General features: G+C 61.1%; 103 protein-coding genes, 1 tRNA gene, 1 other RNA gene and 4 pseudogenes (1 of these 109 cut by a window edge). 43 read left to right on the forward strand and 66 right to left on the reverse strand.

What is annotated here, in order from left to right; all coding sequences use genetic code 11:
* Window positions 1-192 precede the first annotated feature (192 nt).
* A complete protein-coding gene (locus C3Y91_RS02440) occupies window positions 193-402 on the forward strand; it encodes a SlyX family protein (RefSeq protein WP_064250150.1) in 210 nt (69 codons plus the stop codon).
* A gap of 46 nt (window positions 403-448) precedes the next feature.
* On the opposite strand, the gene C3Y91_RS02445 is transcribed toward C3Y91_RS02440, so the two are convergent.
* Together C3Y91_RS02445 and C3Y91_RS02450 are read right to left on the reverse strand one after the other, a co-directional pair.
* Window positions 449-1930 carry an NAD-dependent succinate-semialdehyde dehydrogenase gene (locus C3Y91_RS02445; protein WP_130772015.1) on the reverse strand — a complete coding sequence of 494 codons (1482 nt, stop codon included), beginning with the start codon at window positions 1928-1930 and terminating at the stop codon, window positions 449-451.
* Window positions 1931-1996: 66 nt separating this feature from the next.
* On the reverse strand, window positions 1997-3277 hold the full coding sequence (locus C3Y91_RS02450) for a 4-aminobutyrate--2-oxoglutarate transaminase (protein WP_168574933.1): 1281 nt from the start codon (window positions 3275-3277) through the stop codon (window positions 1997-1999).
* A gap of 169 nt (window positions 3278-3446) precedes the next feature.
* On the opposite strand from C3Y91_RS02450, the gene C3Y91_RS02455 reads away from it, so the two are divergent.
* The 3 genes from C3Y91_RS02455 to C3Y91_RS02465 all read left to right on the forward strand — a co-directional run bounded on the left by C3Y91_RS02455 (window position 3447) and on the right by C3Y91_RS02465 (window position 6900).
* Window positions 3447-4256 (forward strand): MerR family transcriptional regulator, encoded by an 810-nt coding sequence (locus C3Y91_RS02455; protein WP_018068682.1) that lies wholly within the window; start codon window positions 3447-3449, stop codon window positions 4254-4256.
* Window positions 4257-4504: 248 nt separating this feature from the next.
* Complete coding sequence (locus tag C3Y91_RS02460) at window positions 4505-5131, forward strand: ribonuclease D (protein WP_024323108.1); 627 nt, start codon at window positions 4505-4507, stop codon at window positions 5129-5131.
* Window positions 5132-5361: 230 nt separating this feature from the next.
* Window positions 5362-6900 (forward strand): hypothetical protein, encoded by a 1539-nt coding sequence (locus tag C3Y91_RS02465; RefSeq protein ID WP_168574934.1) that lies wholly within the window; start codon window positions 5362-5364, stop codon window positions 6898-6900.
* Between the two features lie 197 nt (window positions 6901-7097).
* Here C3Y91_RS02465 and rpsA read toward each other — a convergent pair whose 3' ends face one another.
* The 3 genes from rpsA to aroA form a co-directional block, all read right to left on the reverse strand.
* The gene (rpsA, locus tag C3Y91_RS02470; RefSeq protein WP_003544285.1) at window positions 7098-8801 is read right to left on the reverse strand and encodes a 30S ribosomal protein S1; all 1704 of its coding nucleotides are present in this window, start codon (window positions 8799-8801) and stop codon (window positions 7098-7100) included.
* A 176-nt stretch (window positions 8802-8977) separates the two neighbouring features.
* A complete protein-coding gene (gene cmk / locus C3Y91_RS02475; RefSeq protein ID WP_168251673.1) occupies window positions 8978-9625 on the reverse strand; it encodes a (d)CMP kinase in 648 nt (215 codons plus the stop codon).
* Window positions 9626-9697: 72 nt separating this feature from the next.
* Window positions 9698-11056 carry a 3-phosphoshikimate 1-carboxyvinyltransferase gene (gene aroA, locus C3Y91_RS02480; RefSeq protein ID WP_168574935.1) on the reverse strand — a complete coding sequence of 453 codons (1359 nt, stop codon included), beginning with the start codon at window positions 11054-11056 and terminating at the stop codon, window positions 9698-9700.
* A gap of 276 nt (window positions 11057-11332) precedes the next feature.
* On the opposite strand from aroA, the gene C3Y91_RS02485 reads away from it, so the two are divergent.
* From C3Y91_RS02485 to C3Y91_RS02495, 3 genes are all read left to right on the forward strand, one after another.
* Complete coding sequence (locus C3Y91_RS02485) at window positions 11333-11716, forward strand: TIGR02300 family protein (protein ID WP_017966434.1); 384 nt, start codon at window positions 11333-11335, stop codon at window positions 11714-11716.
* A 151-nt stretch (window positions 11717-11867) separates the two neighbouring features.
* Window positions 11868-11943 (forward strand) — tRNA-Ala (locus tag C3Y91_RS02490).
* Between the two features lie 253 nt (window positions 11944-12196).
* Window positions 12197-13168 carry a beta family protein gene (locus C3Y91_RS02495; protein WP_246780166.1) on the forward strand — a complete coding sequence of 324 codons (972 nt, stop codon included), beginning with the start codon at window positions 12197-12199 and terminating at the stop codon, window positions 13166-13168.
* Between the two features lie 21 nt (window positions 13169-13189).
* Here the strand turns inward: C3Y91_RS02495 and C3Y91_RS37710 are convergent.
* A pseudogene (locus C3Y91_RS37710) lies at window positions 13190-13819 on the reverse strand (sce7726 family protein); the annotation flags it as partial.
* 283 nt (window positions 13820-14102) lie between these two features.
* Window positions 14103-15665: a bifunctional aminoglycoside phosphotransferase/ATP-binding protein gene (locus C3Y91_RS02500; protein WP_168574937.1), complete on the reverse strand. Its 1563-nt coding sequence runs from the start codon at window positions 15663-15665 to the stop codon at window positions 14103-14105.
* Between the two features lie 115 nt (window positions 15666-15780).
* Between C3Y91_RS02500 and C3Y91_RS02505 the strand changes: the two genes are divergently transcribed.
* Window positions 15781-16338 carry a 3'(2'),5'-bisphosphate nucleotidase CysQ family protein gene (locus C3Y91_RS02505; RefSeq protein WP_245489259.1) on the forward strand — a complete coding sequence of 186 codons (558 nt, stop codon included), beginning with the start codon at window positions 15781-15783 and terminating at the stop codon, window positions 16336-16338.
* 224 nt (window positions 16339-16562) lie between these two features.
* Here the strand turns inward: C3Y91_RS02505 and C3Y91_RS02510 are convergent, their stop codons facing one another.
* A complete protein-coding gene (locus C3Y91_RS02510; RefSeq protein ID WP_168574938.1) occupies window positions 16563-17546 on the reverse strand; it encodes a zinc-dependent alcohol dehydrogenase family protein in 984 nt (327 codons plus the stop codon).
* A gap of 203 nt (window positions 17547-17749) precedes the next feature.
* Here C3Y91_RS02510 and C3Y91_RS02515 point away from each other — a divergent pair, with 203 nt between their 5' ends.
* The 3 genes from C3Y91_RS02515 to C3Y91_RS02525 all read left to right on the forward strand — a co-directional run bounded on the left by C3Y91_RS02515 (window position 17750) and on the right by C3Y91_RS02525 (window position 20007).
* Complete coding sequence (locus C3Y91_RS02515; protein WP_168574939.1) at window positions 17750-18181, forward strand: DUF3775 domain-containing protein; 432 nt, start codon at window positions 17750-17752, stop codon at window positions 18179-18181.
* Between the two features lie 119 nt (window positions 18182-18300).
* Window positions 18301-18657 (forward strand): SPW repeat protein, encoded by a 357-nt coding sequence (locus C3Y91_RS02520; protein WP_164578092.1) that lies wholly within the window; start codon window positions 18301-18303, stop codon window positions 18655-18657.
* Between the two features lie 84 nt (window positions 18658-18741).
* Entirely contained in the window at window positions 18742-20007 is a 1266-nt protein-coding gene (locus C3Y91_RS02525) for an MgtC/SapB family protein (RefSeq protein ID WP_168574940.1), read from the forward strand.
* A gap of 254 nt (window positions 20008-20261) precedes the next feature.
* Here C3Y91_RS02525 and C3Y91_RS02530 read toward each other — a convergent pair whose 3' ends face one another.
* The 4 genes and pseudogenes from C3Y91_RS02530 to C3Y91_RS02545 form a co-directional block, all read right to left on the reverse strand.
* Window positions 20262-20579, reverse strand: a complete 318-nt coding sequence (locus C3Y91_RS02530; RefSeq protein ID WP_168574941.1) for a hypothetical protein — start codon at window positions 20577-20579, stop codon at window positions 20262-20264.
* Between the two features lie 329 nt (window positions 20580-20908).
* Window positions 20909-21040 (reverse strand): annotated as a pseudogene (locus C3Y91_RS02535) (DUF2798 domain-containing protein); the annotation flags it as partial.
* 497 nt (window positions 21041-21537) lie between these two features.
* A complete protein-coding gene (locus C3Y91_RS02540) occupies window positions 21538-22152 on the reverse strand; it encodes a hypothetical protein (RefSeq protein ID WP_168574942.1) in 615 nt (204 codons plus the stop codon).
* A complete protein-coding gene (locus C3Y91_RS02545) occupies window positions 22149-23570 on the reverse strand; it encodes a P-loop ATPase, Sll1717 family (RefSeq protein ID WP_425523602.1) in 1422 nt (473 codons plus the stop codon). Before C3Y91_RS02545 ends, C3Y91_RS02540 begins: the two co-directional genes overlap by 4 nt.
* On the opposite strand from C3Y91_RS02545, the gene C3Y91_RS02550 reads away from it, so the two are divergent.
* The 4 genes and pseudogenes from C3Y91_RS02550 to C3Y91_RS02565 all read left to right on the forward strand — a co-directional run bounded on the left by C3Y91_RS02550 (window position 23458) and on the right by C3Y91_RS02565 (window position 27255).
* A protein-coding gene (locus C3Y91_RS02550) for an IS3-like element ISRle4 family transposase (protein WP_168574943.1) occupies window positions 23458-24647 on the forward strand; the annotation gives its coding sequence in 2 pieces (ribosomal slippage) (window positions 23458-23707 and window positions 23707-24647; 1191 coding nt in all). The genes C3Y91_RS02545 and C3Y91_RS02550 overlap by 113 nt on opposite strands.
* A 584-nt stretch (window positions 24648-25231) precedes the next feature.
* Window positions 25232-25508: pseudogene (locus C3Y91_RS02555) on the forward strand (GIY-YIG nuclease family protein).
* 167 nt (window positions 25509-25675) lie between these two features.
* Window positions 25676-26398: a YoaK family protein gene (locus C3Y91_RS02560; protein WP_130665330.1), complete on the forward strand. Its 723-nt coding sequence runs from the start codon at window positions 25676-25678 to the stop codon at window positions 26396-26398.
* Window positions 26399-26466: 68 nt separating this feature from the next.
* Window positions 26467-27255, forward strand: coding sequence for a YdcF family protein (locus C3Y91_RS02565; RefSeq protein WP_018070407.1), 789 nt, complete (start codon window positions 26467-26469; stop codon window positions 27253-27255).
* A 148-nt stretch (window positions 27256-27403) separates the two neighbouring features.
* Here C3Y91_RS02565 and C3Y91_RS02570 read toward each other — a convergent pair whose 3' ends face one another.
* Complete coding sequence (locus C3Y91_RS02570; protein WP_168574944.1) at window positions 27404-27877, reverse strand: hypothetical protein; 474 nt, start codon at window positions 27875-27877, stop codon at window positions 27404-27406.
* A gap of 226 nt (window positions 27878-28103) precedes the next feature.
* Here C3Y91_RS02570 and C3Y91_RS02575 point away from each other — a divergent pair, with 226 nt between their 5' ends.
* Entirely contained in the window at window positions 28104-28739 is a 636-nt protein-coding gene (locus C3Y91_RS02575; RefSeq protein ID WP_024323163.1) for a trimeric intracellular cation channel family protein, read from the forward strand.
* A 119-nt stretch (window positions 28740-28858) separates the two neighbouring features.
* On the opposite strand, the gene irrA is transcribed toward C3Y91_RS02575, so the two are convergent.
* Window positions 28859-29278: an iron response transcriptional regulator IrrA gene (gene irrA / locus C3Y91_RS02580; RefSeq protein ID WP_024323164.1), complete on the reverse strand. Its 420-nt coding sequence runs from the start codon at window positions 29276-29278 to the stop codon at window positions 28859-28861.
* 301 nt (window positions 29279-29579) lie between these two features.
* On the opposite strand from irrA, the gene fabA reads away from it, so the two are divergent.
* The 3 genes from fabA to fabI are packed head-to-tail and all read left to right on the forward strand — an operon-like array spanning window position 29580 to window position 32187.
* The gene (fabA, locus tag C3Y91_RS02585; protein ID WP_168574945.1) at window positions 29580-30095 is read left to right on the forward strand and encodes a 3-hydroxyacyl-[acyl-carrier-protein] dehydratase FabA; all 516 of its coding nucleotides are present in this window, start codon (window positions 29580-29582) and stop codon (window positions 30093-30095) included.
* A gap of 45 nt (window positions 30096-30140) precedes the next feature.
* Window positions 30141-31373, forward strand: a complete 1233-nt coding sequence (gene fabB / locus C3Y91_RS02590; protein WP_075225251.1) for a beta-ketoacyl-ACP synthase I — start codon at window positions 30141-30143, stop codon at window positions 31371-31373.
* A 7-nt stretch (window positions 31374-31380) separates the two neighbouring features.
* Window positions 31381-32187, forward strand: a complete 807-nt coding sequence (gene fabI / locus C3Y91_RS02595) for an enoyl-ACP reductase FabI (protein WP_075225250.1) — start codon at window positions 31381-31383, stop codon at window positions 32185-32187.
* Between the two features lie 96 nt (window positions 32188-32283).
* Here fabI and C3Y91_RS02600 read toward each other — a convergent pair whose 3' ends face one another.
* The 10 genes from C3Y91_RS02600 to rimP form a co-directional block, all read right to left on the reverse strand.
* On the reverse strand, window positions 32284-33300 hold the full coding sequence (locus tag C3Y91_RS02600) for a class I SAM-dependent methyltransferase (protein ID WP_026170769.1): 1017 nt from the start codon (window positions 33298-33300) through the stop codon (window positions 32284-32286).
* Between the two features lie 180 nt (window positions 33301-33480).
* Entirely contained in the window at window positions 33481-35619 is a 2139-nt protein-coding gene (gene pnp, locus C3Y91_RS02605) for a polyribonucleotide nucleotidyltransferase (protein ID WP_026170768.1), read from the reverse strand.
* A 348-nt stretch (window positions 35620-35967) separates the two neighbouring features.
* A complete protein-coding gene (gene rpsO, locus C3Y91_RS02610) occupies window positions 35968-36237 on the reverse strand; it encodes a 30S ribosomal protein S15 (protein ID WP_003544317.1) in 270 nt (89 codons plus the stop codon).
* 153 nt (window positions 36238-36390) lie between these two features.
* Window positions 36391-37242 carry an alpha/beta fold hydrolase gene (locus C3Y91_RS02615; RefSeq protein WP_168574946.1) on the reverse strand — a complete coding sequence of 284 codons (852 nt, stop codon included), beginning with the start codon at window positions 37240-37242 and terminating at the stop codon, window positions 36391-36393.
* A gap of 95 nt (window positions 37243-37337) precedes the next feature.
* Window positions 37338-38270, reverse strand: coding sequence for a tRNA pseudouridine(55) synthase TruB (gene truB, locus C3Y91_RS02620; RefSeq protein WP_075225247.1), 933 nt, complete (start codon window positions 38268-38270; stop codon window positions 37338-37340).
* A 13-nt stretch (window positions 38271-38283) separates the two neighbouring features.
* Window positions 38284-38688, reverse strand: coding sequence for a 30S ribosome-binding factor RbfA (gene rbfA, locus C3Y91_RS02625; RefSeq protein ID WP_018070398.1), 405 nt, complete (start codon window positions 38686-38688; stop codon window positions 38284-38286).
* A 149-nt stretch (window positions 38689-38837) separates the two neighbouring features.
* Complete coding sequence (gene infB / locus C3Y91_RS02630; protein WP_024323169.1) at window positions 38838-41591, reverse strand: translation initiation factor IF-2; 2754 nt, start codon at window positions 41589-41591, stop codon at window positions 38838-38840.
* A 101-nt stretch (window positions 41592-41692) separates the two neighbouring features.
* Window positions 41693-42385 carry an RNA-binding protein gene (locus C3Y91_RS02635; RefSeq protein WP_017989926.1) on the reverse strand — a complete coding sequence of 231 codons (693 nt, stop codon included), beginning with the start codon at window positions 42383-42385 and terminating at the stop codon, window positions 41693-41695.
* Window positions 42382-43983 (reverse strand): transcription termination factor NusA, encoded by a 1602-nt coding sequence (gene nusA / locus C3Y91_RS02640; protein WP_018070396.1) that lies wholly within the window; start codon window positions 43981-43983, stop codon window positions 42382-42384. The genes C3Y91_RS02635 and nusA overlap by 4 nt, the downstream gene beginning before the upstream one ends.
* A gap of 59 nt (window positions 43984-44042) precedes the next feature.
* Window positions 44043-44648, reverse strand: a complete 606-nt coding sequence (rimP, locus tag C3Y91_RS02645; protein ID WP_018070395.1) for a ribosome maturation factor RimP — start codon at window positions 44646-44648, stop codon at window positions 44043-44045.
* Window positions 44649-44846: 198 nt separating this feature from the next.
* On the opposite strand from rimP, the gene C3Y91_RS02650 reads away from it, so the two are divergent.
* Window positions 44847-46526, forward strand: a complete 1680-nt coding sequence (locus C3Y91_RS02650; RefSeq protein ID WP_174826924.1) for an MFS transporter — start codon at window positions 44847-44849, stop codon at window positions 46524-46526.
* 22 nt (window positions 46527-46548) lie between these two features.
* Window positions 46549-47004 (forward strand): GNAT family N-acetyltransferase, encoded by a 456-nt coding sequence (locus C3Y91_RS02655; protein ID WP_130665336.1) that lies wholly within the window; start codon window positions 46549-46551, stop codon window positions 47002-47004.
* Window positions 47005-47010: 6 nt separating this feature from the next.
* Here C3Y91_RS02655 and C3Y91_RS02660 read toward each other — a convergent pair whose 3' ends face one another.
* Complete coding sequence (locus C3Y91_RS02660; RefSeq protein ID WP_168574947.1) at window positions 47011-48282, reverse strand: lytic murein transglycosylase; 1272 nt, start codon at window positions 48280-48282, stop codon at window positions 47011-47013.
* A 174-nt stretch (window positions 48283-48456) separates the two neighbouring features.
* Window positions 48457-49062 (reverse strand): recombination mediator RecR, encoded by a 606-nt coding sequence (gene recR, locus C3Y91_RS02665; protein ID WP_003555792.1) that lies wholly within the window; start codon window positions 49060-49062, stop codon window positions 48457-48459.
* A gap of 57 nt (window positions 49063-49119) precedes the next feature.
* Between recR and C3Y91_RS02670 the strand changes: the two genes are divergently transcribed.
* Window positions 49120-49737: an MOSC domain-containing protein gene (locus C3Y91_RS02670; RefSeq protein ID WP_174826925.1), complete on the forward strand. Its 618-nt coding sequence runs from the start codon at window positions 49120-49122 to the stop codon at window positions 49735-49737.
* Window positions 49738-49762: 25 nt separating this feature from the next.
* Here the strand turns inward: C3Y91_RS02670 and C3Y91_RS02675 are convergent, their stop codons facing one another.
* From C3Y91_RS02675 to ffs, 3 genes are all read right to left on the reverse strand, one after another.
* On the reverse strand, window positions 49763-50086 hold the full coding sequence (locus tag C3Y91_RS02675; RefSeq protein ID WP_003555794.1) for a YbaB/EbfC family nucleoid-associated protein: 324 nt from the start codon (window positions 50084-50086) through the stop codon (window positions 49763-49765).
* A 21-nt stretch (window positions 50087-50107) separates the two neighbouring features.
* Window positions 50108-51985: a DNA polymerase III subunit gamma/tau gene (locus C3Y91_RS02680; protein WP_168574948.1), complete on the reverse strand. Its 1878-nt coding sequence runs from the start codon at window positions 51983-51985 to the stop codon at window positions 50108-50110.
* A gap of 44 nt (window positions 51986-52029) precedes the next feature.
* Window positions 52030-52126: signal recognition particle sRNA small type (ffs, locus tag C3Y91_RS02685), an RNA gene on the reverse strand.
* 89 nt (window positions 52127-52215) lie between these two features.
* Between ffs and C3Y91_RS02690 the strand changes: the two genes are divergently transcribed.
* The 5 genes from C3Y91_RS02690 (at window position 52216) to C3Y91_RS02710 (ending at window position 55222) form a co-directional block, all read left to right on the forward strand.
* Window positions 52216-52626: an HIT domain-containing protein gene (locus tag C3Y91_RS02690; protein ID WP_012759659.1), complete on the forward strand. Its 411-nt coding sequence runs from the start codon at window positions 52216-52218 to the stop codon at window positions 52624-52626.
* Window positions 52623-53582 carry an NAD(+) diphosphatase gene (nudC, locus tag C3Y91_RS02695; RefSeq protein WP_130770528.1) on the forward strand — a complete coding sequence of 320 codons (960 nt, stop codon included), beginning with the start codon at window positions 52623-52625 and terminating at the stop codon, window positions 53580-53582. Before C3Y91_RS02690 ends, nudC begins: the two co-directional genes overlap by 4 nt.
* A 4-nt stretch (window positions 53583-53586) precedes the next feature.
* Window positions 53587-54282: a helix-turn-helix transcriptional regulator gene (locus C3Y91_RS02700; RefSeq protein ID WP_012759661.1), complete on the forward strand. Its 696-nt coding sequence runs from the start codon at window positions 53587-53589 to the stop codon at window positions 54280-54282.
* A 72-nt stretch (window positions 54283-54354) separates the two neighbouring features.
* Window positions 54355-54615 (forward strand): hypothetical protein, encoded by a 261-nt coding sequence (locus tag C3Y91_RS02705; RefSeq protein ID WP_130737998.1) that lies wholly within the window; start codon window positions 54355-54357, stop codon window positions 54613-54615.
* Window positions 54616-54853: 238 nt separating this feature from the next.
* Window positions 54854-55222 carry a VOC family protein gene (locus C3Y91_RS02710; RefSeq protein WP_003555800.1) on the forward strand — a complete coding sequence of 123 codons (369 nt, stop codon included), beginning with the start codon at window positions 54854-54856 and terminating at the stop codon, window positions 55220-55222.
* Between the two features lie 22 nt (window positions 55223-55244).
* On the opposite strand, the gene C3Y91_RS02715 is transcribed toward C3Y91_RS02710, so the two are convergent.
* Window positions 55245-56099, reverse strand: a complete 855-nt coding sequence (locus C3Y91_RS02715) for a prephenate dehydratase (protein WP_003544355.1) — start codon at window positions 56097-56099, stop codon at window positions 55245-55247.
* Window positions 56100-56109: 10 nt separating this feature from the next.
* Window positions 56110-56865, reverse strand: a complete 756-nt coding sequence (locus tag C3Y91_RS02720; RefSeq protein ID WP_024323176.1) for a 3-deoxy-manno-octulosonate cytidylyltransferase — start codon at window positions 56863-56865, stop codon at window positions 56110-56112.
* Window positions 56866-57019: 154 nt separating this feature from the next.
* Here C3Y91_RS02720 and C3Y91_RS02725 point away from each other — a divergent pair, with 154 nt between their 5' ends.
* Window positions 57020-57583 (forward strand): c-type cytochrome, encoded by a 564-nt coding sequence (locus tag C3Y91_RS02725; RefSeq protein WP_018070383.1) that lies wholly within the window; start codon window positions 57020-57022, stop codon window positions 57581-57583.
* A gap of 69 nt (window positions 57584-57652) precedes the next feature.
* On the opposite strand, the gene C3Y91_RS02730 is transcribed toward C3Y91_RS02725, so the two are convergent.
* Window positions 57653-58600, reverse strand: coding sequence for an AEC family transporter (locus C3Y91_RS02730; protein ID WP_130656727.1), 948 nt, complete (start codon window positions 58598-58600; stop codon window positions 57653-57655).
* A 520-nt stretch (window positions 58601-59120) separates the two neighbouring features.
* Here C3Y91_RS02730 and C3Y91_RS02735 point away from each other — a divergent pair.
* A complete protein-coding gene (locus tag C3Y91_RS02735; protein ID WP_018070381.1) occupies window positions 59121-60113 on the forward strand; it encodes an adenosine kinase in 993 nt (330 codons plus the stop codon).
* Here the strand turns inward: C3Y91_RS02735 and C3Y91_RS02740 are convergent.
* Entirely contained in the window at window positions 60106-60645 is a 540-nt protein-coding gene (locus C3Y91_RS02740; RefSeq protein WP_024323179.1) for an SH3 domain-containing protein, read from the reverse strand. The two genes, C3Y91_RS02735 and C3Y91_RS02740, sit on opposite strands and share 8 nt — an antisense overlap.
* Before the next feature lie 185 nt (window positions 60646-60830).
* On the opposite strand from C3Y91_RS02740, the gene C3Y91_RS02745 reads away from it, so the two are divergent.
* On the forward strand, window positions 60831-61832 hold the full coding sequence (locus C3Y91_RS02745) for a 2-hydroxyacid dehydrogenase (protein WP_018070379.1): 1002 nt from the start codon (window positions 60831-60833) through the stop codon (window positions 61830-61832).
* A gap of 13 nt (window positions 61833-61845) precedes the next feature.
* On the opposite strand, the pseudogene C3Y91_RS02750 reads toward C3Y91_RS02745, so the two are convergent.
* The 3 genes and pseudogenes from C3Y91_RS02750 to recF all read right to left on the reverse strand — a co-directional run bounded on the left by C3Y91_RS02750 (window position 61846) and on the right by recF (window position 64275).
* Window positions 61846-62333: pseudogene (locus tag C3Y91_RS02750) on the reverse strand (GNAT family N-acetyltransferase).
* Entirely contained in the window at window positions 62330-63154 is an 825-nt protein-coding gene (locus C3Y91_RS02755; RefSeq protein ID WP_130656728.1) for a molybdopterin-synthase adenylyltransferase MoeB, read from the reverse strand. Before C3Y91_RS02755 ends, C3Y91_RS02750 begins: the two are co-directional and overlap by 4 nt.
* On the reverse strand, window positions 63151-64275 hold the full coding sequence (gene recF, locus C3Y91_RS02760) for a DNA replication/repair protein RecF (protein ID WP_130656729.1): 1125 nt from the start codon (window positions 64273-64275) through the stop codon (window positions 63151-63153). Before recF ends, C3Y91_RS02755 begins: the two co-directional genes overlap by 4 nt.
* Before the next feature lie 482 nt (window positions 64276-64757).
* On the opposite strand from recF, the gene C3Y91_RS02765 reads away from it, so the two are divergent.
* Window positions 64758-65123, forward strand: a complete 366-nt coding sequence (locus C3Y91_RS02765) for a helix-turn-helix domain-containing protein (RefSeq protein WP_075225240.1) — start codon at window positions 64758-64760, stop codon at window positions 65121-65123.
* Window positions 65124-65278: 155 nt separating this feature from the next.
* Here the strand turns inward: C3Y91_RS02765 and C3Y91_RS02770 are convergent, their stop codons facing one another.
* The 7 genes from C3Y91_RS02770 to C3Y91_RS02800 all read right to left on the reverse strand — a co-directional run bounded on the left by C3Y91_RS02770 (window position 65279) and on the right by C3Y91_RS02800 (window position 75277).
* Window positions 65279-65479, reverse strand: a complete 201-nt coding sequence (locus tag C3Y91_RS02770) for a hypothetical protein (RefSeq protein WP_075225239.1) — start codon at window positions 65477-65479, stop codon at window positions 65279-65281.
* Window positions 65480-66006: 527 nt separating this feature from the next.
* The gene (dnaJ, locus tag C3Y91_RS02775; RefSeq protein WP_011649969.1) at window positions 66007-67134 is read right to left on the reverse strand and encodes a molecular chaperone DnaJ; all 1128 of its coding nucleotides are present in this window, start codon (window positions 67132-67134) and stop codon (window positions 66007-66009) included.
* Window positions 67135-67220: 86 nt separating this feature from the next.
* Window positions 67221-69137 carry a molecular chaperone DnaK gene (gene dnaK / locus C3Y91_RS02780; RefSeq protein ID WP_018070373.1) on the reverse strand — a complete coding sequence of 639 codons (1917 nt, stop codon included), beginning with the start codon at window positions 69135-69137 and terminating at the stop codon, window positions 67221-67223.
* Window positions 69138-69521: 384 nt separating this feature from the next.
* Window positions 69522-71861, reverse strand: a complete 2340-nt coding sequence (locus tag C3Y91_RS02785) for a transglycosylase domain-containing protein (RefSeq protein WP_018070372.1) — start codon at window positions 71859-71861, stop codon at window positions 69522-69524.
* 210 nt (window positions 71862-72071) lie between these two features.
* Window positions 72072-72293, reverse strand: a complete 222-nt coding sequence (locus tag C3Y91_RS02790) for a hypothetical protein (protein WP_018070371.1) — start codon at window positions 72291-72293, stop codon at window positions 72072-72074.
* Between the two features lie 547 nt (window positions 72294-72840).
* Window positions 72841-73509 (reverse strand): SH3 domain-containing protein, encoded by a 669-nt coding sequence (locus tag C3Y91_RS02795; protein ID WP_130656730.1) that lies wholly within the window; start codon window positions 73507-73509, stop codon window positions 72841-72843.
* A gap of 379 nt (window positions 73510-73888) precedes the next feature.
* A complete protein-coding gene (locus C3Y91_RS02800) occupies window positions 73889-75277 on the reverse strand; it encodes a dipeptidase (protein WP_130656731.1) in 1389 nt (462 codons plus the stop codon).
* A 214-nt stretch (window positions 75278-75491) separates the two neighbouring features.
* On the opposite strand from C3Y91_RS02800, the gene C3Y91_RS02805 reads away from it, so the two are divergent.
* Window positions 75492-77876 carry a bifunctional diguanylate cyclase/phosphodiesterase gene (locus C3Y91_RS02805; protein ID WP_168574949.1) on the forward strand — a complete coding sequence of 795 codons (2385 nt, stop codon included), beginning with the start codon at window positions 75492-75494 and terminating at the stop codon, window positions 77874-77876.
* A 110-nt stretch (window positions 77877-77986) separates the two neighbouring features.
* On the opposite strand, the gene C3Y91_RS02810 is transcribed toward C3Y91_RS02805, so the two are convergent.
* Window positions 77987-78403, reverse strand: coding sequence for a MarR family winged helix-turn-helix transcriptional regulator (locus C3Y91_RS02810; protein ID WP_003544385.1), 417 nt, complete (start codon window positions 78401-78403; stop codon window positions 77987-77989).
* Window positions 78404-78946: 543 nt separating this feature from the next.
* Between C3Y91_RS02810 and polA the strand changes: the two genes are divergently transcribed.
* Together polA and C3Y91_RS02820 are read left to right on the forward strand one after the other, a co-directional pair.
* Window positions 78947-81946 carry a DNA polymerase I gene (polA, locus tag C3Y91_RS02815; RefSeq protein ID WP_130656733.1) on the forward strand — a complete coding sequence of 1000 codons (3000 nt, stop codon included), beginning with the start codon at window positions 78947-78949 and terminating at the stop codon, window positions 81944-81946.
* Window positions 81947-82221: 275 nt separating this feature from the next.
* A complete protein-coding gene (locus tag C3Y91_RS02820) occupies window positions 82222-84564 on the forward strand; it encodes a DNA translocase FtsK (protein ID WP_024323187.1) in 2343 nt (780 codons plus the stop codon).
* A 37-nt stretch (window positions 84565-84601) separates the two neighbouring features.
* Here the strand turns inward: C3Y91_RS02820 and C3Y91_RS02825 are convergent, their stop codons facing one another.
* From C3Y91_RS02825 to phnG, 15 genes are all read right to left on the reverse strand, one after another.
* On the reverse strand, window positions 84602-85105 hold the full coding sequence (locus C3Y91_RS02825; protein ID WP_168574950.1) for a GrpB family protein: 504 nt from the start codon (window positions 85103-85105) through the stop codon (window positions 84602-84604).
* A gap of 19 nt (window positions 85106-85124) precedes the next feature.
* The gene (gene phnN / locus C3Y91_RS02830) at window positions 85125-85724 is read right to left on the reverse strand and encodes a phosphonate metabolism protein/1,5-bisphosphokinase (PRPP-forming) PhnN (protein WP_018070364.1); all 600 of its coding nucleotides are present in this window, start codon (window positions 85722-85724) and stop codon (window positions 85125-85127) included.
* Window positions 85721-86860 carry an alpha-D-ribose 1-methylphosphonate 5-triphosphate diphosphatase gene (locus C3Y91_RS02835; RefSeq protein WP_130656734.1) on the reverse strand — a complete coding sequence of 380 codons (1140 nt, stop codon included), beginning with the start codon at window positions 86858-86860 and terminating at the stop codon, window positions 85721-85723. The genes phnN and C3Y91_RS02835 overlap by 4 nt, the downstream gene beginning before the upstream one ends.
* Window positions 86861-86873: 13 nt before the next feature.
* Entirely contained in the window at window positions 86874-87569 is a 696-nt protein-coding gene (locus C3Y91_RS02840; RefSeq protein WP_018070362.1) for a DUF1045 domain-containing protein, read from the reverse strand.
* Between the two features lie 140 nt (window positions 87570-87709).
* Window positions 87710-89053, reverse strand: a complete 1344-nt coding sequence (gene phnE, locus C3Y91_RS02845; protein ID WP_168574951.1) for a phosphonate ABC transporter, permease protein PhnE — start codon at window positions 89051-89053, stop codon at window positions 87710-87712.
* 7 nt (window positions 89054-89060) lie between these two features.
* A complete protein-coding gene (gene phnE / locus C3Y91_RS02850; RefSeq protein ID WP_018070360.1) occupies window positions 89061-90020 on the reverse strand; it encodes a phosphonate ABC transporter, permease protein PhnE in 960 nt (319 codons plus the stop codon).
* A 171-nt stretch (window positions 90021-90191) separates the two neighbouring features.
* Complete coding sequence (gene phnD, locus C3Y91_RS02855) at window positions 90192-91097, reverse strand: phosphonate ABC transporter substrate-binding protein (RefSeq protein WP_168251657.1); 906 nt, start codon at window positions 91095-91097, stop codon at window positions 90192-90194.
* Window positions 91098-91181: 84 nt separating this feature from the next.
* Window positions 91182-92027 carry a phosphonate ABC transporter ATP-binding protein gene (phnC, locus tag C3Y91_RS02860; RefSeq protein ID WP_168574952.1) on the reverse strand — a complete coding sequence of 282 codons (846 nt, stop codon included), beginning with the start codon at window positions 92025-92027 and terminating at the stop codon, window positions 91182-91184.
* Window positions 92028-92144: 117 nt separating this feature from the next.
* Window positions 92145-92762, reverse strand: coding sequence for a DapH/DapD/GlmU-related protein (locus C3Y91_RS02865; protein ID WP_018482168.1), 618 nt, complete (start codon window positions 92760-92762; stop codon window positions 92145-92147).
* Window positions 92759-93466 (reverse strand): phosphonate C-P lyase system protein PhnL, encoded by a 708-nt coding sequence (gene phnL / locus C3Y91_RS02870; protein WP_168574953.1) that lies wholly within the window; start codon window positions 93464-93466, stop codon window positions 92759-92761. The genes C3Y91_RS02865 and phnL overlap by 4 nt, the downstream gene beginning before the upstream one ends.
* 26 nt (window positions 93467-93492) lie before the next feature.
* Complete coding sequence (gene phnK, locus C3Y91_RS02875) at window positions 93493-94269, reverse strand: phosphonate C-P lyase system protein PhnK (protein ID WP_003544413.1); 777 nt, start codon at window positions 94267-94269, stop codon at window positions 93493-93495.
* Window positions 94266-95141 (reverse strand): alpha-D-ribose 1-methylphosphonate 5-phosphate C-P-lyase PhnJ, encoded by an 876-nt coding sequence (locus C3Y91_RS02880; protein ID WP_003544415.1) that lies wholly within the window; start codon window positions 95139-95141, stop codon window positions 94266-94268. Before C3Y91_RS02880 ends, phnK begins: the two co-directional genes overlap by 4 nt.
* Window positions 95138-96244: a carbon-phosphorus lyase complex subunit gene (locus C3Y91_RS02885; protein ID WP_168574954.1), complete on the reverse strand. Its 1107-nt coding sequence runs from the start codon at window positions 96242-96244 to the stop codon at window positions 95138-95140. The genes C3Y91_RS02880 and C3Y91_RS02885 overlap by 4 nt, the downstream gene beginning before the upstream one ends.
* Before the next feature lie 4 nt (window positions 96245-96248).
* The gene (gene phnH, locus C3Y91_RS02890) at window positions 96249-96857 is read right to left on the reverse strand and encodes a phosphonate C-P lyase system protein PhnH (RefSeq protein ID WP_024323191.1); all 609 of its coding nucleotides are present in this window, start codon (window positions 96855-96857) and stop codon (window positions 96249-96251) included.
* Window positions 96857-97333 carry a phosphonate C-P lyase system protein PhnG gene (gene phnG, locus C3Y91_RS02895; protein WP_075225231.1) on the reverse strand — a complete coding sequence of 159 codons (477 nt, stop codon included), beginning with the start codon at window positions 97331-97333 and terminating at the stop codon, window positions 96857-96859. Before phnG ends, phnH begins: the two co-directional genes overlap by 1 nt.
* Window positions 97334-97450: 117 nt before the next feature.
* Between phnG and phnF the strand changes: the two genes are divergently transcribed.
* Window positions 97451-98188, forward strand: a complete 738-nt coding sequence (phnF, locus tag C3Y91_RS02900) for a phosphonate metabolism transcriptional regulator PhnF (RefSeq protein ID WP_130676037.1) — start codon at window positions 97451-97453, stop codon at window positions 98186-98188.
* 39 nt (window positions 98189-98227) lie between these two features.
* On the opposite strand, the gene C3Y91_RS02905 is transcribed toward phnF, so the two are convergent.
* The 7 genes from C3Y91_RS02905 to C3Y91_RS02935 form a co-directional block, all read right to left on the reverse strand.
* On the reverse strand, window positions 98228-98863 hold the full coding sequence (locus C3Y91_RS02905; RefSeq protein WP_130676038.1) for a 2,3-bisphosphoglycerate-dependent phosphoglycerate mutase: 636 nt from the start codon (window positions 98861-98863) through the stop codon (window positions 98228-98230).
* Window positions 98864-98884: 21 nt separating this feature from the next.
* Window positions 98885-99709, reverse strand: coding sequence for a 4-hydroxy-tetrahydrodipicolinate reductase (dapB, locus tag C3Y91_RS02910; protein ID WP_168574955.1), 825 nt, complete (start codon window positions 99707-99709; stop codon window positions 98885-98887).
* A 15-nt stretch (window positions 99710-99724) separates the two neighbouring features.
* Window positions 99725-101512, reverse strand: a complete 1788-nt coding sequence (locus tag C3Y91_RS02915) for an ABC transporter ATP-binding protein (protein ID WP_018495758.1) — start codon at window positions 101510-101512, stop codon at window positions 99725-99727.
* Window positions 101513-101658: 146 nt separating this feature from the next.
* Window positions 101659-102684 (reverse strand): glucokinase, encoded by a 1026-nt coding sequence (locus C3Y91_RS02920; RefSeq protein WP_168574956.1) that lies wholly within the window; start codon window positions 102682-102684, stop codon window positions 101659-101661.
* 17 nt (window positions 102685-102701) lie between these two features.
* Window positions 102702-103082 (reverse strand): methylglyoxal synthase, encoded by a 381-nt coding sequence (locus C3Y91_RS02925; RefSeq protein ID WP_018070348.1) that lies wholly within the window; start codon window positions 103080-103082, stop codon window positions 102702-102704.
* 88 nt (window positions 103083-103170) lie between these two features.
* Window positions 103171-104247, reverse strand: coding sequence for a penicillin-insensitive murein endopeptidase (mepA, locus tag C3Y91_RS02930; RefSeq protein WP_018482159.1), 1077 nt, complete (start codon window positions 104245-104247; stop codon window positions 103171-103173).
* 123 nt (window positions 104248-104370) lie between these two features.
* Entirely contained in the window at window positions 104371-104943 is a 573-nt protein-coding gene (locus C3Y91_RS02935; RefSeq protein WP_130722174.1) for a hydrolase, read from the reverse strand.
* Between the two features lie 35 nt (window positions 104944-104978).
* Here C3Y91_RS02935 and C3Y91_RS02940 point away from each other — a divergent pair, with 35 nt between their 5' ends.
* The 8 genes from C3Y91_RS02940 to pncB form a co-directional block, all read left to right on the forward strand.
* A complete protein-coding gene (locus C3Y91_RS02940; protein WP_018070345.1) occupies window positions 104979-105608 on the forward strand; it encodes a TetR/AcrR family transcriptional regulator in 630 nt (209 codons plus the stop codon).
* A gap of 112 nt (window positions 105609-105720) precedes the next feature.
* Window positions 105721-107553, forward strand: coding sequence for an extracellular solute-binding protein (locus C3Y91_RS02945; RefSeq protein WP_018070344.1), 1833 nt, complete (start codon window positions 105721-105723; stop codon window positions 107551-107553).
* Window positions 107554-107703: 150 nt separating this feature from the next.
* A complete protein-coding gene (locus tag C3Y91_RS02950; RefSeq protein ID WP_024323199.1) occupies window positions 107704-108792 on the forward strand; it encodes a microcin C ABC transporter permease YejB in 1089 nt (362 codons plus the stop codon).
* On the forward strand, window positions 108792-109940 hold the full coding sequence (locus tag C3Y91_RS02955) for an ABC transporter permease (protein WP_168574957.1): 1149 nt from the start codon (window positions 108792-108794) through the stop codon (window positions 109938-109940). The genes C3Y91_RS02950 and C3Y91_RS02955 overlap by 1 nt, the downstream gene beginning before the upstream one ends.
* Window positions 109937-111574 carry an ABC transporter ATP-binding protein gene (locus tag C3Y91_RS02960; RefSeq protein WP_130656743.1) on the forward strand — a complete coding sequence of 546 codons (1638 nt, stop codon included), beginning with the start codon at window positions 109937-109939 and terminating at the stop codon, window positions 111572-111574. Before C3Y91_RS02955 ends, C3Y91_RS02960 begins: the two co-directional genes overlap by 4 nt.
* A gap of 8 nt (window positions 111575-111582) precedes the next feature.
* Window positions 111583-112542, forward strand: a complete 960-nt coding sequence (locus C3Y91_RS02965) for a 2-hydroxyacid dehydrogenase (protein ID WP_024323202.1) — start codon at window positions 111583-111585, stop codon at window positions 112540-112542.
* Window positions 112543-112630: 88 nt separating this feature from the next.
* Window positions 112631-112978, forward strand: a complete 348-nt coding sequence (locus tag C3Y91_RS02970) for a hypothetical protein (RefSeq protein ID WP_018070339.1) — start codon at window positions 112631-112633, stop codon at window positions 112976-112978.
* 187 nt (window positions 112979-113165) lie between these two features.
* Window positions 113166-113611, forward strand: partial view of a nicotinate phosphoribosyltransferase gene (pncB, locus tag C3Y91_RS02975; protein WP_024323203.1) — the start only. 859 nt of this gene lie beyond the right edge of the window; only the first 446 of its 1305 coding nucleotides appear in the window; its start codon is at window positions 113166-113168; its stop codon lies beyond the right edge, outside the window.

Here is a 113611-nt window from a genome sequence, read left to right on the forward strand (position 1 = left end):
CCCAGCTCTACGGCCAAGCCGGCCGGTCGAGCAGGCGGCCCGTTTCAGCCAACCCGAAGGGCCGGGCATCTTTCCGCCAGGGCGAAGGCGATCGGCTCGGACGTACCTTGGGGTATGCCCTTCGCCAATCGCCTTTGCCCTGACGAAAACCTGCTCCGGCAGAATGCTGCAATCTAACCCGGAAAGGCTCTAATGTCCGACGAGACGAACCACATCACCCGGCTGGAAGAAATGCTGGCCCACCAGGCAAAGACGATCGAAGAGCTTTCCGATCAGCTCGCCGAGCAATGGAAGACCGTCGAGCAGATGCGCACCAAGCTCGACCGGCTGACCGAACGCTTCCTGTCGCTGGAAGAGCAGTCATTGGAAGCGCCTGGCATTACCCGCCCGCCGCATTATTGACGGCACGCGGCGCAATGCCGCGTGCCCGTCTCGTTAGGATGATCAATCAGACGCCGCCGATGCAGAGATATTTCATTTCCAGATAGTCGTCGGCGCCGTGGCGCGAGCCTTCGCGGCCGAGGCCGGATTGCTTGATGCCGCCGAAGGGTGCCGTCTCGGACGACATCAGGCCGGTATTGATGCCGATCATGCCGTATTCCAGCGCTTCCGCCACCCGCCAGACCTTCTTCAGGTCGCCGGCGTAGAAATAGGCGGCAAGACCGAATTCCGTATCATTGGCTTGGGCGATGACATCCTCGACGGTCTCGAAGCGAAAGAGCGGCGCCACCGGCCCGAAGGTCTCCTCGCGCGCCACCTTCATGCCGCGCGCAACGCCTGTCAGCACTGTCGGCGTGAAGAAGGTGCCGGCGCCGTCGATGCGCTTGCCGCCGGTCAATACCTTGGCGCCCTTGGCAAGCGCGTCGCTGACATGGTCCTCCACCTTGGCAAGGCCTTGCTCGTCGATCAGCGGCCCGATCACGACACCCGGCTTGAAGCCGTCGCCGACCGACATCTCGGCGACCTTGGCGGCAAGCTTGGCGGCGAAGGCGTCATAGATGTTCGACTGAACGTAGAGGCGGTTGGCGCAGACGCAGGTCTGGCCGGCATTGCGGTATTTGGAGGCGATCGCGCCCTCGACGGCATCGTCGAGATTGGCATCGTCGAAGACGATGAAGGGGGCGTTGCCGCCGAGCTCCAGGCTCACCTTCTTGATCTGGTCGGCGCACTGCCGCATCAGGATGCGGCCGACCTCCGTCGAGCCGGTGAAGCTGATCTTGCGCACCTTTTCGTTGCCGCAGAGCTCGCGGCCGATCGCCGGACCGTCGACCCCGACGATGACGTTGAAGACGCCGGCCGGAATGCCGGCCTGCTCGGCGAGCACCGCAAGCGCGATCGCCGTCAGCGGCGTCTGTTCGGCTGGCTTCGAGACCACGGTGCAGCCGACGGCAAGCGCCGGGGCGATCTTGCGGGTGATCATCGCCGCCGGGAAATTCCACGGCGTGATCGTGCCGACGACGCCGACCGGCTGTCTGATGACGATCATCCGTTTATCGTCGGAAGGCGCGGGGATCGTCTCGCCATAGATGCGCTTGGCTTCTTCCGCATACCATTCGATATAGGCCGCGGCATAAAGGATCTCGCCGCGCGCTTCCGGGAACGGCTTGCCCATTTCGGCGGTCAGGATCGCGGCGAGTTCGTCGGCATTGACGACCATCAGGTCGAACCATTTGCGCAGGATCGCGCTACGCTCCTTGGCCGGACGGGCAGCCCAGCCCGGCTGGGCGGCATGGGCTGCATCGATCGCCGCCCGCGTCTCTGCCGCACCCATATCGGGCAGCGAGGCGAGCAACTCGCCGGTTGCCGGGTTCAGCACGTCGAAAGTCCTCGTGGCATCGCCTGATGTCCAGACGCCGTCGATATAGCCGGCATCGCGCAGAAACGGCGAGGAGAAGGGAACGTGCTTGGTCAGTGCGGTGGTGAAAGCCATGTCATATCCTCTTTGGGAGTGTGGCTGCCAGTTGCCGGCAGCCATTGAAATCCGGTTTCGGTGCGGTCACTTGGCCGCGCTCGCCTCCAGCATCGAGGCTTCGAGAATATCGAGCGCTTCGCCGAGGATCTCGTCCTGGATGGTGATCGGTGCAAGAAAGCGGATGACGTTTCCGTGGACGCCGCAGGTGAGCAGGATCAAGCCCTTGTCGAGCGCGATCAGCCGCACCCGGTTGGCGAATTCCGCGCTCGGCAGTCCCGTCGTCCGGTCGTTGAATTCGACGGCGTTCATGAAGCCCGGTCCGCGGATATCGACGATCTCCGGCACCGTCTCGCGCAATGATTCCAGCCGCTGCTTCAGCCGTCCGCCAAGCTGGTTGGCGCGGTTGCAGAGATCCTCGTCCACAATGACGTCGAGCACGGCATGGGCAGCGGCGATCCCGAGCGGATTGCCGCCATAGGTGCCGCCGAGCCCGCCCGGTCCCGGCGCATCCATGATTTCGGCGCGGCCGGTGACGGCGGCAAGCGGAAAGCCGCCGGCCAGGCTCTTTGCCATCGTCGTCAGGTCGGGCGCCACCTCGTGGTGATCCATTGCGAACATCCTGCCGGTGCGGGCAAAACCGGTCTGCACCTCGTCGGCGATCAGCAGGATGCCGTGCTGGTCGCAGAGCTCGCGCAGCGCCTTCATGAAGGCGGCGGGGGCCGCATAGAAGCCGCCTTCGCCCTGCACCGGCTCGATGATGATGGCGGCGACGCGCTGCGGATCGACATCGGCGGCAAAGAGCTTCTTCAGCGCCGCCAGCGACTGATCGGCGGTGACGCCGTGCAGCTCGATCGGGAAGGGAACGTGGAATACGTCGCCCGGCATCGCGCCGAAGCCGACCTTGTAGGGCACGACCTTGCCGGTCAGCGCCATGCCCATGAAGGTGCGGCCATGGAAGCCGCCGCCAAAGGCGATGACGGCCGAGCGGCCGGTCGCGGCGCGCGCGATCTTGACGGCGTTCTCAACCGCTTCGGCGCCCGTCGTGACGAAGATCGTCTTCTTCTCGAAATCGCCAGGCAGCAGCGCGTTCAGTCGTTCGGCAAGGTGCACGTAGCTTTCATAGGGCACAACCTGATGGCAGGTATGGGTGAAGCGGTCGAGCTGATCCTTGACCGCTGCGATGACCCGGGGATGGCGGTGGCCGGTATTGAGAACGGCGATGCCGGCGGCGAAATCGATGTAACGTCGGCCTTCCTTGTCCCAGATCTCCGCATTCTCTGCGCGATCGGCATAGATCTGAGTCGTCATGCCGACGCCGCGTGAAATAGCGGCGTTCTTCCGGTCGGTAAGGCTTGTCGCGGTCATCGATGGCTCCTGCGCTGAAAAGGGCTTCAGAACTATCTTGCATAAGTTCTGCAAGATGTGTAGAAAGTTCCTACATTTTTCCTGCAAGAAATCAAGCGGCATTTTTTGCGTCAAACATCACACTTTTTGATGAAGGCTCTGGGGCGATTGGAATCGGGGATAGTTTCGAATGAACGATAACGGGCCTGTACGCTACAAGGTGGCGGAAGCCGCGCGGCTGGCGGGCGTTTCGGCCTCGACGCTGCGCCTCTGGGAAAGCCAGGGTCTGGTGGTTCCCGGCCGTTCGCAAACCGGTCATCGGCAATACAGCGCCGACGATGTGGCGCGGTTGAAGCGCATCTCCTGGTATCGTGTCGAGCGTGGCCTCAATCCCGCGGCAATCCGCGAGGCGCTGGAGAGCGAGGAGCCTTCCGCCGATGGCGCCGAGGCAAGCCAGGATGGTGGCCTCGGCCGCAAGCTGCGCAGCCTGCGCCATGCGAGCGGCAAGACGCTCGATCAGGTGGCCGGTGACATCGGCGTCAGCTCTTCGACGCTCTCGACGCTGGAACGCACCTCGCAGGGCGTCAGTTTCAAGACGCTGCACGATCTCGCCGAATATTACGGCACCACCGTCTCCCGCCTCTCCGGTGAGGAAAGCGGGGACGTGCCGGCGCTGGTGCGCGCCGGCGAATGGCGCAAGTGGCCGGAAACAACGCCGGGTGTCGCGGTGCAGCTCCTTGCCGAAGGCCGCCGCATGATGGACTGTCATCGTTTCGTGCTGGCGCCGGGGGCTGCTAGCGAAGGCGCCTATCGCCACGAGGGCGAGGAATTCATGCATGTTCTGTCCGGCCGGCTCGAACTGGTGCTCGACAGCGATCAGTTCTTCGACCTCGGTCCCGGCGATTCACTTTATTTCGAAAGCCGCCGCGACCATTCCTGGCGCAACCGCCACGATGGCGAAACCGTGCTTCTCTGGATCAACACGCCGCCGACATTCTGAATGGCTGCACAATGCGGAAATAAAAGAGGGAGAGCGTCCTATGTGCGTCCAAGAGGACGCACGGCGCTCTAGCGGCAGGAAAGCGGTTTCGCACTCTGCGCCTTTGCGCTATAGCGCTGCATAATTCCTTAAATCGGGATCGACTCAAGGATAAAATTATGCAGCCATTCAAAGTGCTACAGCGTCCTTTGCGGCTCTCGAAAAGACGCGCGGCGCTGTAGGGGATGCATCGAACGAAAGACAGTCTCATGGCAGCGACCATACGTTATCACGAAGGCGATATTTCCGCGGCCGATGCCGCCCGCTACACCGGCGCGATTGCGATCGACACCGAAACGCTCGGCCTGGTGCCGCGCCGCGACCGGCTCTGCGTCGTCCAGCTTTCGCCGGGTAACGGCACCGCCGATATCATCCGCATCGCCGCCGGCCAGAAGCAGGCGCCCAATCTTGTCGCACTGCTCGAAGACCCGACCCATCAGAAGATCTTTCATTACGGCCGCTTCGATATTGCCGTGCTCTTCCATACCTTCGGCGTCACGACGACACCGGTTTTCTGCACCAAGATCGCCTCGCGCCTGATCCGGACCTACACGGATCGCCATGGTCTCAAGGACAATCTCAAGGAGATGCTCGACGTCGATGTCTCCAAGGCCCAGCAATCCTCCGATTGGGCAGCCGAGACTCTGTCCCCGGCCCAGCTCGAATATGCCGCCTCCGATGTGCTTTATCTGCATGCGTTGCGCGACAAGCTGACGGAACGGCTGATCCGCGACGGCCGCTATGATCATGCGACGGCCTGCTTCGAATTCCTGCCGACCCGCGCCAAGCTCGACCTGCTCGGCTGGGAAGAGGCCGATATCTTCGCCCATAGCTGAGCGAATTGCTTTCATTCTGCATTTGCCAATAACCGGGCGGCAGACTTGTCCGCGGCCGTTAGCGATTCATTAACGCCTGTTTATTAATATTCCTGTTAATTTTTATGCATTCGATGACGCCGGAACTGCGTCATGCGGACAGGAGGATCTGCTGGGATGCAAGGGGACCGGATGAGCGCGGTCCTTTTCTAGAGCCTGCTTTCATCGTCACTTTACGAAAGGAGCATGCCATGTTGACTCCCGTTCGTGCAGCGTCCAATGCAAGCTTTTCGTCCCAGGGTCAGACAGCGGCGATCGTCGCCAGTGGTCTCGGCCACTCGGTGATTGCCCCCGCGCCTGTCAACGCCGTCGAAGCCGCAGACCTCAATTCCGCCATTGCCGGCAAGCTCAATATTCTGCTCCTTGCGGCGCGCGAGCGCATGGTCGAAGCCCTTTTCGATGTCATCGATGCGGCAGGCCGCTCGATCTCGCTGGATCGTGGCGAGGACGAGAGCAATCTTGCCTTCGCCTCTCGGCTCGCCGATGCCATCCGGCGGCTGCCAACCGCCAGGATCGACGAGGTCGAGCGCCAGCTCACCGAGAATGGGCATAGCGTGCCGCTCCGGACGATCGCCGAGGCCCTGAAGAACCCGACAGGCCCTGAAGCCGCCCGCGTCGTCGCCTATCTGGAGATTGTCCGCTATAAGGATCGCGATCTCGCCGCCCGCGCCGTCGTCCGCTCCTATGGCCAGAACGACGCATCGCCGATGCGCGCCGAAGCTCGCCCCGAGATCCGGCTGCATGAGGACAGGCCACCTGCCGCCATGCGTCAGCCGGCAGACACGGTGCCCGCGCCGGCCGATTCGCTGATCGAGGCCGCAGCTTTGGCGACCGTCGAAGAAGCGGTCATCGCCGAAGCCGTGGAAGCTGCCGATCCGGAAGCGCCGAAGGCTGAGAACCGGGCTCAATCCAACCCGGCGACGGCAAGGGAGATCGCCCCGGAAAAATCTGCGCCGCAGGAGATCGAAACCCGGCAACCCTCGTCGACGGAAGCCGCAGCGGCCGACGATACGCCGGCAACGCCGGAGCCGGCTGCCATTCAACCCCGCGCGATGTCGGAAAAGGTTGATCCTGTCATTCCCAGGAACTGGGCAGGAATTGTCGCCTCCATGACCGAAGAAGTCTCCGAGATGATCGCCACCATCATCCGCGAGCAAGACATCGAAACCGTGCTGGAGGATGTTCCCGTCGAGGCGGCAGTGGAGATCGACACGATCCTCGACGACGCCGTCATCAGCGATGCGACCGAAACCTTGACCAGGCAGCCAGCCGAATTCACAGCATCCGATCCTCGCCAGTCCGCAGCGCTCCGTCCGCCGCAGATGGATATCGAGACCGTGGCCGTCCGTCAGCCGAAAGAAATCTCCGCGCAACCGCAGATGATGCCGGTTCCCAAGACGGCCGAGGCTTCCTATGTGCCGTTGGCGGCAAGGATGCCCGAGGGACTTGCCTATACCCAGCTGCCTTACCAGTTCGCCAAGGATACGCCGTCGAACGAGAAGGCAGGCGAAATGCACCACCAGCATCAGCACCACCGCGACGACGCGTCCGAGGATCAGCAGCAGGCGCAGTCAGGCGGCGAGGATGCCGAGCCCGACGCCGAAGAAACCGCCGCCGCACCCGAGCGGAGGACGCCAAGGATGATCGATACCGAACCGTCGGCCTATCAGCCAGGCGCGGCCGCCGATCCGGTCTATGCGCTCTATCAGCGCATGGTCGGCTGGGAATAGAGCAATTCCAGGAAAAGTGTGAAGCGGTTTTCCCAGACAAAGCGCCAAGCGGTTTTGCCAGGGATTGCGTAAAAAAGATAGAGCGGTTCGGCGCTCCGTTGAAAGCTAAACCGCTCTAGCACTTTTCCATCGCCTGAAAATGAAGAACCCGCCGGATCGCTCCGGCGGGTTCTTCAATTCAAAGGCGGATGCGAAGCTTATTCGCCGCCGCGGTTCTTCAGGGCTGCGCCCAGAATGTCGCCGAGCGAAGCGCCGCTGTCGGACGAACCGAACTGGGCAACGGCTTCCTTCTCTTCCGCAATCTCCAGAGCCTTGATGGACAGCATGATCTTGCGGTCCTTCTTGGAGAAGTTGGTAACGCGGGCGTCGAACACCTGGCCGACCGAGAAGCGCTCAGGGCGCTGCTCGTCGCGGTCGCGGGCGAGGTCGGCACGGCGGATGAAGGAAGTGATGTCTTCGTGGTTGACGAGCTTCACTTCGACGCCACCGTCGTTGACCGCGATGACTTCGCAGGAAACGACTGCATTCTTGCGCAGGTCGCCAGAAGCAGCGGCGTCGCCGACTGCATCCTTGCCGAGCTGCTTGATGCCGAGCGAGATGCGTTCCTTCTCGACATCAACGTCGAGAACGACGGCCTTGACGACGTCACCCTTGTTGAACTCCTCGATGACCTGTTCGCCTGGACGGTTCCAGTCGAGGTCGGAGAGGTGCACCATGCCGTCGACATCGCCGTCGAGGCCGATGAACAGGCCGAATTCGGTCTTGTTCTTGACTTCGCCTTCGACTTCAGTGCCGGCCGGATGGCTGCGGGCGAATGCTGCCCACGGATTTTCCAGCGTCTGCTTGAGGCCGAGCGAAATACGGCGCTTGGACGGATCGACTTCGAGAACGACGACTTCGACTTCCTGGCTCGTGGACAGGATCTTGCCGGGGTGAACGTTCTTCTTGGTCCAGGACATTTCCGAGATGTGGATCAGGCCTTCGATGCCCGGCTCCAGCTCGACGAATGCACCGTAATCGGTGATGTTCGTGACGGTACCGGAAATCTTCTTGCCTTCCGGATACTTGGCCTGGATGCCATCCCACGGATCGCTCTCGAGCTGCTTCATGCCGAGCGAGATACGGTGGGTTTCCTGGTTGATGCGGATGATCTGAACCTTGACCTGCTGGCCGATGTTCAGGATTTCCGACGGATGGTTCACACGGCGCCATGCCATGTCGGTGACGTGCAGCAGGCCGTCGATGCCGCCGAGGTCAACGAACGCACCGTAATCGGTGATGTTCTTGACGACGCCGTCAACAACCTGGCCTTCTTCGAGGTTCTGAACGATTTCAGAACGCTGCTCGGCACGGGATTCTTCCAGAACCGTACGGCGCGAAACCACGATGTTGCCGCGGCGCTTGTCCATCTTGAGGATTTCGAAGGGCTGCGGGTTGTGCATCAGCGGGGTCACGTCGCGGATCGGACGAATATCGACCTGAGAACGCGGCAGGAAGGCGATCGCACCGTCGAGGTCGACCGTGAAGCCGCCCTTGACCTGGTTGAAGATCACGCCTTCGACGCGCTCGCCAGCTTCGAACTTGGCTTCGAGCTTGACCCAGCTTTCTTCGCGGCGAGCCTTCTCGCGCGACAGAACGGCTTCGCCAAGCGCGTTTTCGATACGCTCGACATAAACTTCGACTTCGTCACCGACCTTCAACAGGCCGTCCTTGGCGCGCGCGCCGAATTCCTTGAGCGCGATGCGGCCTTCAACCTTCAGGCCGACGTCGACAACGGCGACGTCCTTCTCGATGCCCGTGACGATGCCCTTGGTGACATAGCCTTCGGCCAGGTCGTTCTTGGCAAAGGACTCTTCGAGAAGAGCCGCGAAATCCTCGCGGGAGGGGGTAGCTACTGACATAAAATCTCCTGCGTGTCCTGAAACGGAAGCGGACACGTATGCGCCGGTTGGTTTGCGTTGAACGGGCCTGAACCCAGTCCGCCCTCTCTGACGAAGGCAATCCGGCGCTTGGACGGAATTTCAGGCTTGCTGTATTAGAAGCGATCCATGCTCAGAGCACGCAAAATCGCTTGAATTTAGGCATTTCGGCTCAAGACCGCATCGATGATCGATTGAGCAGCTTGAAACGCGGCCTCTATACTCATTTCCGACGTATCAAGCAAGTGCGCATCATCAGCTGGTTTCAAAGGGCTGTCGGCCCGTCCCATGTCGCGTTCGTCGCGCCGCTTGACGTCCTCGAAGATCGCATCGAAATCCGCCGTCAGGCCTTTGCCGAGGATCTCGTCATAACGGCGTCTTGCGCGGACTTCCGGCGACGCCGTTACATAGAATTTCACCGCCGCATTCGGGCAGACGACCGTGCCGATATCGCGCCCATCGAGCACCGTTCCCGGCACTTTCGTCGAAAACCGCTGCTGCGCCTCGACCAGCGCCCGGCGCACCGCCGGCATCACGGCAATCCTCGATGCGGCTTCGCCGATCTCATGTTTGGAAAGTATATCGCGATCCAATCCAGCGAGTTCAACCTCTCTTGCGATCTTTTCCGCCACCGCCTCGTCATCGAGCGGCAGGCCGGCATCGAGCAGCGCCTTGGCCGTGGCGCGATAGGTCAGGCCGGTATCCAGATGATGGAAGCCGTATTGGTCGGCGATGCGGCGTGAAAGCGTGCCCTTGCCGGCGGCCGCCGGGCCATCGATGGCGATGGTGAAGGTCTCGTTTGTCATATGATCAATCCTGCGGCAGCACGCCGAAACGGCGAATGAGTTCGTCTTTGCGGACATGCGGCAGCTGGCACATCATTCCGCCACCAGCTCGATCTTCGCTCCAAGGCCGGTCATCAGCTGCATGAATTCCGGAAAACTGGTCGCGATCATCGCCGCGTCGTCGATCGTCACAGCATGCTCCGAGGCAAGCCCCAGGACAAGGAAACTCATGGCGATGCGATGGTCGAGATGCGTCCGGACTTGGCCGCCAGCGGCGTTGCCGAGGCCCTTGCCGCCTGGCCGGCCGCGCACGATGAGAAAATCCTCGCCCTCGTCGCAGTCGACGCCATTCAGCTTCAGCCCGTCGGCGACGGCGGAAAGACGGTCGGACTCCTTGACGCGCAGTTCCTCCAGCCCCTTCATGACCGTCGCGCCCTCGGCGAAACAGGCAGCGATGGCCAGAATAGGATATTCGTCGATCATCGACGGCGCCCGATCTTCGGGAACGGTGACGCCCTTGAGCTCGGAATGGCGCACGCGCAGATCCGCCACGTCCTCGCCGCCGGCAAGACGTGCATTCACCACCTCGATATCAGCGCCCATCTCCTGCAGCGTCAGGATCAGCCCCGTGCGGGTCGGGTTCATCAGCACGTTGACGATGGTGATGTCGGAGCCGGGAACAATCAGCGCCGCAACCAGCGGGAAGGCGGTGGAGGAGGGATCGCCCGGAATGTCGATCACGTGGCCCGCCAGCTTGCCGCGGCCTTCGAGCCGGATCGTGCGCACGCCATCCCCGTCCGTCTCGACGGAAAGGGCGGCGCCAAAACCCTGCAGCATCTTTTCGGTATGGTTGCGCGTCATCACCGGCTCGATGACCGTGGTGACACCCGGCGTATTGAGACCGGCAAGCAGCACGGCCGATTTCACCTGGGCGGATGCCATCGGCACCCGATAGCGGATCGGGCTCGGCGTTCCCGGGCCTCTGAGCGTCACCGGCAGCCTGTCGCCTTCGGATGCGCTGACCTGCACGCCCATTTCGCGCAGCGGAGCGAGCACACGGCCCATCGGCCGTTTCGAAAGCGAGGCGTCGCCTGTGAACGTGGAGTGAAAGTCGTATGTGCCGACGAGACCCATGGTCAGCCGCACGCCGGTGCCGGCATTGCCAAAATCGAGCGGCGCGTCAGGCGCAAGCAGCGCACCATTGCCGGTGCCCTCGATCACCCATTGCGCACCCTCCTTGCGGATCCTGGCGCCCATCGCCTGCATTGCCCGGCCGGTATTGATCACGTCTTCACCCTCGAGCAGGCCGGTGATCCGCGTTTCGCCGGAAGCAAGCCCGCCGAACATGAAGGAACGATGCGAGATCGACTTGTCGCCCGGAATGCGGACGCTGCCTGTAAGACTGGCGGATTTGCGGGCGGTGGCGGGCCTGGGCGCAGAGCCGTGCAGCATGGCGTAATCCTTTGCAAACGCAGTCTATTTTTGCCGCAAGGCAGGCTTGGCCGGTCGCAATTCCCGTCCGCTTCTGCAGCTGTTGCGGCTCGTTAACATAAACGCGCCGGGCGGTCATCCGTCGGCTTGCCAAAAACCCGGCGCTCGGATCGCAAAGTTTGGCTTTGACATGGGAAGCCACAGCGATTAAGGGGACCGGCTTATAAATTCCGATGGAACGCCGGCTTGAACGGCATCTGCCGAATCTCATATTCGGCTATTCACACGAGGCTTATAGTGGCGAAAGCGGAACTTGGAACCAAGCGTACCGATCCGGAAACCGGCAAGAAGTTTTATGATCTGAACCGGGATCCGATCGTCTCTCCTTATACCGGCAAGTCCTACCCTTTGTCCTTCTTCGAAGAAACCTCGGCGATCGCCGAAGTTGCCGAGGAAGACGAGGTCGCGGAAGTCGATACTGAAAACACCGAAGTCGAACTGGTTTCGCTGGAAGATGCCGATGACGCCGCCGGCGGCGATGACATTCCAGATATCGGCGACGACGATGTCGAAATCGAAGGCGATGACGACGACGATACCTTCCTCACACCCGACGAAGATGACGATGATGACGACATGAGCGATATCATCGGCGTGACCGGCGACGAAGACGAAGTCTGAGACCGCATTTCGGCCCGGCGAGGAAAAAATTCTCCGGGCCGCATTTTTTTAGGCTTGCTATCTCCGGAAACCGGAAGTAATAAGCCGCCACTCCGCAGGGCACGTGCCTTACGAGTATCCCAGGACCGGCCATGAACCGGACCACCTTGATGGGGCTATAGCTCAGCTGGGAGAGCGCTTGCATGGCATGCAAGAGGTCAGCGGTTCGATCCCGCTTAGCTCCACCAAACTCCCCAACTTATTCAGCAACTTGATTGCCCCAGTCCGATGCTTCAACCGCGTAGCATTGGCCGGGGAAGCACAGGGGACTCTCGACGGCATTGCCTGGTTATAAACGAACGCCGGTTGTACAAACGCAAATCCCGACTCGACTCTTGATTGCGACTCTGATCGTCTAGTGCGTGAAAGAGGAGCAAAGCAATGATTCGATATATACCAATTCTACGGTGGAAGCGGGGCGAGCGGGTGGGGCTTCAGAACTTGTCCGCAGCAGCAAAATCACGCGTTGCGCCGCTTTTCTTACTTGGAAGCGAACAATTCAAAGTAAAGCCCGCGACCCAATCACAAGCTGCTATTCCGGCTCCAGCGGCACTTGTTCAGGAAGTCTTACAGAGCTTGGGATCAGGCGCAATTTTTCTCGATGCTTCTTCGCTTCTATCCGCACCTGGGCAGCCCCATCCGTTGATTTCCATCGCTGCGAGTGCAAGAGCCTCGGGATTGGCGTTGGTGCCGGTTGCTAACCTTGGCGTGAGTCCGCAGTATATTGCGGCAATTCAAGCCGTGGACGGTGTAGACAGCCAAGGTGTCTGCTTGCGGGTTGATATGCAGGAGGCCTTCTCGGTGAGCACATGGCTCCAACAGTGGCCATTTCCGACGTCGCGCACCGACCTCATCATCGATTTTGGCGAGAACGTTGCGATGGCCGCGGCGTTGGGCGCGCTGCTTGATGCCATGTTCCAAGGAATCAATTCTTTCGGGGCATGGAGATCTGTGACCATGGCAGGAACATCGCTGCCTCAGAACTTCACAGGTTTCACGGCTGGGCAGCATTTGATCCCTCGCGTTGAGGCGCAGCTCTGGAGTAGGTTGACCTCGCTCCCGCTGCCGTACCAGCTCGATTTTGGGGATTTCACGTCGGTCACACCTGGAGTGACACCTGCCAATATCGCGTGGGGATATCCGATAAACGTCAAGTACACGCTCCCGAATTCATTCCTGGTTCTGCGCGGAGTCCGAACGACGGGTCCGAATGCAGTCGACATGGATGTCCAGCTTCGCGGCCACGCCTCAGGAATTGTGGTGCATGCTTCCAGAAACCGACTTGCCAACGCTTGGAGCGACAACACCATTGACCAAATCGCGGCCGGCACTGTCGGAACGAAGACCCTGGAGCACTGGGTTCAGCTCGGCGTCAATCGGCACATCGAGCTCATGCATGCCATTTTGCCCTAACCAATCGACGCGAGCTTTCAAAATCTCCCGGACGCTGTCACGCAGCCGGCGAAGTGGCAGGTGATGGGCCAGATGCTCGTGGATAGCTTTGACTCGTTTCGAGCGCCATCCCCGTGCAATCTCAAGGCGCTCCATGAGAAGAAGCGCCTCATCCTTCCGCAACAGTTCGGCAATTAGGTAGGGTTCTTGCGTCTGGTTTCGGCGACTAGGTCTTGCCTTCTGCAGTTTGATACCGTCGCGGTGTTCTATCGCTTTAATGAGCCCCCACCAAGATGGGACAAGCTCGATAGCTTTATCAAAATGGCGACTTCCGACAACAAGAGTCATCCTGTCGAAAACCCGGTTATAGATCCCGGCTTGCGTAGGCAGGCGCGTTAAGGTGTCGCTGTCACTTTTCAGCTCATAACCAACCAACTCGCCGTTTAGCACAGCGATATCGACTCGGGCAGTTCCAGCCCAAACGCCCATTTCCTGGACGATTCGAACATCTGTTTCTGCCCGGTGTTCGTGGCGAAGCTTATCAAGCATCGCCGTCCGGATATGAATGTCGCGCATTGGCCCCCGCCGATCGATGCCACATCCTTTATCGCCAAAGTTTACAAGTCGTTTATTCGGCGCCTTTTGCTGCCCATCTATTGACTTGCGGCTCATTGATCCAATCACCTTTTGTGTCCCAGGGGCCGGTTCCGTCACTTCGTGACGAGTTAACTTCCAAGGCCTCCATACGCTCCAGCGAATCCGTCGTCTCGGCTGCCTTGCGCTGAGCCTCGATAATTGCAACGATACTCTGTGCCTCGGACGGCGCGATACCTCTCCGTACGCGACGTCCTTCAAGATGCCAGCGATGGCGCCTGGTACGTCCTTCGCTGTGTCGATCGTCGGAAGCTGAAACTGAACCGTTCGAGGCGTCGGCGCCGGCCGCGGATGGATATAGTCAGGGGACGGGCTCGAGGACTTTTTCCTTAATGCGCAGCATGATCTCCTCGGCGAGCCCTTCGGCGGGCTGCGTGGCGTCGAGGCGCGGCCATGCGACGTCGCCCGTCTCGTGCGCGAACTGGTGCGCCAGGATATCGACCGTCGCGTCGGAGGGGCTGCCAACCCGTGCCGCAACGCGCTGCCACAGCAGTGCCGGATCGGCTTCGAGCCAGAAGGCCGAAAAGGGATGGTGGCCTTCTTCCGCCGCTTCCTCGATCATCCGCCGGTGGACCGGCTTGTCGAAGACCGCATCGGCCACCGCCGAACTGCCTTCCGCAAGGATGAGACGGGCGCGCCAGGCCATCTCCTGATAGACCTTTGCCGAGACTTCGGGCCGGTACGCGGCCTTCGGAAGCCTCGTTTCTGCCGGAACGCCGTGCATTGCCTTGCGGATGCGGTCGCTTTCGATGATGCGTGCTCCCGGCGCGAGGCCGATCCGCGGCGCCAGCACTTCTGCAAGCGTCGTCTTTCCCGATCCGCTGAGACCGCCGAGCGCGACGAGTTGTCCCGGCACCTGATGCAGCAGAGACCGGGCGAGCTGGAAATAGGAGCGCGCCTCATCGGTCAACATCGCCGCACGATCACCGGCATCCTCCGTCTGAGTGGCGATCACATGCGCCCGCACGGCAGCGCGTACGGCAATGAAGAACGGCAGTGCTGCAAAGCCGTCGTCCTCGTCCGTCTCGTCGAGATAACGGTTCATCACGAGGTTCGCAAACTCGGGATGCCCACGATGCCAGAGATCCATCAGCAGGAAGGCGAGGTCGTAGAGAATGTCGGTGGTGGCAATCTGATCGTTGAACTCGATGCAATCGAACAGGCATGGTTCGCCATCAAGCAAGAATATATTGCGGAGATGCAAGTCGCCATGGCAACGCCGGACCTTGCCGGCCAGCCCCCGTCGGTCCAGGAGCTGGGCGTGCCGCGCAAGATGCCTCTCGAAGGCCCCGGTCAGTTCCTCGATCTCCTTGGCGGAAAAGACATGACTGGTCGCAAAGCCGGCCTTATTGACCTTCAGCACCGCAGCCATGCTGGCCGCCCCGCCGTTGGCACTCATGACCGGCGCGAGACGATGAAAGCCGACGATCGCCCTTGCAAGGGATGTCATCATCGACGACGTCAATCCGCCGGAGGTGGCGATATGATCGAGTAGCAGCGACTGATCGAAACGCCGCATTTCCACCAGAGCATCATGCAGGGTCCCTTGACCATCAAGCGCAAGGCCACCGTCCTTTTCCAGTGTGATCTTCCTGACACCGAGATAGATGCCCGGCGCTGTGGGCGTGTTCAATTCCACCTCTTTCCGGCATGTCGCCAGCCTTTTCTCCGCCGAGGAGAAATCGGCATAGGGCAGTTTCACGGCGCGCTTCATCTTGTAGGCGCGGTCCCCGGCAAGAAAAATGCGCGAAATATGCGTCTCGATCACTTCGACCGGCTGCCCATCCTGGGGCAATGCGTCGTTGAGAAAGGAAATGGTTGCCGACTGGTCTTCCGTGATCATCTGCAAACTTTCAGCTGACATGCCGCACTATCGAAAGCTTCGCCCTGCCTCGGCGACAATGCATTGACCCGCATCAATGATCGGACCGCCGCCACATCTCAGAATGAAAGCGAGGCCTGGGGTCGCGGGGGTGAAAATGAACCTGTCTTCGAGAAGGCAGCTTGTCGAAGCGCTGATCCCGGTGATCCGGAAAGCCGGCGATGCCGCGCTCGCGCTGCAGGACAACGACGTTGCGGTAAGAGCCAAACAGGACGGTTCACCCGTCACCTCCGCCGATCTTGCCAGCAATGACATCCTGCGCGCAGCATGCCTGGCGCTCTTTCCGGCAATGCCTGTCGTCAGCGAAGAAGATAGCCGTGTCTTCGAGGCCCGCAAGGACTCAGATTCCGTTCTCGTAATCGATCCGCTCGACGGCACGAAGGAATTCATAAAAGGCCGAGACGAGTTTGCTGTCAATATCGCCCTGGTCAAGGATGGCCATGCGAGCGCGGGACTAATCTATGCACCCGCCCGTGACCGGCTTTTCTTCTCCTACGGCGCCGGACTTGCATTCGAGCAAACAGCCGGCGGTCAGCGCCGCAGCCTGCCCAGCCCTTCCGCTCCACGGCGATCATCCGATCGCGCTCGTCAACCGCTCTCATCTCGATCCCCGGACCGAAGCGCTCCTGGCCGCGCTGCAGCCCTGCGACTTTGAAGAAAGATGGTCTGCGACTGCGCTACCGGCCAGGCGATCATCGAAGCAACTGGCGTCGTCGTTCTGCAGACGGACGGAACGTCCCTCATTTGCGACTGCAGGGGAAACTCAAGCTGGATGGCTTCTTCGCCGCGCGAATGCCGGCGCTTGCTGCACGACTGATTGCAACCGTTCGGGAACTCGAAACAACATCCGCAGTTGCAGCCCAGCAATAGGCCCGTGGCTCAAGGCTTCAAGACGGCCGCTCCGCTCAATCGGCCGGCACGCAAGTCGTCAAGCGCCGTATTGGCTTCGGCAAGCGGATAGACAATCGTATGAGTTCTGATGCCTGCCTGGCGGGCGATGGGGAAGAATTCCTCCGCATCCTTGCGCGTGAGATTTGCGACCGAAACAACGCTTCTCTCCCCCCAAATCAGCGCATAGGGCATAGCCGGAAGCTCACTCATGTGGATCCCTCCGCAGACGACCCTGCCGCCCTTGCGCACCGCCTTCAGCGCTGCCGGCACGAGTTCGCCGACCGGAGCGAAGATGATTGCCGCGTCGAGCATGACGGGCGAAGGTTCATCCGAGCTTCCCGCCCACGAAGCGCCAAGGCTGAGCGCGAAACGTTGCGCTGCCTCATCGCCGGTGCGTGAGAAAGCATAGACCTGACGGCCCTGCCAGCGGCATATTTGCGCGAGGATATGGGCGGCTGCACCGAATCCGTAAAGTCCGATCCGGGCACCGTCACCAGCCTTCTTCAGCGAACGCCAGCCAATGAGACCCGCGCATAGCAGCGGCGCAAGAGCGACCGGATCGGTCTCGCCGTCAAGTGCAAATGCATAATCTGCGTCGGCAACGACATGGGTGGCAAAACCTCCGTCGCGCGTATAGCCGGTAAATTGCGGCTCGTCGCAGAGATTTTCCTCTCCGGTGCGGCAGAACGAGCAGCAGCCGCATGTGTGGCCGAGCCAGGGCACACCAACCCTTTGCCCTATGCGCGATGACGCGACACCTTCCCCAACAGCCTCGACGATGCCGACGATCTCATGGCCGGGAACGAGTGGAAGCTTCGGGTTCGGAAGATCGCCGTCACAGACGTGAAGATCCGTCCTGCAGACGGCGCAAGCTTCGATCCTCAACATCAACTGGCACGTTCCAGGCACGGGATCAGCGCGCTCTACCAGACGCAAGGGGGTCCCGATCCTTTCCAAAATCATCGCTTGCATCAGCTTCTCCTCATTTCGCAAACCGGCACCCTTTTGAAAACGCGTCAATCGGCATGGACGCGCGTCAAGGATACGTCCTGCCCATTCTCGTTTGCCGTTTTCGTTACGTGACGACGGCCCAGATTGATCCTTCTCAATGCATCGGCATTCCATGTCACATCGTGGTATAGTTGAAATAGAATAGCGCGCGCGGAGGCCACTTCATGAATGACGCTGTGAACGAGGCATGGAGGCCGAGCATTTCGCCGGAGACCGTCCGCTTTCTCATCCTCAAGGGCAAGCAGTTCGACGTCAAGGATGTTGTCACTGAACCCGATCCGGGCTCGAATCCGAGTGACGACGGGATGATCGAAGTGCTGGAGGACCATGACGACGATCCCGTCGAGGCGGAACTCAGGAGCGCAATCTGGGCTCTCAACGAAGACGAACAGATCGACCTGGTCGCGTTGGCATGGCTCGGCCGAGGCGATGGGAATGTCGATGATTGGGATGAACTGCGCAGCTTGGCTGCCGATGCGCACAATACGCGCACGGCGGCTTATCTTCTCGGCCTGCCCCTCCTGCCGGATTATCTCCAAGAGGCGCTCGACCAGTTCGGGGAGACGTCCACGGACGACGCGCTGGGCCGGCTCTGATATCGCCGGTACCCAAAGCGGCAGCCAGGGAATTTCCTCAGCTGCAAGGAATGTCGATCCAACGCCACGACCTGAGCTGCATGACTGTGAATGGCTCTTGGAGAGCAAGGAGATCAGCAATGAACCGTCGCCGTTGGCAAGACCACATCGCCTTTATCGTGGGAATATGGCTCATCAGTTCCCCTTGGGCATTCGGAAGATTTAGTCCGGACTCCATGCCTATGGGGTCGGCCGCCTGGAATTTCCTTGTCTGCGGAACCGCCATCGCTATCCTAGGCTTGGCCGCTCTGGCATCCTACCGTTTTTGGGAAGAATGGGTTAATCTTCTGATCGGTGTCTGGCTTGTCGCCTCGCCATGGATTCTCCAGTACGTTCAAGAGCCGCTCCTCGTTTGGAATGCTTTCATCTGCGGCATTCTCCTCGTTGTTCTCGGTGTATGGGCACTTCGCGGAGCAAACCTATCTGAACGCCACTGAACGACGGCTTGCGGATGACGAAATGACATATACGGCGCAGGTGCCTTCACGATTGGATGGGCCGGCAACGTCTGGGCCCATCAGATGATCACGTCATTGGTAACGACCGAAGAAGCCTTCCGGCGCCTCAGTCTCGCGCTTGCGATTGGTATTCTGGTCGGCATCGAGCGCGGCTGGCAGGATCGTGAGGCCGCGCCGGGCAAAAGGGTGGCGGGGATCCGCACCTATGGCCTGTCCAGTTTCCTGGGCGGCTTCTGCGGTTTCCTGCAGCCCGTGACAGGGCCAATTCTGCCGACGGCCATCTTTGCTTCCTTTTGCGTCACAATTCTCGTTTTCAGCCGCATGCAGGCAACACATGACAAAGACTACAGCGCAACCGGTACCATTGCGGCAATAACGGTCTTCGCGCTGGGCTTCGGCGCAGTCGTTGCGGATATGACGGCAGCGGCGGCAAGCGCTGTTGCAATAACAGCCCTCCTCGCCGCGCGGGAACCGTTGCATGGATTTCTTCGTCAATTGACTTGGCTCGAGCTCAGGGCCGCCCTGATCCTCCTGACGATGACGGTCGTCATCCTCCCGATCCTTCCCAATCAGCCAGTTGACCCCTGGCAGGCGATCAACCCCTTCGAGCTTTGGATGCTGACGATCCTGGTGGGAACTGTTTCCTTTGCCGGCTATATCCTGATCAGACTCAGCGGCGCCCGCGCCGGCATCCTGCTGACCGGGGCAAGCGGCGGCATTGTCTCGTCGACGGCCTTGACGCTTTCCTTTGCCCGCCAGTCGACACAGATGCCTGCCCTCTCACCATTACTTTCAGGGGGAGCGATGCTGGCGGGCGCCGTTTCCCTCGCCCGGGTGCTTTTGATTTGCGGCGTCGTTGCGCCGGCTGTTTTCAGAGAGCTGGCTCCATCGCTCGCACCCGCTGCTGTGATCTTCGCCATGGCAGGCGGCCTCGCCGCATCGTGGCGCCGCCCGGATGACAGCACTGATTTCTTGCCGCGAAACCCACTTGAGGTGATGGTCGTGCTGCGTTTCGCGCTTGTTCTCGCCATCGTGACGGTCCTGACGCGCGTGATCCTGAACGTCTTCGGAACCCAGTCGCTGGTCGCCCTTGCGTTCATCACGGGACTGGGCGATCTCGATGCGATAACACTTGCCGTGGCTAAACTGTCATCCATCCAGGTGCCGGCGGATGCGGCGGCTCGCGCCATAGCGGTTGCGGCGTTCGCCAATCTGCTGGCGAAAGCTGTTCTTGCAGCAAGTATGGGCAGCATCGCCTATGCGGTTCGTTTCGCGATCGCCGGCGGTGTCGCGACTTTTGCCGGAATTGCCGGCTTGGTTCTGGCGTGAGCGCTCTTTCGCATAATCGACCATTGCCGATGCCGTTCGCCTTCTTACCGAGCACTCCTTCTTTTCGATTCGTGTCGCATATGTGACAGCGAGAATTGCGACGGCGTTGATCGATGGGCTTGTTGGCCCAATCTCATCGGGCCGGCACTTGCCTTCCAGCCGGCGCAAAGCATGAGCCTTTCAAGCCAGGTCGCCGGCGTCGTTCACGGACGTGTTGTCGAGGCTGCCGTTGCGGCGCTCCAGCTGCAGAGTTTTCACTCCGAAATCCGTCCAGCGTTTTCCGGCTTGCTTTTGACATGCGCACGTTGCCGCCATGCAAGGAGATCATCTGCGCCAATTCGGATGCGCCCATCCGGTTCGACGTCGCCGCGATCATATTTGGCGGACGCAATCCGGCTGAACAGATCGATATTTTCCTGAAGCCGGTTCTCATCGCAACGTCGTGGTTCTGCGACCTCGAGGAGGGCTCCTCTGCCAATGACGACCATCTGATTTGCGCCGCCGGCATCCATCGCAAGCAACGCTTCGTCGCCGGAAGACTTCATCATTCCACTGATCAGCTTTAGTGACATCACCTCATCTCCGGACCGCTTGATCTCCCAGGAAAACCTGCCGCAGGAAAGCTCTTGGGCTCCCTCGGCAAGTTGCCTGAAACCTTATCCCCCGCTCGAAAAACATTCCTTGATACATATCAAAGGAAATGGCTTGCCGAATGAATGGCAAAAGTGCTGCAGGGTAGGGGGAGCTGCACGGGCTCGCCAGAACGCCTCCGGATGGTCCGCCAGGACACCAGCGATGACCTCGCCGGTCTCGCGACGCTTCCGCAGTGTCTTGGAAAGGGCGCTCCCCCGACCTGAACTCCGGCGGGCGGCTTGCGCAGCCTGCCGGCGCCTCACGCTCTTCACATCTCGACGATAACAGCCGTCACCCGCTTGACCACTGGCAGAACCAATAGCAGGACGGGAAAGGCGATCGCCCAGGAGAGCGCCCATGCGGAGGGCCACATGGCAAGTGCAGGCGCGGTCAGGCCCTGTAGTGGATGGCGTGCCGGTGATCCTGATCAGGACGACTGACGACGACGGCGAAGAGACGGAAAAGCGGGTGAAGACTGACGCGGGGAAAGGTTCGTCCCGGTCCATCCCGAAAGTTGTCCGCATTGGATTTCTTACCCATGTCGAAGAGATGCGCCGCAGCGGTAAAGCCCGCCTATTCCCGGACTGGAGGCCGCGAAATCAGCGGGATATCTCTCTGATGCTTTCTCGAAGTGGTTCGCCCGTTTCCTTGAAAAGGCGGGGCGAAGCGGGACCGCACCAGTTTTCATAGCTTCCGCCATAATTATCGTGATGGCCTCCGCGAAGCAGGCATTTCGACAGAGCGCGTCCGGGCCTTGGGCGGCTGATCTACACACGGTGCAATTGTTGCACCAAGCAGTTAGCGAAAACAGCACTTTAGCCTGGCAGTTTGCTGCATCGGTGAGAAGTTTCTACGCACCCGCAAGGGACTGATTTAAGCTTTATGAGTTCGGATAGCCTACAGGATGTAGTACTTGAAGAAGTCACCAAGCACCCTGGCCAAGGCTATAAAAGACGGAATAATGGTTAGGACGATACCAACAAGAAAAAGCAGAAAAACGGATGACCTTATCCATCCCGAAGAATTGTCTAGCTTCTCAAAATACGCGCGCAACGTAAAATTTCTGACTGCGGGTTGAAGCTGTGTGCTCACACCAGCAACTATAGAGCTATGGTATAACGACGCTTCTTTGCCGACATCTGATTCAACCCCAGAGCGCTGAATAATCACCATCAACTTGGCTTTTAGATCCGAGGCGGTGACAAACGATTGCATGCGCTCAACATACTCATCCGACGAGTGAAAACGTTTCACGACTTCGGGACACGTTATGTGGAAAAAGAAGGATGCTACGCCGAAAATGAACAACCCAAAGTAAAGCAGGTAAAATCCAATGCTGAGCTTTGGCTCCAAAGCTGCTTCAGCAGTTGCCAACGGAGCGAGCAAGCCGATCACTTTGTCCTGTAACAAGATCAAGTAGCCGATAAATGGCATCAGGATCGCGAGCTTCGAAACTGGCGACCTGCCGATTGCGCCAAGTGATGTCCAGGCAGGCGGCAACACCTCCTTCATAGATCAAGCGCGTCCAAAAGGTTGTGGACGTTTTCAGGTTGAAGCGCCCAGCGATACGCTGGGTGAATTTCCCACGAATATCCAAAATCGACAATCTCGTGCCCTAGAAAACGCGACTGCTCGAAGTACTTTCTGTCAACGTTTCCATCGTCAGATTCCTTTTTCGCTGTAATAAAGTCGATTTTGTAAAGGAATTGGATCAATGATCTCGAACTAATCGACTTACCGTTCGTGAAGGTAAAGTTATTTTGCTGAATAATTCGGGTTATTTTTTTCGAAAGCTGATCGGTTGTGAATGAGTAATTCATAGCAGTCCGCCGCTCATTCTTGTTTGGCTTCATTGCCAGCAACAGGCGCTCAATTTGAGGGAGTTCGCTTTTAAACTCGTTTATAATATCTTGCAGCCGTTCCTGAGAATACTCCTCAAACACTCCATTAAGGTCTGGAGAAGTTATCAGTGAACTACCGCGTCGGTTGGCTTTTTTGGCTGCGAGGCGAAATAGCTTCACCAGGTCGCGCGGTCTAGCGCGGGTTAGGGAAAGCAAAATTTTATGGACCGGCCTATTCTCCCATTTTCCTTTTCCAGAGAATCGAGGTTCGATTACCTCTTTAAGAATAGCCGTTGTGATCTGGCCTTGATCCATGTTGCCGATGGCAGCCTCGGAATACTGCAACCTGAAAAACGTAGCGATGCGCTTAGCCATCACACGGAGGATGTCGTCGTTAATCCAGCGCAGCCAAATGACATTGCTCTCGATCTTATCTGTCGACTCGTCGGATGTTCGGACGAGGAAATAAACGTCGCTTCTTAGGCCTATGCGAAAGCGAATGCGAGGATACTTCCCCCCCAAATCTCTAATCGCATTTAATAATGCAGAGATGTTGGTGATATCTTCTGGATTAGCCTTCCACCCCCGGTCGATGTCGTCGATGTAGATATTGAGGAATCGGGGCTTGCCGTCTTTTCCCCCTTTTTGATCGAGCCATTTGACAATGATCTCAGCAAGAGAATCAGCACTGGCCGTATCTAGTTCCGACACCTGCCCTAGAGTGGCTTTGTCAAAAAAGGCCCCCAAGATTTCCCGGAGCATGCCTTTTTTCCAAACGGAGATTCTTTGGACGAATTGGTCCGTAGGCCTCGTGTCCAACTGGACATTCAGGAGAGCATCTGGTTGCAACCAAACGCAAGGAACATCCATTTCCCGATCTTCCAAGAAGGCTCTTTTAAGGAGGGCGCTTTTGACCTTGCCCCGTTGAAATAATCCATTTTGAAGTAAGCTCTGGCCCATTTGAGAGGACCAGAGGATGAAGCGCAATCGTTTCACAGACGAACAGATCATCGGCATATTGAGGGAGCACGAGGCAGGCACGCCGGTCTCGGAGCTTTGCCGCAAGCATGGCGTCAGCGATGCCAGCATCTATAAATGGAAGGCCAAGTTCGGCGGCATGGAGGTGTCCGAGGCCAAGCGGCTGAAGACGCTTGAGGACGAGAACACGAAGCTGAAGCGGCTTCTGGCGGATGCGATGCTCGACAATGCTGCCTTGAAAGACCTTCTGGGAAAGAAGTGGTGACGCCCGCGGCCAAGCGGAAAGCTGTCGCGCATCTGATGAGCCATCATGAGATGAGCGAACGGCGGGCGTGTAAAGCCATTGGTTTTTGCCGAATGACGGTCCGTTACGAGACCAGGCGCGACGATGATCATGAGCTTCGCGAGCGAATGAAGGCGTTGGCGCATGAACGTCGCCGCTTCGGATATCGACGCATTCATGTGCTGCTCCGGCGGGAGGGTCACCTCGTGAACCACAAGAGGCTCTTCCGGCTCTATCGGGAGGAGAAACTGACGGTGCGCAAGCGCGGCGGTCGCAAGCGAGCGATAGGCACGCGAGCGCCGATGCTGGTGCCGATGGTGGCCAATGATCGTTGGTCGCTAGACTTCGTGTCGGATCAGTTCACCGATGGGCGCAGGTTGCGGATTCTGACCGTCGTCGATGATTGCACGAGGGAGTGCCTGGCGCTCGTCTCCGATACATCGCTTTCCGGTCTTCGCGTCGCACGGGAGCTTGACCGGATTATCGAGGAGCGCGGCAAGCCGAGGATGATCGTCAGCGACAACGGCAGCGAGTTCACCAGCAACGCGATCCTGCAATGGGCGGACCGGACCAAAGTTGACTGGCATTACATTGCGCCTGGCAAGCCTATCCAGAACGCTTTTATCGAAAGCTTCAACGGGCGGCTGCGAGACGAGTTCTTGAATGAAACTCTGTTCTCGTCGCTTGCTCACGCCCGGTCCGCGCTTTCAAACTGGCGTAGCGATTACAACAATCAACGCCCGCATTCAGGCCTTGGCTGGCTGACACCGGCCGAATTCGCTCAGACACTCAACCCGCGACGTGATGCGGTGCTGCGCAGCCGAAATGGCTCCGCACCGCAACCCGCCGCTACCGAACCAACAACAGCAACCAAAAACCGCTGGAGCGAACTCAAGACTGGATAAAACTTGGGGGCAAGGTCACTTTTTCCCACTCCCTTATGGCCAACGAGTATCCTCACGGGAAGATTTGAGGTCAGCGAGCCATAAGACATGTTCTTATAGAAGTATTCCTTGAGACGCTCGTCGTTCTCATTCTCAGCGTCGTCCGCGCCAAAAATTTCCTGTATCGTCTCGTCGTCAAATTGGTGCATGCCGTAGCCCCAGGTGCGCGCAATTGAATAGTCTTCAATGCACTTAAGGTGAGTCTCTTAGGTGACACAACCGAAATGACATCCGACGTCTACGTTTCCCTAGACTTCTCCCATGGTGATCAACAGCCTGCGATGTTGATCGTAAATCCCTTGCGCCCATATAGTGACGAAATACATGGTACACCAAGAGGGTACACCGACCGCGAATAAAATCCTCATAAATGTTGATATCATTGATTATCATATATTTATGGGATCTCCCTCTTAGCTCCACCACGCTTCGCCCTTACGGGCTTCGCGTGGCACAGCCGCGAGAAACCGTTAGACCGAAGCAGTGCCCGGCATAGCCCGAAGGGCGGCGATGGGGTGAAACGCTGATGTGGTACGTACGTCTATATTCTCCGCAGCGACGATTTTCCCGATCGGGAATATACCGGGTCTACCGCAGATCTGAAACAACGGTTTGCGGCCCACAATGCCGAAAATCTGCCCACTGCCAAATTCGCACCATGGAATTTGCTCTGGTATTGCGCCTTTTCCCGACAAGCACAAAGCCCTTGAATTCGAAAAATATCTGAAATCTCATTCTGGCAGGGCTTTTGCCAGCAAGAGATTGGTCCAGCCGAAACTGGATCCTGGTCGCCTCGCCGATTGGAAGATCGTTTCCGATTAAGTGCCGCCTGCTGCCGTGCAAAGTGTTATGCAGTGCCGATCGGCGGGTTGCGCGTTGATTGACGTAGACGTCCCCATCCCCTTCCGATCACCTTTGCCAATTCCTCAATGCGAGGATGTATGCTTGTTGCTGGAATCTCAGCGATTCGGCTCCGGGACCCTCAGCCAATGACCAGATCAAGACGCCGCCGCATCATCCGTACCCGCCGAACCCTGACCGGGCTCGCCCTGGTCGGCTCGATCTCGTTTCTGGCCGGCATGACCGATGCGACCGGTCTTCTGCTCACCGGCGATTTCGTTTCCTTCATGACAGGCAATACGACGCGTGCCGCACTCGCCTTGAGCGAGGGCAATCTTTATCACGCGGCTGTCCTGATCTCTGCCATCATCGTCTTCGTGCTTGGCAATGCGGCAGGCATCGTCATCTCCCATGTCTCGCAACGCCGCATTTTCGTGGTGCTTGGCTGCGTCGGCCTGGTTCTGGCGCTCGCCTCGATGATGACGGTACAGAATATGCTGCTCGTGCGGTTCTACATGATCGTTTTTTCCATGGGCATGGTGAACGTCGCCGTCGAGCACATCGAAGGCCTGCCGATCGGGCTGACCTATGTGACCGGCGCCCTGTCGCGCTTCGGCCGAGGCATCGGCCGCTGGATCATCGGTGATCGCCATGTCGAATGGACGATCCAGATCGTGCCCTGGGGCGGCATGGTGCTCGGCGCAATCGCCGGCGCCGTTCTGACGCGGCTGACCGGCGCGCATGCGCTGTGGCTGGTCTCGCTCTTTGCGATGATACTGGCGCTTGCCGCCATGTTCATCCCGCGGCCGCTGCAGCGGCGTTTCAACCAGAAGATCGCGCCGCATCACTCGGCCATTGCGCGCGCGAAATAGAACCGTCGCATTCTTGTCATCGTCGAATCGGATAGGAAGGATCGCCGCCAACCCTTGAGGAGTAGGTCTTGTTCCTGATTTCGAAGCTTGTCTGGATTTTCGCCCAGCCGCTGTCACTGGCATTCTTGCTCGTCTTCTTCGCCCTCATTGCCGGCCTTCTCAACTGGCGTATCCTGCATATCCTCAGCACATTCGGTGCGGCCCTCATCCTTTTCGTCACGCTCTACACCACGGCCGGTAACCTCCTGATGCAGGATCTGGAGGAGCGGTTCGCAAGACCCGCAGCCGATCCCGACAACCTGCAATGCATGATCGTGCTCGGCGGCGCCTTCGAAAACGAGGTGAACACGGCGCGCCACGGCATAGAATTCAACGGTGGAGCCGACCGCTTCGTCGAAGCCCTGCGGCTCGCGCAGAAATTTCCGCAGTCACGCATTCTGGTATCAGGCGGCGACGGCTCCATGTCAGGCATCTATGAAGGCGATGCGGCCGCATCCGAGCGTTTCTTCCCGCTCTTCGGCGTTGGCAGAGATCGCCTGATCGAAGAGAGGCAATCGCGCACGACCTTCGAAAACGCCGTCAACACCAAGGAATTCCTGGCAAGCCAGGGCCTTTCCAATTGCCTGCTGATCACCTCGGGTTTTCACATGCCGCGATCCGTCGGCATCTTCCGCAAGCTCGGCATCGATATCGTGCCCTGGCCGACCGACTATCGCACCGACGGCCAGGTGAGGCTTGGGTTTGATTTCACCCAGCCGAACCTCAATGCGCAGAACATGGCGACGGCGATCCGCGAATGGTACGGCCTGGTCGGCTATTATCTCGCCGGCCGCACCTCGGAGCTTTATCCGCAATAGAGCAATTCCAGGAAAAGTTTTTCCGTCCGGAATTGCGTAAGAACAAGAGGTTAGAGCGCCGCGCGTCCGATAGGACGCGCAAAGGACGTTCTATCACTTTGAATCAGCGCATAATCCCGAAAATCTTTCGGGGATTATGCGCTAAGATTTACTTCTTCGAGATGGTGACGAATTTCGTGCCGCGGACGCGTGCCGTCACGGTGCAGGGATCACCTTCGGTGCGGTCGCAGAAGCGCGGATGCATCTTCATCGCCAGCACCATGTTGCCGAAGCGCTGGACGAAATCGTAGCCATAGATCTGTGCCGTCGCGATCATGAAATAACCGCCTTCGGCAACCTGCAGGTAGAAATTATAGGTACAGCCGTCGTCATTGCATTGCGGCCCCTTCTGCCCGTCGCAGGTCAGCTGGCCCTCGTCGACCACGGCATCGATCAGGCCATCATTGTTGATGTCCTGCCGGATGATGAAGCCGTCGGCAAATTCGGCTGTCTTGCACTGCTCCTGGAAATGCTTCTTCTCGTAGATCTCAGGATCGGAGATCAGCGATTGTTGACCGAGGGCGGCAGCCGGCACGGCAAGCAGCAGGACGATATTCAGAACGGCGAGCACCAGCGTTTTCACGGCTTTCCTCTTTTGGATAAAGGCTCTGCAGCCTAATGCATGTCGCCCGAGAGTGTGCAGCGGTTTTGGGACAACGACATGCATCAAATAAAGACTTTGGCTTTATGACGCCGCCGCCTTGCGCCGCCCTTGCCGCCGTGGTTCTTTCCCGAGAACAGGATGATTTTAGGCCTAATTCGCCTAAAATCTGAATCCTGTTCTCAATTCTGCCGGTTCCGGGGTTCGCATGTCTTTGCTCGTCTATCTCGATTATGCCGGCATTGCGCTGTTTGCCGCGACAGGCGCGCTCGCCGCCTCGCGCAAGCAACTGGATCTGATCGGTTTTTTGTTTTTCGCCATGGTGACGGGAACGGGCGGCGGTACCGTGCGCGATATCGTGCTCGGGCGCGTGCCGGTCTTCTGGGTGCTGAACCCCGCCTATATCCTCGTCTGCTGCATCATGGGGGTCATCGTTTTCTTCACCGCCCACCTGCTGGAATCGCGCTATCGCCTGCTGATCTGGCTGGATGCGATCGGCCTCGCCGCCTATTGCGTGCTCGGCGCCGCCAAGGGCCTCGCCGCCACCGGCTCGCCGACCATCGCAATCGTCACCGGCACGCTGACGGCGACCTTCGGCGGCATATTACGCGATCTGATGGCAAACGAGCCTTCGGTTCTGTTGAGGCCGGAAATCTACGTGACGGCAGCTCTCATCGGCGCCGGCGTGTTCACGGCTGCCAATGGGCTCGGAATGCAGCTCTATCTGGCGTCTGCCTGCGGCGTCGTGGCGGCCTTTGCAGTGCGCGGTGGAGCCCTGTGGTTCGGCTGGACCTTCCCAACCTACAGGCATAAGCCCGGCCGGCATCCCAACGATGTCATGTGAGGCCTAATGCATGTCGCCCAAAAGTGCGCAGCGGTTTTGGGACAACGACATGCATAAAAACAAAGATCTAATGGGCGTCGCATGAGGCCGATCCGGCGCGACGCGCTTGAGAGGTATCGTCAGCCCTGCTTCGCGCGCAGGCGGATCACCACGTCGACATGGGCGATCTCCATGCCCTCAGGCGGTTCCGGCAGATTGGCGATCGTCAGGTTGCTGACGGGTATGTCGAGCACCTCGTTCTCGCCTTCGACGAAGAAATGGTGGTGGTCGGAAACATTGGTGTCGAAATAGGTCTTGGCGCTCTCGACGGCGAGAACGCGGATGAGACCGGCTTCCGTGAACTGGTGCAGCGTGTTGTAGACGGTTGCCAAAGACACCGGCACGCCGGCGGCAACCGCCTCCTCATGCAGTTCCTCGACGGTCAAGTGCCGATCACCCTTGGCAAACAGGAGGTCGCCGAGCGCAACACGCTGGCGGGTGGGGCGCAGGCCCGCACAGCGCAGCCTTACCTCTATTGCGATCGGGAGTGCACCCGTCATCAAAACCAACTCCGGTTATTCTGGCATAAAGCAATCATGTTTCTTTAAGCGGTATAACTTTTGCATCAGAGCCTTTCAATAGTTCAATGGGGACAGGAGCCTGATAAACGCGGCAAAAACGGGCTTTTGACGCAAATAGGTCTGGTCCCGGCCCTAGCCTTCCTGTATGCGACCACCAAATAATGGCGTAAGCCTGGTCCGGGACGATGAATGAAGTTGCCTTGCTTGTGCTTCATTTTCTGAAGAACTTGGACTACACGTTCACATCCATCGGCTTGACGCGGGGGGAAAAAGAAACTTTATGAAGACCAGACAGTCCAGCTTCTCGTATGAAGAACTCATCGCTTGCGCACATGGCGAGCTGTTCGGCCCCGGCAATGCACAGCTGCCCCTGCCGCCTATGCTGATGGTTCACCGCATCACGGATATTTCCGAAACGGGCGGCACCTTCGATAAGGGCTACCTCCGGGCCGAATATGACGTTCGCCCCGACGACTGGTATTTTCCTTGCCATTTCGAAGGCAATCCGATCATGCCGGGCTGCCTCGGTCTTGACGGCATGTGGCAGCTGACCGGTTTCTTTCTGGGTTGGCTCGGCGAGCAAGGCCGCGGCATGGCGCTTTCAACAGGCGAAGTGAAATTCAAGGGCATGGTCCGGCCGCAGACGAAGCTGATCGAATATGGCATCGACTTCAAACGTGTCATGCGCGGCCGTCTGGTCCTCGGCACGGCCGACGGCTGGCTTAAGGCGGACGGCGAGACCATATATCAGGCGGCCGACCTTCGCGTCGGTCTATCGAAAGACAAGACGGCCTGAAACCGCATTTCGAGCGGCTGACGAAAACAACAAAGGTTTGATCAGATGAGACGGGTAGTTGTCACGGGTCTGGGTGTCGTGTCCTCGATCGGAAACGACGCGGCCGAAGTCACCGAATCCTTGCGGCAGGCAAAGTCGGGTATCTCCTTTTCGAGCGATTTCGCCGAACATGGATTCAAGTGCCAGGTCTGGGGCAGTCCGAAGCTCGGTTCGGCGGAACTTGCCGAACTGGTCGACCGCCGCGCCATGCGCTTCCTGTCGCAGGGCGGCGCCTGGAACCATGTGGCCATGAAGCAGGCCCTTGCCGATTCCGGCCTGGAAGAGAAAGACTACGCTCAGAATGAGCGTACCGGCATCATCATGGGTTCCGGCGGTCCGTCCACCCGCACCCTGATCGAAGCTGCCGAGATCACCATAAAAAACAACAGCCCGAAGCGCATCGGCCCCTTCGCCGTGCCGAAGGCAATGTCCTCGACCGCATCGGCCACGCTCGCCACCTGGTTCAAGATCCACGGCGTCAATTATTCGATCTCGTCGGCCTGCTCGACCTCGGCGCATTGCATCGGCAATGCCGCCGAAATGATCCAGTGGGGCAAGCAGGACGTGATGTTTGCCGGCGGCCACGAGGATCTCGACTGGACGATGTCCAACCTCTTCGACGCCATGGGCGCCATGTCCTCCAAATATAACGACACGCCGGACAGCGCCTCGCGCGCCTATGACGTCAACCGCGACGGTTTCGTCATCGCCGGCGGCGCCGGCGTGCTGGTGCTTGAGGAACTGGAGCGCGCCAAAGCTCGCGGTGCCAAGATCTACGCCGAAATCGTCGGCTACGGCGCAACCTCGGACGGCTACGACATGGTCGCCCCCTCGGGCGAAGGCGCTATCCGCTGCATGCGCCAGGCGCTTGCCACCGTCAAAGGCGACGTCGACTATGTCAACACCCACGGCACGTCGACGCCGGTCGGCGACAGCAAGGAAATCGGCGCCATCCGCGAGGTATTCGGCTCGAGGATCCCGCATATCCAGTCGACCAAGTCGCTGACTGGGCATTCGCTTGGCGCTGCCGGCGTGCAGGAATCGATCTATTCCCTGCTGATGATGCAGCAAGGCTTCATCGGCGAAAGCGCCCATATCACCGAGCTCGACCCAGAATTCGAAGGCGTGCCGATCGTGCGCAAGCGCATCGACGACGCGAAGATCGACATTGCCCTCTCCAATTCCTTCGGCTTCGGCGGCACCAACGCCACGCTCGTCTTCCAGCGCTATAACGGATAATAATAATATGACGGGAATCATGCAGGGTAAGCGCGGGCTCGTCATGGGCGTCGCCAACAACCACTCGATCGCCTGGGGGATTTCAAAAGCTCTCGCCGCACAGGGTGCGGAACTCGCCTTCACCTATCAGGGCGACGCGCTCGGCAAGCGCGTCAAGCCGCTTGCTGCCGAGGTCAGCTCAGATTTCGTGCTGGCCTGTGACGTCGAGGACGTCGCCTCGGTCGATGCCGTCGTCGACGCGATCAAGGAGCGCTGGGGCAAACTCGATTTCATCGTCCATGCCATCGGCTTTTCCGACAAGAACGAGCTGAAGGGTCTCTACGCCGATACGACGCGTGAGAATTTCAGCCGCACCATGGTCATTTCCTGTTTTTCCTTCACCGAGATCGCCAAGCGCTGCGCTCCATTGATGGAAGATGGCGGCGCGATGCTGACGCTGACCTATAATGGCTCGACGCGCGTCATCCCGAATTACAACGTCATGGGGGTTGCCAAGGCAGCGCTGGAGGCTTCGGTGCGCTATCTCGCTGCCGACTACGGTCCGCGTGGCATCCGCGTCAATGCCATTTCCGCCGGCCCGATCCGCACGCTTGCCGGCGCCGGCATCTCGGATGCGCGCGCGATCCTCTCCTGGAACCAGCGCAATGCGCCGCTGCGCAAGACTGTGAACATCGATCAGGTCGGCAGCTCGGCTCTCTACCTGCTCTCCGACCTTTCCTCCGGCGTCACCGGCGAAATCCACTTCGTCGACGCCGGCTTCAACGTCACCTCCATGCCGACGCTGGAAACGCTGCGCAAAGCGGACGTCGAATAACCACAACTCCGTTGAAACTCAAAAGGCCGTGCGCAGATCATGCGCACGGCCTTTTTCTATCAAGCGCAATGGTTCGGTATCGAGGCAGCCTAAGCCCTATTTCTTCGCCCAGAGAACCTTGAAGCGGGCATTGCGGCAGGTTTCACCGCTTTCCCTGAAATTTGCCGCCAGAACCGGCTCGTAAGGCAGGCCGCGATTGGCGACGAGCATCAGGCGGCCACCGCCGCGAAGGGCGGATGCGGCAGTCTTGATCATTGCCTGGCCGAGCGCCGGGTCGGCGGCGTGGCCCTCGTGGAAGGGCGGGTTCATGATGACGAGGTCGTATTTATCCTTGACCGGTTCGCCCGCCAGATCGTGCCAGAAGAAGCGCGCAGGCGCGTTCGGGCAGTTCTCCGCCAGATTATCCCTGGCAGCCTCCAGAGCCGCGTGATCGGCCTCGTAGAGGTCGAGGCGGGTCAGTCCACGCGACTTCTGCGCCAGTTCGGCGGAGAGATAGCCCCACCCGGCGCCAAAGTCCGCAACGTCGCCGGTGAAATCTTGCGGCAGGCGCGAGGCAAGCAGTTCCGATCCGGCATCGATCCGGTCATGCGAGAACATGCCGGCGGTTGCATTGAAACGGCCGTCGACACGCACCGGCGACTTTGCCAGCTTGGAGATAATCTCGTCGGCATCCGCCGGCCGGCCGAACCAGAAGGCAACGCCGTGATATTTCGGCATATAGTCGACTGCGAGATTGAAACCTTCCATCCGCTTGCGCAGCGGCTGGATGCCGTCTTCCTTCGCGCCGGCAACGACGATCAGGCCGCCGAGCCGCGTGCGGGCGATAGCGGCAGCAAGATTGGCCTCGTTCTCGCCCTTGTGCTTGGTGCAGAGCACGAGAGCCGCATCGTAATCCTCGCCGTCGATCTCCGGCTTCGCTTCGATCCGCTGCGCCAGCAACTGCCGATAGAGCGGCCGGAAGCCCTGGACGGCGCTGAGCGAGGCGGCGAAGCCTTCCGGCAGCGCAAAGCCTGCCTCGGCGCCGAGGAAGAGCACGCGCTCGCCCTCGCCGGGCGCCTCGACTGTGCCGCTGGCAAAGGGATGGAACAGGGTCTTCAGCGTCTCGCTGCTCATGGTCTCGTCTCGTCTTAAAGCATGTCGCGCAAAAGTGTTCAGCGGTTTTTGCGAGCACGACATGCGCCAAACCGAAGACCTGAAGGGCGGCAAGCGAATCTGAAAGATCGCCTCGCGCTTCAGGATACAAAAAAGGGCGCGGAAGCATTCCCGCGCCCGGTATTAAATCTGGAAGGCGGCTTATTCGGCCGCTTCTTCCTTCTTCTTCTCGTTCGCAATTTCCTGGCCGGTGGCCTGGTCGACGACCTTCATCGACAGGCGAACCTTGCCGCGTTCGTCGAAGCCGAGCAGCTTGACCCAGACCTTGTCGCCTTCCTTGACGACGTCCTGCGTCTTGGCAACACGCTCGGAAGCGAGCTGCGAGATGTGGACGAGGCCGTCGCGGGCGCCGAAGAAGTTGACGAAGGCGCCGAAGTCGGCGGTCTTGACGACCGTGCCTTCGTAGACCTGGCCAATTTCAGGCTCGGCAACGATCGAGTGGATCCACTTGCGGGCCGCTTCGATTTCCTTGCCCGAAGACGAGGCGATCTTGACGGTGCCGTCGTCCTCGATGTTGATCTTCGCGCCGGTCTTTTCGACGATTTCGCGAATGACCTTGCCGCCCGAGCCGATGACTTCACGGATCTTGTCGACCGGGATGTTCATGACTTCGATGCGCGGAGCGAATTCACCGAGCTGACCGCGGCTTTCGGTGATGGCCTTGGACATTTCGCCGAGGATGTGGGCGCGACCGCCCTGGGCCTGGCCAAGAGCGACCTTCATGATCTCTTCGGTGATACCGGCGATCTTGATGTCCATCTGCAGCGAGGTGATGCCGTCGGCGGTACCGGCGACCTTGAAGTCCATGTCGCCGAGGTGGTCTTCGTCACCGAGAATATCGGAGAGGACAGCGAAGCGATCGCCTTCCAGGATCAGACCCATGGCGATACCCGCAACCGGCTTTGCCAGCGGAACGCCGGCGTCCATCAGAGCGAGCGAGGTACCGCAGACAGTCGCCATCGAGGACGAGCCATTCGACTCGGTGATCTCGGAGACAACGCGCAGCGTGTAGGGGAACTGCTCGACCGTCGGCAGCATCGGACGGATCGCGCGCCATGCGAGCTTGCCGTGGCCGATTTCGCGGCGACCCGGGGAACCCATGCGGCCGGTCTCGCCAACCGAGTAGGGAGGGAAGTTGTAATGGAGCAGGAAGCGCTCCTTGTACATGCCAGTCAGGCTGTCGACATACTGCTCATCTTCGCCGGTGCCGAGGGTGGCAACGACGATCGCCTGCGTTTCACCGCGGGTGAACAGCGCCGAACCGTGCGTACGCGGCAGAAGACCGACTTCCGAAACGATCGGACGAACGGTCTCAAGGTCGCGGCCGTCGATGCGGCTCTTGGTGTCGAGGATGTTCCAGCGGACGATCTTCGCCTGCAGGTGCTTGAAGATCGCGCCGACTTCCTCGGCCGTGTACTTGGCTTCGCCTTCCTCGGGGAGGAAATGCGCCTTCACCTTCGCCTTGACGGCATCGACGGCGGCGTAGCGGTCGGCCTTCTGGGTGATCTTGTAGGCATTGCGCAGTTCACCTTCGGCAAGGCCGAGCATCTCGTTTTCGAGAGCGGAGTAATCTGCCGGCTGGAAGTCGCGCGGCTCCTTGGCTGCCACTTCGGCGAGCTTGATGATCGCGTCGAGAACCGGCTGGAAGCCCTTGTGGCCGAACATGACGGCGCCGAGCATGACGTCTTCGTTGAGTTCCTTGGCTTCGGATTCCACCATCAGCACGGCGTCATAGGTACCGGCGACGACGAGGTCGAGGCTCGATTCATCCATCTCGTCGAGATGCGGGTTGAGAACGTATTCGCCGTTGATGTAGCCGACGCGCGCACCGCCGACCGGGCCCATGAAGGGAACGCCGGAGAGCGTCAGCGCAGCCGAGGTAGCGACCATCGACAAGATGTCCGGATCGTTTTCGAGGTCATGCTGGATAACGGTAACGACAACCTGCGTGTCGTTCTTGTAGCCTTCCGGGAAGAGCGGGCGGATCGGGCGGTCGATCAGGCGGGAAACCAGGGTTTCCTTTTCACTCGGGCGGCCTTCGCGCTTGAAATAGCCGCCGGGGATCTTGCCGGCTGCGTAGGTCTTTTCCTGGTAGTTGACGGTGAGCGGAAAGAAGTCCTGGCCGGGCTTCGGCGACTTGGCCGAGACGACGGTGGCGAGAACGACGGTTTCGCCGTAGGTGGCGAGAACCGCGCCGTCGGCCTGACGGGCGATCTTGCCGGTTTCGAGCTTCAGCGGGCGGCCGGCCCACTCGATTTCCACTGTGTGTGTATCAAACATCTCTTGTCCTTCAATGCGGGAGCACGCGCCATCGCCGATATCAAGGCGCAGCGCACAGTCGACCGCAATCAATGTGACGTATCACGGGCAAGACAACGGGAGGCTTTTCATCTTCGGCTTCCTCAGGAGTTCCTGAGAAACCGGGCCAAAGCTCATTGACAAGCCTTGGCCGAAAGCATCCGGCAATCCTGCCCCATGACAGGTCAACGGTTGGTTTGGCAGATCCGGCCCATCCGGGTCTGTCGGTCTTTCCACCGCGTAAAATAGGGCGCGGCTGGAACATTTCATCGGGAGCCGTGTCCCGAAACACATCCGGCGGGCGCTTGGGATAGCGCCCGCCGGATAATCTTAGCGGCGGATACCCAGGCTGGTGATCAGCTTGGAATAGCGGCCTTCATCCTTCTTCTTGAGATAATCAAGAAGCGAGCGGCGGCTCGAAACCATCGTCAGCAGGCCACGGCGGGAATGGTTATCCTTCTTGTGGTCCTTGAAGTGTTCGGTCAGGTTGTTGATGCGCTCGGTCAGGATCGCGACCTGGACTTCCGGAGAACCGGTATCGCCTTCAACGGTCGCATATTCCTTGATCAGCGCAGACTTGCGCTCAGCAGTGATCGACATCGGGTGATCCTTTCTAAGAGGAGGAGATAGAGTCGCCAAAAGCCGGGATGTCGTCCAGCTTTGGCCGTGAATGCGAGCAGGCGAACCTGACGCTGGCGCTGCCTATAAACCAAATAAGCAGCAATGGAAAGAGGGGAGCTCCCGCAGCGGTTTTCAGCGGCCCGCCATGGCGTCCCGGATCATCGCATCGTAACCCGTCGGATCCTGCAGCATGGCGAAATGGCTGACATTTTTCAGGATCACCAGCTTGGTGCCCGGAATTTCTTTCGCCATCATCTCCGTATGGTCGAGCTTTACGGCCTCATCATGGTCGCCGATGGCGAGCGTGACCGGCACCGCGATCTTTCCAAGATCCGCTGCCGTCCAGACCGGCTGGGTCGCCCACATTTCGGAGATCTGGGTGACGAAGGCGTCGTACTCGTTCGGCGTCGGCGATAGCTTCCGGTAATATTCGCCGGCGACGTTGATGTAGTCGTTGAAGGTCTTGTTGTTCATCACGTCAGCCTTGACGCCATCGGTCGTGACGTTTGCTGCCTGGGCAATGACGCGCGTCAGCTTCTCCGGATGTTTCATCGCCATGTCGATGCCGATGATTCCGCCATCCGACCATCCCACAAGTGTCACCTTGTCGATCTTCAGATAGTCGAGAAGCGCGACGTAGTCAGACGTCATCAGGTCGTAACCGAAGGGCTGCTGGCTGCGCGTCGAGCGCCCATGTCCGCGGCTGTCGGCAACGATGACCAGGTGGTCCTTGGCAAAATCGGCGACCTGGTGACCCCAGACGTCGGCATTTCCAAGTCCGCCATGGATGAAGAGGATCGGCTCGCCTTCGCCATACTCTGCGTAATACATCTTGATGTCGTTCACATCGGCCATGCCCCTCGTCTTTGCCACCGGCATTGAAGGAAAGGCCGGAAGCTCGGCCCAGCGCTCGGCGGATTGAGCGCCGGCGACGGCAAGCAACATCGAAAAGAACGTCAGGATTGCGATAACAATTCCGCGCATAGTCTTCCCCCTGTCGGGCCGCCATGGCCCGACAGGGAAAATACCGCATTGCTGCCGGCTGACAATCTCTGTCGTTGTCAGAAAGCCAGATAGGCTCAGCCGAAAACCCGCTTCGGGCGAAACTCGCCCTGGCCGATCTCGCCGATCGCGATCAGCCTGCCGCGGGCCGTCGCATAGGCTTCGCTTTCGGCAACCGGCGCATCGCGGCCACGCACCAGGATCGGGTTGCCCATCTTCAGCCGGTGCGCCTGGTCGTCATTGATGACGAGATGGGGCAGGGAGGATAGCGCTTCGCAGGTGTTGATCAGCAGCGCGTCGAGGGCCGCCAGGCGCTCGTCCATATCCTCGATTGATTCCAGTGCCACGAGATCCGCGAGCGGCACCATGGCCTCTTCCGCGAAAGGCGCGACGAAGGTGCGCCGCAGCCCGGACACATGGCCGTAGCAGCCGAGCTCGCGCCCGAAATCGCGCGCCAGCGCCCTGACATAAGTACCCTTGCCGCATTCCACTTCGAAATGCGCGCTATCGGCGTCCGGGCAGGCGAGCAAGGTCAGCCGGAAGATATCGACCTCACGCGAGGGGATTTCGACGGTTTCGCCTTCGCGCGCCAGATCATAGGCGCGTTCACCTGCGATCTTGATAGCGGAAAACTGCGGCGGCACCTGGCTGATGGTACCGACATATCCAGGCAGGATATCGCGAATCTGCTGTTCGCTCGGGCGTTTGTCCGAACTCTTGGTCACCTCGCCCTCGAGATCGTCGGTCGCACGCTCCTCGCCCCAGCTCACCGTGAATTCATAGATCTTGCGGCCGTCCATCACGTAGGGAACGGTCTTCGTCGCGTCGCCGAGCGCGATCGGCAGCATGCCGGAGGCGAGCGGATCGAGCGTGCCGGCATGACCGGCCTTCTCAGCCTTATAGAGCCACTTGATCTTGGAGACGGCTTCCGTCGAGCCGAAATCCACCGGCTTGTCGAGGATCAGCCAGCCGGAAATCGGCCGGCCTTTGGGTTTGCGTGGTTTGGACATGCGTCTCTTCTGTTTATTGTTCGTCATTATCGCCGTCGAGGTCGCGGCTCACCTCGGGCGAACGCAGCAGCTCGTCGATCTTCTTGTAGTTGTCGAAGCTGGTATCGTCGCGGAAGCGTACCTCCGGCATGTATTTCATCTGCCGAAGCTGCGGCCCGAGCCGGCCGCGGATGAATCTTGCATGACGGTTCAACGCCTGGATGACGATGCTGTGGTCGGAAACGCCGAGCGGCGTCACATAGGCGGTGGCGATCTTGAGGTCCGGCGACATGCGCACTTCCGAGATCGAGATCACGGTCGCCTCGATGACGTCGTCACGCACTTCGCCGCGCTGCAGCACCTGGGTGATAGCGGCGCGAACCTGTTCGCCAATGCGCAGCATGCGCTGCGAAGGCGCGGAAGAAGTTACTCTGGTCATTGTTATCTCTATTTGCCGATGCGGCTGGGAATCGAACCCGTCAAAGGAGAGCGTCCATGACTCTTTTGGTCGAAAAGGTCAAGTCGACAGATGCCCGAAAGCCATCCGCCGGCTGGCGGATGGCTTTCGGAAAGTTCAGGCGCAGCAGTTTAGAGCGTGCGCGTGATATGCTCGACGCGGAAGCACTCGATGACGTCGCCGGCGCGCATGTCCTCGTAGTTTTCGAAGGCCATGCCGCATTCCTGACCCATCGGCACTTCGGACACTTCGTCCTTGAAGCGCTTGAGCGTCTTGAGCTTGCCTTCGTGAACGACGACGTCGTTGCGGATGAGGCGGACGCCTGCACCACGTTCGACCTTGCCTTCGACGACACGGCAGCCTGCGACCTTGCCGACCTTGGTGATGTTGAACACCTCGAGGATCTCGGCATTGCCGATGAAGGTTTCGCGCCGCTCCGGAGACAGCAGGCCTGACATCGCTGCCTTCACGTCATCCACGAGGTCGTAGATGATGTTGTAGTAGCGGATTTCGATGCCTTCGCGCTCGGCGAACTGGCGTGCCTGCGTATTTGCACGAACGTTGAAGCCGATGATGGCCGCGTTCGAGGCTTCAGCGAGCGAGATATCCGACTCGGTGATGCCGCCGGCGCCCGAATGGACGATGCGGGCGCGGACTTCGTCGGTGCCGAGCTTCTCCAGCGCGCCGGCAATCGCTTCGATCGAGCCCTGCACGTCACCCTTGATGACCAGCGGGAACTCCTTGATGCCGACGCTCTGGCGCTGCATCATCATCTGTTCCAGCGAACCGCGCTGTCCCGACTGGCGGGCAGCCGCCTTGTCGCGGGCCAGACGCTGACGATATTCCGAGATTTCGCGGGCGCGGCTTTCGCTTTCGACGACGGCGAACTTGTCGCCTGCCTGCGGCGTGCCGGACAGACCGAGAACCTCGACCGGGGTCGCGGGGCCGGCTTCCTTCACATGGTCGCCCTTGTCGGTGACGAGGGCGCGCACGCGGCCCCAGACGTCGCCGGCAACGATGATCTGGCCCGGACGAAGCGTACCCTTCTGGACGAGCACGGTCGCGACCGAACCACGGCCACGATCGAGCTGGGCTTCAATAACCGTTCCTTCCGCGGTCCGGTTCGCATTGGCCTTGAGATCGAGAATTTCCGCCTGCAGCAGGATCGCCTCGAGCAGCTTGTCGAGGTTCTTGCCGGTCTTGGCCGAAACCTCGACGTCAAGCACTTCGCCGCCCATGGATTCCACGAAGACTTCGTGCTGCAGCAGTTGGTTACGGACCTTCTGCGGGTCAGCCTCGTGCTTATCGACCTTGTTGATCGCCACGATGATCGGAACACCGGCCGCCTTGGCGTGGTTGATCGATTCGATCGTCTGCGGCATCACGCTGTCGTCGGCTGCGACGACCAGGATCGCGATGTCGGTCGCCTGCGCACCGCGGGCACGCATTGCCGTGAAGGCGGCGTGGCCGGGCGTATCGATGAAGGTGATCTTCTGACCGTTCTGCTCCACCTGATAGGCGCCGATATGCTGGGTGATGCCACCGGCTTCGCCGGAGACCACGTTGGCATGGCGGATGGCGTCGAGCAGCGAGGTCTTGCCGTGGTCGACATGGCCCATGATGGTAACGACGGGCGGGCGCGAAACCAGTTCGCCATCGTCGTCGGACACGTTGAAGATGCCGAGTTCGACGTCGGATTCCGACACGCGCCTGACCGTATGGCCGAATTCGCCGGCGATGATTTCGGCAAGGTCGGCGTCGATGACGTCGCCCGGCTTCATCATCTGGCCTTCCTTCATCAGGTACTTGATGACGTCGACGGCGCGTTCGGACATGCGCTGCGACAGTTCCTGAATGGTGATGGTCTCGGGCAGAACCACTTCGCGGGAGATCTTCTCGCGGGTTTCCTGCATCTGACCGCGGCGGAACTTCTCCTGCCGGCGACGCATCGCCGAGAGCGACCGACCGCGGGCATTGTCCTCGCCGTCCACATTGGCGGTGGTGATCGTCAACTTGCCGCGGCGGCGCTCTTCATCCGTCTTCGGACGAGTCGTGACCGGCTTTGCGGGTTCCGGGCGAACGACGCGGCCACGGACAGGACCGCCGCGCGCTGCGCCACGATCGTCTTCTTCCTTTTCTTCGCGACGGCCGCGAACGGCCCCAGGGACGGCAGCGCCGGGTGCCGGACGGGCAGCAGGTGCTCCAGCCGCATCGGGCCGGCGTGCGGCCGGTGCCGACGATGCGGGCTGCGGCGGCCGTGGCGCGTCGGAGCGTGCTTCGGCCGGAGCCGGTTCTGCGACTGCGGGTTCAGCAACAGCGGGTGCCTCGGCCTGCCGGATAGCCTCTTCAGCGGCCCTGCGGGCAGCTTCTTCCGCTTCGGCTGCCTTGCGGATCACCTCTTCGGCGGCACGGCGCTTTTCTTCCTCGGCGCGGCGGATCGCATCCTGGGCGTCACGCGCCTGGGAGTCGGCAAGCGCGCGGCGGCGGGCGTCCATCTCTTCCGGCGACAGATGGTTCAGCACCACCGGGCGCGGACGATCGTTCTGGCGCGGCGGCTGGTGGGACTGCTGCGGCGGACGCTGGTTCGTCTGGTTGTTGTTGCCCTGCTGAACCCGCGGAGCCGGCGTCGGCTGCTGCGGACGCGCCTGCACGGGTGCGGGCGCCGGTTCGGCTGCGCGGACGGGGGCCGGCGGAGCGACGGGTGTGATCGGCTTTTCGTCTTCCGGGCGCATCGGGCGCCGCTTACGGGTCTCGACGACGACCGCCTTGGTGCGACCTCGACCCATATCCTGGCGAACGGTGCCCTGGCTCATCCCCGATGGTTTCAGGGTGAGTGTCTTTTTGCCCGCTACGCTGATTGTCTTGTCGTCGTTACTATCGGTCATTCGTTCCCGTTCCTTCGGACAGGGAGCGATGACTAGATCAGACCCTGTCGTTCAATACTGTCGATCAATGAGTATGGGACCGGCCGATGCCGGTGACCGCCTCATTGTTTTTGCCGGCCAGCGCCGCCCGCTGCCCGGGACTGACCGCCAATACGGTACTGTTCGAGCATCTTTGCGCGCTTCACTACACCTTCACCCGCCTGCCCTGCAAGCACTGCGGCATGGATAAAAGCATTCTGGCCCATCAGGCCTTCCATTTCGCTCTCCGAGAAGAGACGGAAGGAAGGTATCTCCTCCTCGGTCTCCATTCCGAGGTGCCAGGCCTTGCGGGCCTGGTCGATTTTCCGGACGCCGTCGTCCGCTGCACCAGTCGCGTGGAACACCGCAAGGGCTGCTCCGCTTCTGACCGCGGCATCCACTTTCGAGGACCCGCTGACGAACTGGCCGGCTTTCCGCGCCATGTTCATCATCTGCATCAATTGCGCCGCGAGCAGCCGATCGACACTCGCGCCGAGATCGTCCGCCGCCTTTACATCCGTCTTCAGCGCGCGGGCGAAGAGTTTCTTCGCCACCGCCCTGTCGACCAGCGACCGGTCGATCTTCACCCAGCATCCGCGTCCCGGAAGCTCGCGCTTCAGATCGGCGACAACTGTTCCATCGGGAGCGGCGACGAAGCGGATCAGCTCTTCCGGCGATCCGCTTTCGCGCGTCACGATGCACATGCGTCCGTTCACGTCATAACCTGCAAGATCGTCGTCCTCGAGAGGAGCGTCCGGTTCATGCGCGGTCATCATGCTTCTTGTTCGGCTTCGGTGACCTCTTCTTCGGTCCCCTTATCCAGGTCCTCTTGCGTGATCCAGCCAGCCGAAAGGCGGGCTTGGACGATCATCTGTTCTGCTTCGACGCGTGAGACGTCGAACTTCGAGAACAGGCCCTCGAACTTCTTCGTTTCGCCGTTCTTGCGTTCCGACCAGCCGACGAGATCGTCGGCAGCGCAGCCGGCAAAGTCCTCGATCGACTTGATGCCGTCTTCGCCGAGCGCCACCATCATCTGGGCGGTCATGCCGTTGATTTCACGCAGTTCGTCCTGGACACCGAGCGCCTTGCGCTTCTCGTCCATCTCGGCTTCGAGACGCTCGAGGAATTCGCGGGCGCGCTGCTGGATTTCCTGCGCCGTCTCCTCGTCGAAACCGTCGATCGAAGAGATTTCGTCGAGATCGACATAAGCCAGTTCTTCAACCGCGGCAAAACCTTCCGAAGCCAGAACCTGGCCGACCATCTCGTCGACATCGAGCGAATCCATGAACAGGTTGGTGCGCTCGTTGAATTCCTTCTGGCGGCGTTCCGATTCCTCGGCCTCCGTCATGATGTCGATATCCCAGCCGGTCAGCTGCGAGGCGAGGCGGACGTTCTGGCCGCGACGGCCGATCGCAAGCGACAGCTGCTCGTCGGGAACGACGACTTCGATACGCTCGGCATCCTCGTCGAGAACGACCTTGGCGACTTCGGCCGGCTGCAGGGCATTGACGACGAAGGTCGCCGGGTCCTGCGACCACGGAATGATGTCGATCTTCTCGCCCTGGAGCTCGCCGACGACGGCCTGAACGCGCGAGCCGCGCATACCGACGCAGGCGCCGACCGGATCGATCGAGCTGTCGTTCGAGATCACCGCAATCTTGGCGCGCGAACCCGGATCGCGGGCGACCGACTTCACCTGGATGATGCCGTCGTAAATCTCCGGCACTTCCATGGTGAAGAGTTTCACCATGAATTGCGGATGCGTGCGCGACAGGAAGATCTGCGGGCCGCGCTGCTCGCGACGGACATCATAGACGTATGCACGGACGCGATCGCCATAGCGGACGTTTTCGCGCGGGATCATTTCGTCGCGGCGGATGATGCCTTCGCCACGGCCGAGATCGACAATGACGTTCCCGTATTCGACGCGCTTGACGGTACCGTTGACGATTTCGCCGACGCGATCCTTGAATTCGTCGAACTGGCGGTCACGCTCCGCTTCGCGGACCTTCTGGACGATCACCTGCTTGGCCGACTGTGCGGCGATACGGCCGAAATCCATCGGCGGCAGCGGATCGGCGATGAAGTCGCCGAGGGCGGCGTCCGGGTTGCGGTCGCGGGCAAGTTCCAGCGGGATCTGCGTCGAATAATCCTCGGCCTTGTCGACGACTTCGAGCAGGCGCTGCAGACGGATTTCGCCGGTCTTCGGATTGATGTCGGCCCGGATGTTGGACTCGGTGCCGTAACGGGAGCGTGCCGCCTTCTGGATGGCATCGGCCATTGCGGCCAGCACGATCTCGCGGTCGATGACTTTTTCGCGCGCCACTGCATCTGCGATCTGCAGAAGTTCGAGCCGGTTCGCACTGACTGCCATTGTCTTGTTTCTCCGTCTTTACTCCAGGGTTCCCGTCCCTAGAGCGGTCTGTTGATCGGTTATTCTTCGTCTTCTGCGTCGTTCTGGTTGGCGGCCTGGGCTTTCGCCAGCTTGTCGGCGCGCAACGCATCGCGGATCAGGTCGTCGGTCAGAATGAGCTTCGCATCGCTAAGCGCCGTGAAGGGAATGGTGACCTTCTGCTCTTCCCCATAGGCAACCTGGTCACGCTCAAGCGTGAAACCATCTGCGCCTGCTTCGACGATCTTGCCGCGGAAGCGCTTGCGATTGTCGATCAAGATCGACGTCTCGCATTTCACAAGGTGGCCCTGCCAGCGGACGAAATCGGATTTCCGCACCATCGGACGGTCGATGCCGGGCGAAGACACTTCCAGATGATACTCTTTATCGATCGGATCTTCCACATCGAGGACGGGAGAAATCGCCATCGAGACTTCTTCGCAATCCTGAACCGACATCGTGCCGTCGTTGCGTTCGGCCATAACCTGCATCGTCGCGCCGTTCTGGTTCAGCATCCGGACGCGGATAAGCCTAAAGCCGATGCCGACGAGAACGGGTTCGATGATATCGGCAAGACGCTGGTCGAGCCCGGTTTCGGTAATCAGCCGCGGCTCAAGTTCGTTGTCTGCGTTTGTCATGTCCGACAAGCGGTGCGCTCCTCGCAATTTCATGCTGTTTAAGCGATCGCGGTAATAAAAAAGAGCGGGTCCTTGCGGCCCACTCTTCATCAAGCGATCAAGAATTTGAGAGGCATATAGTCGGGTTTTTCCGAAATTGCAAGGTCTGCGACCGATTCGGCCAATTCGCTTCCGGCGACGTGATGAGGCCTATGGCCAGCGCCGGTCTTGCGCATATATTGCCGTTGGCGCGCAATAACAAAAGCGGGAGAAATCGTGGCCTACACTTCGTCGACATTGGCGCCTTTGCGGCACGATACCTACCGCACCATCTGGTTTGCGAGCCTTTCTTCGAATTTCGGCGGCCTGATCCAGGCGGTCGGCGCCGCCTGGATGATGACGACGATCACCGCCTCGGAGGACATGGTCGCGCTGGTGCAGACCTCGACGGCGCTGCCGATCATGTTGTTTTCGCTGATATCGGGCGCTCTGGCCGACAATTATGACCGCCGCCGGGTCATGCTGACGGCGCAGTGCATGATGCTCACGGTCTCGGCGCTGCTGACGGCCTCCGCCCTTCTCGGCTGGATCACGCCCTGGCTGCTGCTCTTCTTCACCTTCCTGATCGGCTGCGGCACCGCGCTCAACAATCCCTCCTGGCAGGCCTCGGTCGGCGACATGGTGCCGCGCGCCGATCTGCCGGCTGCGGTCACGCTGAACAGCATGGGTTTCAACATCACCCGCAGCGTCGGCCCGGCAATCGGCGGCGTCATCGTCGCCGCTGCCGGCGCGGCCGCGGCCTTTGCGGTGAACACGCTGAGTTACCTCGCCTTGATCTATGCCCTGCTGCGCTGGCGGCCAGCCGCGCCCGTCTCGACCCTGCCGCGCGAGGCGCTCGGCAGCGCCATCTTTGCCGGCCTGCGTTATGTCTCGATGTCGCCCAATCTCGAAAAGGTCCTTGTCAGGGGACTGCTCTTCGGCATCGGCGCCAGCTCGATCCTGGCGCTGCTGCCGGTGGTCGCCCTCGATCTCGTTGCCGGCGGCCCGCTGACCTATGGTTTCATGCTCGGCGCCTTCGGCATCGGCGCGATTGGCGGTGCGGTGCTGAATGCCAGGCTTCGCCAGGTGCTTTCCAGCGAGATGATCATCCGCTTCTCCTTTGCCGGCTTTGCACTGAGTGCGGTCATCGCAGCCTTCAGCCAGAGTGCCGTCCTCACCTCTGCCGGGCTGCTCGTTTCCGGCGCCTGCTGGGTCTCCGCACTTTCGTTGTTCAACACCATCGTCCAGCTTTCGACGCCGCGCTGGGTGGTTGGCCGGGCGCTGTCGCTTTATCAGACAGTCACCTTCGGCGGCATTGCCGGCGGCAGCTGGCTGTGGGGCGTCGCCGCCGATCGCTATGGCGTTGCCGATGCGCTGCTGATGTCATCCGTCGTCATGCTGCTCGGCATCGCCATCGGCCTGCGTTTTTCGATGCCGGCCTTCGCCTCGCTCAATCTCGACCCGCTGAACCGCTTCACCGAACCGGCCCTCAGTCTCGACATCACACCGCGCAGCGGGCCGATCGTCATCCAGGTCGATTACGAGATCGCCGATGAGGACCTTGCCGAGTTCATGGAGCTGATGGGTGAACGCCGCCGTATCCGCATCCGCGACGGCGCCCGCAACTGGGCGCTGATGCGTGATCTCGAAAATCCCAGCCTTTGGACGGAAACCTACCACACGCCGACCTGGGTCGAATACATAAGGCACAACCAGCGGCGCACGCAGGCCGATGCCGAAAACACCGACAGGCTGCGTGCGCTTCACCGCGGTGAAGGTCCGCTGCATGTCCACCGCATGATCGAACGCCAGGCCATTCCGCCGGGTGACGACGTCTTCCACAAGGCGCCGATCGATCTGCATCATTGAGACTAGCTAGCAGAGATCAAAAATGTATAGATTCAGGCTCGCCCGCCAATCCGATCTTGCCGCCATCATCCGGCTTCTGGCCGATGATGATCTTGGCGCCAGCAGGGAGATCGTTTCGGATCCTGTCGACGCGCGTTATCTCTCGGCCTTTGCGGCGATTGAGGCGGACGCCAATCAGCTTCTGGCCGTCGCAAGCGATGCGGCCGATCTGGTCGTCGGCTGCCTGCAGCTGAGTTTTGTTCCCGGTCTTTCGAGGACGGGCATGTGGCGCGGCCAGATCGAAAGCGTGCGTGTCGCAAGTGATCTTCGCGGTTCTGGCCTCGGCTCTGAATTCATCGAATGGGCGATCGCCCAATGTGCCGAGCGCGGTTGCGGCCTGGTGCAGCTGACATCGGACAAGACGCGGGGGGACGTGATCCGCTTCTACGAGAGGCTCGGTTTCGTCGCCAGCCATGAAGGTTTGAAACGCAACCTCTGAAGCCGGTTACTTCAGCTTGCCCTTCATCGTGGCCTCGGGAAAACATGTCGGCTTCATGCCGTTCTTTGCCTGCCACTGGCCGATCGAACGCCGGGTCTTGTAGCCCGGCAGGCCGTCGGAGCCGCCGACATCATAGCCCTGCCGTTCCAGCGCCTTCTGCATGGCGGCGACATCCGAGCGCAGCATCTTGCCGACATCGCCCCATCCACCCTGGAAGGCGCCGCCATTATAGGCGATCCGGTCGGCGAGGTTGCCGATATAGAGCGCGTAGAGATCGGAATTATTGTATTCCTTGATGACGTAGAAATTCGGCGTGACGATGAATTCCGGTCCGTCGCGGCCGGCCGGAACCAGCATCATGCCCTCAGCCTTCATCTCGCCGGAGGGAAAGCCCTTGCCGGAGATGCGGTCGATGCCGAGCGAGGCCCAGTGCGACAGCGGCTTTGCCAGATCGGGTCCTTCCTGCGCGCAGGAGACCGCCTCCGGTATCGACACCTCGAAACCCCAGTCGCGGCCGCGCTGCCAGCCTTTCTTGACAAGGTAATTGGCGATCGAGGCGAGCGTATCGGGCACCGAGGTCCAGATATTGCGGTGACCGTCGCCATCGAAATCCACGGCATATTTTAGATAGCTCGTCGGCATGAATTGCGGCTGGCCGAGTGCGCCCGCCCACGAACCCTTGAAGTTGGCAGGTGTAACGTCGCCGCCGTCGAGAATATGGAGTGCGGCCACCAGCTCGGTGCGGAACATCTCCTTGCGCGTCGACATGAAGGCCTTGGTCGCCAGCACCTCGATCGCCGAATTCGGGATCTTCGCGGCGCCGAAGCCCGTCTCTCGGCCCCAGATGGCAAGCACGATCGAGCCCGGCACGCCATAGGTCTTTTCGATCCGCTTCAGCGTCGAGCCATATTGGGCGGCAAAGCCGCGTCCCGTTGCGGCAAGCTTCTTCAGCTGGTCCTCGTTGAAATAGGGAGCGGGTGAGGAAAATTCGGCCTGCGTCTGCTTCTGCTCCTTCGGCGGCGGGAAGCCCGGCGGAGCGAGATCGGGCAAGTTCCAGTTCAGCGTGATGCCGGAGAAAGCGGCCTGAAAGACCTTCTCCGAAATGCCGTTCGCCTTCGCCTCCGGCCAGAGGTCGCTCTGCACCCATTTTTCGAACTGCGCCTCGACATCGGCTTTCGAAGGGGCCGCGTAACAGGAGAGGGGCAGGAGAGCTGCCGCCAACGCGAGTGCGAATATCCGCAGCCGCCGTGGAACACCCCCCTCTGCCCTGCCGGGCATCTCCCCCACAGGTGGGGAGATCGGCGGGGCGCGGAGCTTTCCGCCGACAATCGACGTTTCTGCGCGGCAAGCTGACAATGAAGCCGGAAACCAACGCCACTTGTGATCTCCCCCCTTGTGGGGGAGATGCCCGGCAGGGCAGAGGGGGGTGTGGTGCAACATACGCAAGCCTCCCTATATCACAGTCCGCGCCCGAAGTGCCGCCGCAAGCGTGCCCTCGTCGAGATAGTCGAGCTCACCACCAACAGGCACGCCGTGCGCCAGCCGCGTGATCTTCACGTCGAGCCCCTGCAACTGATCGGTGATATAGTGCGCCGTCGTCTGTCCCTCGACCGTGGCGTTGACCGCGATGATCAGTTCCCGGATGCCGCCTTCGCCGACCCGGTCGATCAGGCCGCGAATGTTGAGATCGTCAGGACCGACCCCGTCGAGCGGCGACAGCGTGCCGCCGAGCACGTGATAGGCGGCGTTCATCGCGCCCGCCCGCTCCAGCGCCCAGAGATCCGAGACGTCCTCGACGACGATGATGACGGATTGATCGCGTTGGGTGTCGGTGCAGACAATGCAGGGATCGACCGTATCGACATTGCCGCAGCGCGAGCAGATCTTCACCTTGTCATAGGCCTCGCCCATCGCATTCGACAGCGGGCCGAGCAGCTGGTCCTTCTTCTTGATCAGATGCAGTGCCGCCCGGCGCGCCGAGCGCGGCCCAAGGCCCGGCACCTTTGCCAGAAGCTGGATGAGTTTTTCGATTTCGGGGCCGGTGACTCGTTTTGCCATGCGCCGTTCTTAACTGATATGGAACGGAAACGGAATCGCGGAAGGATCGGCCATCCCATGAAAATCCTGGCCTTGTGCACCGGCAATCCCGAAAGACTGCCCGGCAAGAGCTACAAGACCGGCATCTTCAAACATGCCGTCAATGGCGCCGTGATGATCGATGCCGAAGGTCTAGTCGGCGATGCGATCTGCAACCGCAAACACCATGGCGGCGTCGACCAGGCTGTTTATATGGAGGGATCGCTGACGCTCGACTGGTGGGCGCAGGAGCTGGGCCGACCCTACGAGGCCGGTACTTTCGGCGAGAACATGGTGATATCAGATCTCGACAATCGCGACGCCGCCGTCGGAGATCGCTTTGTCGTCGGCGATCTGATCCTCGAAGTCACCTCCTGCCGCATTCCCTGCGCCACCTTCGCCGCCAGGATGGCCGATCCGAGATTCGTCAAGCGCTACACCGCCGCCGCCCGTCCTGGGATTTATTGCCGCGTCATCCGCAATGGCGTGGTTGAGGCGGGAATGCCGGTCGACCATCAACCCTTTGCGGGAGAGAAGGTGACAATGCCGGAGCTAATGGAAACTTTCGGCCGACGGCTTTCGCAGGTTGACCGGGCGCGATACCTCGCCTCACCGATCCACTACAAGCTGCGGGCGATGTTAGAAGCCGCGCACTGACCACTGGACATACGTGGCGTATAGATCAGAACGGCAGCTTGAAGCCCGGTGGGATCGGCAGGCCTGCCGTCAGCGCCTTGGTCTTTTCGGCGGCCAGCGCCTCGGCCTTGTCCTTGGCGTCCTTGTGGGCGGCGACGATGAGGTCCTCGAGGATCTCGACATCGTCTTCCTTGAACAGCGACGGATCGATCTTCAGGCTCTTCAGCTCGCCCTTGCCCGAGATGACGACGGCGACGAGACCGCCGCCCGCTTTGCCTTCGGCCGTGAGCTCGGCGATCTCCGCCTGCATCTGCTCCATCTTGGCCTGCATTTCCTTGACTTTGCCCATCATGCCCATGATGTCGCGCATCGTCTCGCTCCTTGTTGAAACTTAGAATTCTATATCGTCGCCCGGCAGGATGTCACCTTCCTCGGATTCGGCGGCGGCCGGCGGCGTCGCCTCGCCTTCTTCCTCCGGTTCGGGCGCCCGTACGCGCACGTCGATGATCTTAGCACCGGGGAAATGCGCAAGGATTGCCGCCACGTCAGGGTCCTGGCGCGCGTCGATCACATGCTGTTCCCGCATCCTGGCCTCCGCTTCGACAAGCGTCGGCTGGCCCTCGTCGCGGCTGAGGCTGACGATCCAGTGGATGCCGGTCCATTCCTTCAGCTTGACGGCAAGCTCGTTGAGCAGCGTCGTCGGCGCACCGGGAGCCAGGCTGACGTCGAGCCGGCCGGCTTCGATCCGGACCGGGCGCAGGAAGGTGCGCACCATCGCCTTCAGCTTCGGATCGCGTTTCTCGGTGGCGAGGTTGACGATATCATTGACCGAATTGACCGGGACGAGCGGCTTTAATGCTTCCGCCGGTTTTGGCTCGATCCGCCCGACAGACATCGTCTCGGGCTGGCTGCTCGGCACGGCACGCAGCATCGCCACCGGCGCGGAAGACGGAGGTTGGCTCGGCGCAGTTTCCGCGGCGCGCGCCACGACACTATTCTGATAGGAGACCCGTGTCCCGTTGCCGCCGCCATTGCCGGACGGCGGAGCCGCGGGCCGCGGGCCGGCATTGTCGCCGGAAAATTCGGCAAGTCGCCGCGCCGCATCCTCGGGCGCCGGCAGATGGGCGGCATGTGCAAGCCGGATCAGCACCATCTCGGCGGCCCCTGCCGTCCGTGACGAGCCTTCCGTTTCCGGAATGCCCTTGAGCAGCATCTGCCAGATCCGCGACAGCGTCGTCACCGCAACGCCCTTGGCAAATTCCGCCGCTTTGGTGCGCTCGACCTCGCTGAGCGAAGGGTCGTTGGCCGCATCCGGCACATATTTCAGCCGCGTCACCAGGTGGGTGAAATCGGCAAGATCGGTCAGCACTACCACCGGATTGGCGCCAGCTTCGTATTGGTTCTGGAACTCGCCGAGTGCGGCGGCCACATCGCCCTTGACGATATGCTGGAAGAGATCGACGATCCGGGCGCGATCGGCAAGGCCGAGCATGCTGCGCACGGCTTCCGCCTGCACGACGCCCGCGCCATGGGCGATCGCCTGGTCGAGCAGCGACAGGCCGTCGCGCGCCGAGCCTTCGGCAGCACGCGCGATCATCGCCAGCGCGTCGGCTTCCGCCTCGATGCCTTCCTTGGCCGCGATCGTCGTGAACAGCCCAACGAGATCGGAGGCGCTTATGCGGCGCAGGTCGAAACGCTGGCAGCGCGACAGCACGGTGATCGGTACCTTGCGGATCTCGGTGGTGGCGAAGATGAACTTCACATGCTCCGGCGGCTCTTCCAGCGTCTTTAACAGGCCGTTGAAGGCCTGCGTCGACAGCATATGCACTTCGTCGATGATATAGACCTTGTAGCGCGCCGAAACCGGCCGGTAGCGCACCTGCTCGATGATCTCGCGGATATCGTCGATACCGGTATGGGAAGCGGCATCCATCTCGATCACGTCGACATGCCGGCCTTCCATGATTGCCTGGCAGTGCTCGCCCGGCGTGCGAAGGTCGATCGTCGGCTTGTCGATTTCTGATGTCTTGTAGTTCAGCGCCCGCGCCAGGATGCGCGCCGTCGTCGTCTTGCCGACGCCGCGCACGCCGGTCAGCATGTAGGCTTGGGCGATGCGACCGGTCTCGAAGGCGTTGGTGAGGGTGCGGACCATCGGCTCCTGGCCGACCATCAGGTCCGTGAAATCCTTGGGGCGGTATTTGCGAGCCAGCACTCGGTATCCGGTGCCCGTCGAGGCGGCATCTTTTGATTGTCGCTCGGTGTCGCTCATCGCCCTGCTTGTCGCCCGGCTATCGGGCACTTCGTGGAGAGAAGGTGGGAGGCTGGCACGATGACCCGTGCCGGGCTCGTTAGGGCTGCTTCCTTCCGGACCTGACCCGGTTGGCGAGTGGCTCGTCCACCACCAACCTCCCGGATGCACATATCGGCAATATCGTCATCAAAAGCAAGCCAACATGCGAAAAAACTGCTAGTCGTTGGAAAACATGAGGAGAATGCCCTTTGAAAGGTTTCGCGCTCGATCCCCGGCTGGAAAACGACAGCGTCAGCATCATGGTCACCGGTCTCTGTGACCTGAGATTGTCGAGGGACGCCCGCTGGCCCTGGCTCATTCTCGTGCCGCGCCGGGCTGACATCACCGAAATCTTCGAGCTGACGCCGCTCGACCAGGTGCTGCTTGCCTTCGAGACGGAGCTGGTCGCCAAGGCGCTGAAGGAGATCACCGGCGCGACAAAAATCAATGTCGGGGCTCTTGGCAATATCGTCCGCCAGCTTCATGTTCATGTCATTGCCCGCTTCGAAGGCGATGCCAATTGGCCGGGTCCCGTCTGGGGCTTCGGGCGCGCGGAACCCTACGAAGACGGAAAGAGAGACGAATTTATAGCGAAGCTGCGGGAAGCCCTTTCATCATGAGTCATTCGCTTTTCGATTCGGATGTGCCGCATCCGGAACCCAGCAATCTCACGGCCTTTGCCGCCAACGACCTCAACCGCGATTCCGAGCATCGCGACGAACAATCCGTCGAAAAGGCGCTGGCCAAGGAAGGCACCCATATCTTTGCCTTCGCGGGGGATAAGCTGGTGCTGAAGCATGACGGCCAGGTGCTCGACCCGCTCTTTGCCCGCTATGAGCTGCAGGGATTGCAGCCGGATTGGGATGCAACGGTGCTTCTCGGCTACCGCAAGACCGGCGAGCCGCGCCTTGCCGTTCCCGTCGGCATCGATGTCGACGACCTCACCAGCCAGTACAAGCCTGCCGACGGCCGCACGCTGTTTCGCGAAATGCTGATCGACGAGGTGTTGCTCGGCGAATTCGCCCAGGCCGCGAGCCTCATCCGCTGGAACGGTGACAACCGCTTCTGCGGCCGCTGCGGCTCGGCGATGGAGATCCACATCGGCGGCTACAAGCGCGTCTGCGCCGCCTGCGAGCACGTGATCTTCCCCCGCACCGACCCCGTCGTCATCATGCTGACGGTTGACGAGCAGCGCGATCTCTGCCTGCTTGGCCGCAGTCCGCATTTCACGCCCGGTATGTATTCCTGTCTTGCCGGCTTCCTCGAACCCGGCGAGACCATCGAGAACGCCGTGCGCCGGGAAACGCTGGAGGAATCGGGCATCCGCACCGGCCGCATCCGCTACCATGCCTCGCAGCCCTGGCCGATGCCGCATTCCCTGATGATCGGCTGTTACGCCGAGGCGAAATCCACCGAAATCAGCCGCGACGAGACCGAGCTGGAAGATTGCCGCTGGTTCACCCGCGAGGAAACGATCGAGATGCTGGAACGCCCGAGCGCGACAGGCAAGGCCTCGCCGCCGAAAGGGGCGATCGCCCACCGCCTGATGCGCGACTGGGTGGAGTGGAAGCGGTAGCACCATGCCGGTCGCCCGCTCGGAACGGCTGCTGACGCTGCTCCAGACGCTCCGGCGTTACCGGCGACCGGTGACTGGCACGGTGCTGGCACAAGAGACCGGGGTGAGCCTGCGCACGCTCTATCGCGATATTGCCAGCCTGCAGGCCCAGGGCGCGATGATCGAAGGCGAAGCCGGCATCGGCTACGTGCTGAAGCCCGGCTTCATGCTGCCGCCGATGATGTTTTCCGAAGAAGAGCTGGAGGCATTGGTGCTCGGCTCGCGCTGGGTGGCCCGCGCCGCCGAGCCGCGCCTTGCCGGCGCCGGCGCCGATGCACTGGCCAAGATTGCCGCCGTGCTGCCGGCCGATATGCGCGAGATGATCGATTCGGCAGCGCTTTTCGTCGGCCCTAAACGCAGGGACGAGGACAAGGCTGACGTCTCGGCCATCCGCAGGGCGATCCGCCTGGAGCGTATCCTCGAACTGCATTATGGCGACGAGCAGGGCCGTATCTCGCGCCGCCGCGTCTGGCCTTTCGGGCTCGGCTATTATGAGCATGTGCGCGTCCTCATGGCCTGGTGCGAACTGCGCCAGGATTTTCGCCATTTCCGCACCGACCGCATCATCGACATGGCGTTGCATGAGGGGCGCTATCCGCGCCGCCGCACGGTGCTCCTCAAGGAATGGCGCGAGACGCAGGACGTGCCGATCGAGAGCTGAACGCTGCTGCCATAAACTGTCAGCAGGAGGGGTTATTATCAGTACCAATCCAACAGGAAAGGAGTACTGATCATGGTAACGCCTCCAGCCATTCATTTCGCGAACGACCGTTTTGCTGCCGAGTCCTTTGCCGATGTCATTTCGGCCGAGACTTTTGCCGATGTCCGCCAGTCAGCGCGCTCCGGCCTGCTGGACTTGTTAATGAACGTTTTCCGATTTCGCAGGGGAGAGCGCACCAGCCTCGACCTTGAAACAACCCCGGACTACCTGAAGCGCGACCTTGGCTTCATGGATGGACGCGACCCGCATTGCGAGGACCGTTTCCCGCTCTAAAGCATGTCGCGCAAAAGTGTGCCGCGGTTTTGCGACAACGACATGCGTAAAAACAAAGACCTAAAGCGCCAGGAGCGAATCTGAAAGATCGCGACGCTTTAGACCACCCTAGCCTTATCAACATTCCACCCGACGAGAACGGGGGCGTTGCGATCGCTGCGCCCTCTGCACTCTGCTGCCATTTATTGTCAGCAGGTGATCCCTCGCGGCCCCATTCTACAACAACGGGAGAACCGAAATGACCAGCCCTAATCTCATTATTCTTTACGTCAAGGACCCAGGTGAAAGCGCCAGCTTCTATCGGAACCTGCTCAATCGCGAACCGGCCGTGGAGGCGCCGAATTTCGTCGCTTTTCCGCTTGAGGGCGGCTTCACGCTCGGTCTCTGGCGGCGCAGCAAGGTCGAACCGCAGCCCTCCGCCATCGGCAATCGCGGCGAAGTGGCCTTCATGGTCGAGGGAGAAAATGCTGTCGCCAGGCACTACGAAGACTGGCGCCAGCGCGGCCTGCCGATCGCCCAGGAACTGACCGAACTGGATTTCGGCCCGACCTTCGTCGTGCTCGATCCGGATGGGCATCGGCTGCGTGTCTGTGAGCCGGATAAATAATTTAAGGCCTCGCAAGGCCTGTTTAAAGCAGGCCTCGCATCGCATGCCCCTTGTAGACGCCGAGGATGCGCACTTTCTCGGAAAAGAACCGCAGTTCCTCCAATGCCCGGCGCACGTTCGGATCGTTCGGATGGCCTTCGATATCGGCGTAAAACTGCGTCGCCACGAATTTTCCGCCGAGCTGGTAGCTTTCGAGCTTCGTCATGTTGATGTTGTTGGTGGCAAAACCGCCGAGCGCCTTGTAGAGCGCGGCCGGAATGTTGCGGACGTTGAAGACGAAGGTGGTGACGACCTTTTCTTCCGCCGAATTCCGTTGCGCCCATTCCTCGTCGCGGGACAGAACGACGAAACGGGTCACATTGTTTTCCGTATCCTCGACATTTTCGGCGATGATCTCGAGCCCGTAGAGATCGGCGGCAAGGCGGGGCGCCAAGGCGGCCATCGAGCGGTCGCCGGTTTCCTGCACGAGCTTTGCCGCCCCTGCGGTATCGCCGGCGATCACCGGTTTCCAGCCATTGGCGCGAACAATCTTGCGGCACTGGCCGAGCGCGTGGATATGGCTGTGGACCGTGCGGATCTCGTCCTTGGTAACACCGGGCAGTACCATCAGCTGGAAGCGGATCGGCATGAAATATTCGCCGATGATGTGCAGCCGCGACTCCGGCAGCAGATGGTGGATATCGGCGACGCGCCCGGCGATCGTGTTCTCGATCGGGATCATCCCGATATCGGCATCGCCGTTGTCGACTGCCGTGAACGCATCCTCGAAGGTCTGGCAGGGCAGCGGCTCCATGGTCGGAAACATGTCGCGGCTGGCCATGTCGGAATTGGCGCCGAATTCGCCCTGGAAGGCGATCCTGTTGGTCTTGATGTTCATGATGGTTCCGTCAGTTCGACTTTGCGGAGAGGATGCGCCGCGCTTTTTCGAGGTCGGCGGGAGTATCGACACCGAGCGGAACCGTGTCAACGATCTCGGCGTCGATGCGCATGCCGGCCTCCAGCGCCCGCAGCTGCTCCAGCGATTCGCGCTTTTCGAGCGTCGAAGGACCGAGCGAGACGAAACGTTCGAGCGCGGCGCGCCGATAGGCATAAAGGCCGATATGGTGGTAGAGCGGCCCTTGGCCGTAAGGGGCCGTTGCCCGCGTGAAGTAGAGCGCATGCAGCCGGGTGTCGGAAATCGGCGAGCCGACGATCTTGACGATATGCGGCGCGGTCTTGTCCTCCTCATTGTCGATTTCGGTCGTCAGCGTCCCGATATCGACCGCCTCGTTCTCGAGAGGGCGCAACGCCGCGCGCACCGTTTCCGGATCGATCGTCGGCAGATCGCCCTGGACGTTGACGATGATTTTCGCCTTTCCGTCCGGATCGACTTTCGTCAGCGCCTCAAAGATCCGATCGGAACCCGATTGGTGGTCCGTGCGGGTCATGACGACTTCGAAACCGGCGGCGGCCACCGCATCGAATACTCGGGCGTCGTCGACGGCGACGACGACGCGGCCGATGGCTGCCTCCCTGGCGCGCAGCGCCACCTGGACGATCATCGGCAGACCGCAAATATCGGCCAGCGGCTTGCCCGGAAGCCGTGTGGAGGCCATGCGCGCCGGGATCAATACGAGCACGCCGTCTAAATTTGAATCACTCATTGTTCGGGCCTTCTATTCCGGGCTGAAAAGTGTCAAAAAGTCTCACGCACAAGACCATTTAGACAGTTGCAACGATCAACCAAAAGACATAGGTTCCGCGCGATTTCAAGATGGTCCGGTTTATGGTCTGCCGGCTGCAAGGGGAGCATTGCAGATGAATTCATACGTCAATACGGCCGTGGGGGCGCTGCTCGGAACGATTTTCGTTCTGATGTCTGTCTCCATCGCGTCCGAAGGGATCTTCCATTCCGAAGCACCGGAAAAGGAAGGTTTCGCGATCGTTGCCGAAGAGGCGCCCGCCGCTGGTGGCGAGGCTGCGCCTGCCGTTGCCGTTCCGATCGCGCAATTGCTCGCTTCTGCAGATGCCAAGGCCGGTGAAACGGTCTTCAAGAAGTGTCAGGCCTGTCATGACGGCACCAAAGGGGGACCGAACAAGGTCGGTCCCAACCTCTTTGGTGTCGTAGATCGCCCGATCGCCTCGCATGAAGGCTTCGCCTATTCCGCTGCCATGAAGGATTTCTCCAAGGGCAGCAGCGAGAAGTGGACTTTCGAATATCTCAACAAGTTCCTGATGGCGCCGAAGAAGGACGTTCCGGGCACTGCCATGGGCTTCGCCGGTCTGGCGAAGGATCAGGATCGCGCCAACGTCATCCTCTACCTGCACACGCTTGCCGATTCGCCTGTGCCGCTGCCGGATCCGAACACCGCGACGCAGTGACGCGGCAGACAATCGCATGACATCGAAGCCCGGCCTGCAAGCCGGGCTTTTCGTTGTGCGGATATCAGCTCAAGCACCGAGGAAATAGGCCCAGAGCGAGACCGTGATGGCGCCGAGCGCCGTCGTCACCGTGATCGTCGAGGCGGCGAGGCTGTGACCGACGCCGAAGCGATTGGCGATCAGCCAGGCATTGACGCCTGTCGGAACGGAGGAAGTCAGCACGATCGCTGCCGTCCACTCGGGGCTGAGACCGAGGAGATGGCTCGCTGCCCAGACGCAGCCGGGCAGCAGCAGCAGCTTCAAGGTCGAAGTGACGCTGGCAATACCGAGATTGCCGGAGATGCCGTATCTCTCCAGCGCCATGCCGAGCGATATCAGCGCCGCCGGACCGGCAATGCCTGCGATCTGCCCGACGACCGTTGCCACCGTCGTCGGCATGGCGAGACCGGAAAGGTGCATCGCCATGCCGGCCGCAAGCCCGATCACCAGCGGGTTGCGCACGAGATTGACAGCGATCTGGCGAAGCACGAGCACCATGCTGCGATCGCTTTTGCCGGCGATCTTGCGCTCGGCATGCTCCATCAGGACCGTGCCGGCGACCATCATCACGGGCAGATGCACGGCAAGTAGGATCGACAGCGCCACCAGCCCCTCGTCGCCGACGGTCCGCTCGACGAGCGGCAGACCGATGAAGATATTGTTGGCGAAGGCCGAGGAAACGCCGGCCAGCACGCCGATTCGTTCGTCGCGGCCGAAGAGGCGTGTGGCGGCGATATGGCCCGCAGTCCAGGTGATGGCAACGCCGGAAAAATAGACGATCCAGAGGCGAAAAGGCGAGGCGCCATGAAAATCCGCCTCGGCAATGGTGCGGAAAAGCAGAAGCGGCACGGCGATCTTGAAGACGAATTCGCTGAGCGCTTCGCCGACATTCGACGCCATCAACCCGCTGCGGACGATCACCCAGCCGATGAGAATCAGGATGAAGATGGGAAGGACGTCGAGAATGATGGCTGACATAGGGGAGGCTGCTCTGCGCGGGGGAGTATTCGACGTCTACAGCGCCGCGCGTCTTTTCAGACGCGCAAAGGACGCTGTAGCACTTTGAATTGCTGCATAATTTTATCCTTAAATCGATTCCGATTTAAGGAATTATGCAGTAGCAGCAAACGGCTTGGATTGAAAAGGCAATCGCCGTCCAATCAGGCGCATCGGCAAAACAAAAAAAAGCGGGCACAGCCCGCTTTTTCCGCTCCGGTCTTGCCGGAAACCCGGATCACGAAGCTGCCAGTTCATCCGTGGTCAGCATCGCGCCGGTAAGATCGAAGGGATCATCCCTCGTGCGCCCGGCTGCAACTGAAAGCTGCTCATGCCGGTCTTCTTGCGAAGATTTCTAGATTTTGAAAATGACAGGGACATGACGAATAGGCGGCACTTTTGCGAAGAAATAGATGCGCCATCCACCATTTATCCTTCCAAACCGCGGAAATTTCGCTAAGACCAAACCCCGGCTATCACAAACTCCGGGACCCCCCATTTCATGACAAGATTCGATGTTCTGACAGTCGGCAACGCAATCGTGGACATCATTGCCCGTTGCGACGACCAGTTCCTCATTGACAACCAGATCACCAAGGCGGCGATGAACCTCATCGATGCCGAACGCGCCGAACTCTTGTATTCGCGCATGGGACCGGCGCTCGAAGCCTCCGGCGGCAGCGCCGGCAATACGGCGGCGGGCGTGGCTAATCTCGGCGGCAACGCTGCCTATTTCGGCAATGTTGCCCAAGATCAGCTCGGTGATATCTTCGCGCACGACATCCGCGCCCAGGGCGTCCACTACCAGACCCGGCCCAAGGGCACCTTCCCGCCGACGGCACGTTCGATGATCTTCGTCACCGAGGATGGCGAGCGCTCGATGAACACCTATCTCGGCGCTTGCGTCGAGCTCGGCCCGGAAGACGTCGAGACCGACGTCGTGGCTGACGCCAAGGTCACTTATTTCGAAGGTTATCTCTGGGATCCGCCGCGCGCCAAGGAAGCCATCCTCGATTGTGCCCGCATCGCCCATGAAAACGGCCGCGAAGTGTCGATGACGCTGTCCGACAGCTTCTGCGTCGACCGCTATCGCGGCGAATTCCTCGATCTGATGCGCTCCGGCAAGGTCGATATCGTCTTCGCCAATCGCCAGGAAGCGCTGTCGCTCTACGAGACCGACGATTTCGAGGAGGCGTTGAACAGGATCGCCGCCGATTGCAAGATCGCCGCCGTGACGATGAGCGAGAATGGTGCCGTCATCCTGACGGGCCGTGAGCGTTTTTACGTCGATGCGATCCGGATCAAGGAAGTTGTGGATACGACGGGTGCCGGCGATCTCTTCGCCTCCGGCTTCCTCTACGGCTACACGCAGGGGCGGTCTCTCGAGGATTGCGGCAAGCTTGGCTGCCTGGCCGCCGGCATCGTCATCCAGCAGATCGGCCCGCGCCCAATGACCTCGCTTTCCGAGGCCGCCAAACGGGCAGGGCTTATTTGAAGGCTTCGCCGGGATAGGCGCCCCAGATCTCCGACTGCGCCACCCAGCCCGAGGCGCCGTCGGTTTCGGCGCGGCACCAGTCGCCGTTGCATTCGCCAATGGTGATCATCACGCCGGGTTCCAGCTTGGCAACGATCGAGGCGGAGGGCTGCGCCTCGCGGCGCAGATTGACATAGACGCCTTTGCCCTTGGTCTTCATCCACGGGGCGGCAATCGCCGCGCGCTGGCCTGATAGCAGCGACTGGTTGACCCAACCTTCGGTGCCGTCGGCATCGCGGATACGGCGCCAGTTGTCGTATTCCTGGATGATCTCCACCGGCAGGCCGGATTTCAGGTACATCCACGAAACGGCGTAATCCGTTCCCGGACCGATGCGCAGATTGACGCGCTTGGATTTCAGCGTGACGAAACGCGGCAATGGCAGTCCGCTCGGCCCCTTGGCTGCCTGCGCATGGGCGAATTCGACGCTTCCCACGGATGCAGCCAGAGCGATGGCAAGGGCGAGGCAGGACTTCAGGACTTTGCTGCGCATGGAAGTTTCCGTTTGCTCGAATACGCGGCAGGCTTGGCCTGCTCGCGGTCCGGGCTCTGACATTCCCCCGGCTGCACCGCGAGTTTTGTTTGTCTTCGCGTGCGGGTCTGGTAGAAAATGCCCGGAATGGGAAAATTATCACCCCTCTTGGTTAAAGACCTCTGAACAAGGCACCACAGGCAGCCATGACAGCGAAGAAAAAACCGAAGGTCTACATCACCCGCAAGCTGCCGGATGCCGTCGAAACCCGCATGCGCGAACTCTTCGACGCAGAGCTGAACATCGACGACGCGCCGCGTTCCGTTCCTGAGCTTATCGCCGCGGTCAAGACCGCCGACGTGCTGGTGCCGACCGTCACCGATCGTATCGACGCGGCGCTGATCGAGCAGGCGGGACCGCAGATGAAGCTGATTGCGAGCTTCTCCAACGGCACCGATCACATCGACGTCGAGGCGGCTGCGCGCAAGGGCATTACCGTCACCAACACGCCGAACGTCCTGACTGAGGACACCGCCGATATGACCATGGCGCTGATTCTCTCAGTTCCGAGAAGGCTCGGCGAAGGTGCGCGCGTGCTGACCGACAAGCCGGGTGAATGGGCAGGCTGGTCTCCCACCTGGATGCTCGGCCGGCGCATTCACGGCAAGCGCATCGGCATCGTCGGCATGGGCCGCATCGGCACGGCGGTCGCCCGCCGCGCCAAGGCTTTCGGCCTGTCGATCCACTATCACAATCGCAAGCGCGTCAATCCGGCCGTTGAGGACGAACTGGAGGCGACCTATTGGGAAAGCCTCGACCAGATGCTCGCCCGCGTTGACATCGTTTCGATCAATTGTCCGTCGACGCCGGCGACCTTCCACCTGATCTCGGCCCGCCGTCTGGCGCTGCTGCAGCCGACAGCCTATCTCGTCAACACCGCACGCGGCGACGTGGTCGACGAAGCTGCGCTGATCAAGTGCCTGAGGGAGGGACGGATTGCCGGTGCCGGCCTCGACGTCTTCGAAAACGAGCCCGCCGTCAACCCGAAGCTGGTCAAGCTCGCCAATGAGGGCAAGGTCGTGCTGCTGCCGCATATGAGCTCGGCGACGATCGAAGGCCGCATCGACATGGGCGACAAGGTCATCATCAACATCCGCACCTTCATCGACGGTCACAGGCCGCCGAATCGCGTGCTGCCGGGCCGTTGAAGAACGCTGTAAATCAGGCGACGCAGATCGGAGGCGCAAGGACCTTGCGCATCTCGACGAATGTCGTCCTGGCAAAGCCGGGATGCGCCTTTTCGGCGGTTCTGGAAAATCCCCAGGCGGCAAAGACGGCGTGATTGTCGGTGAGCTCGATCCGCGTTTCCAGCCGCAAAGCGGGAAGACCGAGCGCTGCGGCCGTTTCCTCGGCAATCGCCAGCAGCCGCTTGCCGAGGCCCTTGCCCTGCGCCTCAGGCAGAACGGCGAGCTTGCCGACATAGAGACAATCGGTCTCCGGCCGCAGGAAGAGGCAGCCGATCAGCTTTCGCCGTCGATGGCGACATGGCCGATCTCGGCTCTGGACTTTTCGGCCAGCGACTCCGTCGTCAGCTTGAGCGCCGAAGATTGCGGATCGATCCTGCCGTTCATCGAGGCGAAGGAGGCGAGGATCAGAGCCAGCAGTTCGTCCCAGCGCGTGAAAGTCTGATCAAGACGAATAATCGTCATCCGGCCTGTCTTTGTGTCGTGTGGCGTCGTTTGTAGCGGATGGTGTCGAAGCGGGCCGAGAGCGCGTCGTAGAGCAGCAACCGTCCGACCAGCGGTTCGCCGGTGCCGGTGATGAGCTTGATCGCCTCCATCGCCATCATCGTGCCGATGACGCCTGTGAGTGCGCCGATGATGCCGGCCTCGGCGCAGGCGGGAATCAGCCCCGCCGGCGGCGCTTCCGGAAACAGGTCGCGATATCCAGGGTTGGCCGTTCCATCCTCAGCTGTCTCATAGGGCTTGAGAACCGTCAGCGAACCATCGAAACGCCCGACGGCGCCGCTGACGAGCGGGATGCGCGCTTCATCAGCCGCATCGGCGGCGGCATAACGCGTGTCGAAATTGTCCGATCCGTCGATCAGAAGATCGAAACCCGAGAGCTGACGGCGGGCGGCCTCCGGCGAAAAGCGTTCCTCGAAGCGGATCAGTTGGACATGCGGATTGAGCCTGGCGATGGCGAAGGCGGCACTCTCGGTCTTCAGCTCGCCGATCGTGCCGGAATCGTGGATCACCTGGCGCTGCAGGTTCGACAGCGACACCCGGTCGTCGTCGACGATACCGAGCGTGCCGACGCCGGCAGCGGCCAGATATTGCAGGACCGGTGCACCGAGGCCGCCGGCGCCGATCACCAGCACGCGGGCGGCTTTCAGTTTCTGCTGGCCGGCGCCGCCGATCTCGGGAAGCAGGATGTGGCGGTGATAGCGCGCGATTTCTTCCGGGCTGAGCGGTTCCATGGCGCCGATGTTATCATGACGCCCGACGCCGGGAAAAGCCGCCTCCGTCATTCGAACACCCTTCCGTCGGCAACCGTGAAAAACTGCGCCCTGTCGCCGAGTGCTGAAAACATCGCCCGATCCGTTCCTGTCATGAAGGCCTGGCCGCCGAGCCCGTCGATGAGGTCGAATAGCGCGGCGCGGCGGCCCTCGTCTAGATGCGCTGCGATCTCGTCGAGCAGCAGGATCGGCGCATGGCCGGTGAGATTGCCGACGAGCCGCGCATGCGCAAGCACCAGGCCGACAAGCAGCGCTTTCTGCTCGCCGGTGGAGCAACGCTCCGCCTCCATCGCCTTTTCGCGGTGATGCACGATGAGATCGGCCCGGTGCGGCCCCTCGAGCGTGCGCCCGGCTCCGGCATCGCGGTAGCGGCTCTCTGCCAGCATCGCCGCGTAGTCATCTTCGAGGTCCACCGAGGGGCGCGAGAACTGACCGTCCATGAATCCCGAGAGCTGCAGCGATGCCGAAGGGAAGGGCGAGCTCTCCCGTGTTTCCTCGATCAGCCGAGTCAGCAGGCCGAGCATCTCCTGCCGGGCGAGCGCCATGGCGATGCCGAGGCTTGCCATCTGCTCCTCGATGCCGGCAAGCCAGGAGGGATCGAAGCGGCCTTCGTCCAGCAATTTGTTGCGGCTGCGCATGGCGCGCTCGAAATCGCTGGCGCGGCGGCCATGGGCGGGATCGAGCGACAGCACCAGCCGGTCGAGAAAGCGGCGCCGGTCGGAGGAGGCACCGGTAAACAGGCCGTCCATCGCCGGTGTCAGCCAGAGAAGGCGCAGATGGTCGGTCAGTTCGTCGGCAGTCTTTGCCGTTGTGCCATTGATGCGCAGCCTGCGGGCGGTGGTCTCCTCGCTGGTTTCGATGCCGGTGCCGATCTCGACGTCGCCCTCCATGCCATCGAGCACGGCGAAGATCGAAAACCCGCCGGCCGCGCCGACGCGGGTAATGTCGCCATAGGCCGCGCGACGCAGACCGCGGCCAGGCGAAAGCAGCGAGACGGCCTCCATGAGATTGGTCTTGCCGGCGCCGTTGTCTCCCGTCAGCACGGCGTGCCGACCGTCAAGGGTAAGGGCCGCTGCCGCATAGTTGCGGAAGTCTGTCAGCTTCAGACGGGAAAGAGAAACCTTGTGCGGCATCGAATGTCCGGAATCGTGAAGCGTGACAGCTAAGCCTAAGCGGCGTTGATGGCAAGGCTGGCAGCTTCTTGGCCGTGGATCGCGAACCTCTGATACCGCCGCAAATCAGGGACGCGGCGGTTGAGCCATAAGGGAGAAGCTCGAAGCGGCGAAATACCGCGCGGGACATATTTTCCGAATGACACCGTGACCGAGGTGCTGGTGTCCGACATTCTGCAAATGTAGGGCGCAGGCATTAAGCGTTCTAAATTCTACTAAAAATACAACCGCCGGGGATGCTCCGACATCGCCAGGCCGATATTGTCGACGGTCACCGTCAGTGCCTCCGAGATCCGGATATTCCGGCTTTGCCGCGATCCTTTAAGGCGACTGACGTAACGTAATGCCCAGAAAAAGTCGGTTGAATTTTGCAACTGCTGGGTTGAGTTATTCCGGGAAGGCGATATGGTAAACGAACCGTTTATGTATGAGAGAGTGATGAAGTGCCAGATCCGGTTGATATTATCGTCGGTCGCAACGTCAGACAGTTTCGCGCCCTTCGCCGTGTTTCCCAACTCGAACTTGGCGAAGCACTCGGACTGACTTTCCAGCAGATCCAGAAATACGAAAAGGGGACGAACCGCGTTTCCGCCAGCAAGTTGCATCAGATCGCGGTTTTTCTCGATGTCGAGATCTCTGCCCTTTTCGAGGGAGCCGGCGTGTCACCATTCGGCAGCCGTATCGAACTCAGCCCCGACGCCTATGCGCTTGCGCTAAGCTTCGACAAACTGAACTCACCGGCAGGCAAGGAAGCGGTCAAGACCATCCTCACCCTCATGACGGGCGAAGCGGCCGAAACCGCCGCCTGATTCCACTGAGCCATCAGGTTTACCACGAAAAAGAACGACCTGTTCCCGCTCTGGACGATGTCCAGATGCTTGCAGCTGTGCAGCGTTTTGGGGGCGGCGTGCATCAACACAAGGACCGGGGCAGGTCACCTGAATGAGGTTCGGTGCCGCGCGCTTTAGTGAATCTCGCGTTCGTGCAGCGCCATCAGCAGATCGTCCTGCGTCTGGTGGCCGGCATGGTAAAGGTCGATCGCGATGCTGGCGATTGAAAGGCCCTGCTGGCTGCGAAGCTTGATATTGCGCTCGGCGCACCATGTGTAGATGGCGCCGGCGAGAACGTCGACGTCGTCGGACTGAGAGGAAAAGGCTGGCGCCATTGGTCGTTACCCTTGGTTTGGTTGTCCCCCGCTAGAGTGCCGCACTAAGGACGCTCTATCGCATTGATTTGGTGCATAACCTCGAAATTCGATTCCGATTTTCGGGGTTATGCACTGACGGCAGAGACTGAATTCATTTGGAAAACTTGCAAGCGGCATCATCTGGCTGCGTTAACGCAAGTCATCTTCCCGCCCGCCGCCGTATCGATCCGGGACAGATTGGCCGGCGTGGATGGCGAATGTCACAAATTGAGACATGCCGCGCAAAGTGTGCAGCGGTTTTGTGATGACGACATGCATAAAAACAAAGACTTAAAGCGCGACGAGCGAATCTGAAAGATCGCGCCGCGCTTTAGAGCAATTCCAGGAAAAGTGCGAAGCGGTTTTCCGTCCGGAATTGCATAGAAACAAAAGGCTAGAGCGGTGCTGCGCTTCCGTTAAAAGCTGAACCGCTCTAGGATTCCTGGGACAAAAAAACCGGAGACGTTTCCGTCCCCGGCTTTCGAAATGGGCGTGTCGATTGCGGCTCAGCCTTCGAAGAATTCCTTCATCCGGGCAAAGAAGCCCGTCGATTCCGGATTGTTCTCCTTGGAGGAAAGCTGCTCGAATTCCTGAAGCAGTTCGCGTTGGCGCTTGGTGAGCTTTTGCGGCGTCTCGATCTGGATCTGTATGTAGAGGTCGCCCGTCTGCACCGAACGCAGCACGGGCATGCCCTTGCCCTTGAGGCGGAACTGTTTGCCGACCTGCGTGCCCTCGGGCACGGTCACGCGCGACTTGGTGCCGTCGAGCGTCGCCACGTCAAAGGTTCCGCCGAGCGCGGCCGTCGTCATCGAGATCGGAACGGCGCAATAGAGATCGGCTCCGTCGCGCTGGTAGAATTCATGCGGTTTGACGGACAGGAAGATATAGAGGTCACCTGCCGGCCCGCCGCGGGCGCCGGCTTCGCCTTCGCCCTGCAGGCGGATGCGCGTGCCGTCCTCGATGCCGGCGGGAATATTGACCGAGAGCGAACGCTCTTCCGTCACCCGGCCCTGGCCGTGGCACTTCGGGCAAGGATCGGGAATGATCTGGCCGCGGCCGTGGCAGGTCGGGCAGGTCCGCTCGATCGAGAAGAAGCCCTGTGCCGCGCGCACGCGCCCCGTTCCCTGGCAGGTGCCGCAGTTCTTCGGCTGCGTGCCGGGCTTGGCGCCCGAACCCGAACAGACGTCGCAGGTGATCGACGTCGGAACGCGGATCTGCGCCGTCTTGCCGGAGAAAGATTCTTCCAGCGTTATTTCCATGTTGTAGCGAAGATCGGCGCCACGCTCGCGGCCGCCCGACGAGCGCTGGCGCGCGCGCCCACCACCCATCATCTCGCCGAAGATATCCTCGAAGATGTCGGAGAAACCGCCGCCGGCAAATCCGCCGCCACCGCCGCCCATGCCGCCATGCTCGAAGGCCGCATGGCCATAACGATCATAGGCTGCCCGCTTCTGCGGGTCCTTGAGCATCTCGTAGGCTTCGTTGATTTCCTTGAACTTCCGTTCGGCGTCCTTGTCATCCGGGTTCTTGTCCGGATGGTATTTCATCGCCAGTTTGCGGAAGGCGCTTTTCAGCTCTTTCTCGTCCGCCGACTTGGCCACACCCAGAGTTTCGTAAAAGTCCGCTTTTGCCATTAAGGATTAAACCCCGGAAATGGATTTTCCGGCTGCCATGGTGAGCAGCCGGATCAGGTGTTGAAGCATAACCACGCCGTCGCGGATTACGCGGACTTCTTGCGGTCGTCGTCCTTGATTTCCTCGTAGTCGGCATCGACGACATTGTCGCCACCTTCCGCAGAGGCATCGCCAGCAGCGCCGCTTTCGGCCTGCTGTGCTTCATAGATCGCCTGCCCGAGCTTCATCGACACTTCCATCAGCGTCTGGGTCTTGGCCTTGATGTCGTCGGCATCGGGCTCGGACGCTTCCGACGCCGTCTTCAGCGCAGCGATCGCATCCGAGATCGCGGTGCGGTCGGCCTCGGAAACCTTGTCACCGTAATCCTTCAGCGACTTTTCCGAGGAATGGATCAGGCTTTCAGCCTGGTTCCGGGCTTCGACGGCCTCGCGGCGCTTCTTGTCTTCGGTGGCATGGGCTTCGGCATCCTTTACCATCTTCTCGATGTCGGCGTCGGAAAGACCGCCGGAAGCCTGGATGCGGATCTGCTGTTCCTTGCCGGTGCCCTTGTCCTTGGCCGAAACCTGGACGATGCCGTTGGCGTCGATGTCGAAGGTGACTTCGATCTGCGGCATGCCGCGCGGCGACGGCGGCAGCCCGACGAGGTCGAACTGGCCGAGCAGCTTGTTGTCGGCAGCCATTTCACGCTCGCCCTGCGAAACGCGGATGGTCACGGCCTGCTGGTTGTCTTCGGCGGTCGAGAAGGTCTGGCTCTTCTTCGTCGGGATCGTCGTGTTGCGTTCGATCAGGCGGGTGAAGACACCACCCAGCGTCTCGATGCCGAGCGACAGCGGCGTTACGTCGAGGAGCAGGACGTCCTTGACGTCGCCCTGCAGAACGCCGGCCTGGATGGCGGCGCCGAGGGCGACGACTTCATCCGGGTTGACGCCCTTGTGCGGCTCCTTGCCGAACAACTGCTTGACGACTTCCTGCACCTTCGGCATGCGGCTCATGCCGCCGACGAGAACCACTTCGTCGATTTCGGCAGCGGTAACACCGGCATCCTTGAGCGCTGCCTTGCACGGCGCGATCGTGCGCTGGACGAGATCGTCGACCAGGCTCTCGAGCTTGGCGCGGGTCAGCTTCAGCGTCAGATGCTTCGGGCCGGAGGCGTCGGCCGTGATGAACGGCAGGTTGATTTCGGTCTGCTGCGAAGACGAAAGCTCGATCTTTGCCTTTTCCGCAGCTTCCTTGAGGCGCTGCAGGGCAAGCTTGTCGTTCTTCAGGTCGATGCCGTTGTCCCTCTTGAATTCGCCAACGAGATATTCGACGAGACGCATGTCGAAGTCTTCACCGCCGAGGAAGGTATCGCCGTTGGTGGACTTCACTTCGAAGACGCCGTCGCCGATCTCGAGGATCGAAATATCGAAGGTGCCGCCGCCAAGGTCGTAGACGGCAATTGTCTTGCCTTCTTTCTTGTCGAGGCCGTAGGCGAGGGCTGCTGCGGTCGGCTCGTTGATGATGCGCAGAACTTCAAGACCGGCGATGCGGCCGGCATCCTTGGTGGCCTGGCGCTGCGCGTCGTTGAAGTAGGCGGGAACGGTGATGACGGCCTTCTCGACCTTTTCGCCGAGATAGGATTCGGCGGTTTCCTTCATCTTCTGAAGGATCATCGCGGAAATCTGTGCGGGCGAGTAGCCCTTGCCATTGGCTTCGACCCAGGCGTCGCCATTGTCGCCCTTGACGATGGTGAAGGGAACGAGGTGCTTGTCCTTCTCGACGGTCGGATCTTCGTATCGGCGGCCGATCAGGCGCTTGACTGCAAAGAGCGTGTTCGTCGGGTTGGTGACTGCCTGGCGCTTGGCCGGCTGGCCGACGAGGCGTTCGCCATCTTCGGAAAATGCCACCATGGAAGGGGTCGTGCGTGCACCTTCCGCATTCTCGATAACCTTCGCGTCCTTGCCGTCCATGACTGCGACGCAGGAATTCGTCGTTCCAAGGTCGATACCAATTACTTTTGCCATGTCATTCTCTCCTTGAAGCAAGCTGTCGGAACCCCGAGAAGGCATTTCCCTGACAGCCCCTTACGGGATGGGTCTACTTGAGATTACGCAATCGTGATTGCGGTGATGCGGCGTATATAAGGAGCGGTTTTCTGGACTGCAAGGCGAGAAATGCCCCGGAATCCAGCAAAACGAATGTGTTGCGTTCAATTTTTACAGTAGCCGGGAAAGAGGTCGCCCCATGTTCGGAAAGCGGCCGTATTTTACGGCATGTCGCGCAAAACTGTGCGGCGGTTTTGCGACCACGACATGCGTAAAACAAAGACCTGAAGCGCGAGGCGCGAATCTGAAAGATCGCGACGCGCTTAAGGGCATCGGGCTTGTGCGGGGCATTCAGCAAAGATCTCACTGGCCCATGATCAGATCGAGCAGCGTCGTGCGCCGCGGCTGGACGGAAGAGGTTGTCTGCGCGCCCCCGACATCGCCGGGTGGAACCATGCCCTCGTAGTTCGCACCCCCGCCTTCGGCAATGTCTGCGGGCGGAACCGGGCCGCCATTGCCGGAGCTTGCCCCCTGCTGCCGGGCAGGCGCTTGCGGATAGCGGTTTGCATTGTCGTTGCCGCCGAAGACGCCGGAAATAATGCCGCCGATCGTCGAAGGCGGCGCCTCGGCCGTCATCGGTTGCCCGTTGCCCAACGGCCCATTGCCCGGTGCCTCAGCCATCGGCTGACCGTTGTTCGGATCGGCGATCAACTGGCCGTTGCCGAAGAGCGGCGCCGGCGAAAGCCCCTTGTGGGCGGCGATCATGAATTCCTTCCAGGCCTTGGCCGGCAAGCCGCCGCCGGTCACCTTCTTCATCGGCTTGCCGTCGTCATTGCCGAACCAGACGCCGGTGGTGAGGTTGCTGGTGAAACCGACGAAGAGCGCGTCGCGCGAATTCTGCGTCGTGCCGGTCTTTCCCGCCGCCTGCCAACCGGGGATCTTGGCGCTCTTGCCGGTGCCGCTCTCGATGACGCCCATCATCATCGTATCCATCTGGGCGGCAATCTGCTCGGAGAGCACGCGCGGCGGGCTGTCATAGGTATTTTCGTAGAGAACCTTGCCTTCGGCGGTCGTCACCCGGCGGATGACATGCGGCGTTGCCTTGTAGCCGCCGTTCATGAAGGCGGCATAGGAGGCGGTGAGTTCCATCAGCGACACTTCCGAGGTGCCGAGCGCGATCGAGGCATTCGGCTGCAGCTCGCTTTCAATGCCGAGCCGGTGGGCGAGCTTGATCACCTGATCCGGCCCGTCATACATCACCAGCTGCGCAGCCACCGTATTCAGCGATTTGGCAAGCGCGGTCGCCAGCGTCACCTCGCCATTGTATTTCTTCTCGTAATTTTCGGGCGTCCAGTCGCCGATCCGGATCGGCGCGTCATTGAACACCGAATAGGGCGTCAGCCCCTTCTCGAGTGCGGCAGCATAGACGAAGGGCTTGAACGACGAACCCGGCTGGCGTTTGGCCTTGACGGCGCGGTTGAACTGGCTTGTCGCATAGTCCCTGCCGCCGACCAGCGCCCGGATCGCGCCGGTGCCGTCGATCGAGACGAGGGCCGCCTGCGAGGCGTCGAGCTTGCCGCCCTCCTTGTCGAGGACGTCGACCAGCGATTGCTCGGCCTTCTTTTCCAGCGACTTGTCGATGGTCGTATCGACGATGACGTCTTCCTTGACGTCGCCGATCAGACCCGGCAGCTCGTCCATCACCATGTCGGCGACATAGTGCCCGGCGCCCGACCAGTAGCTCTTGGCCGAAGCCGGGGTCTGCGACATCGCCGTCTTGACTTCGGAATCGGTGATGAAACCCTGCTCGCGCATCGCCGCGAGCACGAGCTGGGCGCGCGCATTCGCCGCGTCCGCATCGCGGGCCGGCGAGAGCCGCGACGGCGCCTTGAGCAGGCCGGCCAGCACCGCGGCCTCGCCGAGGTTCACGTCACGCGCCGATTTATTGAAGTAGCGACGTGAGGCCGCCTCGACGCCATAGGCGTTCGATCCGAAGAACACCCGGTTGAGATACATGGCAAGGATCTGGTCCTTGGTGTATTTCTGCTCCAGCCAGAGAGACAGCAGCACCTCTTGCACCTTGCGTTCCAGCGTTCTCTCAGGGGAGAGGAAGAGGTTCTTGGCAAGCTGCTGCGTCAGCGTCGAGCCGCCCTGGACCATGTGACCAGCCGTGAGATTGGTCACGACAGCCCGGCCGAGGCCGAGCGGATCGACGCCGAAATGCGAATAGAATCGCCGATCTTCGATGGCGATGACGGCTTCCGGAATATAGGGCGACATGTTTTCGAGCGACAGCGCCTCGCCGCCGGTGGCGCCGCGATTGGCAATGACGCTGCCGTCGACGGCGGTGATCTTCACGTTCGGCGGCCGCTCCGGGATCGCCCATGTGCTGGCGCTCGGCATGCGCGAGCCATAATAGACCACGAGCCCGGCAACGCCGATGCCCGCCCAGATGAAAAGCACGACGCACCAGTAGATCACGCGGCGCAGGAAGCCGAAAAAGCCGCCGCCTTCGCGCTCTTGCGGCTCGCGCTTCCGCCGGGGGGCGGCACGTTGCGGCGGGGGATTCGAGCCGCCGCGGCGCTGGGATCGGCCTCCGGCAATGCGGTCGTCGGCATCGAGCGAGAATTCGTCATCGTCGCGTGCCGGGCGGCCGCTGAAGGACGGTTCTATTCTGTCGCCTGATCTGCCTCTGCCTGCCATCGCGGACCGGTCGCACCCCATGTTCGATCGCGAAGCCAGCTTCGCATAACGGTGCTCTTCTCCAGCGCCGCGCGTCTTTTCAGATGCGCGAAGGACGCTGGAGCACTTTGAGTGCCGCCGTGATCATCCGACTGAACTGTAAATGCGGCGATTTAACGGGGTATTAATAATGGAAAGTAAAGCAGATCGCGCCGGGCGACAGCATTGCCTTCAGAACTGCCGGGCCTCGTAATCGTCGAGCGTTTCCGGGTCCTGCTTATATTCCCACTCGCCCAGATGAAAGCGGCGCCAGATCTGGCCGGAAGGGTTGAGGTTCGCCCCATCGGTGAGGCGTACAGGCAGGAGTGGGTTGTGTTTATGCCAAATGGTAACATCGGTAGCGGCTGCCCGAGGGGCGAAAAGCCCGAAGAAAGCCAGGTAGTCTTGCGTCATCAGGGTCCAGCCTCGAACGGATTAAAATCAATCCGCAACTTCACAAAACTGCAATAAAGAATCCCGCAAAACAAGAGCCTCGCGATGGCTTCACATCAAATTGTCGGTGACCGTGTCCGAGGATCGATGCTTCCCCCGCGTTTCCTGTCTTGCGCTCGCCGGCGAAGCGGCGCGCGTCGTGAAAACAAAGACCCGCAGTCTGTGGCGCGAGTTACGTGCGATACGACATAGATTACCGCGCCGCGCGTCTTTTCGAGAGGCGCAAGAGATGCTGTAACACTTTGAATTTCTGGATAATTTTATCCTTAAATTCGATTCCGATGTAAGGAATTGTGCAGGAGGCGGAACCAATAGGCTTCGCGATTGTTTATGGAGAAGCGGGACAACCCCTCACGTCCCGCGAATGATCGGCCGTCTCCCCTCAACACGCGCCGATCGACATCAGGCCCGGTGCATCCCTCCCAAGGGAGCGCCGGGCTTTTTCTTGGGTGTTTGCCTTTGGCTTGGCAAACCTCAAAAGAGGACGGCGTGCCGTCCCCCTTCTGTTTCATTCGTCGCAGGAGGGATCGCCGGGGCGGCAATCAAAGTTCCTGCGGTCAGGCCTGCGATCATCGCCTCTCCGGTCGTCCCTCTGCCGTTCACCTCTTTGCCGATCGTCCCTTTGCCGATCGTCCCTTTGATTGTCGTCGCGCCAGTCACGATCGCGATCGCGCCCATCTCGGTCGCCATCCCGCTCGCGCCAGTTACGGTCACGATCCCGGTTATCCCGATCGCGGTCACGATCCCGATTGTCGCGGTCGCGGTAGTAATAATCCGGGCCGCGGCTCCAGCGGTCACGGTCGCGATAGAAATCGCGGTTGCGGTAGTAACGGTCCCAATAATTGTCGACGCTGAACCGAATCATCGGAATGCCGAGCGGACGGTAGTATTGCGGGCCGACATAGACGCGGCGCTGCTGGTAGAGGGCCTGCACGTACTGGCCGGAAACCCAGCCGCGGCCGCCGTAGAATTCCACGTCGCACCAGTTGACGTCGGAAAGGCATCCGCGGATCTCAACGGAAGAACCGGTCGGGATGACCGCGACGGCGGGATAACGGGTGCTCGGACCCGCACGCATGTTGACGTTCGCCGTCGAGTAGCCCTCGGCAGCCTGCGCTATGGCAGGCGCCAGCATAAGCAGGCCGACCGCTGCGATTTTAACAAAGAGATTTTTCACGCTTCTCAGTCCTTGTTGGCACGTTTTTCAGGCAGCGCTTGGCCGCGTTTCCTTGGCATATGCCATTGAAACAAAAGATAGAGCGATCGCCCCCAGGTGTTTAGGGCGTTGTTATTCGTCTTATCTTTCAATGGCTTATATATCGCCCGCGATGAACGCAGCTTGAACGGCGAAATGTCGGACAGCGCCTTGGAGCCGCGAGTGGTGCTTCCGACAAAGGGTAGGCACTGTTAACGGTTGGTTAACCTTTCGGCGGCAGTCTCATTGCAATACCCGCTTGCTCCTTGACCACGGATGAACTGGCACTGAGATGAGCGGATGACGAAAGGCCGGGTCGAACCGGCCTTTTTGTTTTTTGCGATTCTGCCTGGCACGTCTTTCAGGCGGCCAGCGCCTGAAGAATCCGCACCCAGGAGCGGATGCCCTTGTGGTAGGAGACGAGCTCGTATTTCTCGTTCGGCGAGTGGATGCGGTCATCGCTGAGGCCGAAGCCGACGAGCAGCGATTCCATGCCGAGCATCTTCTGGAAATCCCCGACGATCGGGATCGACCCGCCCATGCCGATGACGATGGCGGGTTTCGGCCACTCGTCGGAAAGCGCGTTCTTCGCCTTGGTCAGAACAGGCGAATCATAAGAGAGGTGGATCGCTGGCGAGCCGCCATGCGGATGGAACTCGACCGAGCAATCGGCGGGAATATTCGAGCTGATATAGCTGCGGAAAGCCTCGCGGATGGCGGCCGGATCCTGCGTGCCGACGAGGCGGAACGAAACCTTGGCCGAAGCCTTGGCGGCGATCACCGTCTTGAAGCCTTCGCCGGTATAGCCGCCCCAGATGCCGTTGATTTCGGCGGTCGGCCGCGCCCAGGTGAGTTCCAGCACCGAGCGGCCCTTTTCGCCGGATGGGATAGAGAGGCCGACTTCGCCGAGGAAGCTCTCCGCGGTCTTGCCGAGCGTCTCCCATGACGCCTTGATGTTGTCGGGCGTTTCCTCGACGCCATCATAGAAGCCGTCAAGCGTGATGCGGCCCGTCTCGTCATGCAGACCGGCAAGAGCCTCGACGAGAATATGGATCGGATTGGCCGCCGCGCCGCCGAAGAGGCCGGAATGCAGGTCGCGGTCGGCGGCCGTCACGATCACTTCCTCGCCGACGAGGCCGCGCAGCGCTGCGGCGATCGCCGGCGTGTCGCGGTCCCACATGCCGGTATCGCAGACCAGCGCATAATCGGCCTTGAGTTCGGCGGCATTGGCTTGGAGGAAGGGCTTCAATGATGGCGAGCCGGATTCCTCTTCGCCCTCGAACAGAATGGTGACGCGGCAGGGAAGCGCGCCGTTGATCTCCTTATAGGCGCGGCAAGCCTCGACGAAGGTCATCAGCTGGCCCTTGTCGTCGGAGGTGCCGCGGCCGGTCAGGATCTTGCGGCCCTCGCCGACATCCTTGATCGACGGCTCGAAGGGGTCGTTTTCCCAGAGCTCGATCGGGTCGACCGGCTGAACGTCGTAATGGCCGTAGAAGAGAACATGCGGCGCATCGGCGGAAGCGCCGGCATGGTGCGCGACCACCATCGGATGGCCGGGCGTATCGCGGACCGAGCCCGTAAAGCCGAGCCTTTCAAGATAGGCGACGAGCCATTCTGCAGCCTTTCGGCATTCGGCCTTATAGGCGGGATCGGTGGAAATCGACTGAATGCGCAGAAGCTCGAACAGCTTGTCGAGGCTCGATGGAAGGTTCTGGTCCGCGCGCGCAAGCACCTGACGTAGATCGGTCATTTTCGACTCCTTTTTGAAAATCGGCCGGACGATAGACCAAACCAGAAAGGCAGGCGAGGCGGAAAAACAAAAAATCGGCGGCGGGAAAGACCGGCGGGGCATGGACTAATATCAGGAAGATTTGCTGGATAATATAAAAGAGAATTCTAATTCAATTTACAGTTATTTAGTACAACCTAAATAGCCTGACCGAATTCAGCTGTGCGAGGTTCGGATGTTTTCGGTCATTACATGTATTCGGGACAACCACGATTGGCGGCTGGTGCTTGCGGCCGCCGCCGTCTGCCTGGTCGGCGCTATGGCGGCCATGCTGCTGCTTTCCCGCGCCCAGGAATGCGACGCCGGGCGGCGCAAGCTCTGGATCGGCGCCTCGGCTTTCGCTTTCGGTACCGGCGTATGGGCAACGCACTTCATCGCGATGCTGGCCTATGACGGCGGCATGCCGATCGGCTACCAACTGGGCCTGACGACGCTTTCTTTCCTCCTGTCGGTTGTCGGTTCGTGGGCGGCGATCCTCGTTGCTTCGGAAAGCCGCGGCAGGTTTTCTCGCATCCGCGGCGGCGCCCTGATGGCGCTCGGCATCGCCTCCATGCACCTGACCGGCATGCAGGCGATCGAAACGCAGGCTGTCATCCTTTATGATCCCTTGATGACGCTGAGTGCGGTTCTCGCGGGAGCGCTGTTGTCGAGCGCCGCCTTCCACGCCTTTTTCCAATTGAAGGGACTGAGGCGGCTCCTCGCCTCGTCAATCACTTTCGTCCTCGCGATCTGCGCTCTCCATTTCATCTCGATGGCCAGCATCACGCTCGTGCCGGATCCCGGCAAAGAGCTTCCGGCAACGGTGCTCGACGCCAGCCTCCTTGCTGCGATCGTCGTGGTGGCGGCGACGACGCTCATTCTGATTGCGCTCGCGGTGGTCTTTATCGAAAGCCATCTGACGGATCTGAGGGGGCTCGCGAATGCCTCGCAGGAAGGGCTGCTGATCCTGCGGGAAGGCCGGATCATCGACGCCAATGAACGCTTCCAGGAGCTTTCCGGCTGGAAGCTTGCCGGTCTTGCCGGCAAGGCGCCCTCGGCTGTTTTGACCGCTTTTCAGGGGACTGGGCAGAACAGACCCAGCGAGACGCTGCTCAACACCAGGGACGGCGGGGAGATCGCCGTCGAAGTGACAGCGAGCAGGATCGTCTATCGCGGGCACAATTGCGAGGTGCTGGCGGTGCGTGATCTCACCGAGCGCAGGCAGGCCGAGGAGATGATCGAGCATCTCGCCCACCACGACGTGCTCACCGATCTGCCGAACAGGTCGCTGTTCGATACCCGCATCCGGCAGGCGCTGCAGATGGCCGAACGAAAGAACAGCGAGGTTGCCCTCTTCTATCTCGACCTCGATCGCTTCAAGGCCGTCAACGATATCTTCGGCCATGCCGAAGGCGACCGTATTCTCCGCAAGGTCGCCTCGATCCTGCGCCGCGTGGCCGATGAAAGCGATACGATCGCCCGCCTCGGCGGCGATGAATTCGCCATCATTCAGCTCGCCGGACAGCAGCCGGCGGCGGCCCAAAAGCTTGCGGCTGATATCCTTGGCGAATTCGCCGCCGAGATGGACACGGCGCGCGACCCGACCGCCGTCGGCGTCAGCGTCGGCATCGCACTCTATCCCGCGGATGGCGCTGCTGCTGAAGAACTCTGCAACAATGCCGATACTGCACTCTACCGCGTCAAGCATGACGGTCGCGGCAAGGTCTGTTTCTTCGACGCGGAAATGGATAAGGCGGCACGGAACCGCCGCCAGATCGAAAGCGAACTGCGTCATGCGATCATCCGCAACCAGATCCACGTCAGCTATCAGCCGATCCTCGATGCGCTGAGCGGCGAGATCGGCGGCTACGAGGCCCTGATGCGCTGGAACCGGCCAGGTCACGGCTTGACCGAGCCCGATATCTTCATCCCGATCGCCGAGGAAAGCGGCTCGATCGTCCAACTCGGCGAATGGGTGTTGCAGCAGGCCTGCAGGGAGGCTGTGCGCTGGCCGCTGCCGTTGATGATCGCCGTCAATCTCTCGCCGGTGCAATTCATGCTGCCGAACCTCTGCGAGCGGATCGAGGCGATCCTCGCCGAAACCGGGCTTGCGCCCGGCCGGCTGGAGCTCGAGATCACCGAGGCGGCCCTCATTCGCGATCGCGACCGGGTGATGACGACGCTGCTGCGGCTGCACAAGCTGGGCGTGCACATCGTCATGGATGATTTCGGCACCGGTTTTTCCTCGCTTTCCAACCTGCGTTCATTCCCTTTCGACAAGATCAAGGTCGACCGCAGTTTCACCGGCGTGCTGGAACATGATGCGGGGGCGCGCTCGATCGTGCGCGCCATCATCGGCCTTGGTCATAGCCTCGGAATGCCTGTCGTGACGGAGGGCGTGGAAACCGAGATGCAGCGCCGGATCGTCGTCGAGGAAGGCTGCGCGCAAGTGCAGGGCCTTTTACTCGGCAAGCCGGATATCGAGCCGAGCATCAAGCTTGCCGCCCACGAAAACGTCCTGACCGCGCAGATGAAAACCGGCGTGTCGTCATTGCGACGCGCACATGGTGCTGGCGAGTGATCTTACAGCGCCGCGCGTCTTTTCAGACGCGCAAAGGACGCTGTAACACTTTTAGACTGCTGCATAATTTTATCCTTAAATCGATTCCGATTTAAGGAATTATGCAGTGGTCAGAGCGCCTTGGCGTTTTCCAGAAGCCGGCGGATATATTCGAGTGTCAGCTCGCGCTCGAAAACTCGAAAACCTTTAAACAGCGCCAGGTCGGCCTCACGCGCGGTCTCGATCGCTTCGGCCTCCATGGCGCGGGCGCGCGGCGTCAGGAAGAGCAGTTGCGCCCGCTTGTCGGACGGATGCGGCCGCCGTTCGATCAACCCGTCGCGCACCATGCGCGAAAGCGTGTTGGCCATGGTCGCCTGCTCAATATCGACCCGCTCGAGAAGCTGTTTCTGGGTCAGCCCGTCCTCGGCCCAGAGTTCCAGCAGAATGGGGAACTGGCCCGGAGAAAAACCGAGCCCGACCGCGCGCTGGTGCAGCGAGCGGGCAAAACCCTTCGCCAGCTGGCTGGCAAGGTAGGCTCCCGAATCCATGCGGTTAAATCCCATGATTGCAAGTTAGGCTCAAAACCATGCCGGAGACAATGCAGCAAATCGCATACGATGCTCCATAACATGCAAGCGGCGATCAGAATTTCGAGTGTCTCGAAAAAACAAAAGTCGCCATGGCCTGGAGGTTGGCCATGGCGACTTTAAAGTGGGGACAAAGGCCCGGAGAGGGGGATAAGGCCTTTGTCCAAGCCTGACGCGGCGGGGGACAAGCCGGTAATCAGACCCGCGGCGCAATCAAGCGCCGGTGACATGGATTTGTGCCTCAGAATGTGGTTTTTCAAGGGAGGGCCATCGTTACAAATCGGTAACAGTTTGGTGAGCCGGAATCCCGGCTGCAGGATTCCGGGAATCGGAATCGCTTGAAGGATAAAATTATGCAGCAACGCCAAGTGCTCAGCGTTCTCTGCGCGTCCGAAAAGACGCGCGGCGCTGTGACGCTCCGAACGCCATAATCCTTTTCGCGCGCCGAACTTTATGCCGAACTCTATATGGACCTCGTCCCATGCCCGCGCTATCCATGCACGCATGAAAAAAGGCGATCACCTCTTCCTAGTCGATGGTTCCGGATTCATCTTCCGGGCGTTTCATGCATTACCGCCGCTGACCCGCAAGACCGACGGCCTGCCGATCGGCGCCGTTTCCGGTTTCTGCAACATGTTGTGGAAACTGCTGAGGGATGCACGCAATACCGATGTCGGCGTGACGCCGACACATCTTGCCGTCATCTTCGATTATTCCGCCAAGACGTTTCGCAAGGATCTCTACGACGCCTACAAGGCGAACCGCTCCGCTCCGCCGGAAGAGCTCATCCCGCAATTCGGCCTTATAAGAGAGGCGACCCGCGCCTTCAATCTGCCCTGCATCGAGACCGAAGGCTTCGAGGCCGACGACATCATCGCCACCTATGCCCGCCAGGCCGAAGCGACCGGCGCCGATGTCACCGTCGTCTCCTCCGACAAGGATCTGATGCAGCTCGTCAGCCCCAATGTCCACATGTATGACAGCATGAAGGACAAGCAGATCGGCATTCCCGATGTCATCGAGAAATGGGGCGTGCCGCCGGAAAAGATGATCGACCTGCAGGCGATGACCGGTGATTCCGTCGACAACGTTCCCGGCATTCCCGGCATCGGCCCGAAAACCGCAGCCCAGCTCCTCGAGGAATACGGCGATCTCGACACCCTGCTCGAACGCGCCACCGAGATCAAACAGGTCAAACGCCGCGAGACGATCCTCGCCAATATCGACATGGCCAGGCTCTCGCGCGACCTCGTGCGGTTGCGCACCGATGTGCCGCTCGATCTCGATCTCGACGCGCTGGTGCTGGAACCGCAGAATGGCCCGAAGCTGATCGGCTTCCTCAAGACGATGGAATTCACCACGCTGACGCGCCGTGTCGCCGAAGCCTGCGATTGCGATGCGAGCGCCATCGAACCGGCGATCGTTCGCATCGAATGGGGTGAGGCTGCCCGCGGCCCGGATCTCGATGCGGCCGAGCCTGAGCCCGTTGCCGGCGGCATCCCTGACGTCTCGGGCGAATCCATGCCGGTGCCGCCGCGTGCGAAAGCGAAGACCGCTGTCGAGGGCGCCTTTTCGCCCGCCGATCTTGCCAAGGCGCGGGCCGAAGCCTTTGCGACGCTGCCCTTCGATCATTCCGCCTATGTCACGATCCGCGATCTGGCGACGCTCGACCGCTGGATCGCCGATGCGCGCGCTACCGGCCTCGTTGCTTTCGATACCGAGACCACGTCGCTGGATGCGATGCAGGCCGAGCTTGTCGGCTTTTCGCTGGCGATCGCTGATAATACGGCCAATCCCACCGGCACGAAGATCCGCGCCGCCTATGTGCCGCTCGTCCACAAGAACGGCGTCGGCGATCTGCTCGGCGGCGGCCTTGCCGAAAACCAGATTCCCATGGGCGATGCCCTGCCACGGCTGAAGGCATTGCTGGAAGACGAATCGGTTCTCAAGGTCGCCCAGAACCTGAAATACGATTACCTGCTGATGAAGCGCTACGGCATCGAGACCAGAAGTTTCGACGACACGATGCTGATCTCCTACGTGCTCGACGCCGGCACCGGCGCGCATGGCATGGACCCGCTCTCGGAAAAGTTCCTCGGCCATACGCCGATCCCCTACAAGGACGTGGCGGGCAGCGGCAAGGCGAACGTCACCTTCGATCTGGTCGATATCGACCGCGCCACCCATTATGCCGCCGAAGATGCCGACGTGACGCTGCGCCTCTGGCTGGTGCTGAAGCCGCGGCTGGCGGCGGCGGGATTGACCAGCGTCTATGAACGGCTGGAGCGGCCGCTATTGCCGGTGCTGGCGCGCATGGAAGCGCGCGGCATCACCGTCGACCGGCAGATCCTGTCGCGCCTGTCCGGCGAGCTGGCCCAGAGTGCAGCAAGGCTGGAGGACGAGATTTACGTGCTGGCTGGCGAGCGTTTCAATATCGGTTCGCCGAAGCAGCTGGGCGATATCCTGTTCGGCAAGATGGGCCTTTCCGGCGGCAGCAAGACGAAGACAGGCCAATGGTCCACCTCCGCCCAGGTGCTCGAGGATCTGGCCGCCGCCGGTTTCGAATTGCCGCGCAAGATCGTCGACTGGCGCCAAGTTACCAAGCTGAAATCCACCTATACCGACGCGCTTCCGGGTTACGTTCACCCCGAGACAAAGCGGGTCCACACCTCCTACTCGCTGGCATCGACGACCACGGGGCGCCTGTCCTCGTCGGAGCCGAACCTGCAGAACATTCCGGTGCGCACCGCAGAAGGCCGCAAGATCCGCACCGCCTTCATCTCGACGCCTGGCCACAAGCTGATCTCCGCCGACTACAGCCAGATCGAACTGCGCGTGCTTGCCCATGTGGCCGAGATCCCGCAATTGACCAAGGCCTTCGAAGATGGCGTCGACATCCACGCCATGACCGCGTCGGAAATGTTCGGCGTTCCGGTGGAAGGCATGCCGGGCGAGGTGCGCCGCCGCGCCAAGGCGATCAATTTCGGCATCATCTACGGCATCTCGGCCTTCGGCCTTGCCAATCAGCTTTCGATCGAGCGTTCGGAAGCCGGCGACTACATCAAGAAGTATTTCGAGCGTTTCCCCGGCATCCGCGACTATATGGAAAGCCGGAAGGCCATGGCGCGCGACAAGGGTTACGTCGAAACGATCTTCGGTCGCCGCATCAACTATCCCGAAATCCGCTCGTCCAATCCATCCGTACGCGCATTCAACGAACGTGCGGCGATCAATGCGCCCATCCAGGGCTCGGCTGCCGACGTCATCCGCCGGGCGATGATCAAGATAGAGCCGGCGCTTGTTGAAGTCGGCCTTGCCGATCGCGTCCGCATGCTGCTGCAGGTGCACGATGAACTCATCTTCGAGGTCGAGGACGGGGATGTCGAAAAGGCGATGCCGGTCATCGTCTCGGTCATGGAAAACGCCACCATGCCGGCGCTGGAAATGCGCGTGCCGCTGAGGGTCGATGCCCGCGCCGCCACCAATTGGGACGAGGCGCACTAAAGCATGTCGCGCAAAACTGTGCAGCGGTTTTGCGACAACGACATGCGTGGAAATAAAACCTAAAGCGCGACGAGCGAATCTGAAAGATTGCGACGCGCTTTAGAGCGCCTCGCCAAAATTGGCAAAGATTTTTCTCACTGCCAGAACTCATTGAAAGTGCAGCGATTTATCTCCAGGAGTCGTATCGGAACGATACGGCAGGAAGGAACTTATTAACCTTCCTTTTCTATCCCGGTAGGGTCGTAATTTGCAAAGCATGAGTGAGTAGCGGACGCATGCGTTTTCCCAGAACCAATTTGACGGATGCCGGAGATTTTTCCAGCGAGATTGAAACGGACCTTCCGGCGGAAAACCCAGGGGAGAAGCCGGCGGCACCCATCTGGCAGAGCAACTTTTCCCTCGCGCCGAATGTCCGTTTCACCCGCACGCCGGAAACGCTGATCAGCAAGCGGCGCGCGCCGAATGAGCCCGTTCGCGATGATTCGCAGATTGGACAGCAGGCGATACGGATAGAGCCGGTTGCCGTCGACGTGCCGTTCGATATCTATCTGCCCGAGCCGGACGAAATTTCCGCAGCACCGCACAGGGTTGAACTGCAGCAGTCACCTTTGCCTGACGTGCCGGGCGCGCCCGCCTTCCGCGCCAGCGCCGAGCTTTCCTCCATTTCGGATTTCGCCTTCTGGGAAGTCATGGCCTTCGAAGAGACGCCGGTTCGCGCGCCTTCCTTGATCTCGTTCCCGAAGACCGAGGCCTCGCCCGAATCGATCACGTCGCTGTTCCGGATCATGGAATGGCGCCCCGGCCGGCCGGCCCCTGCTCCCGTCACCTCCCGCGCGGTCCCGCAGCCCGCCGCGATCTCCGCAAAGGTTGCTGTGCGCCCTCCGGCCGCCCCGTCCCTGGAAAGGCCCAGGCGCATCGCTGTCGAGGCACCGGTCATGCCGGCACCTCAAGCGGCGCCAACCCCCCAGGTCGCGCCAGCCCCTCAAATTGCATCAGCACCTCAGGCTGCGCCGGCGCCGCAGCGCACCCCGCCTGTCGCCGCGGTTCTGCCGTCGCCGCGCCTGGCCGCGAGGCCCGAAAGGATCGACGCATCCGGCTATGAATTCCCGCCGCGCGCCCTTCTGCAGGAACCGCCGGAACGCCTCGGCGAGATCATGTCGCAGGAGACGCTGGAGCAGAATGCCGGGCTTCTGGAAAGCGTGCTGGAGGATTTCGGCATCAAGGGCGAGATCATCCATGTCCGCCCCGGCCCTGTCGTCACCCTCTATGAATTCGAGCCGGCGCCGGGCGTGAAATCGTCGCGCGTCATCGGCCTTGCCGACGATATCGCCCGCTCGATGTCGGCGCTTTCGGCCCGTGTTGCCGTCGTCCCCGGCCGCAACGTCATCGGCATCGAATTGCCGAATGTGACACGTGAAACCGTCTATTTCCGCGAGATGATCGAAAGCCAGGATTTCGAGAAGAGCGGTTACAAGCTGGCGCTCGGCCTCGGCAAGACCATCGGCGGCGAGCCTGTCATTGCCGAACTCGCCAAGATGCCTCATCTGCTCGTCGCCGGCACCACCGGTTCCGGCAAGTCGGTCGCGATCAACACGATGATCCTGTCGCTGCTCTACCGCATGACGCCGGAACAATGCCGCCTGATCATGGTCGACCCGAAGATGCTCGAACTGTCAGTCTATGACGGCATCCCGCATCTGCTGACGCCCGTCGTCACCGATCCGAAGAAGGCGGTCATGGCGCTGAAATGGGCCGTGCGCGAAATGGAGGAGCGCTATCGCAAGATGTCGCGCCTCGGTGTCCGCAACATCGACGGTTACAACGACCGCGTCGCCCAGGCCCGCGAAAAGGGCGAGACCATCCATGTCATGGTCCAGGTCGGCTTCGACAAGGGCACCGGCACTCCGATCGAGGAAAGCCAGGCGCTGGACCTGACGCCGATGCCCTATATCGTTGTCATCGTCGATGAGATGGCCGACCTGATGATGGTCGCCGGCAAGGATATCGAAGGCGCGATCCAGCGCCTCGCCCAGATGGCGCGAGCCGCCGGCATCCATCTGATCATGGCGACACAGCGTCCGTCGGTCGACGTCATCACCGGCACGATCAAGGCAAACTTCCCGACCCGCATCTCCTTCCAGGTGACCTCGAAGATCGACAGCCGCACCATTCTCGGCGAACAGGGCGCTGAACAGCTGCTCGGTCAGGGAGATATGCTGCATATGCAGGGCGGCGGGCGGATTTCCCGTGTTCACGGTCCCTTCGTCTCGGATGTCGAGGTCGAAAAGGTCGTTGCCCATCTGAAAACCCAAGGCCGTCCGGAATATCTCGACACTGTCACCGCCGACGAGGAGGAAGAGACGGAAGAGGAAGAAGCCGGCGCCGTTTTCGACAAGAGCGCCATGGCCTCGGAGGATGGCAACGAGCTTTACGAACAGGCGGTCAAGGTCGTCATGCGCGACAAGAAATGCTCGACGTCCTACATCCAGCGCCGCCTCGGCATCGGCTATAACCGCGCCGCCTCGCTGGTGGAACGCATGGAGAAGGAAGGTCTGGTCGGTCCGGCCAATCACGTCGGCAAGCGCGAGATCGTATCGGGACGGGGCGATGGCGATTAATCGATAATGGCATGGAGTGCACTGCGCGCACTCCATTTCATGTCCTCAAGGCAGCCAGCCGAACCGTCTCGCTGACAAACGCGGTCTTTCCGCCGGTATAAAAATCCCAATCGCGGCTTGCCTCCGCAGCCAGCCTGCGTTTCAGATCGGCATAGGCCCTGGCCCTCTCGGGATGATCCCGGAGATAATCGCGAAACAGAATGCGCTCCCGATGCGCGCGATTATTGGGTCCGCAAAGATAGAGCCTGAAGCCATAAGCTTGATGATCGCGGGTGAAAGCCCATCGTTGCTCTCCAGTATCGCCGTGGAAGACGAAATCGGCCGCGCGCACCACCTCGATCGCCGCCGGCAGGAACGCGTCGGATATCATCACGGCATCGAGGTCGATCTTCGGCTTGGCCGCCAGGCCAGGCACCGAGGTGCTGCCGATATGATCGATGGAAAGCAGGCGGTCGCCGAGCAAGGCGGAGACCTCGGCGCTGATTTCGGCAAAGAGCCGCGGCCAGCAAGGATCGTAGTCGACCACCTTGATAGCACGCATGCCCTTCCTCTCGATCCGTTCAGTGCGTCTTGGTCAGCAACCCGTTTAGGATCTCGATCATCTTCTGCTCGGCCTCTTCGAGCGAGCCGCTATTGTCGAGCTCCACCACGTCGTATTCGCCGCGCACCGTCAGCGGTCCGCGGGCAAGCCGGGCCATGATATCTTCATGCGTCTCGCGGCCGCGCGCCTCCAGCCGGCCGGCGAGCACTTCGGGGCGGGCGGTGACGTTGATGACTTTCAGACGCGGGAAGGCGGCCTGGAAGCGATGAAGCGCCGAGCGCGAGCCGTTGGCGACGACGACGTGGCCTTTCGACAGCGCTACCGAAACTTCGGCCGGAATGCCGTATTTCAGGCCGTGTGCTTCCCACCAGACGGCGAAGGAGCCTGATTGCTCCATGGCGGCAAAACCTTGGAGGGAGACGGAAAGATGATCTTCGCCGCCGGCGTCACGGTGACGGGTGATAACGCGGCGGACGAAATGCACATCGTCGCGGCCCTTGAAACGCCGGGCCGCGAGGTTCATCAGCGTGTCCTTGCCAGCGCCGCTCGGTCCGACGACGACGACCATGATGCCGCGCTCGGCTCCGGCTCCTGCGTGGGGTTCGTGCGACATCGTCATGCGACACGGCGTCCTTGGCGCCAGACCGAGCGTGTCACCGGCACGCCGTGCGAACGATGGACGCGAACGAGATCGGCGCGCAGTCCCGTTGCGATCCGGCCGCGATCATCGAGGCTGACGGTGCGGGCGGGTGTCGACGTCACCATGGCGATCGCCTTCGGCAGGCTGATGCTCTCGACCTCATCGGCGAGGATGAACGGCGCATGCAGTAGGCTGAGCGGCACGTAATCAGAGGAAAGCACATCGAGCACCCCCATTTCGGCAAGGTCGCGGGCGGCGATGTTGCCGGAATGGGATTTGCCGCGCACGATGTTCGGCGCGCCCATCAGCACGCTCATGCCATGTCCGTGCGATGCCCGGGCGGCGTCGAAGCTGGTCGGGAACTCGGCCAGGCGCACACCGTTGTCGATTGCCTCGTCGACATGCGAGAGCGTCGCATCGTCATGGCTTGCCACGGTGATGCCGCGCTCGGCGCAGACCTTGGCGATGGCGTTGCGGTGCGGCGTCGAATTGCGCGCCGATTCTGCCTGGCGCTTGGCGACGAAACGCGCAAAAGCCTCGTCGCTCAGGCCCCGCTTCTTCTGGTAGTAGAAGACATATTGATCCATCGTCTGGAACTGACGCTGGCCGGGTGCATGATCCATCAGCGAGACGAGCCGCACATGCCGGTCGTTTTCGAAGTCGGCGAAATGTTCGAGCACATTGTCGGCCGAGACCTCGCAGCGCAAATGGATGAGGTGCTCGGCACGCAGCCTGCCTTCCTTCTCCGCCGACTGGATGGCATCGGCCATCTCGCGCATCTCGCCATGTTCGAAGCCGCCGTCCTCGTCCGCACCCATGCGCAGGCAGTCGAACACAGTGGTAATGCCTGAGGTGACGATCTGGGCGTCATGCGCCTGGATGGCGGCGGTCTTGTTCCAGCGAATGCCGGGGCGCGGCTGATAATGGCCTTCGAGATGATCGGTGTGCAGTTCGACAAGGCCTGGGATGACGTAGTCGCCTTCGAAATCTTCGCCGGCTACCGAGTTACCCCCGGAGATGTCGGCGATCTTCCCGTCGCGGATGAGGATCGAGCCTAAGAGGATGTCATCCTCGAGAACGATGCGGGCGTTGGAAAACACGGTCTCTTTGCTCATGTCGTCAAGTCTTTCAGCTTTTGGCGCCGGCAAGCGGCAGCCAGGAATGAATTTTGAACGGGGCACCGCGCGTCTCCTCGATGAAGACGGCAAGGCCGGAAATCGAAAGCGGTCGGCCGGTGAAATCGGCAAAACGCTCGGTCAGGATCGCTTTCATTACCTGAGCACGTGTCTCGGGCACCTGGCCGCTCAGCGTCATGTGAAAGCCGAAATCCTCCATGACGTAAGGATAACCCCAGCGCTGCAGATGGGTGCGCTGGCTGTCGCTGAGCTTCTCCGGGTTGCGCCGCGCCATATCGGCCTCGGAAAGCGCTGCCCGGAACGGTTCGAACGACCTTACCACCTTCGCGGCGAAATCCTGAAGAGGTTGATGAAGAGAACCGGGAACGAGAGCAAAAAAACGGCCGAGCTGGCCGAGCACGAGTTCAGGAATCTCGAAGGCTTGCGTGCGCTGGGCAAAATCCTCGGCGACGGCCATGAGATCTTTCTCGGTGACCGAGGAGGCGAGCGAAAAAGGCGCCTTGATCGTGGCGTGAAAGCCGTAGCGGCGGGGGTCGGCGGTCAGCTCGAATTGCTCTGCCGCACCCAGTTGCGCATATTCCGGTGCCGGATAGGTCTCGCCGGTGAAAGCATTGCGACCGAGCCAGAGCGAGGCCGCGCCGGTCAGGGGATCATCCTTCGGCGGCGAGAAATAGAGAGCGTAGCGCAAGGCTTTTATCCTGGAGATCGTCCAAACGGGGAGGGCACTGTGCAGTGATTTGGCGGCGAACCGCAAGCAGGTTCCCGGCTAAAAGATTTCCGTGACAGAATGATGATGACGTCGCGCCGCCACCGCCTTTGATCGATGGATCAGTGGGTTTTCGTGCCCATCAGCCGGTGGCGCAACGCGTTCGAGGCGGTGTCGAATATGAAGACGACGATCAGGATCAGAATGACCATGTAGGCGACGTTTTCCCAATTGGCGTTGGTGCGCATGGCCTCCCACAGTTTCAGGCCGATGCCGCCGGCGCCGACGGCGCCGATAATGGTCGCGCCGCGCACGTTCGATTCCCATTGGTAGAGCGTCTGGCTGACGAAGACGGGAACGATCTGCGGCATAATGCCATAACGATGAACGAGCACGGTCTGAGCGCCTGTTGATTTGATGCCTTCGCGCGGCTTGTTGTCGATATTCTCGAGGCCTTCCGAATAGAGTTTGCCGAGCGTGCCGGTCTCGGTGAGGAAGATCGCACCGCTGCCGGCAAGCGGGCCCGGGCCGAAGGCGCGTGTCAGGAACAGCGCCCAGATCAGCATATCGACTGAACGCAGGAAATCGAAGAAGCGCTTCAGGATCTGATTCAGCAGGCGGTTCGGCGTGATGTTGCGCGCTGCCAGGAAGGCGAGCGGGAACGCGGTAAGCGCGCCGAGCAGCGTTCCGAGGAACGCCATGACGATCGTCTGGAAAAGCTTGGTCCAGACGTCGCCGTGCTGCCATTCGCTGTTGTTCCAGATGTCGTCGAAGGCGAGCGACAGATTGGATTGGTCGGGCTTGATGCGCGGGCCGGAGACGATGAGGCTGACGACCTCGCCGACCGGCTTGTCGAAGAAGGACGATTGCGTGTCGAAGACGAAATTCGCCCAGCCGATGAAACGTTTGCGAATCTTCACCCGGTCGACTGATATGCTGACATTGCCGGCAAAGCCGAGATCGGCCAGCACGTTGTCATCATAGACCGTCATCCAGCCGGGTACCGGTCCGACGACTTTCGGCGCACCGCCGAAAACGTCCACCGGGACGCTGACGCCATACGCGGTGACGATCGTCTCGCTCTTCGAGACGGTGACGGTGCGGCTGGTGCCGCTGATCGAAACGGTGATGCTGCCGTCGGGGTTGTTGACCAGCCAGTCCGGATTCGGATTGTCGCCGAGCGGCGAGAAACGCGGATAACGGATGTCGATCGAGCCGTCATCCCCAATGCGGAATTCCGGCTGAACGTCGTAGCTCACCCATTGGCTGAGATAGATGCCGACGCGCTCCCAATGGGCTTCGGCGAAGAGCTTGGGCAGATCGAAGAACCAGGCGGCATAGAGGCTGTAGAGCAGCGTCGCGATGAGGATCATCAGCCCGCCGAAACGCTGGCGGAACGACTGGTGGAAATATTCCGGATAGCGCGTTTCTATCTCGTGCATACGGTTTGCGTCGATCACCGTCATGGCGGCCTCAATGTTGCAGAAGGAAGGCGTGCTCGCCGACCAGGCGGCGGCGCAGCCATGCGGAGAACTGGTCGACGGCGACGATCGTCACGAACAGCAGAAGAACGAGCGCCACCGTCTTGGCGCCGAAGCCGCGCGAGATCGAAAGTTTCAGCTCCTCGCCGATGCCGCCGCCGCCGACGGCGCCGATAATGGTCGAGGCGCGCACGTTGATCTCAAGGCGCAGCAGCGCATAGGAGGTGAAATTCGGCAGCACTTGCGGCAGGGCGGCAAAGCGGACGCGCTCCCACCAGTTGGCGCCGACGGCTTTCATGCCCTCATGCGGCTTCATGTCGATATTCTCGGCCACTTCGTAGAAGAGTTTGCCGAGCGCGCCGATCGTGTGCAGGGTGATGGCGATGATGGCGGCGACCGGCCCGATCGACAGGATCGCCGAAAACAGCCCGGCAATGACGATTTCCGGGAAGGCGCGCAGGAATTCCATCAGCCGCTTGGTGAAGATGCGCAACGGCCATGAATTCGTCAGGTTGCGCGCGGCAAAGAAGCTCAAGGGGACGGCAAAGACGAAGGCGATGATCGTCGAGATCAGCGCCACGTTGATCGTGACGATCATCAGCTCGAAATATTCGGGAATGTAGAAGGCGCCCCAGACATAGACGCGTCCCCTGTCGAAATTGAATTCCTCGCCGCCCTTGTCGTTGACGCTCGCTATGTCGAACAGCGCGCGCCAGACGTCGTGCCAATCCTTGGGGATGAGCCAGCTCAGGAAGTCGAAGAGATGCGGCAGGCGGTCGAAGAAATGGCCGGCATTGCTCTCATCGGCGAAGCGGACGGAGCTGACAAAAGCCGCAATCAGGATAACCAGGCCGAGAACGGTATAGAAGCGGCGCTTGGCCACCATCCGGTCCCAGGCGGTGCCGATCTCCTGCGTGCTCTGCATGTGCGGCTGTGTATCGGCAATAGTCATCAACGCCTCGCCTACTTCATAATTCTATCCTCAAATCGGAATCGATTTGAGGATAGAATTATGCAGCAATTCAAAGTGCTACAGCATCCTTTGCGCGTCTAAGACGCGCGGCGCTGTAGTCAAAAGATAGAGGGCGGCCGTCGCTGGCCGCCCTCATTCGAAACGGCTCGATCAGCCGCCGATGGCAGCTTTGCGGACTTCAACGACGGTGTTGTAGAAGTCGTGCTTGACGGGCGAGTAGCCCTTGTAATCGCCGCCTTCGATAGCCGCGAAGCACTTGTGATCCTTTTCCGGCAGAGCCGTGAAGAAGGCTGTAAGCTTCGTCTTCCATTCTTCGCCGAGAGCGTTGCGAACGACGAGCGGGCCGTTCGGAATCAGCGGCGAACGCCAGACTTCGACCAGCTTGTTCGGATCGACGGCGCCCTTGTCGACTTCCTTGCGGAAGGTGCCGGAGGTGTAGCCGTCCTTGAAATCGCCGATGCCCGAGCTATCGTCGACGGCGACGTCGACCTTACCGTCATAGGCGGCAAGAAGGTTGTTCTCGTGGCCGCCGTTGAACTGGGTCGAAGCGAAGAACTTGTCGTTCGGCATGCCCGTGTCCTTCGGGATCTGCGTCAGCGGAACGAGGTAGCCGGAGGTGGAATCCGGGTCGGCGTAGCCGAGCTTCTTGCCCTTGGCGTCCTGGATGGTCTTGATGCCCGATGATTTCAGAGCGAGGCCGATCGAGTGGTAACCCGTCGAGCCGTCCTTCTGCTGCGTCGTCAGGATCGGCGTCACAGCCTTCGGATCCTTGATGTAGACGGCTGCGTAGCCGGAAGCGCCGAGTTCGGCGAAGTCGAGCGTGCCGCCGAGCAGACCCTGGATCACGCCGTCATAGTCGGCGGCCGGGAAGAGCGAAACCTTCTCGAAGCCGAATTCCTTCTTCAGGTGGTCGGCGAGACAGGCGTAGTTACGCAGGCGGTCGGTTTCGTTTTCGCCGCCGAGGATGCCGATGCGGAATTCCTTGAGGTCTGCAGCATGGGTAGCGCCGGCAAGCGCGAAGAGCGCCGTTGCCGCAAAGAGTGCTTTCTTCAACATGTTCTCTCCTATTGACCGGTGTCCCCGGTCTTCCCGTTACAAAGAAGTGTGCCCTTGACGCGGGCGCTCGATCGCGGCTGCCTCTCAGAGGCCGGCCAGCGCCAGCGGTTGGGTGCCGGCGGATTGATTGTCTGCCCGCTCGGGGGCGATATTGATCGATGTCGAGGTCACCGTTTCGTCGATGCCGGCGCCGTCCTTGTCCGTCCCGTAGATTTCCTTCACCGCTTCGGCGGTCAGCTCCGAGGGCTTGCCGTCGAAGACGACGCGGCCGCCGGCCATGCCGACGATGCGCTCACAATAGTTGCGGGCGGTGTCGAGCGTGTGAAGGTTGGTGATGACGGTGATGCCCTCGCGCTCGTTGATGTCGCGCAGCGCTTCCATGACGATCTTGGCGTTCAGCGGATCGAGAGAGGCGATCGGCTCGTCGGCAAGAACCATCTTCGGGTTCTGCATCAGCGCGCGGGCGATCGCCACGCGCTGCTGCTGGCCGCCGGAAAGCGTGCCGGCCGCCTGCAGCGCCGTCTGCTCGATGCCGAGGCGTTCGAGTGCCGCGATGGCATGCACGCGTTCCTCGCGGGTGAAGATGTTGAGGAGGCTCATAAGCGTCGAGCGATGATTGAGGCGGCCAAGCATGACATTGGTGAGAACGTCGAGGCGCGGCACCAGGTTGAACTGCTGGAAGATCATCGCGCAGTCGCGCTGCCAGTTGCGCAACGCCTGGCCGCGAAGCCCGGAGACCTCGACGCCGGCGAAATGAACGGAGCCGGAGCTCGGCTCCTGAAGGCGGTTGATCATGCGCAGCAGCGTCGACTTGCCGGCGCCGGAGCGGCCGATGATGCCGACCATCTGGCCCTGCGGAATGGCGAGCGTGACGGAATCGACAGCGAGCTTTTTTCCGAAACGACGTGTGACATTCTTCAGCTCGAACATCATGCTCTTCCCTTGCGATCCAGGCCTTGATCAGCATCGCATTAGTCCCGCTTGATGAACCTCGCATGTCATATTTGTGTAAGTCCTGTCACAATTCTCCGCCCCCATATCGGGAGTTTAACCGCCGTAGCGGGACAGGAAATCTTCCGCGTCAAGGTTGCGGAAATCCTGGAGCGCCTGGCGCAGCCGGTCGTGTTCCCAGTCCCACCAGGAAAGCCTGTCCATCCGTTCGCCGACCTCTCTTGGAAAGCGCTCGCGGATGAGTTTGGCCGGCACGCCGCCGACGATCGCATAGGGCGCGACGTCTTTCGATACGACGGCGCCGGCTCCGATCACCGCGCCGTTGCCGACGCTAACGCCCGGCAGGATGGTCGCTCCGTGGCCGATCCAGACATCGTTGCCGATCGTCACCCGGTTTGCGCGCCGCCAGGCGAAGAAGTCCGTCTCCATGTCGCCGTCCGGCCAGTAGTCGGCGGCGCGATAGGTGAAATGATGCAGTGTCGCGCGCCAGGTCGGATGGTTGGTGGCGTTGATGCGCACGGCGGCGGCGATATTGACGAACTTGCCGATCGTCGCACACCAGACGGAGCCATCCTGCATGATGTAGGAATAGTCGCCGAACGCGGCCTCGCTGATGCGGCAGCGTTCCGAGACCTCCGTATAGCGCCCGAAGGTGGAATCGCTGACGGATGCCGTCTCATGAAAATAGGGCTCGATACCCAGCTTGCGGCTCATGCAGCGATCTTTCTGGGTGAGAACTGCTGGACGTCGAGGATGCGGTCGGCGACGGCTTCGCGCACTTCCTCGTCGTGGAAGATGCCGAGAAGGGCCACACCCGCCTTCTTCTTTTCCGCGATCATGCCGACGACGACCGCACGGTTCCTGGCATCGAGCGAGGCTGTGGGTTCGTCGAGAAGCAGGATCGTATGCTCGGTGATGAAGCCGCGCGCGATGTTGACGCGTTGCTGCTCGCCGCCGGAGAAGGTGGCGGGCGGCAGCTGCCAGAGCGTTTCCGGCAGATTGAGCCTGGCAAGCAAGGCGCCCGCCTTTTCCCGTGCCGTGGCGGCGTCCTCGCCGCGTGCCACCAGTGGTTCGGCAACCACATCGATCGCCGCGACGCGCGGCACGGTGCGCAGGAACTGGCTGACATAGCCAAGCGTATTGCGGCGGACGTTGAGCACGGTGCGCGGATCGGTGGAGGCGAGATCGACGATGCGTCCGTCGTGGCGGATGAGGATCTGGCCGGTGTCGACGGCATAATTGCCGTAGATCATCTTGAGCAGCGAGCTCTTTCCGATGCCCGACGGGCCACCGAGCACGACGCATTCGCCCGATGCGACCGAGAAGGCGACATCGGAGACGACGGGCAACTTGAGGCCGTCGCGCAGATGCATGGTGAAGCTCTTCGAGACTTCGGAAACGACGAGAGGCGTTGCCATGATTTCTTCTTCCTTGGTTTTGGGCCTCAGACTTGCAGGATCGAGGAGACGAGCAGCTGCGTATAGGGTTCGCGCGGGTCGTCGAGCACGCGGTCGGTGAGCCCGTGTTCGATGACGTAACCGTCCTTCATCACCATCATCCGGTGCGAGAGCAGGCGGGCGACGGCGAGATCGTGGGTGACGATGATGGCCGAGAGGCCGAGATCGTTGACGAGGCCGCGCACGAGGTCGAGCAGGCGCGCCTGCACCGAGACGTCGAGGCCGCCGGTCGGCTCGTCCATGAAGACGAGCCGCGGGCCGGTGACGAGGTTGCGGGCGATCTGCAGGCGCTGGCGCATGCCGCCGGAAAAGGCGCGCGGCTGGTCGTCGATGCGGTCGGCGTCGATCTCGACGCGTTCGAGCCAGTCGATCGCCGACGCGCGGATCTTGCCGTAGTGCCGGTCGCCGATCGCCATCAGCCGTTCGCCGACATTGGCGCCGGCTGAGACCGTCATGCGCAGGCCATCGGCCGGGTTCTGGTGCACGAAGCCCCAATCGGTGCGCATCAGGAAGCGCCGCTCGGCCTCGTTCATACGATAGAGGTCGCGGTAGCTGCCGTCGCGCATGTGATATTCGACGCTGCCCGTGCTCGGCAGCAGCCGGGTGGAAAGGCAGTTGAGCAACGTCGTCTTGCCGGAGCCGGATTCACCGACGATGGCGAGCACTTCGCCGGGCCAGAGCTCGAAGGAGACGTCGCGGCAGCCGATGCGGTTGCCGTAGAATTTCGAAACGTCATGGACTTTGAGAAGCGGAGTATCGCTCATTCTGCAGCCTCCCGGGCCAGCATCTCGCCGGCATGTCCGTGCGCGCGGCGGTCTTCGCAATGATCGGTATCGGAGCAGACGAACATCCGCCCGCCCTTGTCGTCGAGAACCACCTCGTCGAGGTAGACATCCTCCGCACCGCAAAGGGCGCAGGGCTTGTCGAAGCGCTGGATATCGAAGGGATAATCTTCGAAATCCAGGCTGACGACGTCGGTATAGGGCGGAACCGCATAGATGCGCTTCTCGCGTCCGGCGCCGAAGAGCTGCAGCGCGTCCGACATATGCATCTTCGGATTGTCGAATTTCGGCGTCGGCGACGGGTCCATGACATAGCGGCCGTGGACCTTCACCGGATAGGCGTATGTCCGCGAAATGCGGCCGTTATGGGCGATATCCTCATAGAGCTTCACGTGCATGAGGCCGTATTCTTCGAGCGCGTGCATCTTGCGGGTCTCGGTCTCGCGCGGCTCGAGGAAGCGCAGCGGCTCGGGGATCGGCACCTGGTAGACGAGCACCTGCCCGACCCCAAGCTTTTCTTCGGGAATGCGGTGGCGCGTCTGGATGATGGTCGCATCCTTGGTATGCGTCGTCACCGCGACATTGGCGACCTTCTGGAAGAAGGCGCGGATGGAAACGGCGTTGGTCGTGTCGTCGGCGCCCTGGTCGATGACCTTCAGCACGTCGTCCGGTCCGATGATCGAGGCCGTCACCTGCACGCCGCCGGTGCCCCAGCCATAGGGCATCGGCATTTCGCGCGAGGCGAAGGGCACCTGGTAACCGGGGATGGCGATCGCCTTCAGGATGGCGCGGCGGATCATCCGCTTGGTCTGTTCGTCGAGATAGGCGAAGTTGTAGCTGGCCAGATCGGTCATTCGGCGGCTTCCTTCATGTCTTCGCCACCGTTGCGGGCGGCTTCGAATTCGCGGCGCATGCGGCGGACGAGATCGAGTTCGGCCTGGAAGTCCACATAATGCGGAAGCTTCAGGTGCTCGACGAAGCCCGTCGCTTGGACATTGTCGGAGTGCGAGATGACGAATTCCTCATCCTGTGCCGGCGCGGTGATATCCTCGCCGAGCTCTTCGGCGCGAAGCGCCCGGTCGACCAGCGACATCGCCATCGCCTTGCGCTCGCTCTGGCCGAAGACCAGGCCGTAGCCGCGGGTGAATTGCGGCGGCGCCTTGGCCGAACCCTTGAACTGGTTGACCATCTGGCATTCGGTGATCTGGATCGTGCCGAGCGAGACGGCGAAACCGAGTTCCGGCACGTCGAATTCCACCTCGACGTCGCCGATGCGGATTTCACCAGTGAAGGGGTGGTTGCGGCCGTAGCCGCGCTGGGTGGAATAACCCAGCGCCAGCAGGAAGCCCTCGTCGCCGCGGGCAAGCGCCTGCAGGCGCAGATCCCGGGTCATCGGAAATTCCATCGGCTCGCGGGTCAGGTCGCCGATCTCGTGATCTTCCGGCATGTCGCCGTCGGCCTCGATCAGACCTTCCTCGCCGAGGATCTCCGAGACGCGCATGACGCGGCTGGTCTCGGCGGCGCGCTGAGCGGGCGTCTCCACCGCTTCGTCCGAAAGCAGCGAGGGATCGAGCAGGCGGTGGGTATAGTCGAAGGTAGGCCCAAGAAGCTGGCCGCCCGGCAGATCCTTGTAGGTCGCCGAGATGCGGCGTTCGATCGTCATATCAGCTGTGTCGAGCGGCTTCGAATAGCCGAAACGCGGCAGCGTTGTGCGGTAGGCACGCAGCAGGAAGATCGCCTCGATCATGTCACCGCGCGATTGGCGGATGGCGAGTGCTGCGAGCGTGCGGTCGAAAAGCGAAGCCTCGGCCATGACGCGGTCGACGGCGAGCGCCAGCTGCGCCACGATCTGTTCGATGCCGATCGCCGGTAGCGAACGGTCGCCGCGGCGGCGGTCGGCGAGCAGGCGGTGGGCATTGGCGATGGCAGCCTCGCCACCCTTGACGGCAACATACATGAGCTCAGATCTCCGTTGCTGTGATCTTGGTGGTGCGCGGCAGGCAGAGGAAACGCCTGCCCGATGTCAGCACGATGTCGACGCCGCGCGGAAAGAGCGCACGGTTCTCGGTCCAGAGCCGCAGGAAGGTCTCCGGCAGGCCGATAGGCGCGATCTCCGTCACGCTCTGGATGCCGGGACCCATCAGCGCCAGCCTGCGGCCACCCTCGAGTTCGGCGAGCTCAATGATGAGGGTCGTCGAGCGATCGGGATATTCCTGCGTGCCTGATGCAAAGAGGCCGAAGGAGGAAAGCGCGGTGCCGGCCTCGGTGAAGGCAAAGCGCGCCTCGGCCTTTTCGGTCGTCAGCGGCGCGCCGGTATGGAAGCCGAGCCACTCCGGCACGGCGGATCTCGCCAGTCCCTGGGAAAGCCAGACGGGCGTGTCGTGGTCGCAAAGCGTCAGCGCGATCGTGCCGGCGGCGATGCCGAGCGGTGCCGGCGGAGCGACGTCGGGCTGAACGGTCTGGATCGTGCCGGGGCGGGCCATGCCGTCCATCAGCATCTTGAAGACGCTTTGGGCATGGAAGACCGGGACGGCAAAGCCGCCGGTCAAAGCTTCTGTCTTCAGGCCCATCAGTTGTCTCCCCGCACCATGGTGAAGAAATCGACGCGGGTTGCCGCCGTCTCGTCCGCCTTGCGGCGTTCGGCATCGGCGATCCGTTCGGCAATCGGTAAAAGCAGTGCTTGTTCGACGAAATCCTTCGTCGCATCCTCCTGCCAAAGCGCGTCGAAGATCGCCGCAAGCCTGGCCTTCTCGCGGTCGGTGCCGAGCGCCTGTGCATGGCCGACCGAGCCGGTGTCGAGCCGGACCGTCGCCCGCGTCACGGTCACTTCGCCAAGATTGAAGGGAGCGCCGCCGCCGCCGATGCGTCCGCGTACCATTACCAGCCCGGTCTCCGGTCCGCGCACCTGATGGGCCACAGGCTTTTGCGGCAGCGCATCGAAGACCGCCAAGAGTTCGCTGCGCTCCGCGCGCGCCAGCAGATCGGCGGCGCGTTTGCGCCCGGATGCCGTCTGTGACGCAGCGTCTGTCCTGTCCGCTGATATCATCGCCGCTTCCCTTAAAATGTCTATTGATATAGACAACCATACAAGATATATTTAGCTCTAAATCGATGTCGTGACAAGCGTGTGACATCGTGAGTTAAATGGGCGGGCAGGGGCGGAATGTCGGGATTGAAGCAGGTGCAAAGGCAAACCGGCGTGGCGCTCTGGCGCCAGATCGCCGATCGGATTCGCGAGGCGATCAGCAACGGAGCCTATGACGAAACGGGAATGGTGCCGCCGGAAACCATGCTGGCGGTGCAATTCGGCGTCAACCGGCATACGGTGCGCAGCGCGCTGGCGGCGCTGGCGCAGGAGGGGATCGTCCGTGCGGTACAAGGTCGCGGCACGCTGATCGAGCGCAAGGAGCGGCTGAATTTCCCGATCACCAGGCGCACGCGTTTCACCGCCGGCATTGGCGATCAGGCGCGTGAGATGCGCGGCCTTCTGCTCGATGAGGCGAAGGAGGAGGCGAGTGCCGAGATCGCCCGCTGGCTGGGCCTGAAGCAGGGAGATCAGGTGATCCGCCTGGAAACATTGCGCCAGGCAGACAAGCGGCCGGTTTCAAGGGCGACGAGCTGGTTTCCCGCCAAGCGCTTTGCCGGTATCGGTGCGGCTTACCGGACGGAAGAATCGATCACCAAGGCTTTCGCCGAACTCGGCCTGCCGGATTATGTCCGGGCGACGACCGAGGTAACGGCCGCCCATGCGAGTGCAGCCGATATGGCCGACCTCGAACTCACTCCCGGTGCCATCCTGCTGATCGCCAAGGCGATGAATACCGATCTTGAGGGTGTGCCGGTGCAATATTCGATCAGCCGCTTCGCGGCCGACCGGGTGCAGTTCACCATCGAGAACTGAGTGTCTTTCCCCGCCGTAGCGGGGAAAGAGCAGCTGAGATCAATGTGCGCCCGACATATCGCCGAGCACTTCCTTGGAAGCGACGGTGGAATCCGCCTTCAGCGTGTAGACCATCGGCACGCCGGTCGCGAGATTGAGGGCGAGCACGCCTTCGCGGGTGAGCTTGTCGAGCACCATCACCAGCGAGCGCAGCGAATTGCCGTGCGCGGCAACCAGCACCTTCTCGCCTCTGAGCACACGCGGCAGGATTTCGGTGAGGTAGTAGGGCCAGACGCGGGCGCCGGTGTCGCGCAGGCTTTCACCGCCGGGAGGCGGCACATCATAGGAGCGGCGCCAGATATGGACCTGTTCCTCGCCCCATTTGGCGCGCGCATCGTCCTTGTTGAGGCCGGAGAGGTCGCCGTAGTCGCGCTCGTTCAGCGCCTGGTCGCGGATCGTCTGGAGATCGGGCTGGCCGACCTTGTCGAGGATGAGCTTCAGCGTGTGCTGCGCACGAACCAGCACGGAGGTGTAGGCGACGTCGAATTTGATTCCGTATTCGGCGAGCGCCGCCCCGCCTGCGTTGGCTTCCTGGACGCCGAGCTCGGTCAGATCGGGATCCTTCCAGCCGGTGAAGAGATTCTTCAGGTTCCAGTCGCTCTGGCCGTGGCGAACGAGGACGAGGGTACCGCTCATGAATATGCCTCCGTAGTATCGTTATGAGGAAGAAAGCCCGAGCACGTCGAGCATGGAATAGAGACCCGGCTTCTTGTCGCGCGCCCAAAGGGCCGCCTTGATGGCGCCACGCGCAAAGATCGAGCGGTCGGCCGCACTGTGCGACAAGGTGACGATTTCACCTTCTCCGGCGAAAAGCACGGAATGTTCGCCGATGACGGAGCCGCCGCGCAGCGTCGCAAAGCCGATAGTGCCCGCTTCGCGGGCGCCGGTATGGCCGTCGCGCACCCGGACGGATTTCGTGGCAAGATCGATGCCGCGCCCCTTTGCCGCGGCCTCGCCGAAAAGAAGGGCGGTGCCGGAAGGCGCATCCACCTTGTGCTTGTGGTGCATTTCCAGGATCTCGATATCCCAGTCATCAGGATCAAGCGCACGCGCTGCTTGCTCGGCGAGCACACTGAGCAGATTGACCCCGAGGCTCATATTGCCTGACTTGACGATGCGGGCATGGCGGGCCGCCGCGGCGATCCTGGCATTGTCGTCGTCCGAACAGCCGGTCGTACCGACGATATGGACGATGCGGGCCTGCGCGGCGAGACCTGAGAATTCCACTGTTGCAGCAGGCGAGGTGAAGTCGAGCACGCCTTCGGCATCGAGAAAGGCGTTGAGCGGATCGTCGCCGATAGTGACACCGGTCGGACCGAGACCGGCGATCTCGCCGGCATCCTTGCCGACGAAGGGCGAGCCGGCGCGCTCGACCGCGGCATGCAGCGTGACACCTTCGATGGAATGGATGAGCCGGATCAGCGTCTGCCCCATGCGTCCGGCTGCGCCAACTACCACCAGTTTCATCGCAGCATCGCTCATGTCAGTCTCGCCAGGTCAGTTTGAATCGGAGGCCGAAGGCCTCTGCAGGTTGTTGAGGCGAGCGTAAAGACCGTCGCTGACCTTCGCAAGCGTCTCGTGATTGCCTTCCTCGACGACACGGCCCTGCTGCATGACGACGATCTTGTCGGCGCGCACCACGGTCGAGAGCCGGTGGGCGATGACGACGACGGTGCGTCCGCTCATCGCTTCGTCGAGCGCCTTCTGCACGGCGGCCTCGGATTCGGTGTCGAGGGCCGAGGTCGCCTCGTCGAGAAGCAGGATCGGCGCATTGCGCACCAGGGCGCGCGCGATCGATAGCCGCTGGCGCTGGCCGCCCGAAAGCGTCACGCCGTTTTCGCCGACCGGCGTCTCGTAACCTTGCGGCTGGGCTGAAATGAAATCATGCGCATAGGCAAGCCGCGCCGCCTCTTCCACCTCGGCATCGGTCGCTTCCGGCCGGCCATAGCGGATATTGTCGCGGATCGTACCCTCGAACAGATAGGGCTGCTGCGAGACATAGGCGAGCTGCTGGCGCAGCGACTTCTTGGTGATGTGGGCGATATCCTGTCCGTCGATCAGGATTTCGCCCTCGCGCGGATCGTAAAAACGCGGAATGAGGCTGATGACGGTGGATTTACCGGCGCCGGAAGGGCCGACCAGTGCTGTGGTCGCGCCGCCCTCGGCGATGAAACTGACGCCGCTGAGTACGCTCTCATTGCCGTAGGCGAAGGAAACATTGCGGAATTCGATCCTTGCCTGCGTCACCGTCAGCGGCCGGGCATCCGGCAGGTCGCGCTGGCGCGGTTCCATGTCGAGCAGTTCATAGATCATCCGCGCATTGACGACGGCGCGCTCCATCTGCACCTGCAGGCGGGCAAGCCGGCGGGCCGGGTCATAGGCAAGCAGCAGCGCCGTGACGAAGGAGAAGAAGGCGCCGGGTGGCACATTGAAATAGATCGAGCGGTAGGCGGCATAGGCAAGCACGCTGGCGACGGCAAAACCCGCGAAACTTTCCGTCAGAGGAGAGGTGCGCTCGGAAAGTCGGGCAATCCGGTTGGCCCGGCTTTCGGCGCCTTTGATGAGCTTGTTGACCTTGCGCTCCAGCTCTTCTTCCATCGTGAAGGCTTTCACGATGGCGATGCCCTGGATCGTCTCCTGCATGGCGCCGAGAACGTGGCTGTTCAGATGCACGGCCTCGCGAGTCGCCGAGCGCAGCCGCTTCGAAACATAGCGCAGCGCATAAAGCAGCGGCGGGGCCATGATGAACACGGCAAGGCTGAGCAACGGATCCTGAAGGATCATCACGGCGAGCAGCGAAACGAAAGTCAGCAGGTCGCGCACTGTCGAGGTGATCGTCAGGTTGAGCACGTCGCGAATGCCGCTGACATTCTGGCTCACCTGCGCGGCGATATGGGCAGAGCGCGCCTCGCTGAAGAAGCCGACCGAAAGCGTCATCAGATGCGCATAGAGCCGGCGCTGGTAGCGGGCGACGATATCGTTGCCGACCTTGGAAAGCGCCACCGCCTGGCCATAGCTCGCAAAACCGCGCAGCACGAAGGCGATAAAGATCGAAAGACAGATGATCCAGACGACGTCGGCGCGCCGATTGGCGAAGGCCTCGTCGATGATCGCCCGCATGATCCAGGCGGTGAACGCCGTCGAAAGCGCCACCACGATGAGGCAGGCGATCGCAAAGACATAGCCCCACAGATGATCGCGGCCGTTTTCAGCGATGATTCGCTTCAGGATGCCGGTTACGGTATCGCTGCTGACGCCCTGCGTTCTGCTTTCCGCCGCTTCCAAATAGGATTTCCTGTCTCGGACCAAGCGCCCCGCGATGACGACGCGCACTTTTGCCGGGGTCTATAAAGAGTTGGGACTGGTTTGGCTAGAGCGCCGCGCGTCCGCCAGGACGCGCCAAGAACGCTGTATTTCTTTGCGCGCCAGGCTTAACGCCGCCAGCGGCGGCCTTCCGTCGAGACGCCGAAATTCGCCGGCATGCGCGCATAGGAGGAAAGCCCGGCAAGCGCTGCCAACGGATGTGTCACCACATAGGTCGGGATGGTCCGAAGCAGCGCCGTATGCGGCGCCTTGTCCTCGAAGGCGATGCGGAATTCCGGCTTCTTCAGCGCCGGGATGATCTTCTGCGAGATGCCGCCTGAGAGATAGACGCCGCCGCGCGCCATGAACACCATCGCCATGTCGCCCGCCACGCGGCCGAGATAGGTGGCAAACAGCGAGACGGTCTCTATGGCTGCCTTGTCGCTGCCGGCAAGCGCGTGCGAAGTGATGTCGGCGGGATCCTTCATCGTCGGCTGGATGCCGTCGACAATGCAGATGGCATGGTAGAGATTGACGAGGCCGCGCCCGCAGAGGATCTGCTCGGCCGAAACGCGGCCTTCGATCGTCTCGATATGCGGGAAGATTTCATAGTCGCGCTTGCTGCGCGGCCCGAGATCGACATGGCCGCCTTCGCCGGGAACCGGGATCCAGCTGTGCTGGGCATGCACGAGCCCGCCGACGCCGAGGCCGGTGCCCGGTCCGAGCACGACGCGGGAGGCAATCATGTCGCCGGTGGCGTCGCCGATGCGTTCGCGGTTTTCATCCGAAAGGGCGGCGATTGCCAGCGCCTGCGCCTCGAAATCGTTGACGACGAGCACATCCTCCATGCCGAGGCCCTCGATCATCGTCTTTGGCCGCACCACCCAGTCGCAATTGGTCAGCGGGATCTCGTCGTCATTGATCGGGCCGGCGACGGCGAGGATCGCCGAGCGCGGATGCACGGCGGTCTTGTCGAGCACGCCATGCTGGATCGCTTCGTCGATCGTGGCGAAATCCGCCGTGCGCACGTTCGGGAACTGTTTCGGCTCGGCATAGGCATCGGTGAGGATGGAGAAACGGGCATTCGTGCCGCCGATATCGCCGATCAGGATCGGGAAAGGCAGCGGAGCGGTGCTGTTGTTCAGTTTTGGCATGGCCGGTTCCGTGCTGATCAGGCTTCGAGTGTGGGAAGAAGTTTTATAGCGGTCGCGTGGTTGAGCGCCATCGGAATATCATAGACGATCGCCAGCCGCATCAATGCCTTCACGTCGACATCGTGCGGCATCGGCGTCAAGGGGTCGACGAAGAAGATCAGGGCGTCGACCTCGCCGGTCGAAATCAGCGCGCCGATCTGCTGGTCGCCGCCGAGCGGCCCGCTTTTTAACCTCGTGACGTGGAGATCGGGGGCGGCGTCGAGCACGCGCCCGCCAGTGGTGCCGGTGGCGACGATCTTCCATCGGGAGAGAAAATCCCGGTTGGCGCGGGCAAAATCCGCCATGTCGTCCTTCTTCTGGTCATGCGCAATCAATGCAAGGCATCTGCCGCCGGCCATCAACCCCTCCGCCCGAGCAATTCAATCGATTTGATGGCTTCTATACCAAGAGTTTGCGATTTGAAAGACAACGCACCCCGGGCCTTGCTCATTGTATCGCCGGTTTGTCGTTCGGAACCGGGCCGACATCGGGTAAAGCGCCATCGGCGTCGGCGGCAGGCGCTGCGGCCGGAGCGGCGGTCAGCGCGCTTGCGGCGGAAGGTCCGCCATAGGTGGCGGCCTGCATCGAGGCGACGGAAGCAGCATCGAGCACGGCGCCGCAGGCCTTCGGCAGGTCGGAGACCATCATCTCGCGCGGCGGCTTCGGCGGCTTGGCGCCGGGCTTCGGCGGTTTCGGCGGTGCCCAGGGCGCCGGCGTGAACCACCAGGCGAGCGACTTGTCACAGCCGTCGCCGGCAGCGACGGGGGCCTGCGGCGTGCATCCCGCAGCACCGGGCGGGCACTTGATGCGGATGTGGAAATGCGAGTCGTGGCCGTATTCCGGCCGGAGCTTGCCGAGATTGGTGCGGTCGCCGGTCCAGGTGTCGCACATCTTCTTCTTGATCGCCGGATTGACGAAGATGCGCTCCACCTCGGGATAGCTTGCCGCCAGCATCAGCAGCCGCGCGCGCGATTGCGTCCAGACCTTGGGGTCGACGGTCAGGAACTTGTCCTTTTGCAGCATGGTGGTGAAGGGCAGATCCTCGCGCTCCTCGGCGGTCATGCGGCGCGCGGGCATCGGCGTAAACCAGACGTCGGCATCGAGGCCGATCTGGTGCGAGGCATGGCCATTGAACATCGGCCCGCCGCGCGGCTGCGCAATGTCGCCGACGAGAATGCCCGGCCAGCCGGCATATTTGACCCCGTCCTCAGAAAGACGCTCGAGCAGCGAGATCATCGCCGGATTGCCCCAGCGGCGATTACGCGAAAGCCGCATCGCCTCCCAGGTCGGCCCGTCGGTCGGCAGCGCCACCGCACCCGTCATGCAGCCCTTCGCGTAAAAGCCGATCGGTTGCGCCGGTCCCTGCGTCGGCAGGCTGACGGCGCCGAACTGCCCCTTGGCACTGCCCGGGCTCGGCGTCTTCTGCTCCGCGCCGACGTCACCGGCGGCAAGGCTTGCGCCGATTGCGCCGGCAAGCGTCAGTTTGCCGAATGTCCTGAAAGCCTGAGCGAAGCCGAAAGCCATACTGTTCCCTTGAACCGCTGCCGAAGTGATTTGCGATCGAACCTATCGTGAAAAGCGATTTTGGTGAATCGATGTTTTGGCTGGCGGTGGGAGAAGAAGGCGGTGACGGATCGCCGCAGCGGCTCAGATATTGGCGACGATCTCCGCGGTTTTCCGGATGCGCGCCAGCCGCGGCAGGATGTACCGGCAGGAAAAATCATGCATCTCAGGCGAAAAGCTGGTCATCGCATCCTCGGCGGCGATGACGGCATAGTTATGCGCGAAGGCATCGCGTATGGTCGATTCGACGCCGAAATTGGTGGCGACGCCGGCAAGGATCACCGTCCTGATACCGCGGCGGCGCAGCTGCAGATCCATCTCGGTGCCGTAAAAGGCGCTCCAGTGATGCTTGACGATATGGACATCGGCGGCAAGGGCCGCAATCTCCGGCGGCACGGCAAGAGCTGCGGCCGGCAGGCCGCCTTCCGGAAAGTGCAGCGCCTCATCGGCCGGCTGGTTGACAGCATCGGCATAGTCCGGGGAGAATCCGACGGTGACGAGGATGATCGTTCCGCCGGCCGCCTTCAGGCTGGTGGCGATTGCGGCTGTGTTTTCGACCACCTGCTGGCCGGAATGGGGCGCCAGCGCCCGGCCAAGGACGAGGCCTTGCAGATCGATGGAAATGAGTGCGGTGGTTTTGGGATCGTAAAGCGGCATGAAAGGGCTCCATAAAATATGAGGGTATCCTCACAATGAAAAATATGAGGGATGCCTCACAAAAATCAAGCCCCGAGCCGCAGACCCGTCTCCCGAAACGCCAGCGCGGCCATGAGCGCGTTGCCGTCCTGCTCGAAGCCGCGGCAAAGGTCTTCCTCGAAAAGGGCTACGATGCCGCAACGATGACCGAGATCGCCGCCGCCGCCAACTCTTCGATCGGCTCGCTCTATCAGTTCTTTCCAACGAAGCTGCTTCTCGCCGAGGCGCTGCATATCGATCGGCTGCAGCATTTCAATGCGGCACTGGCCGCGCTCGAAGACGAATCTGCGGGAAAAACTGCCGCCGAGATCGGCGATGCGGTCTTCACGAGGCTCGGACGCTTCATCGAGGAGTTTCCGGAATTTCCTGTTCTGGCGGCCAGGCGCGACATTCCCAAGGAGCGCAAGGCACGCTCCCGCGCCGAAATGCGGGCAAGCATCGTCGCCTTGCTGAGGAAGGCCAACCCTTCGGTGGAGCCCGATGTCGATCTGCTTGCGGCCCTCATATTGGAGCTTCTGCGCATCGTCGTTGCCGCCGCCTATGATCCCGACAGCGCCGGCGACCCGCGCCTTGTAACGGAGTTGCGCCGCATGTTGCGAAGGCGGCTCGAAGAGGCGACGCCTTGACACGGACCTGAGGGTCAAAATTTGGCGCGCCCGGCAAAAACCAAACTCTCTCCTGTTTTTCGCCTGTATTTTTCGTATTGTCGAACCCATCAATAATCAGGGGAAAGCGTGAATGGCGGCTCTGTGGTCGAAGATCGGTTTGTTTCTATCGCTTGCGGGCGCTCTGGCGCCAATACCGGCAACGGGTCAGGACCAGCCCTTTCAGATCGGGAGCTCGGTCATCAGCGAGATGAAGTACAAGCCGGGCTTTGCGCATTTCGACTACGTCAATCCCGATGCACCGAAAGGCGGAGACCTGCGCCTCTCCGCAAGCGGCGCCTTCGACAGCTTCAACCCGCTGCTTGCCAAAGGTCAGACGGCAGTGGGCTTGACGCTCGTTTACGACACGCTGATGAAGCCCGCCGACGACGAGCTCCTCGTCTCCTACGGTCTGCTTGCCGAGGGACTGGCTTTTCCCGCCGACGTCTCGAGCGCGACCTTCCGCCTGCGCAAGGAAGCGAAATGGGCGGATGGTCAGCCGGTAACGCCCGAGGACGTCATCTTCAGTCTGAATAAGACGAAGGAATTAAACCCCCTCACGGGTAACTATTACCGCCACGTGGTGAAAGCCGAAAAGACCGGCGATCGCGACGTCACCTTCACCTTCGATGAAAAGAACAACCGGGAGCTCCCGAATATTCTTGGCCAGTTGGTGGTCGTGCCGAAGCATTGGTGGGAGGGGCAGGGACCGGACGGCAAGCCACGCGATATCTCAAAGACGACCCTCGAGCCCGTGATGGGTTCGGGACCTTACAAGATTGCTTCCTTCTCGCCCGGCGCGACAATCCGCTATGAATTGCGTGACGACTATTGGGGCAAGGACCTCAATGTGAATGTCGGCCAGAACAATTTCCGCAACGTCAACTACACCTATTTCGGTGATCGGGATGTCGAGTTCGAGGCCTTTCGCGCCGGCAACAGCGACTACTGGCAGGAAACCACGGCTGCCCGTTGGGCGACGGGATATGATTTTCCCGCGGTGAAGGAAGGACGTGTCAAAAAAGAGGAGGTTGCAAACCCGCTGCGCGCCACCGGCATCATGCAGGCTCTCGTGCCCAACATGCGACGTGACCTCTTCAAGGACATCAGGGTCCGCGAGGCGCTGAACTATGGTCTGGATTTTGAGGAGCTGAACCGCACTGTGGCCTTTAATAGTTACAAACGCATCGACAGCTATTTCTGGAACACCGAACTCGCCTCCTCCGGCCTTCCGCAGGGCAGAGAGCTGGAAATTCTGCAGGGCATGAAGGATAAGGTTCCGCCCGAAGTCTTCACCACGCCCTATACCAATCCCGTCGGCGGCGATCCGCAGAAGAGCCGCGATAACCTCCGCAAGGCGATCGCGCTTTTCAAAGAAGCCGGCTGGGAGTTGAAGGGCAATCGCATGGTCAATACCAAGACCGGCCAGCCGATGAGTTTCGAGATCCTGTTGTCGAGCCCCATGCTGGAGCGCTGGGCGGTGCCCTATGCCAACAATCTCAGGAAAATCGGCATCGATGCGCGGATCCGGACAGTCGATGCGTCGCAATCTGTCAATCGTGAACGCAGCTTCGACTACGATATGATCTGGAATGTCTGGGCGGAGACCATGAATCCGGGCAACGAACAAGCCGACTATTGGGGATCCGGTTCGGTCAACCAACAGGGTTCCCGCAATTATGCCGGCATAGCCAACCAAGCCGTTGATGAACTCATTCGCATGATTATCTTCGCGCCGAACCGCGACGAGCAGATCGCAGCAATAAAGGCCATGGATCGGGTCTTGCTTGCAAATCACTACGTCATCCCGCTGTTCTACCGCGATACTTATAACATCACCTATTGGAACACGGTCACGCATCCGGCCGAGTTTCCGGCCTACAGCCTTGGCTTCCCCGATGCTTGGTGGTCGACCTCGGCAAAATGAGCGGGCTTGCATTGCAGGGGGCCTCGGCTCCAAATGGCACGAGCGAATCACGACAAGCCGGCAGGGCCGGCAAGGGAAGGCTGGCGGATTGAGCGGCATGAGACTGGACGGCAGGCAGACAGGAAAAACATTCCCGGAGGCTGAAGGCTGATGGGCGCCTATATTCTTCGCCGCCTGCTTCTAATGATCCCGACCATTGTCGGCATCATGGCGATTTCCTTCATCGTCATCCAGTTCGCGCCCGGCGGTCCCGTCGAGCAGGTGATCGCCCAATTGACCGGTCAGGCCGATAGCGCCGACCAGCGCCTGTCCGGCGGCGGCGATCTTCTCGGCGGCACCGGCAGCGATGAAGGCTCGAAATATCGCGGTGCCCAGGGGCTTGACCCGGAACTGATTGCCAAGCTCGAAAAACAGTTCGGCTTCGACAAGCCGCCGCTGACCCGTTTTGGCGAGATGATGTGGAATTACAGCCGCTTCGATTTCGGCGAGAGCTTCTTCCGCAACACCTCCGTGCTCGAACTCATCAAGGAGAAGCTGCCGGTGTCGATCTCGCTCGGCATCTGGATCTTGATCTTCTCCTATGCCATCTCCATCCCGCTCGGCATCCGCAAGGCGGTCAAGGACGGATCGACCTTCGACGTCTGGACGTCGGGCGTCATCGTCGTCGGCTATGCCGTACCGAGCTTCCTCTTCGGCATTCTCCTGATCGTGCTTTTCGCCGGTGGCTCCTTTTACGACTGGTTTCCGCTGCGCGGCCTGGTCTCCGACAATTTCGACCAGCTTACCTGGTGGCAGAAGCCGCTCGACTATTTCTGGCACCTCACCTTGCCGCTGATCTCGCTTTCCCTGTCCGCCTTCGCGACGACGACGCTTTTGACCAAGAATTCCTTCATCGAGGAGATCAAGAAGCAATATGTCGTCACCGCCCGCGCCAAGGGTCTGAACCAGCGGCAGGTGCTCTACGGCCATGTCTTCCGCAACGCCATGCTGATCATCATTGCCGGTTTTCCCGGCGCCTTCATTTCCGCCTTCTTCACCGGCTCGCTGCTGATCGAAAACATCTTCTCGCTCGATGGCCTCGGTCGTCTCGGCTATCTCTCGGTCATTAACCGGGATTACCCGATCGTCTTCGCCACGCTCTACATCTTCTCGCTGCTGGGCCTCGTCGTCAGCCTGGTTTCCGACCTGATCTACACCTGGATCGATCCGCGCATCGATTTCGAGCGGAGGGATGTCTGATGGACGCCGCCGCAAATCCTGCCATCGCAACACCCGTCAAACCGCCGCGCAAGGGCCTGCTCTCGCCGACCAACATTCGCCGCTGGCAGAATTTCCGGGCGAACGGCCGCGGTTACTGGTCGCTGTGGCTGTTCATGCTGCTGTTTATCCTCAGCCTGTTTGCCGAGTTCATCGCCAACGACCGGCCGATCATCGCCTCCTACAAGGGCGAGATCCTCTTTCCTGTTCTCATCGATTATCCCGAGGAGAAGTTCGGCGGCTTCCTGGCCGAAACCGACTATCGTTCCTCGGTGATAACGGACGAGATCAATGCCAATGGCTGGATGATCTGGCCGCCGATCCGCTATTCCTATCGCTCGGTCAATTCCAACATTCCGCATTCGGCGCCGACTGCTCCCTTCTGGCTGATGACGAAGGAGGAGCGTTGCGCCGGTTATCCGCAAGGGCTGAACGATCCGGATTGCACCCCCGGCAATCTCAACTGGCTCGGCACCGACGACCAGGCGCGCGACGTGCTGGCGCGGGTCATCTACGGTTTCCGCATATCGGTGCTCTTCGGCCTGGTGCTAACCATCTGCTCGGCTGTTATCGGCGTGACGGCGGGTGCGGTGCAGGGTTATTTCGGCGGCTGGACCGACCTGCTGCTGCAGCGCTTCATCGAGATCTGGTCGTCGATGCCGGTACTCTACATCCTGCTGATCATCGCCGCACTCCTGCCGCCCGGCTTCTTCGTGCTGCTCGGCATCATGCTGCTCTTTTCCTGGGTCGGCTTCGTCGGCATCGTGCGCGCCGAATTCCTGCGCGCCCGCAATTTCGAATATGTCCGCGCCGCGCGCGCGCTCGGCGTCAACAATCGCACCATCATGTGGCGCCACCTGCTGCCGAACGCGATGGTCGCGACGCTGACCTTCCTGCCTTTCATCCTCTCTGGTTCGATCACGACGCTGACCTCGCTCGATTTCCTCGGCTTCGGCATGCCGCCAGGCTCCCCCTCGCTCGGTGAGATGATCGCGCAGGGCAAGACCAATCTGCAGGCGCCATGGCTCGGCCTGACGGCCTTCTTCGCCATGTCGATCATGCTTTCCCTGCTGATCTTCATCGGGGAGGCCGTGCGTGATGCCTTCGATCCGAGGAAGACGTTTCAATGAGTGACATGACAGAACCGCTGCTTTCCGTCCGTGATCTCTCGGTTGCCTTTCATCAGGGCGGCGAAACCTCGCTCGCCGTCGATCACATCTCCTTCGATATCGCCAAAGGCGAAGTCGTGGCGCTCGTCGGCGAATCCGGCTCCGGCAAATCGGTTTCGGCCAACTCGATCCTGCGGCTCTTGCCTTATCCCTCGGCAAGCCATCCCTCCGGCGAAATCCTGTTCAAGGGCAAGGATCTCTTGAAGGCGTCGGAGCGGGAACTGCGGGAAGTGCGCGGCAACGATATCACCATGATCTTCCAGGAGCCGATGACCTCGCTCAATCCGCTTCATTCGATCGAGAAGCAGATCGCCGAGATCCTCGCCCTGCACCAAGGCCTCACCGGTCAGTCGGCGCGCCAGCGCGTGCTGGAATTGCTGAACCAGGTCGGCATCCGTGAGCCGGAGAAGCGGTTGAAGGCCTATCCGCACGAGCTCTCCGGTGGCCAGCGCCAGCGCGTCATGATCGCCATGGCGCTCGCCAACCGGCCGGAATTGCTAATCGCCGACGAGCCGACCACCGCCCTCGACGTCACCGTACAGGCGCAGATCCTCGAATTGCTCCGGCAGTTAAAGGCGGTCCACGGCATGTCGATGCTGTTCATCACTCATGATCTCGGCATCGTGCGCAAATTCGCCGATCGCGTCTGCGTCATGACCAAGGGCAGGATCGTCGAAACCGGAGCCGTCGACGACGTCTTCGCCAATCCGAAGCACGACTATACCCGGCATCTCCTTGCCTCCGAACCGCGCGGCGAGCCGCCGCTGGCCGATCCGTCGAAACCGATGGTGATGGAAGGTTCGGATATCCGCGTCTGGTTCCCGATCAAGGCTGGGCTGATGCGCCGCGTCGTCGATCACGTCAAGGCGGTCGACGGCATCGATCTTTCGCTGCGCGCCGGCCAGACGCTCGGCGTCGTCGGCGAGTCCGGCTCCGGCAAGACCACGCTCGGCCTGGCGCTCACCCGGCTGATTTCCTCGCAAGGACGGATCGCCTTTGTCGGTAAGGATATAGCCGGCTATTCGTTCAGCGAGATGCGGCCGTTGCGCAATCAGCTTCAGGTCGTCTTCCAGGATCCCTATGGCTCGCTGAGCCCCCGCATGTCGGTCGGCGATATCGTCGCCGAAGGGCTGAAGGTGCATGAGCGCTCCCTGACTGCTGAAGAACGCGACCAGCGCGTCTGCTGGGCGTTGGAAGAGGTGGGTCTTGATCCGCTGACCCGCTGGCGTTATCCGCACGAATTCTCCGGCGGCCAGCGCCAGCGCATTGCCATTGCCCGCGCCATGGTGCTGAAGCCGCGCTTCGTCATGCTTGACGAGCCGACCTCCGCACTCGACATGAGCGTCCAGGCCCAGGTGGTCGATTTGCTGCGCGATCTGCAGAAGAAGCACGACCTTGCCTATCTCTTCATCAGCCACGACCTGAAAGTGGTGAAGGCGCTCGCCAACGACGTCATCGTCATGCGTTTCGGCAAGGTGGTGGAACAGGGTCCGTCAGCCGACATCTTCCGCGCGCCGAAGGACGATTACACCAGGGCGCTGATGGCCGCCGCTTTCAACATCGAGGCGGTGCCGACGCCCGCCGTGCAGCAATAAAGAAGATCATGCCCGCAAGCCCTCCCGTTCTCGTCGATATCAAGTTCAATCACGAAGGCGTCGCCCGCGTGCTGAAGACGGCCTTTGCCGACCGCGGCAGCATCAATCTCGCCGATCCGGCCAATCAGGCACGCGATCTCCGCGCGGTCGAATACGCGCTTCTCTGGAAGCCGGATGCTGACCTTTTCGCGCGGGCGCCGAACCTGAAAGTGATCTTTTCGGGTGGCGCCGGCGTTGACCATATCATCGGCATGGCCGGCCTGCCCGAGATCCCGATCGTCCGCTTCGTCGACCGCAGCTTGACGACGCGCATGAGCGAATGGGTGGTCATGCAATGCCTGATGCATCTGCGCGGGCAATACGCCCATGACAGCCACCAGCGCCAGCGTGAGTGGGCCAAGCTGATCGCGCCGGAGGCGGCGGAAGTGACGGTCGGCGTCATGGGCCTCGGCATTCTCGGGCAGGACGCGGCCGCCAAGCTGAGGGTGATGGGTTTTAACATCATCGGTTGGTCGCGCAGCCGCAAGCAGATCGATGGTATCGAAACCTTCGACGCCAGCGAATTGGACAGCTTTCTCGCAAGGACCGACATCCTCGTCGGCCTGCTGCCGCTGACGCCTGAAACAACGGGATTCTATGACGCCGGACTGTTTGCGAAGCTGCGTCGCAACGGCGCGCTTGGGCAGCCGGTTTTCATCAATGCCGGCCGCGGTAAGAGCCAGGTCGAGGCCGATATCGCCTCCGCCATTCGTGACGGTACCCTCGGCGGCGCTTCCCTCGATGTCTTCGAGGCGGAGCCGCTTGCATCAGACAACCCATTGTGGGACTTGCAGAACGTCTTCCTTACGCCGCACGACGCGGCCGTTTCCGAAGAAAACGCGCTGTTCCGGCATGTCGAGACGCAGATCGCCCGTTTCGAGCGCGGCGAGCCGCTGCAATTCGTGGTCGACCGCGCCGCCGGCTATTGAGCTTTCGGAACCTTCCAGACAGCCACCCGTTTCCTTTGCGGAAATTCTTCACAGCCGGATCGGCCGGTCAAGACAGCGGAAGGAGACGATGATGGCGCATCAGACGGAAACACGCTGGGAAAAGTCCGATGGCAAGCTTCACAAGGAAGAGATGATCCCGCCGGTGAAGGCAAGGCAGGGACGCACGGGTTATCGCATCCTGACGGTGCTGATCGTTGCGCTGGTGCTTGCCTTCGTGGTCTGGATACCGGTCGAGATTTGGGGCAAGCGCGAGGCGAACGAGGTGGCACCGCAGCAGCCCGGCCAGCAGCTTCAGTCGCAGCAGCCTGCTCCGGCCGCCGCGCCGGCGCTACAGAACGGTACTGCCGTTCCAACCGAAACGCCGAACAGCACGCCGGCCGCTCCGAATGTGGCGCCCGCAACGCCGGCCCAATAATCGTGAGCAAAACCATGTTCCCGTCCCGCCGCCACACTGCGGCGGGACGTTCATTGTTTTGTCTGGACTTTAGCCGCCGATTTTTCGATAAGAAGGCACACGAGCCGGTTTCGTGCGCCGGCTGGGAACTTGGCAGTACCCGGGAATTTGGCAGCACCTGACCGGAGTGGACAGGGGCGGGAGTTTCATGGCCAGGACCGATATCGCAAGACGCGTCTACAATCACGCCTGGAAACTCGATCCGATCATTCGCAGCCTGATCGATACCGACTTCTACAAGCTTTTGATGCTGCAGATGATCTGGAAGCTCTATCCGGACGTGAACGCGTCCTTCACCCTGATTAACCGCACCAAGCGCGTGCGTCTGGCCGACGAGCTCGATGAAGGCGAATTGCGCGAGCAGCTCGATCATGCCCGCACGCTGAGGCTCTCCAAGAAGGAGATGATCTGGCTGGCGGGTAACAGCTTCTATGGTCGCGCCCAGATCTTCGAACCGGAATTCCTCGCCTGGCTTTCCAATTTCCAGCTGCCCGAATACGAGCTGTCGAAGAAGGACGGGCAATATGTGCTGGATTTCCACGGATCGTGGAAGGAAACCACCATGTGGGAAATCCCGGCGCTTGCCATCGTCAA

Source organism: Rhizobium ruizarguesonis, assembly GCF_012349115.1.
GTDB classification, from domain to species: Bacteria; Pseudomonadota; Alphaproteobacteria; order Rhizobiales; family Rhizobiaceae; genus Rhizobium; species Rhizobium ruizarguesonis.

Excerpts from the sequence above, each read along its gene's own strand:
- C3Y91_RS02560 (WP_130665330.1), top strand. The coding sequence starts at position 25,676 with ATGACCAGATCAAGACGCCGCCGCATCATCCGTACCCGCCGAACCCTG.
- C3Y91_RS02865 (WP_018482168.1), bottom strand. The coding sequence starts at position 92,762 with ATGAGCCGCAAGCTGGGTATCGAGCCCTATTTTCATGAGACGGCATCC.
- C3Y91_RS02520 (WP_164578092.1), top strand. The coding sequence starts at position 18,301 with ATGAACCGTCGCCGTTGGCAAGACCACATCGCCTTTATCGTGGGAATA.
- C3Y91_RS02805 (WP_168574949.1), top strand. The coding sequence starts at position 75,492 with ATGTTTTCGGTCATTACATGTATTCGGGACAACCACGATTGGCGGCTG.
- truB (WP_075225247.1), bottom strand. The coding sequence starts at position 38,270 with ATGTCCAAACCACGCAAACCCAAAGGCCGGCCGATTTCCGGCTGGCTG.
- rpsO (WP_003544317.1), bottom strand. The coding sequence starts at position 36,237 with ATGTCGATCACTGCTGAGCGCAAGTCTGCGCTGATCAAGGAATATGCG.
- nudC (WP_130770528.1), top strand. The coding sequence starts at position 52,623 with ATGAGTCATTCGCTTTTCGATTCGGATGTGCCGCATCCGGAACCCAGC.
- C3Y91_RS02825 (WP_168574950.1), bottom strand. The coding sequence starts at position 85,105 with ATGCGTGCTATCAAGGTGGTCGACTACGATCCTTGCTGGCCGCGGCTC.
- C3Y91_RS02700 (WP_012759661.1), top strand. The coding sequence starts at position 53,587 with ATGCCGGTCGCCCGCTCGGAACGGCTGCTGACGCTGCTCCAGACGCTC.
- C3Y91_RS02455 (WP_018068682.1), top strand. The coding sequence starts at position 3,447 with ATGAACGATAACGGGCCTGTACGCTACAAGGTGGCGGAAGCCGCGCGG.
- infB (WP_024323169.1), bottom strand. The coding sequence starts at position 41,591 with ATGACCGATAGTAACGACGACAAGACAATCAGCGTAGCGGGCAAAAAG.
- C3Y91_RS02660 (WP_168574947.1), bottom strand. The coding sequence starts at position 48,282 with ATGCCCGGCAGGGCAGAGGGGGGTGTTCCACGGCGGCTGCGGATATTC.
- C3Y91_RS02670 (WP_174826925.1), top strand. The coding sequence starts at position 49,120 with ATGAAAATCCTGGCCTTGTGCACCGGCAATCCCGAAAGACTGCCCGGC.
- C3Y91_RS02720 (WP_024323176.1), bottom strand. The coding sequence starts at position 56,865 with ATGAGTGATTCAAATTTAGACGGCGTGCTCGTATTGATCCCGGCGCGC.
- C3Y91_RS02835 (WP_130656734.1), bottom strand. The coding sequence starts at position 86,860 with ATGAGCAAAGAGACCGTGTTTTCCAACGCCCGCATCGTTCTCGAGGAT.
- C3Y91_RS02705 (WP_130737998.1), top strand. The coding sequence starts at position 54,355 with ATGGTAACGCCTCCAGCCATTCATTTCGCGAACGACCGTTTTGCTGCC.
- C3Y91_RS02800 (WP_130656731.1), bottom strand. The coding sequence starts at position 75,277 with ATGACCGATCTACGTCAGGTGCTTGCGCGCGCGGACCAGAACCTTCCA.
- C3Y91_RS02540 (WP_168574942.1), bottom strand. The coding sequence starts at position 22,152 with ATGAAGGAGGTGTTGCCGCCTGCCTGGACATCACTTGGCGCAATCGGC.
- rbfA (WP_018070398.1), bottom strand. The coding sequence starts at position 38,688 with ATGACCAGAGTAACTTCTTCCGCGCCTTCGCAGCGCATGCTGCGCATT.
- rpsA (WP_003544285.1), bottom strand. The coding sequence starts at position 8,801 with ATGTCAGTAGCTACCCCCTCCCGCGAGGATTTCGCGGCTCTTCTCGAA.
- C3Y91_RS02745 (WP_018070379.1), top strand. The coding sequence starts at position 60,831 with ATGACAGCGAAGAAAAAACCGAAGGTCTACATCACCCGCAAGCTGCCG.
- C3Y91_RS02635 (WP_017989926.1), bottom strand. The coding sequence starts at position 42,385 with ATGATGACCGCGCATGAACCGGACGCTCCTCTCGAGGACGACGATCTT.
- phnN (WP_018070364.1), bottom strand. The coding sequence starts at position 85,724 with ATGACGATGTCGCACGAACCCCACGCAGGAGCCGGAGCCGAGCGCGGC.
- mepA (WP_018482159.1), bottom strand. The coding sequence starts at position 104,247 with ATGGCTTTCGGCTTCGCTCAGGCTTTCAGGACATTCGGCAAACTGACG.
- C3Y91_RS02575 (WP_024323163.1), top strand. The coding sequence starts at position 28,104 with ATGTCTTTGCTCGTCTATCTCGATTATGCCGGCATTGCGCTGTTTGCC.
- C3Y91_RS02940 (WP_018070345.1), top strand. The coding sequence starts at position 104,979 with ATGAAAAATATGAGGGATGCCTCACAAAAATCAAGCCCCGAGCCGCAG.
- phnC (WP_168574952.1), bottom strand. The coding sequence starts at position 92,027 with ATGTTCGAGCTGAAGAATGTCACACGTCGTTTCGGAAAAAAGCTCGCT.
- C3Y91_RS02675 (WP_003555794.1), bottom strand. The coding sequence starts at position 50,086 with ATGCGCGACATCATGGGCATGATGGGCAAAGTCAAGGAAATGCAGGCC.
- phnE (WP_168574951.1), bottom strand. The coding sequence starts at position 89,053 with ATGACGGTGATCGACGCAAACCGTATGCACGAGATAGAAACGCGCTAT.
- C3Y91_RS02445 (WP_130772015.1), bottom strand. The coding sequence starts at position 1,930 with ATGGCTTTCACCACCGCACTGACCAAGCACGTTCCCTTCTCCTCGCCG.
- C3Y91_RS02955 (WP_168574957.1), top strand. The coding sequence starts at position 108,792 with ATGGACGCCGCCGCAAATCCTGCCATCGCAACACCCGTCAAACCGCCG.
- C3Y91_RS02655 (WP_130665336.1), top strand. The coding sequence starts at position 46,549 with ATGTATAGATTCAGGCTCGCCCGCCAATCCGATCTTGCCGCCATCATC.
- polA (WP_130656733.1), top strand. The coding sequence starts at position 78,947 with ATGAAAAAAGGCGATCACCTCTTCCTAGTCGATGGTTCCGGATTCATC.
- C3Y91_RS02500 (WP_168574937.1), bottom strand. The coding sequence starts at position 15,665 with ATGTCAGCTGAAAGTTTGCAGATGATCACGGAAGACCAGTCGGCAACC.
- phnH (WP_024323191.1), bottom strand. The coding sequence starts at position 96,857 with ATGGGCCTGAAGACAGAAGCTTTGACCGGCGGCTTTGCCGTCCCGGTC.
- C3Y91_RS02950 (WP_024323199.1), top strand. The coding sequence starts at position 107,704 with ATGGGCGCCTATATTCTTCGCCGCCTGCTTCTAATGATCCCGACCATT.
- C3Y91_RS02755 (WP_130656728.1), bottom strand. The coding sequence starts at position 63,154 with ATGACGGAGGCGGCTTTTCCCGGCGTCGGGCGTCATGATAACATCGGC.
- C3Y91_RS02460 (WP_024323108.1), top strand. The coding sequence starts at position 4,505 with ATGGCAGCGACCATACGTTATCACGAAGGCGATATTTCCGCGGCCGAT.
- C3Y91_RS02450 (WP_168574933.1), bottom strand. The coding sequence starts at position 3,277 with ATGACCGCGACAAGCCTTACCGACCGGAAGAACGCCGCTATTTCACGC.
- C3Y91_RS02945 (WP_018070344.1), top strand. The coding sequence starts at position 105,721 with ATGGCGGCTCTGTGGTCGAAGATCGGTTTGTTTCTATCGCTTGCGGGC.
- cmk (WP_168251673.1), bottom strand. The coding sequence starts at position 9,625 with ATGACAAACGAGACCTTCACCATCGCCATCGATGGCCCGGCGGCCGCC.
- phnF (WP_130676037.1), top strand. The coding sequence starts at position 97,451 with ATGTCGGGATTGAAGCAGGTGCAAAGGCAAACCGGCGTGGCGCTCTGG.
- C3Y91_RS02735 (WP_018070381.1), top strand. The coding sequence starts at position 59,121 with ATGACAAGATTCGATGTTCTGACAGTCGGCAACGCAATCGTGGACATC.
- C3Y91_RS02965 (WP_024323202.1), top strand. The coding sequence starts at position 111,583 with ATGCCCGCAAGCCCTCCCGTTCTCGTCGATATCAAGTTCAATCACGAA.
- C3Y91_RS02880 (WP_003544415.1), bottom strand. The coding sequence starts at position 95,141 with ATGACCGATCTGGCCAGCTACAACTTCGCCTATCTCGACGAACAGACC.
- C3Y91_RS02440 (WP_064250150.1), top strand. The coding sequence starts at position 193 with ATGTCCGACGAGACGAACCACATCACCCGGCTGGAAGAAATGCTGGCC.
- recF (WP_130656729.1), bottom strand. The coding sequence starts at position 64,275 with ATGCCGCACAAGGTTTCTCTTTCCCGTCTGAAGCTGACAGACTTCCGC.
- C3Y91_RS02935 (WP_130722174.1), bottom strand. The coding sequence starts at position 104,943 with ATGCCGCTTTACGATCCCAAAACCACCGCACTCATTTCCATCGATCTG.
- C3Y91_RS02525 (WP_168574940.1), top strand. The coding sequence starts at position 18,742 with ATGATCACGTCATTGGTAACGACCGAAGAAGCCTTCCGGCGCCTCAGT.
- C3Y91_RS02545 (WP_425523602.1), bottom strand. The coding sequence starts at position 23,570 with ATGCTGGCATCGCTGACGCCATGCTTGCGGCAAAGCTCCGAGACCGGC.
- C3Y91_RS02710 (WP_003555800.1), top strand. The coding sequence starts at position 54,854 with ATGACCAGCCCTAATCTCATTATTCTTTACGTCAAGGACCCAGGTGAA.
- C3Y91_RS02920 (WP_168574956.1), bottom strand. The coding sequence starts at position 102,684 with ATGCCAAAACTGAACAACAGCACCGCTCCGCTGCCTTTCCCGATCCTG.
- phnD (WP_168251657.1), bottom strand. The coding sequence starts at position 91,097 with ATGTTGAAGAAAGCACTCTTTGCGGCAACGGCGCTCTTCGCGCTTGCC.
- dnaJ (WP_011649969.1), bottom strand. The coding sequence starts at position 67,134 with ATGGCAAAAGCGGACTTTTACGAAACTCTGGGTGTGGCCAAGTCGGCG.
- C3Y91_RS02885 (WP_168574954.1), bottom strand. The coding sequence starts at position 96,244 with ATGTATGTTGCCGTCAAGGGTGGCGAGGCTGCCATCGCCAATGCCCAC.
- fabB (WP_075225251.1), top strand. The coding sequence starts at position 30,141 with ATGAGACGGGTAGTTGTCACGGGTCTGGGTGTCGTGTCCTCGATCGGA.
- C3Y91_RS02790 (WP_018070371.1), bottom strand. The coding sequence starts at position 72,293 with ATGACGCAAGACTACCTGGCTTTCTTCGGGCTTTTCGCCCCTCGGGCA.
- C3Y91_RS02810 (WP_003544385.1), bottom strand. The coding sequence starts at position 78,403 with ATGGATTCGGGAGCCTACCTTGCCAGCCAGCTGGCGAAGGGTTTTGCC.
- phnG (WP_075225231.1), bottom strand. The coding sequence starts at position 97,333 with ATGATATCAGCGGACAGGACAGACGCTGCGTCACAGACGGCATCCGGG.
- phnK (WP_003544413.1), bottom strand. The coding sequence starts at position 94,269 with ATGAGCGATACTCCGCTTCTCAAAGTCCATGACGTTTCGAAATTCTAC.
- C3Y91_RS02505 (WP_245489259.1), top strand. The coding sequence starts at position 15,781 with ATGAACCTGTCTTCGAGAAGGCAGCTTGTCGAAGCGCTGATCCCGGTG.
- recR (WP_003555792.1), bottom strand. The coding sequence starts at position 49,062 with ATGGCAAAACGAGTCACCGGCCCCGAAATCGAAAAACTCATCCAGCTT.
- C3Y91_RS02740 (WP_024323179.1), bottom strand. The coding sequence starts at position 60,645 with ATGCGCAGCAAAGTCCTGAAGTCCTGCCTCGCCCTTGCCATCGCTCTG.
- C3Y91_RS02725 (WP_018070383.1), top strand. The coding sequence starts at position 57,020 with ATGAATTCATACGTCAATACGGCCGTGGGGGCGCTGCTCGGAACGATT.
- C3Y91_RS02600 (WP_026170769.1), bottom strand. The coding sequence starts at position 33,300 with ATGAGCAGCGAGACGCTGAAGACCCTGTTCCATCCCTTTGCCAGCGGC.
- C3Y91_RS02925 (WP_018070348.1), bottom strand. The coding sequence starts at position 103,082 with ATGGCCGGCGGCAGATGCCTTGCATTGATTGCGCATGACCAGAAGAAG.
- C3Y91_RS02515 (WP_168574939.1), top strand. The coding sequence starts at position 17,750 with ATGAATGACGCTGTGAACGAGGCATGGAGGCCGAGCATTTCGCCGGAG.
- nusA (WP_018070396.1), bottom strand. The coding sequence starts at position 43,983 with ATGGCAGTCAGTGCGAACCGGCTCGAACTTCTGCAGATCGCAGATGCA.
- aroA (WP_168574935.1), bottom strand. The coding sequence starts at position 11,056 with ATGCTGCACGGCTCTGCGCCCAGGCCCGCCACCGCCCGCAAATCCGCC.
- dapB (WP_168574955.1), bottom strand. The coding sequence starts at position 99,709 with ATGAGCGATGCTGCGATGAAACTGGTGGTAGTTGGCGCAGCCGGACGC.
- C3Y91_RS02730 (WP_130656727.1), bottom strand. The coding sequence starts at position 58,600 with ATGTCAGCCATCATTCTCGACGTCCTTCCCATCTTCATCCTGATTCTC.
- C3Y91_RS02465 (WP_168574934.1), top strand. The coding sequence starts at position 5,362 with ATGTTGACTCCCGTTCGTGCAGCGTCCAATGCAAGCTTTTCGTCCCAG.
- C3Y91_RS02820 (WP_024323187.1), top strand. The coding sequence starts at position 82,222 with ATGCGTTTTCCCAGAACCAATTTGACGGATGCCGGAGATTTTTCCAGC.
- C3Y91_RS02785 (WP_018070372.1), bottom strand. The coding sequence starts at position 71,861 with ATGGCAGGCAGAGGCAGATCAGGCGACAGAATAGAACCGTCCTTCAGC.
- C3Y91_RS02530 (WP_168574941.1), bottom strand. The coding sequence starts at position 20,579 with ATGTCACTAAAGCTGATCAGTGGAATGATGAAGTCTTCCGGCGACGAA.
- fabA (WP_168574945.1), top strand. The coding sequence starts at position 29,580 with ATGAAGACCAGACAGTCCAGCTTCTCGTATGAAGAACTCATCGCTTGC.
- C3Y91_RS02970 (WP_018070339.1), top strand. The coding sequence starts at position 112,631 with ATGATGGCGCATCAGACGGAAACACGCTGGGAAAAGTCCGATGGCAAG.
- pnp (WP_026170768.1), bottom strand. The coding sequence starts at position 35,619 with ATGTTTGATACACACACAGTGGAAATCGAGTGGGCCGGCCGCCCGCTG.
- dnaK (WP_018070373.1), bottom strand. The coding sequence starts at position 69,137 with ATGGCAAAAGTAATTGGTATCGACCTTGGAACGACGAATTCCTGCGTC.
- phnL (WP_168574953.1), bottom strand. The coding sequence starts at position 93,466 with ATGGCAACGCCTCTCGTCGTTTCCGAAGTCTCGAAGAGCTTCACCATG.
- C3Y91_RS02615 (WP_168574946.1), bottom strand. The coding sequence starts at position 37,242 with ATGCGCGGAATTGTTATCGCAATCCTGACGTTCTTTTCGATGTTGCTT.
- irrA (WP_024323164.1), bottom strand. The coding sequence starts at position 29,278 with ATGACGGGTGCACTCCCGATCGCAATAGAGGTAAGGCTGCGCTGTGCG.
- C3Y91_RS02715 (WP_003544355.1), bottom strand. The coding sequence starts at position 56,099 with ATGAACATCAAGACCAACAGGATCGCCTTCCAGGGCGAATTCGGCGCC.
- C3Y91_RS02680 (WP_168574948.1), bottom strand. The coding sequence starts at position 51,985 with ATGAGCGACACCGAGCGACAATCAAAAGATGCCGCCTCGACGGGCACC.
- fabI (WP_075225250.1), top strand. The coding sequence starts at position 31,381 with ATGACGGGAATCATGCAGGGTAAGCGCGGGCTCGTCATGGGCGTCGCC.
- C3Y91_RS02960 (WP_130656743.1), top strand. The coding sequence starts at position 109,937 with ATGAGTGACATGACAGAACCGCTGCTTTCCGTCCGTGATCTCTCGGTT.
- C3Y91_RS02905 (WP_130676038.1), bottom strand. The coding sequence starts at position 98,863 with ATGAGCGGTACCCTCGTCCTCGTTCGCCACGGCCAGAGCGACTGGAAC.
- C3Y91_RS02510 (WP_168574938.1), bottom strand. The coding sequence starts at position 17,546 with ATGCAAGCGATGATTTTGGAAAGGATCGGGACCCCCTTGCGTCTGGTA.
- C3Y91_RS02770 (WP_075225239.1), bottom strand. The coding sequence starts at position 65,479 with ATGGCGCCAGCCTTTTCCTCTCAGTCCGACGACGTCGACGTTCTCGCC.
- phnE (WP_018070360.1), bottom strand. The coding sequence starts at position 90,020 with ATGACTATTGCCGATACACAGCCGCACATGCAGAGCACGCAGGAGATC.